This window comes from Pseudonocardia hydrocarbonoxydans, from assembly GCF_006539565.1.
GTDB lineage: Bacteria > Actinomycetota > Actinomycetes > Mycobacteriales > Pseudonocardiaceae > Pseudonocardia > Pseudonocardia hydrocarbonoxydans.
In genome coordinates this window covers 57,195-169,524 of record NZ_BJNG01000015.1, presented here as the reverse complement: position 1 = coordinate 169,524, position 112,330 = coordinate 57,195, and the positions used below count along the sequence as shown (strand labels likewise).

General features: G+C 75.0%; 111 protein-coding genes, 1 pseudogene and 1 riboswitch (2 of these 113 only partly in view). Of the genes and pseudogenes, 49 read left to right on the top strand and 63 right to left on the bottom strand.

The features are described 5' to 3' along the window. Nucleotides 1-753: the 3' portion of an HNH endonuclease signature motif containing protein gene (locus PHY01_RS09125; protein WP_170183724.1), read on the top strand. Its footprint begins 528 nt before the window's first position; the window shows 753 of its 1,281 coding nt (coding positions 529-1,281); the start codon falls outside the window, past its left edge; the stop codon is at nucleotides 751-753. Nucleotides 754-756: 3 nt separating this feature from the next. Here the strand turns inward: PHY01_RS09125 and PHY01_RS09120 are convergent, their stop codons facing one another. Genes PHY01_RS09120 through PHY01_RS09110 form a run of 3 tightly spaced genes read right to left on the bottom strand, consistent with a single transcriptional unit; the run spans nucleotide 757 to nucleotide 4,223 of the window. Continuing rightward, nucleotides 757-2,217, bottom strand: coding sequence for an FHA domain-containing protein (locus PHY01_RS09120; RefSeq protein ID WP_141278111.1), 1,461 nt, complete (start codon nucleotides 2,215-2,217; stop codon nucleotides 757-759). A gap of 1 nt (nucleotide 2,218) precedes the next feature. Next, on the bottom strand, nucleotides 2,219-2,638 hold the full coding sequence (locus PHY01_RS09115) for a hypothetical protein (protein WP_141278110.1): 420 nt from the start codon (nucleotides 2,636-2,638) through the stop codon (nucleotides 2,219-2,221). 10 nt (nucleotides 2,639-2,648) lie between these two features. Then, nucleotides 2,649-4,223 carry an FAD/NAD(P)-binding protein gene (locus PHY01_RS09110; protein ID WP_246085795.1) on the bottom strand — a complete coding sequence of 525 codons (1,575 nt, stop codon included), beginning with the start codon at nucleotides 4,221-4,223 and terminating at the stop codon, nucleotides 2,649-2,651. A gap of 210 nt (nucleotides 4,224-4,433) precedes the next feature. On the opposite strand from PHY01_RS09110, the gene PHY01_RS09105 reads away from it, so the two are divergent. Next, nucleotides 4,434-6,239 (top strand): serine/threonine-protein kinase, encoded by a 1,806-nt coding sequence (locus PHY01_RS09105; protein WP_141278109.1) that lies wholly within the window; start codon nucleotides 4,434-4,436, stop codon nucleotides 6,237-6,239. Between the two features lie 4 nt (nucleotides 6,240-6,243). On the opposite strand, the gene PHY01_RS09100 is transcribed toward PHY01_RS09105, so the two are convergent. The 4 genes from PHY01_RS09100 to PHY01_RS09085 form a co-directional block, all read right to left on the bottom strand. Further along, nucleotides 6,244-6,453: a hypothetical protein gene (locus PHY01_RS09100; RefSeq protein ID WP_141278108.1), complete on the bottom strand. Its 210-nt coding sequence runs from the start codon at nucleotides 6,451-6,453 to the stop codon at nucleotides 6,244-6,246. A gap of 62 nt (nucleotides 6,454-6,515) precedes the next feature. After that, nucleotides 6,516-8,255 (bottom strand): proline--tRNA ligase, encoded by a 1,740-nt coding sequence (locus PHY01_RS09095; protein WP_141278107.1) that lies wholly within the window; start codon nucleotides 8,253-8,255, stop codon nucleotides 6,516-6,518. 53 nt (nucleotides 8,256-8,308) lie between these two features. Then, complete coding sequence (gene metX, locus PHY01_RS09090) at nucleotides 8,309-9,445, bottom strand: homoserine O-acetyltransferase MetX (RefSeq protein ID WP_246085794.1); 1,137 nt, start codon at nucleotides 9,443-9,445, stop codon at nucleotides 8,309-8,311. Between the two features lie 7 nt (nucleotides 9,446-9,452). Then, on the bottom strand, nucleotides 9,453-10,745 hold the full coding sequence (locus PHY01_RS09085) for a bifunctional o-acetylhomoserine/o-acetylserine sulfhydrylase (RefSeq protein ID WP_141278106.1): 1,293 nt from the start codon (nucleotides 10,743-10,745) through the stop codon (nucleotides 9,453-9,455). A gap of 169 nt (nucleotides 10,746-10,914) precedes the next feature. Here PHY01_RS09085 and yaaA point away from each other — a divergent pair, with 169 nt between their 5' ends. Then, a complete protein-coding gene (gene yaaA / locus PHY01_RS09080) occupies nucleotides 10,915-11,664 on the top strand; it encodes a peroxide stress protein YaaA (protein WP_141278105.1) in 750 nt (249 codons plus the stop codon). Nucleotides 11,665-11,680: 16 nt separating this feature from the next. On the opposite strand, the gene PHY01_RS09075 is transcribed toward yaaA, so the two are convergent. Then, a complete protein-coding gene (locus PHY01_RS09075) occupies nucleotides 11,681-12,139 on the bottom strand; it encodes an ester cyclase (RefSeq protein ID WP_141278104.1) in 459 nt (152 codons plus the stop codon). Nucleotides 12,140-12,245: 106 nt separating this feature from the next. Between PHY01_RS09075 and PHY01_RS09070 the strand changes: the two genes are divergently transcribed. Next, a complete protein-coding gene (locus PHY01_RS09070) occupies nucleotides 12,246-12,725 on the top strand; it encodes a hypothetical protein (RefSeq protein ID WP_141278103.1) in 480 nt (159 codons plus the stop codon). Here PHY01_RS09070 and PHY01_RS09065 read toward each other — a convergent pair whose 3' ends face one another. Then, nucleotides 12,726-13,643: an NADP-dependent oxidoreductase gene (locus PHY01_RS09065; protein ID WP_218030072.1), complete on the bottom strand. Its 918-nt coding sequence runs from the start codon at nucleotides 13,641-13,643 to the stop codon at nucleotides 12,726-12,728. It lies immediately after the preceding gene. Then, nucleotides 13,643-14,782, bottom strand: coding sequence for a glutathione-independent formaldehyde dehydrogenase (locus PHY01_RS09060; RefSeq protein ID WP_141278102.1), 1,140 nt, complete (start codon nucleotides 14,780-14,782; stop codon nucleotides 13,643-13,645). The genes PHY01_RS09065 and PHY01_RS09060 overlap by 1 nt, the downstream gene beginning before the upstream one ends. A gap of 241 nt (nucleotides 14,783-15,023) precedes the next feature. Here PHY01_RS09060 and PHY01_RS09055 point away from each other — a divergent pair, with 241 nt between their 5' ends. The 3 genes from PHY01_RS09055 (at nucleotide 15,024) to PHY01_RS09045 (ending at nucleotide 18,461) form a co-directional block, all read left to right on the top strand. Beyond that, nucleotides 15,024-15,929, top strand: a complete 906-nt coding sequence (locus tag PHY01_RS09055) for a serine protein kinase RIO (protein WP_141278101.1) — start codon at nucleotides 15,024-15,026, stop codon at nucleotides 15,927-15,929. Between the two features lie 374 nt (nucleotides 15,930-16,303). Next, a complete protein-coding gene (locus PHY01_RS09050; RefSeq protein WP_141278249.1) occupies nucleotides 16,304-17,620 on the top strand; it encodes a DEAD/DEAH box helicase in 1,317 nt (438 codons plus the stop codon). Between the two features lie 124 nt (nucleotides 17,621-17,744). Continuing rightward, on the top strand, nucleotides 17,745-18,461 hold the full coding sequence (locus PHY01_RS09045; protein ID WP_246085793.1) for an HNH endonuclease family protein: 717 nt from the start codon (nucleotides 17,745-17,747) through the stop codon (nucleotides 18,459-18,461). Here the strand turns inward: PHY01_RS09045 and PHY01_RS09040 are convergent. Genes PHY01_RS09040 through PHY01_RS09025 form a run of 4 tightly spaced genes read right to left on the bottom strand, consistent with a single transcriptional unit; the run spans nucleotide 18,440 to nucleotide 21,791 of the window. Further along, the gene (locus PHY01_RS09040; RefSeq protein WP_141278100.1) at nucleotides 18,440-18,850 is read right to left on the bottom strand and encodes a YccF domain-containing protein; all 411 of its coding nucleotides are present in this window, start codon (nucleotides 18,848-18,850) and stop codon (nucleotides 18,440-18,442) included. The genes PHY01_RS09045 and PHY01_RS09040 overlap by 22 nt on opposite strands. A gap of 7 nt (nucleotides 18,851-18,857) precedes the next feature. Next, complete coding sequence (locus PHY01_RS09035; protein ID WP_141278099.1) at nucleotides 18,858-20,105, bottom strand: deoxyguanosinetriphosphate triphosphohydrolase; 1,248 nt, start codon at nucleotides 20,103-20,105, stop codon at nucleotides 18,858-18,860. Between the two features lie 4 nt (nucleotides 20,106-20,109). Further along, nucleotides 20,110-20,751, bottom strand: a complete 642-nt coding sequence (locus PHY01_RS09030; RefSeq protein WP_246085808.1) for a YdcF family protein — start codon at nucleotides 20,749-20,751, stop codon at nucleotides 20,110-20,112. A 32-nt stretch (nucleotides 20,752-20,783) separates the two neighbouring features. After that, entirely contained in the window at nucleotides 20,784-21,791 is a 1,008-nt protein-coding gene (locus tag PHY01_RS09025; protein ID WP_246085792.1) for an XdhC family protein, read from the bottom strand. Nucleotides 21,792-22,001: 210 nt separating this feature from the next. Between PHY01_RS09025 and PHY01_RS09020 the strand changes: the two genes are divergently transcribed. Both PHY01_RS09020 and PHY01_RS09015 read left to right on the top strand, forming a co-directional pair. Continuing rightward, nucleotides 22,002-23,342, top strand: coding sequence for a hemolysin family protein (locus tag PHY01_RS09020; RefSeq protein ID WP_174824097.1), 1,341 nt, complete (start codon nucleotides 22,002-22,004; stop codon nucleotides 23,340-23,342). Next, nucleotides 23,339-24,328 carry a hemolysin family protein gene (locus PHY01_RS09015; protein WP_141278097.1) on the top strand — a complete coding sequence of 330 codons (990 nt, stop codon included), beginning with the start codon at nucleotides 23,339-23,341 and terminating at the stop codon, nucleotides 24,326-24,328. The genes PHY01_RS09020 and PHY01_RS09015 overlap by 4 nt, the downstream gene beginning before the upstream one ends. Nucleotides 24,329-24,388: 60 nt before the next feature. On the opposite strand, the gene PHY01_RS09010 is transcribed toward PHY01_RS09015, so the two are convergent. From PHY01_RS09010 to PHY01_RS09000, 3 genes are all read right to left on the bottom strand, one after another. Continuing rightward, complete coding sequence (locus PHY01_RS09010) at nucleotides 24,389-25,786, bottom strand: glycine--tRNA ligase (protein ID WP_141278096.1); 1,398 nt, start codon at nucleotides 25,784-25,786, stop codon at nucleotides 24,389-24,391. Nucleotides 25,787-26,060: 274 nt separating this feature from the next. After that, a complete protein-coding gene (locus PHY01_RS09005) occupies nucleotides 26,061-26,981 on the bottom strand; it encodes a hypothetical protein (RefSeq protein ID WP_141278095.1) in 921 nt (306 codons plus the stop codon). A gap of 204 nt (nucleotides 26,982-27,185) precedes the next feature. Then, on the bottom strand, nucleotides 27,186-27,512 hold the full coding sequence (locus tag PHY01_RS09000; RefSeq protein WP_141278094.1) for an antibiotic biosynthesis monooxygenase family protein: 327 nt from the start codon (nucleotides 27,510-27,512) through the stop codon (nucleotides 27,186-27,188). A gap of 92 nt (nucleotides 27,513-27,604) precedes the next feature. Between PHY01_RS09000 and PHY01_RS08995 the strand changes: the two genes are divergently transcribed. From PHY01_RS08995 to PHY01_RS08985, 3 genes are all read left to right on the top strand, one after another. Then, complete coding sequence (locus PHY01_RS08995) at nucleotides 27,605-27,952, top strand: ArsR/SmtB family transcription factor (RefSeq protein WP_141278093.1); 348 nt, start codon at nucleotides 27,605-27,607, stop codon at nucleotides 27,950-27,952. After that, the gene (locus PHY01_RS08990) at nucleotides 27,949-28,377 is read left to right on the top strand and encodes a Fur family transcriptional regulator (protein ID WP_141278092.1); all 429 of its coding nucleotides are present in this window, start codon (nucleotides 27,949-27,951) and stop codon (nucleotides 28,375-28,377) included. Before PHY01_RS08995 ends, PHY01_RS08990 begins: the two co-directional genes overlap by 4 nt. A gap of 86 nt (nucleotides 28,378-28,463) precedes the next feature. Continuing rightward, a complete protein-coding gene (locus PHY01_RS08985; protein ID WP_141278091.1) occupies nucleotides 28,464-29,111 on the top strand; it encodes a hypothetical protein in 648 nt (215 codons plus the stop codon). On the opposite strand, the gene PHY01_RS08980 is transcribed toward PHY01_RS08985, so the two are convergent. Next, nucleotides 29,108-29,491 (bottom strand): hypothetical protein, encoded by a 384-nt coding sequence (locus PHY01_RS08980; RefSeq protein WP_141278090.1) that lies wholly within the window; start codon nucleotides 29,489-29,491, stop codon nucleotides 29,108-29,110. The two genes, PHY01_RS08985 and PHY01_RS08980, sit on opposite strands and share 4 nt — an antisense overlap. Further along, nucleotides 29,488-30,267: an isoprenyl transferase gene (locus PHY01_RS08975; protein WP_370467348.1), complete on the bottom strand. Its 780-nt coding sequence runs from the start codon at nucleotides 30,265-30,267 to the stop codon at nucleotides 29,488-29,490. The genes PHY01_RS08980 and PHY01_RS08975 overlap by 4 nt, the downstream gene beginning before the upstream one ends. A 33-nt stretch (nucleotides 30,268-30,300) precedes the next feature. Between PHY01_RS08975 and PHY01_RS08970 the strand changes: the two genes are divergently transcribed. Next, complete coding sequence (locus tag PHY01_RS08970; RefSeq protein WP_141278088.1) at nucleotides 30,301-30,918, top strand: class I SAM-dependent methyltransferase; 618 nt, start codon at nucleotides 30,301-30,303, stop codon at nucleotides 30,916-30,918. Continuing rightward, nucleotides 30,882-31,424 carry a TrmH family RNA methyltransferase gene (locus PHY01_RS08965; RefSeq protein WP_141278087.1) on the top strand — a complete coding sequence of 181 codons (543 nt, stop codon included), beginning with the start codon at nucleotides 30,882-30,884 and terminating at the stop codon, nucleotides 31,422-31,424. The genes PHY01_RS08970 and PHY01_RS08965 overlap by 37 nt, the downstream gene beginning before the upstream one ends. Here PHY01_RS08965 and recO read toward each other — a convergent pair. After that, nucleotides 31,414-32,187, bottom strand: coding sequence for a DNA repair protein RecO (gene recO, locus PHY01_RS08960; RefSeq protein WP_141278086.1), 774 nt, complete (start codon nucleotides 32,185-32,187; stop codon nucleotides 31,414-31,416). The genes PHY01_RS08965 and recO overlap by 11 nt on opposite strands. Nucleotides 32,188-32,206: 19 nt before the next feature. On the opposite strand from recO, the gene PHY01_RS08955 reads away from it, so the two are divergent. Then, nucleotides 32,207-32,926 carry a HugZ family pyridoxamine 5'-phosphate oxidase gene (locus tag PHY01_RS08955; RefSeq protein WP_170183723.1) on the top strand — a complete coding sequence of 240 codons (720 nt, stop codon included), beginning with the start codon at nucleotides 32,207-32,209 and terminating at the stop codon, nucleotides 32,924-32,926. Between the two features lies 1 nt (nucleotide 32,927). Here the strand turns inward: PHY01_RS08955 and PHY01_RS08950 are convergent, their stop codons facing one another. Genes PHY01_RS08950 through ybeY form a run of 5 tightly spaced genes read right to left on the bottom strand, consistent with a single transcriptional unit; the run spans nucleotide 32,928 to nucleotide 37,353 of the window. Continuing rightward, nucleotides 32,928-33,311, bottom strand: coding sequence for a PPOX class F420-dependent oxidoreductase (locus PHY01_RS08950; RefSeq protein ID WP_141278084.1), 384 nt, complete (start codon nucleotides 33,309-33,311; stop codon nucleotides 32,928-32,930). Further along, complete coding sequence (gene era / locus PHY01_RS08945) at nucleotides 33,311-34,240, bottom strand: GTPase Era (protein WP_141278083.1); 930 nt, start codon at nucleotides 34,238-34,240, stop codon at nucleotides 33,311-33,313. Before era ends, PHY01_RS08950 begins: the two co-directional genes overlap by 1 nt. Then, nucleotides 34,237-35,469: an L-2-hydroxyglutarate dehydrogenase gene (gene lhgD / locus PHY01_RS08940; protein WP_141278082.1), complete on the bottom strand. Its 1,233-nt coding sequence runs from the start codon at nucleotides 35,467-35,469 to the stop codon at nucleotides 34,237-34,239. The genes era and lhgD overlap by 4 nt, the downstream gene beginning before the upstream one ends. Continuing rightward, nucleotides 35,466-36,812 (bottom strand): hemolysin family protein, encoded by a 1,347-nt coding sequence (locus PHY01_RS08935; RefSeq protein ID WP_141278081.1) that lies wholly within the window; start codon nucleotides 36,810-36,812, stop codon nucleotides 35,466-35,468. The genes lhgD and PHY01_RS08935 overlap by 4 nt, the downstream gene beginning before the upstream one ends. Nucleotides 36,813-36,816: 4 nt before the next feature. Beyond that, nucleotides 36,817-37,353 carry an rRNA maturation RNase YbeY gene (gene ybeY, locus PHY01_RS08930; protein WP_141278080.1) on the bottom strand — a complete coding sequence of 179 codons (537 nt, stop codon included), beginning with the start codon at nucleotides 37,351-37,353 and terminating at the stop codon, nucleotides 36,817-36,819. 41 nt (nucleotides 37,354-37,394) lie between these two features. On the opposite strand from ybeY, the gene PHY01_RS08925 reads away from it, so the two are divergent. After that, nucleotides 37,395-38,615 (top strand): D-arabinono-1,4-lactone oxidase, encoded by a 1,221-nt coding sequence (locus PHY01_RS08925; protein WP_141278079.1) that lies wholly within the window; start codon nucleotides 37,395-37,397, stop codon nucleotides 38,613-38,615. On the opposite strand, the gene PHY01_RS08920 is transcribed toward PHY01_RS08925, so the two are convergent. Together PHY01_RS08920 and PHY01_RS08915 are read right to left on the bottom strand one after the other, a co-directional pair. Then, nucleotides 38,603-40,201, bottom strand: a complete 1,599-nt coding sequence (locus tag PHY01_RS08920; protein ID WP_246085791.1) for an alpha/beta hydrolase — start codon at nucleotides 40,199-40,201, stop codon at nucleotides 38,603-38,605. The two genes, PHY01_RS08925 and PHY01_RS08920, sit on opposite strands and share 13 nt — an antisense overlap. A 66-nt stretch (nucleotides 40,202-40,267) precedes the next feature. Beyond that, nucleotides 40,268-41,359, bottom strand: coding sequence for a PhoH family protein (locus PHY01_RS08915; protein ID WP_246085790.1), 1,092 nt, complete (start codon nucleotides 41,357-41,359; stop codon nucleotides 40,268-40,270). Between the two features lie 232 nt (nucleotides 41,360-41,591). Here PHY01_RS08915 and PHY01_RS08910 point away from each other — a divergent pair, with 232 nt between their 5' ends. Further along, nucleotides 41,592-45,368 (top strand): Pls/PosA family non-ribosomal peptide synthetase, encoded by a 3,777-nt coding sequence (locus PHY01_RS08910; RefSeq protein ID WP_141278077.1) that lies wholly within the window; start codon nucleotides 41,592-41,594, stop codon nucleotides 45,366-45,368. Next, complete coding sequence (locus tag PHY01_RS08905; protein WP_218030080.1) at nucleotides 45,362-46,642, top strand: M1 family metallopeptidase; 1,281 nt, start codon at nucleotides 45,362-45,364, stop codon at nucleotides 46,640-46,642. The genes PHY01_RS08910 and PHY01_RS08905 overlap by 7 nt, the downstream gene beginning before the upstream one ends. A 9-nt stretch (nucleotides 46,643-46,651) precedes the next feature. Here the strand turns inward: PHY01_RS08905 and PHY01_RS08900 are convergent, their stop codons facing one another. The 6 genes from PHY01_RS08900 to hrcA all read right to left on the bottom strand — a co-directional run bounded on the left by PHY01_RS08900 (nucleotide 46,652) and on the right by hrcA (nucleotide 52,633). Continuing rightward, nucleotides 46,652-47,962, bottom strand: a complete 1,311-nt coding sequence (locus PHY01_RS08900) for an HNH endonuclease (protein WP_141278076.1) — start codon at nucleotides 47,960-47,962, stop codon at nucleotides 46,652-46,654. Between the two features lie 38 nt (nucleotides 47,963-48,000). Then, entirely contained in the window at nucleotides 48,001-48,534 is a 534-nt protein-coding gene (locus PHY01_RS08895) for an isochorismatase family protein (RefSeq protein ID WP_141278075.1), read from the bottom strand. 4 nt (nucleotides 48,535-48,538) lie between these two features. Next, the gene (locus tag PHY01_RS08890; RefSeq protein ID WP_141278074.1) at nucleotides 48,539-49,390 is read right to left on the bottom strand and encodes an alpha/beta hydrolase family protein; all 852 of its coding nucleotides are present in this window, start codon (nucleotides 49,388-49,390) and stop codon (nucleotides 48,539-48,541) included. 262 nt (nucleotides 49,391-49,652) lie between these two features. Continuing rightward, entirely contained in the window at nucleotides 49,653-50,405 is a 753-nt protein-coding gene (locus tag PHY01_RS08885; RefSeq protein ID WP_141278073.1) for a 16S rRNA (uracil(1498)-N(3))-methyltransferase, read from the bottom strand. A gap of 1 nt (nucleotide 50,406) precedes the next feature. Continuing rightward, complete coding sequence (dnaJ, locus tag PHY01_RS08880) at nucleotides 50,407-51,561, bottom strand: molecular chaperone DnaJ (RefSeq protein ID WP_141278072.1); 1,155 nt, start codon at nucleotides 51,559-51,561, stop codon at nucleotides 50,407-50,409. Between the two features lie 52 nt (nucleotides 51,562-51,613). Then, nucleotides 51,614-52,633, bottom strand: coding sequence for a heat-inducible transcriptional repressor HrcA (gene hrcA, locus PHY01_RS08875; RefSeq protein WP_141278071.1), 1,020 nt, complete (start codon nucleotides 52,631-52,633; stop codon nucleotides 51,614-51,616). A 47-nt stretch (nucleotides 52,634-52,680) separates the two neighbouring features. On the opposite strand from hrcA, the gene PHY01_RS08870 reads away from it, so the two are divergent. Then, entirely contained in the window at nucleotides 52,681-53,247 is a 567-nt protein-coding gene (locus PHY01_RS08870) for an ASCH domain-containing protein (RefSeq protein WP_141278070.1), read from the top strand. A gap of 26 nt (nucleotides 53,248-53,273) precedes the next feature. Here the strand turns inward: PHY01_RS08870 and hemW are convergent, their stop codons facing one another. Then, nucleotides 53,274-54,461, bottom strand: coding sequence for a radical SAM family heme chaperone HemW (gene hemW / locus PHY01_RS08865; RefSeq protein WP_141278069.1), 1,188 nt, complete (start codon nucleotides 54,459-54,461; stop codon nucleotides 53,274-53,276). 26 nt (nucleotides 54,462-54,487) lie between these two features. Continuing rightward, nucleotides 54,488-55,423 (bottom strand): AraC-like ligand-binding domain-containing protein, encoded by a 936-nt coding sequence (locus PHY01_RS08860; protein ID WP_170183722.1) that lies wholly within the window; start codon nucleotides 55,421-55,423, stop codon nucleotides 54,488-54,490. Nucleotides 55,424-55,568: 145 nt separating this feature from the next. Here PHY01_RS08860 and PHY01_RS08855 point away from each other — a divergent pair, with 145 nt between their 5' ends. The 16 genes from PHY01_RS08855 to PHY01_RS08795 all read left to right on the top strand — a co-directional run bounded on the left by PHY01_RS08855 (nucleotide 55,569) and on the right by PHY01_RS08795 (nucleotide 70,914). Continuing rightward, complete coding sequence (locus PHY01_RS08855; protein WP_141278067.1) at nucleotides 55,569-57,698, top strand: molybdopterin-containing oxidoreductase family protein; 2,130 nt, start codon at nucleotides 55,569-55,571, stop codon at nucleotides 57,696-57,698. Beyond that, entirely contained in the window at nucleotides 57,698-58,903 is a 1,206-nt protein-coding gene (locus PHY01_RS08850; protein ID WP_141278066.1) for a molybdopterin molybdotransferase MoeA, read from the top strand. The genes PHY01_RS08855 and PHY01_RS08850 overlap by 1 nt, the downstream gene beginning before the upstream one ends. 91 nt (nucleotides 58,904-58,994) lie before the next feature. Next, on the top strand, nucleotides 58,995-59,105 hold the full coding sequence (locus PHY01_RS28195) for a putative leader peptide (RefSeq protein ID WP_344252838.1): 111 nt from the start codon (nucleotides 58,995-58,997) through the stop codon (nucleotides 59,103-59,105). 64 nt (nucleotides 59,106-59,169) lie between these two features. Next, entirely contained in the window at nucleotides 59,170-60,837 is a 1,668-nt protein-coding gene (locus PHY01_RS08845) for a nitrite/sulfite reductase (RefSeq protein WP_141278065.1), read from the top strand. Beyond that, nucleotides 60,834-60,980 carry a PDDEXK family nuclease gene (locus PHY01_RS26355; protein WP_170183721.1) on the top strand — a complete coding sequence of 49 codons (147 nt, stop codon included), beginning with the start codon at nucleotides 60,834-60,836 and terminating at the stop codon, nucleotides 60,978-60,980. Before PHY01_RS08845 ends, PHY01_RS26355 begins: the two co-directional genes overlap by 4 nt. Beyond that, a complete protein-coding gene (locus PHY01_RS08840; protein ID WP_141278064.1) occupies nucleotides 60,977-61,717 on the top strand; it encodes a phosphoadenylyl-sulfate reductase in 741 nt (246 codons plus the stop codon). Before PHY01_RS26355 ends, PHY01_RS08840 begins: the two co-directional genes overlap by 4 nt. After that, nucleotides 61,714-62,616 carry a sulfate adenylyltransferase subunit CysD gene (cysD, locus tag PHY01_RS08835; RefSeq protein WP_246085789.1) on the top strand — a complete coding sequence of 301 codons (903 nt, stop codon included), beginning with the start codon at nucleotides 61,714-61,716 and terminating at the stop codon, nucleotides 62,614-62,616. Before PHY01_RS08840 ends, cysD begins: the two co-directional genes overlap by 4 nt. Further along, nucleotides 62,617-63,906, top strand: a complete 1,290-nt coding sequence (locus PHY01_RS08830) for a sulfate adenylyltransferase subunit 1 (protein WP_141278062.1) — start codon at nucleotides 62,617-62,619, stop codon at nucleotides 63,904-63,906. Between the two features lie 3 nt (nucleotides 63,907-63,909). Next, on the top strand, nucleotides 63,910-64,689 hold the full coding sequence (locus PHY01_RS08825) for a sirohydrochlorin chelatase (protein WP_281283609.1): 780 nt from the start codon (nucleotides 63,910-63,912) through the stop codon (nucleotides 64,687-64,689). Nucleotides 64,690-64,904: 215 nt separating this feature from the next. Further along, a complete protein-coding gene (locus tag PHY01_RS08820) occupies nucleotides 64,905-65,807 on the top strand; it encodes a sulfite exporter TauE/SafE family protein (protein ID WP_141278242.1) in 903 nt (300 codons plus the stop codon). Between the two features lie 459 nt (nucleotides 65,808-66,266). After that, nucleotides 66,267-67,316 carry an ABC transporter substrate-binding protein gene (locus PHY01_RS08815; RefSeq protein WP_141278061.1) on the top strand — a complete coding sequence of 350 codons (1,050 nt, stop codon included), beginning with the start codon at nucleotides 66,267-66,269 and terminating at the stop codon, nucleotides 67,314-67,316. Nucleotides 67,317-67,348: 32 nt separating this feature from the next. Next, nucleotides 67,349-68,152 carry an ABC transporter ATP-binding protein gene (locus PHY01_RS08810; protein ID WP_141278060.1) on the top strand — a complete coding sequence of 268 codons (804 nt, stop codon included), beginning with the start codon at nucleotides 67,349-67,351 and terminating at the stop codon, nucleotides 68,150-68,152. Next, entirely contained in the window at nucleotides 68,136-69,026 is an 891-nt protein-coding gene (locus PHY01_RS08805; RefSeq protein ID WP_141278059.1) for an ABC transporter permease, read from the top strand. Before PHY01_RS08810 ends, PHY01_RS08805 begins: the two co-directional genes overlap by 17 nt. 300 nt (nucleotides 69,027-69,326) lie before the next feature. Next, a complete protein-coding gene (locus tag PHY01_RS26350; protein ID WP_170183720.1) occupies nucleotides 69,327-69,467 on the top strand; it encodes a hypothetical protein in 141 nt (46 codons plus the stop codon). After that, a complete protein-coding gene (locus PHY01_RS08800) occupies nucleotides 69,467-70,576 on the top strand; it encodes a YeiH family protein (protein WP_141278058.1) in 1,110 nt (369 codons plus the stop codon). The genes PHY01_RS26350 and PHY01_RS08800 overlap by 1 nt, the downstream gene beginning before the upstream one ends. 104 nt (nucleotides 70,577-70,680) lie before the next feature. After that, a complete protein-coding gene (locus tag PHY01_RS08795; RefSeq protein WP_141278057.1) occupies nucleotides 70,681-70,914 on the top strand; it encodes a hypothetical protein in 234 nt (77 codons plus the stop codon). A gap of 27 nt (nucleotides 70,915-70,941) precedes the next feature. Here PHY01_RS08795 and PHY01_RS08790 read toward each other — a convergent pair whose 3' ends face one another. Both PHY01_RS08790 and PHY01_RS08785 read right to left on the bottom strand, forming a co-directional pair. Beyond that, the gene (locus PHY01_RS08790) at nucleotides 70,942-72,849 is read right to left on the bottom strand and encodes an FAD/NAD(P)-binding protein (protein WP_141278056.1); all 1,908 of its coding nucleotides are present in this window, start codon (nucleotides 72,847-72,849) and stop codon (nucleotides 70,942-70,944) included. Between the two features lie 155 nt (nucleotides 72,850-73,004). Further along, entirely contained in the window at nucleotides 73,005-73,748 is a 744-nt protein-coding gene (locus tag PHY01_RS08785; RefSeq protein ID WP_218030070.1) for an N-formylglutamate amidohydrolase, read from the bottom strand. Nucleotides 73,749-74,005: 257 nt separating this feature from the next. Between PHY01_RS08785 and PHY01_RS08780 the strand changes: the two genes are divergently transcribed. From PHY01_RS08780 to PHY01_RS08770, 3 genes are read left to right on the top strand one after another with little or no spacing between them, the layout of a single operon-like run. Beyond that, on the top strand, nucleotides 74,006-74,461 hold the full coding sequence (locus tag PHY01_RS08780; RefSeq protein WP_141278054.1) for an OsmC family protein: 456 nt from the start codon (nucleotides 74,006-74,008) through the stop codon (nucleotides 74,459-74,461). Nucleotides 74,462-74,517: 56 nt separating this feature from the next. Further along, complete coding sequence (locus PHY01_RS08775; RefSeq protein ID WP_141278053.1) at nucleotides 74,518-75,327, top strand: MmyB family transcriptional regulator; 810 nt, start codon at nucleotides 74,518-74,520, stop codon at nucleotides 75,325-75,327. After that, nucleotides 75,324-76,091: an enoyl-CoA hydratase-related protein gene (locus tag PHY01_RS08770; RefSeq protein ID WP_141278052.1), complete on the top strand. Its 768-nt coding sequence runs from the start codon at nucleotides 75,324-75,326 to the stop codon at nucleotides 76,089-76,091. Before PHY01_RS08775 ends, PHY01_RS08770 begins: the two co-directional genes overlap by 4 nt. Before the next feature lie 9 nt (nucleotides 76,092-76,100). Here PHY01_RS08770 and PHY01_RS08765 read toward each other — a convergent pair whose 3' ends face one another. After that, nucleotides 76,101-76,667, bottom strand: coding sequence for a TIGR03086 family metal-binding protein (locus PHY01_RS08765; protein ID WP_141278051.1), 567 nt, complete (start codon nucleotides 76,665-76,667; stop codon nucleotides 76,101-76,103). Nucleotides 76,668-76,739: 72 nt separating this feature from the next. Between PHY01_RS08765 and PHY01_RS08760 the strand changes: the two genes are divergently transcribed. Continuing rightward, nucleotides 76,740-77,549, top strand: coding sequence for an NAD-dependent protein deacetylase (locus tag PHY01_RS08760; protein ID WP_141278241.1), 810 nt, complete (start codon nucleotides 76,740-76,742; stop codon nucleotides 77,547-77,549). 12 nt (nucleotides 77,550-77,561) lie between these two features. Here PHY01_RS08760 and PHY01_RS26345 read toward each other — a convergent pair whose 3' ends face one another. Then, nucleotides 77,562-77,726, bottom strand: a complete 165-nt coding sequence (locus PHY01_RS26345; RefSeq protein ID WP_170183719.1) for a hypothetical protein — start codon at nucleotides 77,724-77,726, stop codon at nucleotides 77,562-77,564. A gap of 44 nt (nucleotides 77,727-77,770) precedes the next feature. Here PHY01_RS26345 and PHY01_RS08755 point away from each other — a divergent pair, with 44 nt between their 5' ends. After that, nucleotides 77,771-78,736, top strand: a complete 966-nt coding sequence (locus tag PHY01_RS08755) for a zinc-binding dehydrogenase (protein WP_141278050.1) — start codon at nucleotides 77,771-77,773, stop codon at nucleotides 78,734-78,736. Between the two features lie 158 nt (nucleotides 78,737-78,894). After that, a complete protein-coding gene (locus PHY01_RS08750) occupies nucleotides 78,895-79,299 on the top strand; it encodes a MarR family winged helix-turn-helix transcriptional regulator (protein WP_170183718.1) in 405 nt (134 codons plus the stop codon). 6 nt (nucleotides 79,300-79,305) lie between these two features. Here PHY01_RS08750 and PHY01_RS08745 read toward each other — a convergent pair whose 3' ends face one another. The 3 genes from PHY01_RS08745 to mscL form a co-directional block, all read right to left on the bottom strand. Next, nucleotides 79,306-79,695 carry a hypothetical protein gene (locus tag PHY01_RS08745; protein WP_141278048.1) on the bottom strand — a complete coding sequence of 130 codons (390 nt, stop codon included), beginning with the start codon at nucleotides 79,693-79,695 and terminating at the stop codon, nucleotides 79,306-79,308. Between the two features lie 62 nt (nucleotides 79,696-79,757). Next, nucleotides 79,758-81,599 (bottom strand): translation elongation factor 4, encoded by a 1,842-nt coding sequence (gene lepA / locus PHY01_RS08740; protein ID WP_141278047.1) that lies wholly within the window; start codon nucleotides 81,597-81,599, stop codon nucleotides 79,758-79,760. A gap of 53 nt (nucleotides 81,600-81,652) precedes the next feature. Beyond that, a complete protein-coding gene (mscL, locus tag PHY01_RS08735) occupies nucleotides 81,653-82,105 on the bottom strand; it encodes a large conductance mechanosensitive channel protein MscL (RefSeq protein ID WP_141278046.1) in 453 nt (150 codons plus the stop codon). Between the two features lie 300 nt (nucleotides 82,106-82,405). Between mscL and PHY01_RS08730 the strand changes: the two genes are divergently transcribed. Then, a complete protein-coding gene (locus tag PHY01_RS08730) occupies nucleotides 82,406-84,277 on the top strand; it encodes a GGDEF domain-containing protein (protein WP_141278045.1) in 1,872 nt (623 codons plus the stop codon). Nucleotides 84,278-84,284: 7 nt separating this feature from the next. On the opposite strand, the gene PHY01_RS08725 is transcribed toward PHY01_RS08730, so the two are convergent. From PHY01_RS08725 to PHY01_RS08715, 3 genes are read right to left on the bottom strand one after another with little or no spacing between them, the layout of a single operon-like run. Then, nucleotides 84,285-85,127, bottom strand: coding sequence for a transglutaminase family protein (locus PHY01_RS08725; RefSeq protein ID WP_141278044.1), 843 nt, complete (start codon nucleotides 85,125-85,127; stop codon nucleotides 84,285-84,287). Next, nucleotides 85,127-86,071, bottom strand: a complete 945-nt coding sequence (locus tag PHY01_RS08720; protein WP_141278043.1) for an alpha-E domain-containing protein — start codon at nucleotides 86,069-86,071, stop codon at nucleotides 85,127-85,129. Before PHY01_RS08720 ends, PHY01_RS08725 begins: the two co-directional genes overlap by 1 nt. After that, entirely contained in the window at nucleotides 86,071-87,711 is a 1,641-nt protein-coding gene (locus tag PHY01_RS08715; RefSeq protein ID WP_246085787.1) for a circularly permuted type 2 ATP-grasp protein, read from the bottom strand. Before PHY01_RS08715 ends, PHY01_RS08720 begins: the two co-directional genes overlap by 1 nt. A gap of 150 nt (nucleotides 87,712-87,861) precedes the next feature. Between PHY01_RS08715 and PHY01_RS08710 the strand changes: the two genes are divergently transcribed. Beyond that, nucleotides 87,862-89,037, top strand: coding sequence for an MFS transporter (locus PHY01_RS08710; protein WP_141278042.1), 1,176 nt, complete (start codon nucleotides 87,862-87,864; stop codon nucleotides 89,035-89,037). Between the two features lie 92 nt (nucleotides 89,038-89,129). Next, the gene (gene rpsT, locus PHY01_RS08705; protein WP_141278041.1) at nucleotides 89,130-89,387 is read left to right on the top strand and encodes a 30S ribosomal protein S20; all 258 of its coding nucleotides are present in this window, start codon (nucleotides 89,130-89,132) and stop codon (nucleotides 89,385-89,387) included. Nucleotides 89,388-89,485: 98 nt separating this feature from the next. Here the strand turns inward: rpsT and holA are convergent, their stop codons facing one another. Next, a complete protein-coding gene (gene holA / locus PHY01_RS08700; protein ID WP_141278040.1) occupies nucleotides 89,486-90,451 on the bottom strand; it encodes a DNA polymerase III subunit delta in 966 nt (321 codons plus the stop codon). Between the two features lie 102 nt (nucleotides 90,452-90,553). After that, nucleotides 90,554-90,677: riboswitch (SAM riboswitch) on the top strand. An 8-nt stretch (nucleotides 90,678-90,685) separates the two neighbouring features. Here holA and thrC point away from each other — a divergent pair. Continuing rightward, nucleotides 90,686-91,954 carry a threonine synthase gene (gene thrC / locus PHY01_RS08695; protein WP_141278039.1) on the top strand — a complete coding sequence of 423 codons (1,269 nt, stop codon included), beginning with the start codon at nucleotides 90,686-90,688 and terminating at the stop codon, nucleotides 91,952-91,954. On the opposite strand, the gene PHY01_RS08690 is transcribed toward thrC, so the two are convergent. The 9 genes from PHY01_RS08690 to PHY01_RS08650 all read right to left on the bottom strand — a co-directional run bounded on the left by PHY01_RS08690 (nucleotide 91,860) and on the right by PHY01_RS08650 (nucleotide 100,092). Further along, nucleotides 91,860-94,307 (bottom strand): ComEC/Rec2 family competence protein, encoded by a 2,448-nt coding sequence (locus PHY01_RS08690; protein WP_141278038.1) that lies wholly within the window; start codon nucleotides 94,305-94,307, stop codon nucleotides 91,860-91,862. The two genes, thrC and PHY01_RS08690, sit on opposite strands and share 95 nt — an antisense overlap. Further along, nucleotides 94,304-95,176: a ComEA family DNA-binding protein gene (locus PHY01_RS08685; protein WP_370467345.1), complete on the bottom strand. Its 873-nt coding sequence runs from the start codon at nucleotides 95,174-95,176 to the stop codon at nucleotides 94,304-94,306. The genes PHY01_RS08690 and PHY01_RS08685 overlap by 4 nt, the downstream gene beginning before the upstream one ends. A 144-nt stretch (nucleotides 95,177-95,320) precedes the next feature. Continuing rightward, entirely contained in the window at nucleotides 95,321-96,196 is an 876-nt protein-coding gene (locus tag PHY01_RS08680) for a DegV family protein (RefSeq protein WP_141278037.1), read from the bottom strand. A gap of 9 nt (nucleotides 96,197-96,205) precedes the next feature. Beyond that, entirely contained in the window at nucleotides 96,206-96,937 is a 732-nt protein-coding gene (gene octT, locus PHY01_RS08675) for a diglucosylglycerate octanoyltransferase (RefSeq protein WP_141278036.1), read from the bottom strand. After that, entirely contained in the window at nucleotides 96,934-97,560 is a 627-nt protein-coding gene (locus tag PHY01_RS08670) for a histidine phosphatase family protein (protein WP_141278035.1), read from the bottom strand. The genes octT and PHY01_RS08670 overlap by 4 nt, the downstream gene beginning before the upstream one ends. Beyond that, nucleotides 97,557-97,946 (bottom strand): ribosome silencing factor, encoded by a 390-nt coding sequence (gene rsfS, locus PHY01_RS08665; RefSeq protein ID WP_141278034.1) that lies wholly within the window; start codon nucleotides 97,944-97,946, stop codon nucleotides 97,557-97,559. Before rsfS ends, PHY01_RS08670 begins: the two co-directional genes overlap by 4 nt. A gap of 110 nt (nucleotides 97,947-98,056) precedes the next feature. After that, nucleotides 98,057-98,875: an ATP-binding protein gene (locus PHY01_RS08660; RefSeq protein WP_141278033.1), complete on the bottom strand. Its 819-nt coding sequence runs from the start codon at nucleotides 98,873-98,875 to the stop codon at nucleotides 98,057-98,059. Between the two features lie 7 nt (nucleotides 98,876-98,882). Further along, the gene (nadD, locus tag PHY01_RS08655; protein WP_141278032.1) at nucleotides 98,883-99,473 is read right to left on the bottom strand and encodes a nicotinate-nucleotide adenylyltransferase; all 591 of its coding nucleotides are present in this window, start codon (nucleotides 99,471-99,473) and stop codon (nucleotides 98,883-98,885) included. Nucleotides 99,474-99,486: 13 nt separating this feature from the next. After that, the gene (locus tag PHY01_RS08650) at nucleotides 99,487-100,092 is read right to left on the bottom strand and encodes an alpha-ketoglutarate-dependent dioxygenase AlkB (RefSeq protein ID WP_246085785.1); all 606 of its coding nucleotides are present in this window, start codon (nucleotides 100,090-100,092) and stop codon (nucleotides 99,487-99,489) included. A 74-nt stretch (nucleotides 100,093-100,166) separates the two neighbouring features. Between PHY01_RS08650 and PHY01_RS08645 the strand changes: the two genes are divergently transcribed. Then, entirely contained in the window at nucleotides 100,167-100,625 is a 459-nt protein-coding gene (locus PHY01_RS08645; RefSeq protein ID WP_141278030.1) for a DUF6578 domain-containing protein, read from the top strand. Nucleotides 100,626-100,641: 16 nt separating this feature from the next. Here PHY01_RS08645 and PHY01_RS08640 read toward each other — a convergent pair whose 3' ends face one another. The 4 genes from PHY01_RS08640 to PHY01_RS08625 all read right to left on the bottom strand — a co-directional run bounded on the left by PHY01_RS08640 (nucleotide 100,642) and on the right by PHY01_RS08625 (nucleotide 104,668). After that, nucleotides 100,642-102,153, bottom strand: coding sequence for a M28 family peptidase (locus PHY01_RS08640; protein ID WP_141278029.1), 1,512 nt, complete (start codon nucleotides 102,151-102,153; stop codon nucleotides 100,642-100,644). Between the two features lie 47 nt (nucleotides 102,154-102,200). Beyond that, nucleotides 102,201-103,634, bottom strand: a complete 1,434-nt coding sequence (locus tag PHY01_RS08635) for a vWA domain-containing protein (protein WP_141278028.1) — start codon at nucleotides 103,632-103,634, stop codon at nucleotides 102,201-102,203. A gap of 4 nt (nucleotides 103,635-103,638) precedes the next feature. Continuing rightward, entirely contained in the window at nucleotides 103,639-104,241 is a 603-nt protein-coding gene (locus PHY01_RS08630) for a TetR/AcrR family transcriptional regulator (protein WP_141278027.1), read from the bottom strand. 64 nt (nucleotides 104,242-104,305) lie between these two features. Beyond that, nucleotides 104,306-104,668: an SPW repeat domain-containing protein gene (locus PHY01_RS08625; protein ID WP_174824095.1), complete on the bottom strand. Its 363-nt coding sequence runs from the start codon at nucleotides 104,666-104,668 to the stop codon at nucleotides 104,306-104,308. Between the two features lie 142 nt (nucleotides 104,669-104,810). On the opposite strand from PHY01_RS08625, the pseudogene PHY01_RS08620 reads away from it, so the two are divergent. From PHY01_RS08620 to PHY01_RS08610, 3 genes and pseudogenes are all read left to right on the top strand, one after another. Further along, a pseudogene (locus tag PHY01_RS08620) lies at nucleotides 104,811-105,487 on the top strand (response regulator transcription factor). Continuing rightward, complete coding sequence (locus tag PHY01_RS08615; RefSeq protein ID WP_141278238.1) at nucleotides 105,487-106,527, top strand: sensor histidine kinase; 1,041 nt, start codon at nucleotides 105,487-105,489, stop codon at nucleotides 106,525-106,527. Before PHY01_RS08620 ends, PHY01_RS08615 begins: the two are co-directional and overlap by 1 nt. Then, complete coding sequence (locus PHY01_RS08610; RefSeq protein ID WP_141278025.1) at nucleotides 106,524-107,990, top strand: DUF4153 domain-containing protein; 1,467 nt, start codon at nucleotides 106,524-106,526, stop codon at nucleotides 107,988-107,990. The genes PHY01_RS08615 and PHY01_RS08610 overlap by 4 nt, the downstream gene beginning before the upstream one ends. A gap of 200 nt (nucleotides 107,991-108,190) precedes the next feature. On the opposite strand, the gene PHY01_RS26340 is transcribed toward PHY01_RS08610, so the two are convergent. The 4 genes from PHY01_RS26340 to PHY01_RS08595 form a co-directional block, all read right to left on the bottom strand. Beyond that, the gene (locus tag PHY01_RS26340; protein ID WP_170183716.1) at nucleotides 108,191-108,352 is read right to left on the bottom strand and encodes a hypothetical protein; all 162 of its coding nucleotides are present in this window, start codon (nucleotides 108,350-108,352) and stop codon (nucleotides 108,191-108,193) included. 67 nt (nucleotides 108,353-108,419) lie between these two features. Further along, entirely contained in the window at nucleotides 108,420-109,304 is an 885-nt protein-coding gene (locus tag PHY01_RS08605) for an AAA family ATPase (protein WP_141278024.1), read from the bottom strand. A 45-nt stretch (nucleotides 109,305-109,349) separates the two neighbouring features. Next, the gene (locus PHY01_RS08600) at nucleotides 109,350-110,894 is read right to left on the bottom strand and encodes a PEP-utilizing enzyme (protein ID WP_141278023.1); all 1,545 of its coding nucleotides are present in this window, start codon (nucleotides 110,892-110,894) and stop codon (nucleotides 109,350-109,352) included. A 41-nt stretch (nucleotides 110,895-110,935) separates the two neighbouring features. Next, nucleotides 110,936-112,330, bottom strand: partial view of an ATP-binding protein gene (locus PHY01_RS08595; RefSeq protein ID WP_170183715.1) — the 3' portion only. It continues 1,389 nt past the right edge of the window; 1,395 of the gene's 2,784 nt are visible here — the last part of the coding sequence; its start codon lies beyond the right edge, outside the window — the gene reads right to left on this strand; it ends in the stop codon at nucleotides 110,936-110,938.

Genomic DNA, 112,330 nt, shown 5'->3' with positions numbered 1-112,330 from the left:
CGGCTCGACGAGGACGGCGCCGAGCCCGACGACACCGCGCCGCCGAACAACGAGCTCCGGCTGGTCCGCCACCGCGGTGGGGCCGGTGGGTCGATCAGGGGCCGGTACTCCGACGCCGCGCTGTTCGACGCGATCGCCGCCGTCATCGACGCGCAGGCCGCGCCGCTCACCTCCGACGACCACCGGACGGCCCCGCAGCGACAGGCCGAGGCGCTGGCCGACGTGTGCGCACACGTGCTGGCCCACGGCAGGGACCTGCCCGAGGTCGGTGGCCGGCGCCCGCAGCTCACCGTGATCGTCCGGCTCGAGGATCTCGAGCGGCGGGCCCGGGCGGCCACGCTGGAGTTCGGCGGCACCCTCACCCCCGGCGCGCTGCGCGCGCTGGCGTGTGACGCCGGCGTCGTCCCCGTCGTGATGAACGGCGCCGGGCAGCCGCTGGACGTGGGCCGCGGGAAGCGGACGATCCCCGACGGGCTCCGCCGGGCGGTCACCGTCCGCGACCGTGGCTGCGCCCACCCCGGGTGCGACCGGCCACCCTCCTGGTGCGAGGTGCACCACGTACGGCACTGGGCCCACGGCGGGCCCACCGAGCTGGGCAACCTGGTGATGCTCTGCCGGGCCCACCACCGGCAGGTCCATCACTGCGACTGGCTGGTCCGGATCCGTGACGGACTGCCGGAGTTCGTCCCGCCACGGTGGATCGACCCGGACCGGACACCACGCCGCAACGCCCCGGTCCACCTGGTGGCGTGAGCGTCAGCGCACGCCGGAGGGCGACTCGAACACGAACGTCCGGCCGCCCAGCCGCACCCGCATGCCCGGCTCCAGGCGGTGTGACCGGCCGGGCGGCACCGGGGTCCAGGCCGGGTCGCCCGGCGAGGCGACGAAGGTGCCGTTGCGCGAGCCCGAGTCGACGAGGACGACGTCCCAGTTGTCCACCCGCACCTCGGCGTGCACGCGCGACACCGCACCGGAGCGGTCCTCCACCACGATGGAGCGCAGCCCGCCGCTGCGCACCCGCTCGTCGGACTCCGGCATCCGGCCCACCAGGTACTCGGCGTCGACGGTGTAGGTGGCGCCGTCGTCGAACACCAGCAGGCCCAGCGGCGGGCGCGAGCCGATGACCAGGACGCCGGTGCGCTCGTTCATCCGGATCCCGCACAGCACGCAGAAGTGCGAGCGGGGGTCGTTGAGGTGCCCGCGCGAGCACAGATGGCCCCGCGCCTCGCCCGGCTTGGGCCCGGAGAGCTCGGCCGTCGACGGGCCGCCCGACAGCGAGCGCGTGCCGGTGCCCGCCGACTCCCCCGCCTCCAGCGGCGGGCGCGGCGGCTCGTCGGGCGCCACCCCGAGGATGGCGTCGGTCCGGCGGGGCGCGGGGCGGGCCCGGGGGGGGCCGCCCGGCTCCTTCCCGAGCGCGACGGCGGGCCCCGGTCCCGCCGGGCCGGGCGACGGCGCCGGGCCGGGCGCCGGCGCGGTGGCCGGGCCGGGGCCCGGGGCCGGCGCGGTGGACGGGCCGGGACCGGCGTCCCGGCCCGGGGCGGCGACCGCGCCCGGCGGGGCGGTCGGGACGTCGACGGGCCCGGCCTGCGGCGCCCCGGTACGCGCGACGGCGGGGTCGGTCCCGGCGTCCGCAGGCTCCATCCCGATCAGCGTGGGCTGGGCGTTCAGCGTGCGCGGCCGGGCGTCCACCGGCCAGGACTGGACGGGGGCGCCGGGGTCCTCCCTGGCCGGAGCCGGGGCCGACGCCGGGGCCGGGGCCCCCACCTCCACCCCGCCCCCGGCGACGACGCCCTCACGCAGGTCGAGCAGGACGGCGTGCGCGGCGGGAGCGGGCCCGACGCCGTCGAGGGCCAGGCGCACCGGGCCGGGCGGGACGAGCCGGTCGGTCCAGGCGGCGGACTCGGCCCCGGACAGCGCCACGTCGCCCACCCGGGCGGCGACCGCGCCGGACAGGAACACCGCGACCGCGCCCCCGGCGGCGGAGACGGTGCCGAAGACCAGCGAGTCGGGCGGGGCGTCGGGGCCGGTGAGCCATCCGGCGAGGCGGCGGGCGAGCGTGCGGCCCGGTTCGGGCCCCGAGGCGGCGCGGCAGTGCGTCAGCAGGCGGGCCAGCGGCTCGGCCTCGGGGCAGCGCGCGACGCAGAGCAGCCCCGGGAGGCGGGCGACGAGCCCGTCGCCCGCCAGCACGACCGCGCGCCCGTCGACCGACGCGTTCACCTCAGATCAACCTCCCGCCCCGGAACCGCCAGTGGACGAACGGCACCCGCATCGGCCCGTTCACCACCAGCCACACGATGATCCACGTGCTGAGGAACTGTACGAGGAACGCGCCGAACGGCACCTCCCGCGGCACCCCGGGCACCGCGCCCGCCGAGATCAGCGCCCACAGCAGCGCGCCCTCGTTGACCGCGGTGAGCAGCCCGAACAGCGTCGGCCAGTCCTTCTCCCAGCGGAACTGCTGGATCAGGTGGTAGAGCAGCTCCCAGCCGACGCCGAGCACGACGACGGCGAGCAGCACGACGAAGGTGACGCCGTAGGGCTGGCCGATCAGCGGGCTGACCAGCAGCGTCCACAGCCCGCCGACGACGAGCAGGACGAACACCCGGGTCTGGATGCGTCCGTTCAGGGTGGGCAGCACGTCCGTCCCCTCAGATCTTCCGGCCGCGCGCCCACAGCCACCACTGGTGGGTGGAGCGGACGGGCCCGAGCCGGGCGCAGAAGCCGAGCGCCTCCAGGTCGTCGGCGATCTCCTGGGCGGCGATCTGCAGGCCCAGGAACGTGTCGACGCCCGGGAAGTAGCCACCGTTGGTGGCGCTGCCCGAGGCGTACATCCGGCCCGGCTCGCTGCGGGTGCCGCGGACCTCGAAGCTGCGCTCGACGTCGAGGCGGCCCAGCGGGTTGCGACCGGCGCCGCCGTGGTCGAGCAGGTCGGCCAGCACGCGGTGCTCCCGGATGTCGGCCTCCAGCCCCGTGCAGTCGATGACGGCGGTGACCTGCACGTCCTGCGGCCCGTTCGCCGTCCGCAGCGCGGCGTGGACGGTGCCCGAGGGCCCGGGCGTCAGGCCGGTGATCTCGCCCTGGAAGGCGTGGTACCAGCGCTCGCGGCGGCCGCGGCGCAGCTGCTCCTGCCAGTTGCGGCGGATCGGGGTGTTGGTGCCGCCGAACTGCGCGTAGAGCGCGGCGCGCTCCTGGCCCTCCAGCTTGCGCACCCGCGCCTTGAGCTGCCCGCCCCACACCGACTTGGGGTAGTTGAAGCCCTGGTAGGCCCAGCCGTCGCCGCCGCGGCGGCGCATCCAGACGTGCGGGCCGTGCGCCCCGGTCACGAACGTGCGGAACACGTGCAGGATCTGCGTCTGCAGGCCGCGGGCGTCGCGGTCGTCGATCAGCCGCTGCAGCACCCGGGAGGCGACGATCCCGCCGCCGCGCACCAGCACCGTGCCCGGCGCGGCCGCCAGGCGCTGGTAGATCTGCTCGTGCGGCTCGTAGGCGTTGACGACGCTGCCGTAGTCGCGGTGGCGCTCGCGGTACTCCATGAGGTCGGGCAGGAACTTCAGCCCCGGGTAGCCGACGGCGACGTGCACGTACCGGCTGCGGTAGGCCACGCGCCGCGTCGGGCTGGTGCCCTCGGCCGGGATGAGGATCGTGAAGTAGCCGCCGCCGACCCGCCGGCGCACCATCCGGACCTGGCCCTTGACCACCGTCGAGGCGTAGTCGATGCGGTCGTGCTCGCGCTCCATCGACTCGAAGGCCTGCCCGGCCTTGGGGGTGTAGTAGTCGGCGAGGATCGGCTCGACCAGCACGTTCCACAGCGATCTCGGCGACCTCGTGGCCAGCGCCTCGCGCACCGCGTAGCTGGGGAACCCCCAGATGTTGTCCGGACACGACGCCGAGTCGCTGCGCAGCCGCTCACCGCGCGGGATCTGCGAGACACGGGTGAGGTACTCGTAGCTCTCCCACGGGCTCTCCAGCTGCGTGAGCACCCGGATCGCCGACGTCGGCACACCGCAGATCCGCAGGTAGTCGACCGTCACGAAGGAGCCGATCCCCCCGCCGACCGACACGAACGGCACGTCGACGACCGGGATCCCGGCGCGGGAGACCGCGTCGTCGGACCACCAGTCGGTGGCGATGAGCTCCGGGGTCAGGTCCCCCGGGCGCACCGCCCCGGGACCCGGGTCCGGCGCCACCGCCGGGCCCGGCAGCCGGATCGTGTCCTGTCGCATTCGCCCGCTCCCACCTCGTACCCCCGCCGGGGGACCCGGCGGGCGAGCGGATCACATCCTGCCGTCCCCGGGACCGGTCCCGGCAACGGGTGTTACCCATTCGGTGCACCGGAGTGGTAGCACCCGCGACGGCCGCGACGACAGCATCCACGATCGACGACGGGTCTAAGGTCGCGCCGGGGTGTACCGGCAGAGGATGGGGAGATCGACGTGCTGGACTCGACGTTCGGGCCGTACCGCATCGAGGCGCTCCTCGGTCGGGGCGGCATGGGTGAGGTGTACCGCGCCCACGACACGGACACCGACCGCACCGTCGCGCTCAAGGTGCTGCCCCCGCATCTCGCCGAGGACACCGAGTACCAGGAGCGGTTCCGGCGGGAGTGCCGCTCGGCGGCGCGGCTGCGCGAGCCGCACATCGTCCCGATCCACCGCTTCGGCGAGATCGACGGCCGGCTCTACCTGGACATGCGCCTGGTCGAGGGCGTTGACCTCGCGTCCTGGCTCAAGGCGCACGGGCCGATGCCGCCGGTCGCCGCGGTGTCGGTGGTCTCCCAGATCGCCGCCGCGCTCGACGCCGCGCACGCCGAGGGACTGGTCCACCGCGACGTCAAGCCGTCCAACGTGCTGCTCGCGGGCGTGCACGGGGCCGACGTCGACCGCGAGGTGTTCGCCTACCTGTTCGACTTCGGCATCGCCCGCGCCCAGGAGGGCGTCGGCGAGGACCCGGCGCTGACCCGCGCGGGCACCATGCCCGGGTCGCTGGCCTATATCGCGCCGGAGCGGTTCTCCGGCGTCGAGGGCGACCCCCGCGCCGACGTCTACGCGCTGGCCTGCGTGCTGCACCAGGCCCTCACCGGGCGGCCCCCGTACGAGGGCGACATGGCGACGTTGATGAACGCCCACCTCAACGCCCCGCCGCCGCGGCCCAGCAGCACCCGACCCGACCTGCCCAGCGGGCTCGACCAGGTCGTCGCCCGCGGCATGGCCAAGGACCCGGCGCAGCGCCCGGCCAGTGCGGGTGCCCTCGCCGCCGCGGCCCGTGCCGAGATCGGCGGCTGGGGCACCGACCCGAACGCGTCCGGCACCACCGTCGCCTTCGGGGCCACCTCGAAGCCCGACCTGGTCAAGCCCGGCACCGCCGTCATCCCGCCGGGGTGGAACGCGCCGTCGAACCCGTCGAACCCGCAGTACCCGTCGAACCCCTGGGGCGCCGCGGCCCAGCCCCCCGCGTACGGCACCCAGCCCGCCTACGGCCAGCAGCCCGCCTACGGCGCCCAGCCGGGGTACGGCCAGCAGACCGCCTACGGCCAGCCGAACTGGGGCGGCGGCTCGCACCCGTCGCACCCGTCCTACCCGTCCCACCCGCAGCCGCCGAAGAAGGATCGCACGGCACTGGTCGCGATCGCGGTGGTCGCCACGCTCGCCGTCGTGGGCGGGGCGATCGTCTGGTTCGTGACGGCCGGCGGCGGCGGGACCCCCGTCACCCCGCCGACCACGTCCGCGGCGCCGGTCACCAGCGCCCCGCCGACCAGCGCCCCGCCGCCGACCACCACTGCGTCGACGCCCGAGACCGACCTGCTGCTGGCGGAGCTGCCGGCCGGGTACGGGCCGTCGAACTGTGCGCCCGACCTGCTCGACGGCGCCACGGCGTTCGTCGTCTGTGCAGGCCCTCCCACCACGGGTACGGGACCGACCGGCGCCAGCTTCGCCCGCTACGCCTCGATCCAGGAGCTGGACGCGGCGTTCGATGCCCTCGCCGTCGACGGTGGCATCACCGGCTCGCCCGTCGAGCTGACCACGTGCCGGGGGACCGCCACCGCCCGGGCGACCTACTCTCGCGCGGACGAGAACCTGGCGGGCGGGCAGGCCGCCTGCTTCACGGACTCGAGCGGCGTCTCGACGCTGTTCTGGACCGACGAGGCGGCCGTGGCCATCGGCTACGTCGTGTCCGACACCGGCCAGGCCGCGGCGTTGTACGACTGGTGGCTCTCGGTCGACTTCGTCGCGGAGCGGTGAGACCTCAGCGCGGCCTGTTCGTGACGGTCGGCGGCCGCTGCGAGCCGGCCGCGGGGTTGCTCTTCCCCGGGTCCGACTTCGCCGTGCCGGTCTTGCTGTGGCTCGGTGCCGACATCGCGCCGAAGTCGGGGTCGGCGACGCCGGCGTAGGCGACCGAGCCACCCCCGACGGCAATCCCGCACGCGAGAACGATGGCGCCGACACCGCGCACCACGAACCTCATCGGTACCCCCGAACCGCGCCGACCCCCGACGCCTCGGCGCAACCGTCCAGTAATCAACCCGTCGATGTCAAGAACTCGACCGCGTCGGCCAGCGGGACCTCGACCCGCTCGCCGGTGCGGCGGTCCTTGACCTCGATCACGCCGGTGGCCAGGCCGCGCCCGGCGACGACGATCGTCGGCACGCCGACCAGCTCCGCGTCGGCGAACTTGACCCCCGGGGAGGCCTTGCGGTCGTCGAGCAGCACGCGCAGCCCGGCGGCCTCCAGCTCGGCGGCCAGCGCGGCGCCGCCGGTGGTGATCTCCTCGTTCTTGCCCGCGACGACGACGTGCACGTCGTAGGGGGTGACGGCGGCGGGCCAGAGCAGGCCGGAGTCGTCGTGGTTCTGCTCGGCGATCACCGCGACGAGCCGCGATACGCCGATCCCGTAGGACCCCATCGTGATCCGGACGGGCTTGGAGTCCGGGCCCAGGGCGTCGAGCTGCGCGGCGTCGGCGTACTTGCGTCCCAGCTGGAACACGTGCCCGATCTCGATGCCGCGGGCGGCGGACAGCGGGCCGGAGCCGTCGGGGGCCGGGTCGCCCTCGCGGACGTCGGCGGCCTCGATGGTGCCGTCGGGGGTGAAGTCCCGCCCCGCCACCAGGTCGACGACGTGGTGGTCGGCCTTGTCGGCGCCGGTGACCCACGCGGTGCCGGTGACGATCCGGGGGTCGACGAGGTAGCGCACGCCGTTGGCGGCCAGCGACACCGGACCGATGTAGCCCTTGACCAGGAACGCGTGCTTCGCGAAGTCGGCGTCGTCGAGCAGCGCGACCTCGGCGGGGTCGAGCGCGGCCTCCATGCGCTTCATGTCGACCTCGCGGTCACCGGGCACCCCGACGCCGAGCAGCGACCACTCCGTCTGCCCCGGCGCGCGGGTCTTGAGCAGCACGTTCTTCAGGGTGTCGGCGGCGGTGAACGCGCGACCCAGCCCCGCCCCGTTGAGGAACGCCACCAGCGACTCGATGGTCGGGGTGTTGGGGGTGTGGTGGGCCTGCGCGGCGGGCAGTCCGTCGAGCGGGATCGCCGGGGGCGCCGGGGTCGTGACGGCCTCGACGTTGGCCGCGTAGCCGCCCGGGCTCTGCACGAAGGTGTCCTCGCCGGTGGGGGCGACGGCCAGGAACTCCTCCGACGCCGAGCCGCCCATCGCCCCGGACGTGGCCGCGACGACGACGTAGTCCAGCCCGAGCCGGTCGAAGATCCTGACGTAGGCGGCGCGGTGCGCGGCGTAGGACGCCGAGAGTCCCTCGTCGGTGAGGTCGAAGGAGTAGGAGTCCTTCATGAGGAACTCGCGCCCGCGCAGGATGCCCGCGCGGGGGCGCGCCTCGTCGCGGTACTTGTTCTGGATCTGGTAGAGCGTGACCGGGTAGTCCTTGTACGAGCTGTACTCACCCTTCACGACCTGCGTGAACAGCTCCTCGTGCGTGGGCCCGAGCAGGTAGTCGGCACCCTTGCGGTCCTTGAGCCGGAACAGGTTGGGGCCGTACTCGGTCCAGCGGCCGGTGGCCTCGTAGGGCTCACGGGGCAGCAGCGCGGGCAGCTGGATCTCCTGGGCGCCGATGGCGTCCATCTCCTCGCGCACGATCTGCTCGACGGCGCGCAGCACCTTCAGCCCGAGCGGCAGCCAGGTGTAGATCCCCGGCGCCACGCGGCGGACGTAGCCGGCGCGGACGAGCAGCTTGTGGCTCGGTACCTCCGCGTCGGCCGGGTCCTCGCGCAGGGTCCGGAGGAACAACGACGACATCCTGGTCAGCACCCGGAGAACAGTAGCGACGCCCCCCGGGCCGGTTCACCCCGGTTGCGCCCCCGTCACGTGGCGAGCAGCTCCCCGATCATCGCCGAGACCGCGTCGGCCTCGATGAGGAACCCGTCGTGGCCGTAGGGCGAGTCGATGATGCGTGCCGGGCCCGATCGCGGGATGCCCGCGGCCAGCTCGGCCTGCTGCTCGGGCGGGTAGAGCCGGTCGGAGCTGACGCCGCCCACCAGCGTGGCCGCGCGCACCCGGGCCAGCGCCGCCGCGACCCCGCCGCGGCCGCGACCCACGTCGTGGGCGTTCATCATCTCGGTCAGCCGCACGTAGGAGCCGGCGTCGAAGCGGTGGACGAGCTTGGCCGCGTGGTGGTCGAGGTAGCTCTCCACCGCGTACCGCCCGCCCCGCCACGGGTCCTCGCCCTCCTGGGGGGCGCGGCCGAAGCGCTCGCCCAGCTCGAACCCGCTGCGGTAGCTCAGGTGCGCGATCCGGCGCGCGATGCCCAGGCCGCGGTGCGGGCCCGCACCGGGGGCGGCGTCGTGGTAGTCGCCCCCGTGCCAGCCGGGGTCGGCGCGGATCGCCGCGATCTGCGGTGCCGCCCAGCCGATCTGGTCGGCCGAGGTGGCCGCGGGACCGGCCAGCAGGCCCAGCCGCCGCACCCGGTCGGGCTCCGAGACCGCCCACTCCAGCGCGCGCATCGCCCCCATCGACCCGCCGACGACCAGCGCCCACGCGTCGATCCCCAGCGCGTCGGCCAGCACGACCTCCGCGGCGACCGCGTCGCGCGGGGTCAGCACCGGGAACCGGCTGCCCCACGGCCTGCCGTCGGCGGCCGCCGACGAGGGTCCGGTGCTGCCCTGGCAGCCGCCCAGGACGTTGGGCGCCACGACGAACCAGCGCGCCGGGTCGAGCGGGGTGCCCGGTCCGACGAGGGTGTCCCACCAGCCGGGTGTGGGGTGGCCGGGCCCGGCCGGACCGGTGACGTGGGTGTCACCGGTCAGCGCGTGCAGCACCAGCACCGCGTTGGAGCGGTCGGCGTTCGGCTCGCCCCACGTCTCGTAGGCGATGCGCACCTCGGGCAGCTCGGCCCCGGACTCGACGCGCATCGCGAACGGGGCGGTCCACCGCCGCCGTCCGGGGTCGTCCCCCTCCCGCCACGCACCGGTGGCGGGAGGGGAGTGCAGGGTCGTCGTCACGCCCTGATCATGCCCCCTTGGCTGCCCGGAACCCGGCGTCGAGGTCGGCCTTGAGGTCCTCGACGTGCTCCAGGCCCACCGAGAGCCGCACCAGGCCCGGGGTGACTCCGGTCTCGGCCTGCTCTTCCGGCGTGAGCTGGCTGTGGGTGGTGCTGGCCGGGTGGATCACCAGGCTGCGCACGTCACCGATGTTGGCGAGGTGGCTGTGCAGCTCGAGCGCGTCGACGAACTTCTTGCCGGCCTCGACCCCGCCGACGATGTCGAACGCCACGATGGCCCCCGCGCCGCGCGGCAGGTACTTCTGCGCGGCCGCGTGGAACGGGCTCGACGGCAGCCCCGCGTAGTACACCGTCTCCACCTCGTCGCGCGCCTCCAGCCACTCGGCCAGCGCCTGCGCGTTGGACGTGTGGCGCTCCATGCGCAGCGACAGCGTCTCGATGCCCTGGATGAGCAGGAAGCTGTTGAGCGGCGCGATGGCCGGGCCGATGTCGCGCAGCAGCTGCACCCGCAGCTTGATCGCGTAGGCGATCGGGCCGACGGCGTCGGTGAACACGGCGCCGTGGTAGCTGGGGTCGGGCGTGGTGAGGCCGGGGAACCGGTCGGAGTGCTCGGTCCACGGGAAGGTGCCCGAGTCGACGACGACGCCGCCGATCGCGGTGCCGTGCCCGCCCAGGAACTTGGTGGCCGAGTGGATCACGATGTCGGCGCCGTGCTCGATGGGACGCAGCAGGAAGGGCGTCGGGACCGTGTTGTCGACGAGCAGCGGCAGGCCGAGCTCGTGGGCGACGTCGGCGACGGCCCGGATGTCGAGCACGTTGTTGCGCGGGTTGCCCACGGTCTCGCCGAAGAACAGCTTGGTGTTGTCCCGCACGGCGCCGCGCCAGGCGTCGAGGTCGTCGGGGTCGACGAAGGACACCTCGATGCCCAGCTTGGGCAGCGTGTAGTGGAACAGGTTGTAGGTGCCGCCGTAGAGCGCGGTGCTGGAGACGATGTGCGAGCCCGACTCGGCGATGTTGAGGATCGCCAGGGTGGTGGCGGACTGCCCGGACGCGAGCGCGACGGCCGCGGCCCCGCCCTCCAGCGCCGCGACGCGCTGCTCCACGACGTCCTGGGTCGGGTTCATGATCCGCGTGTAGATGTTGCCGAACTCGGCCAGCCCGAACAGCGCGGCCGCGTGGTCGGTGTCGCGGAACTGGTAGGCGGTGGTCTGGTAGATCGGGGTCGCCCGGGCGCCGGTGGTGGGGTCGGGGGCGGCACCGGCGTGGACCTGCTTGGTCTCGAAGGACCAGGATTCGGACACAGTTGTCTCCAGGGAGGGGTGGTCGTGGGGGGTGCGGGTCAGCGGCCGGGTCGACAGGCCGAGCTCGTGACGCGCATGTAGTCCACATGCCGGCGGGTCACGAGACGGATCACGAACGCGACGGTAACCGGCCCGTCACCGCGGCACAACGCACGTCTACCGTTCGGGGGTGCTCGTGCTGCTCCCGCCGTCGGAGACGAAGACCGACGGGGGCGACGGCCCACCGCTGGCGCTGGACGCCCTGAGCCACCCGGAACTCCACCCCCTGCGCACCGAGCTCGTCGACGCCCTCGTCGGGCTCGCCTCCGACGTCGACGCCTCCCGCGCCGCGCTGGGCCTCTCCCCCCGGCAGGACGCGGAGATCGCCCGCAACGCCGCGCTGTGGACCGCCCCGACCGCGCCCGCGCTGCACCGCTACACCGGCGTCCTCTACGACGCCCTCGACGTGCGCTCGCTGCGGGGCGCCGCCGCCGGCCGGGCCGTGGAGCGCCTCGCCGTCGGATCGGCGCTGTTCGGGCTGCTGCGCGCGGGCGACCCGATCCCGGCCTACCGCCTCTCCGCCGGGTCGGCGCTGCCCGGCCGCGGCACCCTGGCCGCCGCGTGGCGGCCGCTGCTGGAACCGGTGCTGCGCGCCGTCGCCGACGGCGAGCTGGTCGTCGACCTGCGCTCGGGCTCCTACGCCGCACTCGCGCGCGTGCCGGGCGCGATCGACGTCGACGTGCTCGCCGAGCGCCCCGACGGCACGCGCACGGTGATCAGCCACTTCAACAAGGCGCACAAGGGGCGGCTGGCCCGGCTGCTCGCCGGCACCCGCGCGGAGCCCGCCGACGCGGCCGCGGTGGCGACGATCGCCCGCCGCGCCGGGATGCGCGTCGAACGCCCGGGTCCCTCGGCGCTGCACGTGGTCGTGCCGGCCTGAGACCCGGACGCCGGGGTCAGTTGAACGCGCCCTTGAGCTTGTCGACCAGGCCCTTGTCCGCTCCCCGGGCGGCGCCGATCTGCTGCATGATGCCGGCCTCGTCGGTGGCGCCCCACCGCTCGACGATCTGCCCGTCGACGAAGCGGCCGATCTGCAGCCCGCGGACCTCGATGCGCTTCCCGGTCGCCGCGACGCCGTTGAACTCACCCCGGTGCGTGCCGGTGAGGGTGTAGGCGAACGCGACGTTCTCCTCGTCGACGACCATCGTCTGCGGCTCGAGATGCGCGTCCGGGAACCCGGTGGTCAGGGTGCGGAAGAAGCCGCGGAAGCCCTCCCTGCCCGGACCCTGATCCGGAGCGGGGTCGTGGTCGACCGCGTCGACGGCGAACAGGACGTCCATCGCCGCGTCGATCTCCCCGGCGTTGATGTGCGTGGAGGCCTTCTCTTGCGTGGCGATGTTCTGTTCCTTCGTCATGGGAGGTGACTACCCGGGTCGAACGCCGGCACACACCCAGACCGGAGATCGCTCACATCGGGCCCCGTCCGGTGTGGACCGCGACCGGGCCGGGTACCGCCGTCCCATGATGCGCAATCTGCTCACCGGGGTCGCCGCAGGCGCGGCCGGGACGACGGCCCTCAACCTCGTCACCTACCTCGACATGGTCGCGCGGGCCCGGCCGGCCAGTACCACCCCCGAGGACACGGTCCGCGGGGCGGAGAAGCTCACCGGGGCCACGCTGTCGACCGACGGGCCGGACAGTGACGAGGCCGCCAACCGGCGTTCGGGCGTCGGCGCCCTGCTCGGCATCGCCGCCGGGCTGGGCACCGGCGCGATCTACGGCGCGGTCCGCCCGCGGCTGGGCCGGGTTCCGCTGGCCGTGCTCGGTGTCGGTGCGGGGGTGGTGGCCAACGTGGGCACCACCGGCCCGATGGCCGCGTTCGGCATCACCGATCCCCGCGAGTGGCCGGCCGGCTCCTGGGTCTCGGACCTGGTCCCCCACCTCGCCTACGGCCTGGCGACCGCGGCCGTCTGGGACCTCATGCAGCCCCGCCCGTCCTGATCACCCGATCTCGAGCACGACCTTGCCGCGGGCGTGCCCGGCCTCCACGGCCTGCAGCGCGGCCGCGGCGTCGTCGAGGGGGAACACCTCGGCCACGTGCGGGTCGATCTTCCCGGCGACGACGAGCGCGACCACGGCGTCGAGCACGGTGGAGGTACGGTCCCGCTCGATCGGCGACCCGCCCACCTCCACGACGGTGACCGGGTCGGCCGCCGACACGACCCGCCCCGGGTCACGGGACAGCCCGGCCACCGCGCGCAGGGCGTCCCCGCCGACGAGGTCGAGGACCGCGTCGACGCCGTCGGGGAGGATCTGGCGCACGCGGTCGGCGGTGTCGGCGCCGTACGGGACGAGGATCGCGCCGAGGCTCTCCACCAGCGCCCGCTTGTCCTCCGATGCGGTGCCGACCACGGTGATGTCGCGGTCGCGGGCGACCTGCGCCGCCATCACCCCCACTCCCCCGCCGATGCCGTTGATCAGCAGCGTCGTGCCGGGGTCGAGCTTGAGCTGCCCGATCCCGTCGTAGGCGGTGGCCGCGGCCACCGGCAGCACCGCGGCCGTGGTGAACGGCAGCCCGGCGGGCTTGCGGGCCGTCGCGGCCGCGCTCAGCAGGGCCTGCTCGGCGTAGCCGCCGGAGCCGGTCGCCGTGCTGCCGAACACCTCGTCGCCCACCGAGTACCCGTCGACGTCCTGACCGACCGCCTCCACGACGCCTGCTGCCTCGACGCCGAGCGGGGCCGGCAGGTCGAGTGCCATGTCATCGCGCATCCAGCCGGCGCGGATCTTCCAGTCGACCGGGTTGACCCCGGCCGCGCACACCGCGATGCGCACCTCCGACGGGCCGGGCTCGGGCGTCGGCAGGTCCTGGAACTCCTGGTTCTCCGCGCCGCCGTAGCGCGTGAACACGTAGGCCCGCATCAGGCGGTGCTCCCCGGGTGCAGCACGACCTTCGTCCAGCCCTCTTCGCGCTTGTCGAAGTGGTCGTAGCCCTGCGGCGCCTCGGACAGGGGCATCTCGTGGCTGACCAGGAACCCCGGCGTCGCCTTCCCCTCGGTGATCAGGTCGCGCAGGCCCGCGTTGTACTGCTTGGTGTTGCACTGGCCGGTGCCCATCGACTGGCCCTTGAAGAAGAAGGTGCCGAAGTCGAACGCGAGCTTGCCCTGCTTGGCGAGCTCGCCCTCCGCGCCCGGGTCCTCGGGGACGTAGACCCCGACCACGCCGATGCCGCCGGTCGGCTTGACCACCTGCACCAGCTCGTTGAGCACGATCTCCGGGTGCTCGACGCCGTCGATCTCGTGGGCCTGGTAGCCCACGGCGTCGACGCCGCGGTCGGCCCCGCCGCCGGTCAGCTCGGTGAGCTTCTCGACGGCGTCGCCCGAGCTGCGGTCGATCGCGGTCGCGCCCAGCTGCTCGGCCAGCTTCAGCCGGTCGGCCTGCTGGTCGACGACGTACACCTGCGCGGCGCCCTTGATCTGCGCGGCGTGCGCGGCCATCAGCCCGACCGGCCCGGCGCCGTAGATCACGATGTTCTCGCCGGGCTGCATCTTCGCCAGCTCCACGCCGTGCCAGCCGGTCGGGAAGATGTCCGACAGCATCGTGTAGTCGTTCTCGTGCTCGGTGCCCGCGGGCAGCACGAGCGCGTTGTAATCGGCCCACGGCACGCGCAGGTACTCGGCCTGGCCGCCGTCGTAGGGGCCCATGCTCGCGTAGCCGTACGCGGCGCCCGCGCTGCCCGGGTTGGCGCGCAGGCAGAACCCGGTCAGGCCCTTGACGCAGTTGGCGCAGGTGCCGCAGGCGATGTTGAACGGCAGCGAAACGCGGTCGCCGACCTGGACCCGGCCGACGGCGTCACCGACGGCCTCGACGATCCCCATGTTCTCGTGGCCGAGCACCTTGCCCCGCTCGACGTCGGTGCGGCCCTCGTACATGTGCAGGTCGGACCCGCAGATGTTGGTGGTCGTGATCCGGACGACGGCGTCGGTCGGCGCCTCGATCCGGGCGTCCGGAACGTCCTCGACGCTCACCGAGAACGGGCCCTGGTAGACGAGTCCCTTCACAGGATCTCCTCTCGATAGATGCGGTGGTGGGCATGGAACGGGTACCCGCGCCCGGCTCGGCGAAACCCCGACCGGAAATCCGGTTGTGCGCGTCGCGGTCGGTGCGCGAGGGTCTGCCCTGGTTCGAGAGCGATCGGAGGTGTGCGTGATGTCCACGACTGTCGCCGGACGTGCGTGCGCCCGTCCGATCCCCGCCCCGCGCTGACTCGATCACCGGGGCGTCCTCACCAGGAGACCCCCGTTGTACGAGCCCACCCGCAAGCGTCGCCGCTTCGACGACGACATCCCGGTCCGCCGCGGGCGGATCGACCTCTCCACCCTCGACGAGCGCGCAGGCGAGGACGCCGACGGGCCGTCCGAGGGCGACCGCTGGTCCACCTGGGACGGCGCCCGGCACGGGCCCGAGCCCCGGCCGGACTGGGTGGTCACCGACCACGCCGCGGTCGACACCGAGCTGGGCACCGTCAAGTCCGGCAAGGAGGCCGACGTCGGCCTGCTGGAACGCGCGGTGCCCGGCACCGGGCGTCGCGCGGTGATGGCGGTCAAGCGCTACCGCACCGCCGAGCACCGCATGTTCCACCGCGACGCGGGCTACCAGGAGGGCCGCCGCGTGCGGCGCTCCCGCGAGACCCGTGCGATGGCGCACCGCACCGCGTTCGGCCGCGACCTGCTCGCCGGGCAGTGGGCGGACGCGGAGTTCGCGGCGCTGTCGCTGCTGTGGAGCCACGGCGTGGCGGTGCCGTATCCGGTGCAGTGCTCCGGCACGGAGCTGCTCATGGAGTTCGTCGGCGACCCCGACGGCACGGCCGCGCCCCGGCTCGACCGGTGCCGTCCCGACGCCGCGCAGCTGTGTGATCTGTGGCACCAGCTCGTCGACGCCGTGCTCGGGCTCGCCCGGCACGGCCTGACGCACGGCGACCTGTCCGCCTACAACGTGCTGGTCCACCGCGACCGGCTGGTGCTCATCGACCTGCCGCAGGTCGTCGACGTCGTCGGCAACCCGCAGGGCCCGGACTTCCTGGCCCGCGACGTGCGCCGGATCGGCGGGTGGTTCGTCGCACGGGGGCTGCCGCCGGAGGTCGGCGGGCCCGACGAGCTGCTCGCCGAGCTGCGGCGGGCGCTGGGCATGGGGGGTGTCACAGCCTAGGTGGCGAGCGGTGCCGGGCCGGGCGGTTAGACTCGATCACGAGCGCCCGGCCCGGCCCACGTGGCCGTCCCCCGAAGGCGCACCCGCAGTACCCACCAGGGCGCAACGTCTGCGCCCGGGCTCGTCCCTCGAGATCTCAGCCGCCGCCATCTCGGCGCTGCCTCTCCGTGCTGACGTGCCACGTCCCGGAGGTTCCTTTCTTGTCTTCCCCCAGTTCTTCTCGCCGTGTGCAGTTCTCGCCGGCGAGCCCGCGCCCGCGCCGCTCCGGCGGTGGGCGCCCCTCCTCGGGCGGCCGCTCCCGCGGCCCGGCCCGGCCGTCGGCCCCCGCCGCGCCCGCGCCCCCCGAGGTGCTGTGGACCGTGCCGGAGTCCGGCATGCCCACCTTCGCCCAGCTCGGGCTGCCCGAGCCGGTCGTCAAGGCCCTGGCCGTGGAGGGCTTCACCGAGCCGTTCCCGATCCAGGCCGCCACGCTGCCCGACACGATCGCCGGGCGCGACCTGCTCGGCCGCGGCCAGACCGGCTCCGGCAAGACCCTCGCCTTCGGCCTCGCGCTGCTCTCGCGCCTGGCCGGTGGCCGCTCGCAGGCCCGCCGCCCGCGCGGGCTGGTGCTGGTGCCCACCCGGGAGCTGGCGACGCAGGTCGTCGACGCGCTCACCCCGTTCGCGCGGGCGCTCGGCCTCACCACCACCTCGGTCGTCGGCGGCATGTCGTTCAACCGCCAGGTCAGCGAGCTCAACCGGGGCATCGACCTGCTGGTCGCCACCCCCGGCCGGCTCACCGACCACACCACGCAGCGCACGTGTGACCTGTCCGGCGTCGAGATCACCGCGATCGACGAGGCCGACCGGATGGCCGACATGGGCTTCCTGCCCCAGGTCCGCCGGATCCTCGACCTCACCCCGGCCGACGGCCAGCGCCTGCTGTTCTCCGCCACGCTCGACGGCGAGGTCGGCACGCTGGTGCGCCAGTACCTCACCGACCCGGTCACCCGGTCGATCGCGTCGTCCACCGCGCAGGTGGCCACGATGGACCACCACGTGCTGCACGTCGACCTGTCGGCGAAGCCGCGGGTGATCACCGAGATCGCCGCCCGCGACGGCCGCACGATCCTGTTCGTGCGCACCAAGCACGGCGTCGACCGGCTGGTCAAGGGCCTGCGCCGGGAGGGCGTCAACGCCGGGGCGCTGCACGGCGGCAAGGCGCAGAACGCCCGCAACCGCGCCATCGCCGAGTTCAAGGACGGGCGGACGCCCGTGCTGGTCGCCACCGACGTCGCCGCCCGCGGCATCCACGTCGACGACGTCTCGCTCGTGGTGCACGTCGATCCGCCCGCCGACCCGAAGGACTACCTGCACCGCGCGGGCCGGACCGCCCGGGCCGGCGACTCGGGCGTCGTCGTCACGATGGTGACGCCGCCGGAGCGCCGCGACGTCGAGCGCCTCACCCGGCTCGCCGGGGTCAAGGCCACCCACACCGACGTCGCACCGGGCGACGCGGCGCTGACCGCGGTCACCGGCGCCCGGGTCCCGTCCGGGGTGCCGATCGTGGAGCCGCCGAAGCCGGCACAGCAGCCCCGCGGCAACGGCCGTCGCCCGCGCGGTGCGTCCGGCGCCGGCGCCGGCGCCGGTGCCCCGCGCGGCGGGGCCCGCGGCGGACGTCCGCGCACCGGCGGGCGTCGCTCGGCCGCCTGACCCACGCTCCGCCTGACCCACGCTCCGCCCGACGGCGCGGCGCCCCACCGGGGTGCCGCGCCGTTCGTCGTCCGGGCGGCGTGCCGGGCGGCCTCCGGCGCACCGGTACGTCATCCTGGGACGGGTGCGCCCGTCCCTGCTCCCGATCCTGTTGACCCTGCTGCTGCTGTCGGGCTGCGCCGGGTTCGAGCTGACCGGGCTGCCGACGCAGCCGGTCGCGCCCACCCCGACCGGCGACGCCGCCACCGCGCTGGCCGCCCTCCCGGTCAAGGGGCGCGCCCCGCGGACGGGCTACGAGCGCGACGAGTTCGGCCAGCGCTGGGCCGACGTGGACCGCGACGGCTGCGACCAGCGCAACCAGGTCCTCGCCCGCGACCTGTCCTCGGTGGAGTTCCGGCCGGGCACCCGCGACTGCGTGGTGGTCTCCGGCGCCCTGCTCGACCCCTACACCGGCGACGGCGTGCCGTTCCTGCGCGGCGAGGCCACCAGCGCCGACGTGCAGATCGACCACGTCGTGTCGCTGTCCAACGCCTGGCAGACCGGCGCCCAGCAGCTCGACCCGCGGACCCGCGAGCTGTTCGCCAACGACCCGCTCAACCTGCTCGCCGTCGACGGCCCGACCAACGGCGCCAAGGGCGACGGCGACGCGGCCACCTGGCTGCCCCCCGCGCGCGGGTACCGCTGTGCCTACGTGGCGCGGCAGGTGGCGGTGAAGGCGACCTACGGGCTGTGGGTCACCGCGGCGGAGGCGGCCGCGATCGCCCGCGTGCTCGACGGCTGCCCCGGGGAGCCGCTCCCGGTGTCGACGGTGGCGGCGGGTCAGGCCGCGGCGACCCGGTAGCCCGGCAGCTCGTCGCGGTCGGCGTCGACGACGCGGGTGCCCAGGGGCACCAGCGCGAGGCCCGCCATCTTGAACGAGGCGACGCCGAACGGGATCCCGACGATCGTGACGCACAGCAGCAGCCCGGCCAGCACGTGCGCGAGGAACAGCTCCCAGCCGAACAGCACGATCCACAGCACGTTGCCCAGCAGTGACGGCACGCCCGCGCCGCGGTGCACCACCACCCGGCGCCCGAACGGCCACAGGGCGTACCCGGCCAGGCGGAACGAGGCGATGCCGAAGGGGATCGTGACGATCAGCACGCAGGCGATCAGCCCGGCGACGGCGTAGAGGATCGCCAGCCACCAGCCCGCGAGCAGGAACCACAGGACGTTGCCGAGAAGTCGCACACGTCCACTATGCCCGTTGTGCGGTGAGTGCGACGTGCCGCGCGACCGCCTGCTGGTCGGTCAGCACGGCCACCTGGTCGACGACCACCCGGCGCCGGGCGGCGTCGTCCCCGGCGACGTGCCAGTCCTCGGCCAGCACCGGGTCGAGCGTGCCCGGCGCCCCGGCGAGCAGCGCGTCGGCCAGCTCGGTGAGCAGCGCCCGCTGGCGGCCCTGCATCGCCAGGCGCCGCGGGTCGCTCATGACGTAGCGCAGCGCCACCGCCTTGAGCAGGGCCACCTCGGCCGCGGCCCGGGGCGGCACGACGAGGTCGGCGGCGTACCGGGTGAGCGGGCCGTCGCCGTGGACCGCGCGGGTGGCGTCGACGGCGGCCAGGACGAACCGGCCCACCAGCTCGCTGGTCAGCCGCTTGAGGGCGACGTGCGCCGACGAGGGCGCGGTGCGCGGGGCGAACCCGCGCACGGCGTCGACGACGGGGAGTGCGAGCAGCACGGCGCCCGCCTCCTCGAGGGCGTCGGGATCGGCGCCGAAGTGCGACGACGCCGCGTCGGCGAGCGCGGCGCGCTCGGCGGGCGAGCCGAGCGCGGCCAGGTCGATGCGGCCGGACAGGATGCCGTCCTCGACGTCGTGCACCGAGTAGGCGACGTCGTCGGACCAGTCCATGACCTGCGCCTCGATGCAGCGCCGGGACTCCGGTGCGCCGTCGCGGACCCAGGCGAGCACGGCGGCGTCGTCGGCGTAGGCGCCGTACTTGACCAGCCCGGGCCGCCGCGTCCACGGGTACTTGGCGGAGGCGTCGAGGGTGGCGCGGGTGAGGTTCAGCCCGGCCGTCGCGGCGCCGTCGTCGACCTTGGGTTCGAGCCGGGTGAGGATGCGCAGCGTCTGGGCGTTGCCCTCGAACCCGCCGCAGGCCGCGCCCCACCGGTCGAGCGCCACCTCGCCGTTGTGGCCGAACGGCGGGTGCCCGATGTCGTGGGCCAGCCCCGCGGTGTCGACGACGTCGGGGTCGCAGCCCAGCTCCTCGGCGATCCCCCGCCCGATCTGCGCGACCTCCAGGGAGTGCGTGAGCCGGGTGCGCGGCACGCCGCTGATCTCCGCGCCCTCCCCCGGCCCCACGACCTGCGTCTTCCCGGCCAGGCGGCGCAGCGCGGCGGAGTGCAGCACGCGGGCGCGGTCGCGGGAGAACGGGGTACGCCGCTCGCTGCCGGTCTTGTGCGGCTCGGGGAGCAGCCGCTCGCGGTCGTGATCGGTGTACAAGTGCTCAGCCGAGGCCGGAGTCCGTGCCGGTGTCGACCGAGGCGTGGGTCAGCCGGTAGAACAGCAGCGCCGCGGTCTCGCGCACGATGTAGCGGAACTGCGTCTCCCGGGTCTGCACCGCCGGTCCGCTGCGGGTGGGCGAGCTCCAGGCGTCGAGCCCGGCGTCGCGGGCCATCGTCCGGGCGCGCAGCGAGTGCCACGGGTCGCTGACGACCAGCGCGCTGCTCCAGCCGTCGGCGTCGGCGCGGTCGGCGACGGCCTCCAGGCTCATCAGGGTGTCCGACCCCTCCCCCACCGCGACGATCGCGTCGGCCGGCACGCCGCGGCCGACCAGGTAGTCGCGACCGGCCTGCGCCTCGGTGAACTCGTCGCCCTCCGCGGAGCCCCCGGTCGTGACGATCAACGGGGCCAGGCCCTCCTCGTAGAGCGCCTGCGCGTGCCGCAGCCGCCACGCGAAGATCGAGCTGGGCTCGCCGTCGTACTGCGCCGCGCCCAGCACCACGACGGCGTCGACGGGGCGGCGGTCGTCGACGCGGGCGACCTGCCAGACCCGGAACGCGGTGCCGCCGACGATCAGCGCGGCCACCACGACCGTGCCGATCACGACGCGGCCCACCCAGCCCGCGCGGGGCCGAAGCGCCCGGATCCGCTCGGTGGGCGCCTCGGAACCGGGGACGGTCACGCCCCGATCCGGCCGGGCGCGGCGGCCAGGGCCGCCCCGGCGCGCCCGGACCGCTGCGCCACCACCTGCGCCACGATCGACACCGCGGTCTCGGCCGGGGTGCGGGCCCCGATGTCGAGCCCGACCGGCCCGTGCACCTGCGCCAGTTCCTCCTCGGTGACGCCCGCGCCCAGCAGCCGCTCGCGGCGCGCGGCCTGCGTGCGCCGCGACCCCAGCGCCCCCAGGAAGCCGCGGCCGTGCGCCAGCCCGGCGAGCAGCGCGGCGTCGAAGGCGGGGTCGTGGTCGAGCAGCACGAGCACGTCGGCGTCGGAGAACGCGGTGACGGCCGCGACGGTGGCGTCGAGGCCGGACTCGGACCGGGCGTCCCAGCCGAGCAGGGCGGCCTGGGCGGTGAGCGCGTCGCCGATGGCGCCCGCGCCGACGATCAGCACCGTGGGGACCGGGACCCACAGGTCCAGCAGCAGGTCGCCGGCCTCGGTGGGGATCTGCTCGGTGACGGTGGCGCCGCGGCGCAGCAGGGTGCGGGCGGCGGCCGCTGCGGCTTCGTCGAGCGTGGGCGAGCCGAGCTCGCCGGTGACGGTCTCCAGGGCGGGCCCGGTGAGCACCAGCGCGGTGGCGCCGTCGGCGGTGGAGACCAGCGCCGCGGGCACTCCGGACTCCAGCGCCGCCCCGAGCGCCTCGGCGTGCCCGGCGGGCAGCGGGTGGCCGAGCAGGGTGGCCCCGCCCGCGCAGGCCAGACCCGCGTCGAGCGCGGCGGCCTCGGCGACGTGGGCGTCGCGCGTCTGCGGGGCCGCGGCCGACGCGGCGGCCAGCGGTGCGGCGGAGTCGTCGAGGGCTCCGCGGTAGAGCTCGCCGGCGCGCTCACCGGCGGCGGTGCCGACCAGCATCTGCCCGCTCTCGACGGTGCCGAACCCGTGGCGCTCCAGGACCCGGACGACCCCGACCCCCGATCCCGCGAGGCGGCGCAGCGACGAACCGAGGTCACGCAGGGACGTAGCGGTCACGCGGCCCAGGGTAGCCACTTCCGGCGGCGGCCTCCGGGGCCACGGAGTGCCGGCGCCGCGGAGGCGATCGGTATCGTGGCGAAGATCGTGTGCCGGGCCGGGAACCCGGTTCCGGCACCCGACGTTGAAACGGGCGAACCGCCCATCCCCGAAGACAGGAACCATGGACCCGTCCGATAGTACGTGCACCGCCCTCGCAGGGCGGTGCACATGATCACCACAATCCTCTCCCTCCTCCTCGGCGTTCTGGTCGTCCTCGCCATCACGGCCCTGACCGGCTACTTCGTCGCCCAGGAGTTCGGCTACATGGCCGTCGACCGCTCCCGGCTCAAGTCCCGCGCCGCCGCGGGCGACGCCGGTGCGAAGCGGGCACTGGGCATCACCGACCGCACCTCGTTCATGCTCTCGGGCGCGCAGCTCGGCATCACCGTCACCGGTCTGCTGGTCGGGTACGTGGCCGAGCCGCTGATCGGCAACAGCATCGGCACCCTGCTCGGTGGCGTCGGCGTCCCGACCGGGGTCGGTGTCGGCATCGGCATCGTGCTCGCGCTGCTGTTCGCCACCGTCGTGCAGATGGTCTTCGGCGAGCTGTTCCCCAAGAACCTCGCCATCGCCCGGCCCGAGCCCGTGGCCCGCGCGCTGGCCCTGTCCACCGCGGTCTACCTGCGGCTGTTCGGCTGGCTCATCCGGATCTTCGACGCCGCCTCCAACCTGCTGCTGCGCGCACTGCGGATCGAGCCGGTGCACGACGTCGAGCACTCCGCGACGCCGCGCGACCTGGAGGCCATCGTCGACGAGTCCCGCGACAGCGGCGACATCGACGAGGAGCTGTCCACGCTGCTCGACCGCGTGCTCGACTTCACCGACCGCACCGCCCGCGCCGCGATGATCCCCCGCCCGCGCGTGGCCTCGATCCAGGCCGACGAGACCGTGGCCGACCTGGTCGCCGTCATGGCGTCGGGGCACTCCCGGCTGCCCGTGCTCGGTGACGGCGCCGACGACGTCGTCGGCGTCATCTGCCTGCGCGACGTGCTGGCCCTGGAGGGCCGGGACCTCGCCTCCGTGCGGGTCGCCGACGCCGCGCGCCCGGCCGTCATGGTGCCCGCGTCGCTGCCCCTGCCCGCCGTGCTGGACCGCCTGCGCGAGGCCGACGACGAGTTCGCCTGCGTCGTCGACGAGTACGGCGGCCTGGCCGGCGTCATCACCATGGAGGACATCGCCGAGGAGCTCATCGGCGAGATCACCGACGAGCACGACCCCGCGGGCCGCGACGCCGTCCGCGTCGGCGACGGGCACTGGACCGTCCCGGGCACCTACAACATCGACGAGGTGGAACGCCTGCTCGACACCGACCTGCCCGACGGGGAGTTCCACACCATCGGCGGCCTGGTGATCGACCGCCTGCAGAAGCTGCCCGAGATCGGCGACTCCGTCGAGCTGGAGGCCGACGGCGGTCGGCGGCTGTCGGTCACCGTCTGCACCGTCGAGCGGCGGGTTCCCGGCACCGTGCGGCTGGCCTGGGCCGGCGCCGACAAGGAGGTGCCGGCATGAGCATCGCCGCGTCCCTGTGGATCACCGTGGCGCTGGTCGCGGCCAGCGCGTTCTTCGTCGCGATCGAGTTCGCGCTGGTGGCCGCGCGCCGCTACCGCCTGGAGGAGGCCGCGCAGACCAGCGCGGCGGCCCGGGCCGCGCTGCGCAGCGCCAAGGACCTGTCGCTGCTGCTGGCGGGCTCGCAGCTGGGCATCACCCTGTGCGTGCTCGGGCTCGGCGCGGTCAGCAAGCCCGCCGTCGAGAAGCTGATCGCCCCGCTGTTCGGCGACCTCAACGAGAGCCTCGCGGGGGTGCTCGCGTTCGTGCTGTCGCTCATCGTCGTCACGTTCCTGCACCTGGTCGTGGGCGAGATGGCCCCCAAGTCGTGGGCCATCGCGCACCCCGAGCGCTCGGCCACGCTGCTCGCGCTGCCGATGCGCGGGTTCATGGTGCTCACCCGGCCGCTGCTGGTGGCGCTCAACGGCATGGCCAACTGGTGCCTGCGGCGCGTGGGCGTCGAGCCGGTGGACGAGCTGGCCGGGGGGCGCAACCCCGACGACCTGCGCGAGCTGGTCGACCACTCCGCCAGCACCGGCGCGCTCGACACCGAGCGGCGAGACCAGATCCTCTCCGCCCTCGACCTCGACAGCGCCCCGCTGCGCGAGATCGTCCGCCCCCGCGACGAGGTGTCCGCGGTGCCGGCCACCGCGACGGTGGAGGACATCCGGCAGGCCTCGCGGGCCAGCGGGCACCTGCGCCTGGTCGTGCTCGACGGGGAGCGCCCGGTGGGCGTCGTCCACGTCCGCGACGCCCTGTCGCGGCCCTCGGGGATCCGGGCGGCCGACCTGATGCGCCCGGTCGCCACCCTGCAGGCCGACACCCCCATCCACGACGCCCTGCGCGCCATGCGGGAGCGGCGCAACCACCTGGCGCTCGTGGAGTCCGACGGCGAGCTGCTGGGGCTGGTCACCCTGCAGGACCTGCTCGACCGGCTGCTGCCGGTCTGACGACCCGGCCGGGGCGGCGACCCGCGTCGCCACCCCGGCCGGTCGGGTCCGTCCAGGTCTCTAGCAGCCGATCAGCCGGCTCGCGAGGTAGCCCTCGACCTGGTCGAGCGCCACCCGCTCCTGGGCCATCGAGTCGCGCTCGCGGATCGTCACGGCCTCGTCGTTGAGCGTGTCGAAGTCGACGGTGATGCAGAACGGCGTGCCGATCTCGTCCTGGCGGCGGTAGCGGCGACCGATCGCGCCCGCGTCGTCGAACTCGATGTTCCAGTTCTTCCGCAGCTGCGCAGCGAGGTCGCGGGCCTTGGGCGAGAGGTCGGCGTTGCGGCTCAGCGGCAGCACCGCGGCCTTGACCGGCGCGAGGCGGCGGTCCAGACGCAGCACGACGCGCTTGTCGACGCCGCCCTTGGCGTTGGGGGCCTCGTCCTCGGTGTAGGACTCGATGAGGAACGCCATCATCGAGCGGCCGACGCCCGCGGCGGGCTCGATCACGTAGGGCTTGTAGCGGGTGCCCGAGGCCTGGTCGTAGAACGACAGGTCGACGCCGGAGTGGTTGCTGTGCGTCGTGAGGTCGAAGTCGGTGCGGTTGGCGATGCCCTCGAGCTCGCCCCACTCCTGGCCCTGGAAGTCGAACTTGTACTCGATGTCGACGGTGCGCTTCGAGTAGTGGGAGAGCTTCTCCTTGGGGTGCTCGTAGTGACGCAGGTGGTCACGCGCGATGCCCAGGTCGACGTACCAGTCGGTGCGCTGGTCGATCCAGTACTGGTGCAGCTCCTCGTCGGTGCCGGGCTCGACGAAGTACTCCATCTCCATCTGCTCGAACTCGCGGGTGCGGAAGATGAAGTTGCCCGGCGTGATCTCGTTGCGGAAGCTCTTGCCCATCTGGCCGATGCCGAACGGCGGCTTCTTGCGCGAGGTCGTCTGCACGTTGAGGAAGTTGACGAAGATGCCTTGCGCGGTCTCGGGCCGCAGGTAGTGCAGGCCCTCCTCGGTCTCGACCGGGCCGAGGTGGGTCTTGAGCATCATGTTGAAGTCGCGCGGCTCGGTGTACTGGCCGCGGGTGCCGCAGTGCGGGCACGGGACGTCGGACAGGTCGTCCTCGGTGGCCGCCTTGCCGGTGCGCTCGCTGTACTCCTCGGCGAGCTGGTCGGCGCGGAAGCGCTTGTGGCAGCTCTGGCACTCCACCAGCGGGTCGGTGAACACCCCGACGTGGCCGGAGGCGACCCACACCTGGCGGGGCAGGATCACCGAGCTGTCCAGGCCCACGACGTCCTCACGGCCGGTGACCATGGTGCGCCACCACTGCCGCTTGATGTTCTCCTTGAGCTCCACGCCGAGGGGGCCGTAGTCCCAGGCCGAGCGCGTACCGCCGTAGATCTCGCCGGAGGCGAAGACGAAGCCGCGACGCTTGGCGAGCGACACGATGGTCTCGATCTTGGCGGAACTGGGCGTGCTGGCCACGGGGCGGTACTCCTGGGCTGCGAAGAGGGACGGGCGACGGAACGCGAAGGACCAGCGTAGCGACCGGCCGCCGACCGCCTCCCCGCGCCCGCGCCCCGCCGCCGCCCCGGTTCGCGCCCGGCACAGCCGGGTCGGGCCCCCGCAGCCGGGTCTCGCGCGCGTTCCCGGGTCTCGCGCGGCTCCGGGGGCGCGCATGACCCGGGAACGCGCGCAGGACCCGGGAACGCGCGCGAACCCGGGAGGACGCGTGAGCCGGGGACGGGCGGCGCAGCCGTCACGGGAGGCCCAGGGTGCGGCGCAGCCTCCGCTCCACCCCGGCGAACGGATCGATCTCGCGCCAGGTCCATCGGGCCATGCCCCGGGCGGTCTCCCGCAGCGCGTCCTCGCGCAGCTTCTCGGCGACCAGAACGTCACCCGTGGCCTGCCCCGGCCGGAGCAGGCGGCCGTACTTCACCAGCCCGTCGAACTCGCCGATCACACCCTGCTCGGGCCACCAGAAGTCGACGCGGCCCAGCGGCACGCCGTCGACGGAGAACCGCACGACCTGCAGCTGGGGCATCGGCAGCCCGGCCCGCAGCATCGCCACCCGACTGCGCGACTCACCGGGGCTCTCGGCCAGGCGGTCGGCGAAGGCGAGCACCCGCGCGGCCGCCGCGGTGCCGTGCCGACGCGGGTAGCGGTCGAGCGCGGCGGCCAGCGCCGGCGGATCGACCAGCCCGCGGTGCAGGGCGCTGTCGGCGACCACCACGGCCTGCTCGAACGGCAGGGTCCGGGCCAGCGCGGCGACCGTCGCCGCCGGCGAGGTCACCGCGATGCCGTCCACCGTGACGACCTCGTCGGGCTCCATCGGACAGACGTGCAGGTGGAGCTGGCTGCTGCGCCGCCCGCCGGAGGTGCCGGGTCGGCTGACGTGGACCCGGCCCAACGGCACGGCCCACAGCGCGATGCGGTGCAGGACCGCGGCGGATGCGTGGCTGACGACGCAGCCCGGTCCGAGCTGCCCGACCGCCGCCCGGACGGCGAGGGCGTGGCGGTCCTCCGGCCGGTGCAGCCGCTCGTCACCGGGGTCGACGTACGCGCCGCGACGTACGGACACCAGCCGGCGGCTGCCGCAGGTGCGCCGGATCTCGTCGTCGGTGTATCCGCGGGCGATCAGCTCCGACCGCAGCACCGGCGCCTTCCGTGCGTCTGTCATCACCCGAGCGTGGCCGGGCCCGGCCGATCGCGACACCCCCCGCCCGCCGCCTGTGGACAACTCCCCCGTGCCGCGCACCCGCCCGGCAGCCCACGCTCCTCCGGGACTCGCGCGCGTTCCCGGGTCTCGCGCGCGTTCCCGGGCCTCGCGTGGCCCCTGGGGCGCGCAGAACCCGGGACGGCGCGCGCACAGCCGGGGCGGACGTCAGGCCCGCAGGCTCGGGTGCCGGGTCGAGGTGCCGGCCGCGCCGTCGACCAGCGTCTCGTACGTGGCGGGCTCGTCGGCCAGCGCCTCGGACAGCAGCGGGACCACGTGCTCGCGGACCGGGAACGGCGACAGGGCGCGGCGGTAGGCGTCGACGCTGGTGAAGCGCACCGACAGCACCCAGCGCCCCGGGTCGTCGACGGCGCGGCCCAGCCGGCCGTCCAGGGCGCCCTCGGCGGCGGTCAGCAGCTCCAGCGCGCGGGTGCCGCGGGCGAGGAAGTCGGGGGCGTCGTCGGGAGCGACGATGAATCGGCACAGGAGCAGCACGCAGCCGAACCTAGCCGCGGCCTACCATGGGGACGCGGTGAGGTGACATCGATACTCGATACCGACTGGCCCGCCGCAGGAGGGGAAGACCGATGTCGATCACGGCCGAGGACTCCGAGCACGAGACCGGGCGGGCCGCGCCCGCCCCGGTGCGCACCCCGCGCACCCTGGAGGCGGCGGGCGACCTGCTGCGGGCGTTGGCCGCGCCGGTCCGCATCGCGATCGTGCTGCAGCTCAAGGAGTCCCCGCGCTGCGTGCACGACCTCGTCGACGCTCTCGGGGTCACCCAGCCGCTGATCAGCCAGCACCTGCGGGTGCTCAAGTCGGCCGGGGTGGTGCACGGTGAGCGGCACGGCCGCGAGGTCGTCTACTCCCTGGTCGACGACCATCTCGCACACATCGTGGTCGACGCCGTCGCGCACGCGGAGGAGGGCCGATGACCCGGCCCCAGACGCAGCACGGGCCCGCCACCCGGGTCATGCGCGCCACCCGCCAGCGGGCCGCGGTCTCCGCCCTGCTCGACCGGCTCGAGGACTTCCGCTCCGCCCAGGACATCCACGAGGAGCTGCGCCGCGTCGGTGACGGCATCGGGCTGACCACGGTGTACCGCACGCTGCAGTCGCTCGCCGACGCCGGCGAGGTCGACGTGCTGCGCACCGGTTCCGGGGAGGCCGTCTACCGCCGTTGCGCCTCCGCGGAGCACCACCACCACCTGGTCTGCCGCCGCTGCGGGGCCACCGTGGAGATCGAGGGCCCGGCCGTCGAGACCTGGGCGCAGCGCATCGCCGAGCAGCACGGATTCTCCGATCTGAGCCACACCGCGGAGATCTTCGGGCTGTGCCGCGAGTGCTCCGCCACGGCGTGAGATCTGCGTCTCACAACGAGTCATCCGGATCACGCCGCCCGCGTTAACGTCCGGCTCCTGCACGGTCGAGGCAAGGAGACGTCTTCATGGGTGAGCCCGGAACGAACGGCGACGAGGCCTCGGGCCCGCCCGCGACACCGAACGCGGTGCGCAAGTTCGACGCGCCGGAGTCCGAGGAGCTGGCCCAGCTCGCCGCGGTGTTCGAGGACCTGCAGTACGTGCTGCGCTGCTGCGAGCACCTGGTGACCGCGCTCGGCGGCCCCGACGCCGGCCCGGTGCAGGTCCAGACCGACGACGCGCTGATCGAGGCGCTGTGGACCGGTGCGCTCATCGGCTACGTCCGCTGCTTCTCCGGTCGTATCGGCATCCTCTCCGACGACGACGTCAAGGAGCTGGAGCTGCCCGGCACCGAGATCACCGCGGCCGACTTCCACTCCATGCTCAAGAAGCTGCGCGACCACTACGCGTCGCGCCACGTCAACCCGCGCGAGGCGTTCACGATCGGCGCCGCGCAGGCCAACGACGGCACGCTGATGGGGGTCGCGGTCGTCTCGGCGCCGCGCCCGATCGTCGACGACACCACCGTGCGCCTGCTCGGCCGCATCGCCTACTCGCTCTCCGGCTACATCGACGCCCGGATGCAGGAGGCGCAGAACAAGGTGCTGGGGCTGGCCCGCGAGATGAGCACCCTGCAGCTCAGCTCACTGCCGCTCGTGCACCTCGCCGACGCCTAGCCGACGAGCTCCGCCCGCAGGGTCGACGCGCTGCCCACCACCAGCATCAGCAGCGTGCCCATCGCCTTCTCCTCCAGTCCCGAGGCGGGGAAGGCGTAGCGGAGCGTGACGTCCCACCCGTGCTCGCCACGGATCACCTTGGGCGTGCCGAACAGCCCCTCCCCCGCACCGAGCGCGATGCGGGTGGGGATGTCCTGGTCCAGCGGCAGGTCCCAGGCCACCACGCACATCAGGTTGAGGACGGGCAGGCCCTCCTCCAGGTCCATGCCCTGCACCACGCACAGCACCCCGCCGTGGGCGAAGGTGAGCGAGCCGTCGTCGTCGACGGTGACGTCGTGGTAGTTCTCCAGCGCCTGCCGCGCGACGTCGAGCGTGGTCATGGCGCACTCTCCGGGGTGTCGAGCGCGCCACCGAAACGGCGGTCGCGCCGGGCGTAGATCTCGACGGCCTGCCAGAGGTGGCGGCGGTCGAAGTCGGGGAACAGGGTGTCGAGGAAGACCATCTCCGCGTACGCCGACTGCCAGAGCAGGAAGTTCGACGTCCGCTGCTCCCCCGAGCTGCGCACGAACAGGTCGACGTCGGGCATGTCGGGCTCGTCGAGGTAGCGCGCGATGAGCCGCTCGTCGACCTTGCCGGGCTTGATCCGCCCGTCCGCGACGAGCTGGGCGATCGTCCGCACGGCGTCGGCGATCTCGGCGCGGCCGCCGTAGTTGACGCACATCGTCAGGTTGAGGACGTCGTTGCCGCGGGTCTTCTCCTCCGCGACCTCCAGCTCCCTGATCACGCTGCGCCACAGCCGCGGGCGGCGCCCGGCCCAGCGGACGCGGACGCCCATCTCGTGCATCTCGTCGACCCGGCGGCGGATGACGTCGCGGTTGAACCCCATGAGGAAGCGCACCTCGTCGGGGCTGCGCTTCCAGTTCTCCGTGGAGAACGCGTAGGCCGAGAGCCAGCGGACCCCGATGTCGATGCAGCCGCGCGCCACGTCCATCAGCGACGCCTCGCCGCGGCGGTGCCCCTCGATCCGCGGCAGGCCCCGCGCGTTGGCCCAGCGGCCGTTGCCGTCCATGACGAGCGCGACGTGGTGCGGCACGAGCTCGCGCGGGATCTCCGGGGGGCGGGCGCCCGACGGGTGCGGGGGCGGGGGTGAGACCACGACCCGCACCCTACGGAGGGGATACTCACCGACGTGCAGGAGCACTACTTCACCGCCGACCCCTCGGCACCGTCGCGACCGGACACCGTGCGCGTCGTGCTGCCGGACGTCGACCTGACCCTGGCCACCGACCGTGGTGTGTTCTCCGGGGCCCGGCTCGACCGGGGCACCCGGATCCTGCTCGAGCACGCCCCGATGCCGCCGCGGCGCGGGCCGCTGCTCGACCTGGGCTGCGGCTACGGCCCCATCGCGCTCACCCTGGCCACCCGCAGGCGGCGACTGCCGGTCTGGGCCGTCGACGTCAACGACCGGGCGCTGGAGCTGACGCGGCGCAACGCCGCGGCGCTCGGCAACGTGTCCGTGGGACGGCCCGAGGACGTGCCCGACGACGTCGAGTTCGCCGGCATCTACTCCAACCCGCCGATCCGCTCGGGCAAGGGCGTGCTGCACGGGCTGATGACGCGCTGGCTGCCGCGGCTGGCGCCGGAGGGGCGGGCGTACCTGGTGGTGCACAAGCACCTGGGGTCGGACTCGTTCGCGGACTGGCTGAACGCGCAGGGCTGGCCGACGACGCGGCTCACGTCCGTGCAGGGATACCGGATCCTGGAGGTGGGATGCAGCAGCTCGGAGGCACCGCGCTCAAGCGCCTGAACCGCACCTGGCGGCGCCGCGCGACCATGCAGGTCGGGCTCATGCTGCAGGACGTGGAGAGCCCCTTCAACGTCGGCGCGATCGTGCGCTCGGCCGCCGTGCTCGGCGTCGACCACCTCTACCTGATCGGCCGTTCCGCCGACCCGACCACGCCCAAGGCGCAGAAGCTGGCCATGGGCACCGACCGGTACCTGCAGGTCCGCGGCTGCGCCACGGTGCGCGAGGCCGTCGACGCCGCGCACGCCGACGGCTACCACGTCGTCGGGCTGGAGCTCACCGACACCGCGAAGCCGCTGCACGAGCTCGACCTGTGCCGCGACGTGTGCGTGGCCGTCGGCAACGAGGCGCGCGGGATGTCGGCCGAGATGATCGCCGCCTGCGACGCGCTGGGCTACATCCCGCAGCTGGGCAAGGTCGGGTCGTTCAACGTGGCGTCGGCGGTGAGCATCGCGACCTACGAGGTGCGCCGCCAGGAGTGGGCCGTCGCGGACAACCTCAGCCCGTGACCCGAGGCGCGGTGGCCGCCCGGCGCTCCACGAAGGGCAGCGACCGGAGCTGGCGTTCCAGGTGCCACTGCAGGTGCGCCGCCACGAGGCCGCTGGTGTCGCGGCGGGTGGCGGGGCCCGCGGCGTCGGCGGTGTCCCAGTCGCCGTGCAGCAGCGCGTCGAGCAGGCGGTAGGTCTCCGGGCTCGGCTGCACGGAGCCGGGCGGGCGGCAGCGCGGGCACACCGCCCCACCGGCCGCGATGTTGAACGCGGGGTGCGGGCCGGGCTCGGCGCAGCGGGCGCACTCGGAGATCGCGGGGGCCCAGCCGGCGTGGGTCATGGCGCGCAGGAAGAACGCGTCGAGCACCAGCGACAGGTCGCGCTCGCGGCTCGACAACGCCCGGATCGCGCCCACCACCAGCAGGTACACCCGGATCGCCGGCTCCCCCTCCTCGGCGACGATCCGGTCGGCGGTCTCCAGGATCGCGCAGCCGGCGGTGTAGCGGGCGTAGTCGGCGACGATGCCGCCGCCGAACGCGTCGACGGTCTGGGCCTGGGTGACGATGTCGAGGCCCGGCTTGTTCGGGTTGGACCCGGTCCAGCACTGCACGTCGACGTGGTTGAACGGCTCCAGCCGCGCCCCCCAGCGCGACGTCGTGCGCCGCACGCCCTTGGCGACCGCGCGGATCTTGCCGTGGCGGCGGGTGAGCAGGGTGACGATCCGGTCGGCCTCACCGAGCTTCTGCACGCGCAGCACCACACCGGTGTCGCGGTAGAGGCCCATGGAAGGAGAGACTAGTGCGGTGCAGACCGAACCGACCGACGCCGAGCTGGGCCGCACCCTGGCCACCACCGTGCACACGGGTGCGCTGTCGACGCTGGGCCGTGACGGGTTCCCGTTCGGCTCGGTCGTCAGCCACGCCCTCGACGCCACGGGCCGCCCGCTGCTGCTGCTCAGCGACCTCGCCGAGCACACCCGCAACCTGATCACCGACCCGCGGGCGTCGCTGCTGGTGGCCCAGCAGGACCCGGGCGACCCGCTCGCGCTGTCCCGCGTCACCCTCATCGGCCCGGTGGCCCAGCCGCCCGCCGACGAGCGCGCCGCCGCGCTGGCCGCCTACCGCACGGTCCACGAGGGCACGGTCGGCACCGACCACGGGTTCCGGATCTACCGCATGGAGGTGAACGCCGTCCGGTTCGTCGGCGGGTTCGCCCACATGAGCTGGGTGGGCGCCGCCGACCACGCCGCCGCCGAGCCCGATCCGCTGGTCCCCCACGTCGCCCGGATCGTCGAGCACATGAACGACGACCACGCCGACGCGCTGGTCACGTTCTGCCGGGTCGACGGCGGGCGGCCCGACACCGCGGACGCGGAGATGACCGGCTGCGACCGCTACGGGTTCACGGTGCTCGCCGACGGCGCGCCGCTGCGCCTGCCGTTCCCGCGCCGCGTCGACACCCCCGACGAGGTGCGCGCCGCGATGGTGGAGATGGTGCGGGCGGCCCGGGCGACGCCGGCCTGAGTCAGCCCACGTCCCGCGCGTGCGGGCGCAGCGCGTGCGGCTCCGCGTCGGGCTGGTCGATCCCGAAGCTGATGATCCGCGTCGGGTGCAGCCGGATCAGGTCGCCGACCGTCTCCGCCCGGCCCCGGACCTCCGGGCAGCGCACCCGCCACGGGTCGACCGACGCCAGGTCGTCGACGACGAACGCGGCCCGCCCGTTGTCGGCGACGTTGCGGTACTTGCGGCTGTTCGTGTTGTCGAAGCCACCGATGTCGATCGTGCCGAGCTCGGCGTTGTAGGTGAACCCGACCGGGCTGTTCTGCAGCGTCCCGTCCGGCTTCGCGGTGGCGAGCCGCCCGAGGCGCTGGGAGCGCAGGTAGGCGATCTCGAAGTCGTGGAAGCTCATCAGAACCCCAGTTTGCGCAGCTGACGCGGATCGCGCTGCCAGTCCTTGGCGATCTTCACGTGCAGGTCGAGGAACACCTTGGTGCCCAGCAGCGCCTCGATCTGGCGCCGCGAGTCGGTGCCGACCTGACGCAGCCGCGCCCCGCCCTTGCCGATCACGATGCCCTTCTGGCTGGAGCGCTCCACGTAGATGTTGGCGGTGACGTTGAGCATCGGCTCGGCCTTGGGGTGGCGGCCCTCGCGCGGCGCCATCTCCTCGATCACCACGGCGATCGAGTGCGGCAGCTCGTCGCGGACGCCCTCCAGCGCGGCCTCGCGGATCAGCTCCGCGACCAGGATCTCCTCCGGCTCGTCGGTGAGGTCGCCGTCGGGGTAGAGCGGCATGCCCTCGGGCAGCCGCTTGACCAGCAGGTCGGCGACCAGCGAGGTCTGGTACCCGTCGACCGCGGAGCAGGGCACGATCTCGGCGAACTCCATGAGCTTGCTCAGCTCGGTGAGCCGGGCCACCACCTGCTCGGGCTCGGCCAGGTCGGTCTTGGTGACCACGCCGATCACCGGCGTGCGGTTCGCGACCGACCGGAGCTCGTTGACGATGAACTCGTCCCCGCGGCCCACCGGCACGTCGGCCGGCACGCAGAACCCGACGACGTCGACCTCGGCCCACGTCTCGCGGACGACGTCGTTGAGCCGGCTGCCCAGCAGCGTGCGCGGCTTGTGCAGGCCGGGGGTGTCGATGACGATCAGCTGGGCGTCCGGGCGGTGCAGGATGCCGCGGATCGCGTGCCGGGTGGTCTGCGGGCGGCTGGAGGTGATCGCGATCTTCTGGCCGATCAGCGCGTTCGTCAGCGTCGACTTGCCCGCGTTCGGGCGGCCGACGAAGCAGGCGAAGCCGGAGCGGTAGCCGTCCGGGACCGAGGCGAAGCCGGTCATGCCGACACCAGCGGGGCGATGCGCTCGCCGGTGAGGCGCTCCAGGATCTCGCGGCCGATCGGCAGCGCCGCGGTGGCGGCGGGGCTCGGGGCGTTCAGGACGTGCAGGACCGCGCCGGCCCCCGTGCCCTGGTCGACGAACAGGAAGTCGTCGACGAGCGTGCCGTCGGGCTTCACCGCCTGGGCCCGCACCCCGGCGCCCGCGGGCGAGAGGTCGGAGGCCTGCACGTCGGGCAGCATCCGCTGGATCTGCTTCACCATCGCCTTCTTCGACAGCGACCGGTGCATCTCGCCGAAGCCGTAGCGCCAGTGCGTCCGCGCGATCCGCAGCATGCCCGGGTAGGCGATCGTCGACAGGAACTCCCTGGGCTTGACCGTGCCCCAGGAGTACCCCTCGCGGGCCAGGGCCAGCACGGCGTTCGGCCCGGCGTGCACCGAGCCGTCGATGCCGCGGGTGGCGTGTACCCCCAGGAACGGGAACGCCGGGTCCGGCACCGGGTAGACCAGGCCCTCGACCAGCGCGGCGGCCCGCTCGGAGAACCCGGAGTACTCGCCACGGAAGGGGATGATGCGGATGCCGGGGTCGGCGCCGGCGGCCACGGCCAGCTCGTCGCAGCGCAGCCCGCCGCAGACGACGACCTGGGTGCCGAGCAGGTCGCCCTGCTCGGTGCGCACCACGGCGTCGGCCCCGCGGCGCACGATCTGCGTGACCGCGCGACCCAGGTGGACCTGCCCGCCCTCCTTGACGACGAGCTCCCCGAGCTTCTCCGCGATCAGCCGGTAGTCGGTGATGCCCGTGGAGGGCACGTGCAGCGCGGCGATCCCGCGGACGTTCGGCTCGTAGGCCCGCATCCCGGCCCGGTCGAGCTCGGTGACCTCGACGCCGTTGGCCGCGCCCCGGCGCACCAGCTCCGCCATCCGGGGCAGCTCCTCCGGCTCGGTGGCCACGACGAGCTTGCCGCACACCCGGTGCGGCAGGTCGTGCTCCCGGCAGAAGGCGACGGTCTCCGCGCAGCCGGCGACGGCCAGGCGCGCCTTGAGCCCGCCGGGGGCGTAGTACAGCCCGGAGTGGATGACGTTGGAGTTGTGGCCCGTCTGATGGGCGGCCAGCTGCGGCTCCCGCTCCACGACGGCCACCGACCGGCCCGTACGGGCGACGGCGTGCGCGGTGGCGAGACCGACGATCCCACCGCCGACCACGACGACGTCGAAGGTGGGGGTCGGTGTCATGCGGTGGACTCCAGGCTCTGGTGGGTGTCGGTGCTCTCCTCGGCCGGGCGGTCGATCTGCTCGACGAGCACCGTGGTGATCCGGATGCGGCCGCGTGAGTCCTTGCCGCCCTCCGCGTGCAGCCGCAGACCGGCGACCTCGGCGACGGCACCCGGCAGCGGCACCCGCCCCAGCCGCTGCGCGAGCAGGCCGCCGACGGTCTCCACGTCGGCCGCCTCGACGGCCTCGGTCAGCTCGTTGTCGTCGACGTCGATGCCGGGGAACAGGTCGGCGAGGTCGTCGACCGGCAGCCGAGCGGCCAGGCGCAGGCGGCCCCCGTCGAGCGGCTGGACGTCGGGGACCTCCTCGAGGTCGTACTCGTCGGCGATCTCCCCGACGATCTCCTCGAGGATGTCCTCGATGGTGACGACGCCCGCGGTGCCGCCGTACTCGTCGACGACGATCGCCATGTGCTTGCGCTGCGCCTGCATCTCCTTGAGGAGTTCGTCGACGCGCTTGCTGTCGGGCACGAACGCGGGCGGGCGCATGACCGCCGCCAGGGACGTCTCGCCGGCGTGCGAGGCCGCCACGAGGTCCTTGAGGTAGGCCACGCCGACGATGTCGTCGATGGTCTCCCCCAGCACCGGGATGCGCGAGTAGCCGCTCTTGAGGGCCAGCCGCAGGACCTTCTCGACGGGCGTGTCGCGCTCGGTCCACACGACGTCGGGCCGGGGCACCATGACCTCGCGGACGAGCGTGTCGCCCAGCTCGAACACCGAGTGGATCATCTGCCGCTCGTCCTCGTCGACGACGCCGGTGGTGCTGGCCATGTCGACGAGCTCGCGCAGCTCCACCTCGGAGGAGAACGGGCCCTGCCGGAAGCCCTGGCCGGGGGTGATCGCGTTGCCGACCAGGATCAGCAGCGTGGTGAGCGGGCCCAGCAGCCGGGCGAGCGCGCGGATCGGCGCCGCGACCAGCAGTGCGATCCGGTAGGGGTGCTGGCGGCCCAGGGTGCGCGGCCCGACGCCGACGAGCACGTAGGACACCACCAGCATGATCGCCCCGGCGAGCAGCGCGGCGGGCCAGACCGGCGCGGTCTCCTCGAACAACGGGGACTCCACGAGCGCGACGGTGAGCAGCACCGTGGCCGCGGTCTCGGCCGCCAGACGCAGCAGCAGCAGCAGGTTGACGTGGCGCGGCCGGTCGGCCACGACGGCCGCGAGCGCGCGGGCGCCGGGACGCCCCAGCCGCACCAGCGAGTCGACCCGGGCCCGGGAGACCGAGACGAGTGCGGCGTCGGCGGCGGCGAACAGCCCGGCCAGGGGCACCAGCACCACGGCGGCGACGATCAGGCTCCAGTTCACGGTCTCAGCCGTCCTCGAGGCCCGCGGCGCCCAGCACGGCCGAGTCGGTGCGGCGCTGCGCGGCGCGGGCGGCGGCCTCGGCCCGCGACGTGCGCCAGGTGGCCAGCAGGCGGGCCTGCAGGGAGAACATCTCGCGCTCCTCGTCGGGTTCGCCGTGGTCGTAGCCCAGCAGGTGCAGGACGCCGTGCACGGTGAGCAGGTGCAGCTCGTCGGCGAGCGTGTGGCCCGCCGTGCGCGCCTGGGCCTTGGCGAACTCGGGGCACAACACGATGTCGCCGAGCAGTGCGGGCCCGAGGTCGGGGGCGTCGGGGCGGCGGGACTCGTCGAGCAGCTCGTCCATCGGGAACGACATGACGTCGGTGGGGCCGGGCTCCTCCAGCCACCGCTCGTGCAGCTCGCTCATGGCGTCGAGCGTGACCGCGGTGATGGCCAGCTCGACGGCCGGGCTGACCCGCATGGCGTCGAGGGCGAACCGCGCGACCGAGGCGACGAGCGACTCGTCCATCGCGACGCCGGACTCGTTGCTGACCTCGATGGACACGCGGCCCAGGGTATCCGGTGCCCCCGGGTAGCTTCGGCCCGGTGACCCGCGCGCAGAACTGGGCAGGCAACGTCGTCTTCTCCGCCCGTGCCGTGCACCGCCCGCGGTCGGTGCCCGAGGTCCAGGAGCTGGTCGCGGCGTCGGACCGGGTGCGGGCGCTGGGCACCGGGCACTCGTTCTCGCCCGTCGCCGACACCCCCGGCGACCTGGTCGTCCTCTCCGGGCTGCCGGACACCACCACGATCGACGGCGACCTCGTCACCGTCCCCGCCGGGATGCCGTACGCCGGGCTGACGGGCCGGCTGCACGCGGCCGGCCGGGCGCTGCCCAACCTCGGCTCGCTGCCCCACATCTCCGTCGCGGGGGCGTGCGCCACCGGCACCCACGGCTCCGGGGACGGCAACGGCGCGCTGGCCACGCGCGTCCGGTCGGCCGAGCTGGTCCGCGCCGACGGCACCCTCGACGTCGTCGACGACCCCGCCTCGGTGGTGGCCCTGGGCGCGTTGGGGATCGTCACGTCGCTGACCCTGGAGACGGTGCCCGCGTTCGACCTCGCCCAGTGGGTGGTGCTCGACGTCCCCTTCCACGGCTTCGACCTGCTGCCCGAGCTGCTCGCCGGCGCCTACAGCGTCAGCGCGTTCACCTACTGGGACCGGCCGGTGTTCGACCAGGTCTGGCTCAAGCGCCGGGTCGCCGACGCCCCGCCGGAGGACCACTGGATGGGCGGGCGGCCCGCCGACGGCCCCCGGCACATGACCCGCGGCGAACCGACCGGACACTGCACCGACCAGCTCGGGCGGCCCGGCCCCTGGCACGAGCGGCTGCCGCACTTCCGGGCCGGTTTCCGGCCGAGCAGCGGGGCGGAGCTGCAGTCGGAGTACCTCGTGCCGCGCGCCGTGGCCCCCGCGGCGCTGCGGGCGGTGGAGGCCGTGGCCGAGGTCGTCGCGCCGGTGCTGCTGGTCTCGGAGGTCCGCAGCGTCGCCGCCGACGACCTGTGGCTCAGCGCCGCGTACGGCCGCGACTCGGTGGCCGTCCACTTCACCTGGGTGCCCGACGCCGCCGCCGTGGCCCCCGCCGTGGCCGCGGTGGAGGCCGCGCTCGACCCGTTCGACGCCCGCCCGCACTGGGGCAAGGTCTTCACGACCCCGCCCGGGCGCGTCCGCGAGCTCTGGGAGCGCCTGCCGGACTTCGCCGCGCGGGCCCGCGAGGTGGACCCGACCGGCAAGTTCGGCAACCCGATGCTGGAGACCTACCTCGGCTGAGCCGCCTCCCGGGCACAGGTCAGGTCGGCGGGCGGCAGGGTCAGATCCACCAGGTAGCGGGTGGCGGTCTCGTCGGCGCAGGCGTTGGCGCCCTGCAGCACGACGGTGTGGCTGTCGTTGTCCACCGTCAGCAGCCGCGCCGACATCTGCCGGGCGAGCGAGACGCCGTCCTCGTAGGGGGTGGCCGGGTCGCCGGTCGAGGACGCCACCAGCACCGTCGGCAGGCCCGGCGCCTGCACCGGACCGGGCTCGCTGGTGGGCGGGACCGGCCAGAACGAGCAGAGCTCCAGCACGTCCGAGGAGCCGAACCCGGCGTCGAGGAACGGTGCCAGCTCCAGGTTCGTCGCGTTGATCTCGCGCGCGACGGCCCGGTCGGTGAGCCGGTCGCCGTCCATGCAGCTGATCACCGGGAACGCCTCCAGCAGGTTGCCGTAGGAGCCGTCCGGGGCCCGGTCGTAGTAGATGTCGGCGAGGATCAGCAGCGTCGTGCCGTCGCCCCGGGTCACCTCGGTGAGCCCGTCGAGCAGCGGCGGCCACAGCGACTCGGCGTAGAGCGCCTGGATCAGCCCGGTGATCGCGTCGTTGTAGCCGAGGGTGCGCGCGGGGTCCGCCGTCGGCACGGGGGCCTCGATCAGCGGGGTGAGCAGCTCCTGCACCGCCGCCGACGCCGCGGCGACGTCGGTGCCCAGCGGGCAGTCCGCCTGCGTGACGCAGAACGCGGCGAAGTTGTCGAAGGCCCGCTGGAAGCCGCGGGCCTGCGTGGTGCGCGACTCGACCGGCCCCAGCGCCGGGTCGACGGCCCCGTCGAGCACGAGCGCCCGCACGTCGGTGGGGAACTGCTCGGCGAACTCCGCCCCGATCGAGGTGCCGTAGGAGTAGCCGACGTAGGTCAGCTTCTCGTCGCCGACGACCTGGTGGGCGATCCGCAGGTCGCGCGCGACGTCGCGGGTGCCGACGTTCTCCAGCACGTCGAGACCGACGCGCTCCGCGCACCGGTCGGCGAACTCCTGGAACTCCGCCTCGGTCTGCGCCACCCCCTCCGGGGAGGTGTCGAGGTCGAGGTCGACGCGCTCGGCGTCGACCTCCTCGGTGGTGGAGCAGTCGATGGCGGGCTCGCTCACCCCGACCCCGCGCGGGTCGAAGCCGATCAGGTCGAACCTCTGCGCCACCTCCCCGTCGCCGATGACGCCGGCCAGCGACGGCAGGAAGGCGACGCCGGACCCGCCGGGCCCGCCCGGGTCGACGAACAGCGACCCGATCCGCGCGGACGGGTCGAGCGCCTTCTGCCGCAGCATCGCGATCCGCGCGGTGGACGCCCCCGGGTCGCCGTAGTCCAGGGGCACGTCGAGGTACGCGCAGTCGTAGCGCGGGTCGGCGTAGGCGGCGCGGTCGGCGTCGGTGCGGGCGAACTCCGCGCACGGCCCCCACTCGAGCTGCTGGGTGAAGAACGGGTTGAGCCCCGGCACCGACGGCGACACGATCCCCGGCCCGGCCGTCCCCGGGTCCGCGGAGGCCGGCAGCGCCGTGGGGATCATCAGCGCCCCCGCCAGGACGGCGGCGGACACGGCACGGCGGGAGAACGTCACCCGCCCATCCTCGTGCCGGGCGGGCGCGTCACCAACCGAACACGCCACCCCCGATCGGCTGGACTCCTACCGGCGCCGGGCCCGGCGGTCCTGCGGCGGGCCGTTGCGCGGCGCCGCCGAGCGCAGGTCGGGCCGGGCGGTCTCGGCGTCCCAGCGGGAGTAGGCGTCGACGATGTCGGCGACCAGCCGGTGGCGCACCACGTCCTGGCTCGACAGCGGCGAGAAGTGCACGTCGTCGACGCCGTCGAGGATCTCGCGCACCACGTGCAGGCCGGAGCGGGTACCGCCGCCGGGCAGGTCGACCTGCGTGACGTCGCCGGTGACGACGATCTTCGACCCGAAACCCAGGCGCGTCAGGAACATCTTCATCTGCTCGGGCGTGGTGTTCTGCGCCTCGTCGAGGATGATGAACGCGTCGTTGAGCGTGCGGCCGCGCATGTAGGCCAGCGGCGCCACCTCGATCGTGCCCGCGGCCATCAGCTTCGGGATGGACTCCGGGTCGATCATGTCGTGCAGCGCGTCGTAGAGCGGGCGCAGGTACGGGTCGATCTTCTCGAACAGCGTGCCGGGCAGGTACCCCAGCCGCTCCCCCGCCTCGACCGCCGGGCGCGTGAGGATGATCCGGTTGACGGTCTTCGCCTGCAGCGCCTGCACGGCCTTGGCCATCGCGAGGTAGGTCTTGCCCGTGCCGGCGGGGCCGATGCCGAAGACGATCGTGTGCGCGTCGATCGCGTCGACGTAGCGCTTCTGGTTGAGCGTCTTGGGCCGGATGGTCTTGCCGCGCCGGGACAGGATGTCGAGCGAGAGCACCTCGGCGGGCGACTCGTCGAGCGTCTCGGGGCCCGCGTCGAGCATCTCGACGGTGCGGCGCACGGCGTCGGGGGCGACCTGCTGGCCGCGCTCGGCCAGCGTGATCAGCTCGGTGAACACGCGCTCGGCGAACGCGACGTCGGCCGGGGCGCCGGAGAGGGTGAGCTCGTTGCCGCGGACGTGGACGTCGGCCTCCAGGAGCTCCTCCGCCGTGCGCAGCGTCTCGTCGCGGCGGCCCAGCAGGGCGAGCAGCGCGGCGTCCGGGACGGCCATGCGGGACTGGACGGGCTGGACCTGATCCGACTGTGCTTGATCCGACTGTGCCTGATCCCGCTGGGGATGGGTCAAGGGGTACGCCGCCTGCTCTCCACTACCGGTACGGGGACGACCCGATGCTACCGCCAACCCCACCCCCGGCGCCCGGTGATTGCCGGGCGTGAACTCCCGCACGTCCGGGCCCACCGGCCGTCACCCGCCGTTAACCTGGCCTCCGACCCGCTGCGCCCCGCGTGCCTCCGCCGCCTGCTCCGCAGCACCGGCCCCCGGAACGGGCCCGTGACACCCGGAAGGCCCGAGACCCGTGTCCCCAGCGCTCGCCCCCGCACGCACCCCTGCCCGCTTCACCGCCGGGCCGGCGCCGTCCCCGCGCACGCTGCTCGACGTGCTCGCCGCCACCGTCGACCGGCACCCGAACGAGCCGGCCGTCGACGCGGGCGGTGCGGTGCTGACCTACCGCGCCCTGTCCCACCGGGTCGACGCGCTGCGCGGACGGCTCGCCGCGGCCGGGATCGGCACGGGCGACCGCGTGGGCGTCCGGATCTCCTCGGGCACCGCCGAGCTCTACGTCGCGATCCTCGCGGTGCTGGCGGTGGGCGCCGCCTACGTCCCCGTCGACGCCGAGGACCCCGCCGAACGGGCCGACCTGGTGTTCGGCGAGGCCGCGGTGTGCGCGGTGCTCACCGACGACGGCCTGACCCCCGCCGCGCCGCCGAGCGGGCACCCGGGCCGCCCCGGCCCCGGCGACGACGCGTGGGTCATCTTCACCTCCGGCTCCACCGGCACCCCCAAGGGCGTCGCGGTCGGCCACCGCGCCGCCGCCGCGTTCGTCGACGCCGAGGCGCGGCTGTTCCTGCGCGACGAGCCGCTCGGCCCCGGCGACCGCGTGCTGGCCGGGCTGTCGGTGGCCTTCGACGCCTCCTGCGAGGAGATGTGGCTGGCCTGGCGGCACGGCGCCTGTCTGGTGCCCGCGCCCCGCGCGCTGGTGCGCACCGGCGTCGACCTCGGGCCGTGGCTGCGCGCGCAGCGGATCACCGTGGTCTCCACCGTGCCCACCCTGGCCGCGCTGTGGCCGGCCGACGCGCTGGAGGACGTCCGGCTGCTGATCTTCGGGGGCGAGGCGTGCCCGCCCGAGCTGGCCGCGCGCGTCGCCGTGGAGGGGCGCGAGGTGTGGAACACCTACGGCCCCACCGAGGCCACCGTCGTCGCCTGCGCGGCCCCGCTCACCGGCGAGGGCCCGGTCCGGATCGGCCTGCCGCTGGACGGGTGGGAGCTCGCCGTCGTCGACGCCGCGGGCGGGCCGGTGCCGATGGGCGGCACCGGCGAGCTGGTGATCGGCGGCGTCGGGCTGGCCCGCTACCTCGACGCGGCCAGGGACGCCGAGAAGTTCGCCCCCGCCCCGGCACTGGGCTGGGACCGCGCCTACCGCAGCGGCGACGTCGTGCGCGCCGAGCCCGACGGCCTGCTGTTCCTGGGCCGCGCCGACGAGCAGGTCAAGCTGGGCGGGCGGCGCATCGAGCTGGGCGAGGTCGACGCCGCGCTGGCCGCGCTGCCCGGGGTGCGCGGGGCGGCCGCGGCCGTGCGGCGCACCAGGGCGGGCAACCAGGTGCTCGTCGGCTACGTCGCGGCCGACGACCTCGACCACGAGGCCGCGACGGCCCTCCTGCGCGAGCGGCTGCCCGCCGCGCTCGTCCCCCTGCTCGCCGTCGTCGACGACCTGCCGACCCGCACCTCGGGCAAGGTCGACCGCGACGCGCTGCCCTGGCCCCTCACCGGCGGCCGGGCGACCGCGCTGACGCCGACGCAGGCGTGGCTCGCGCAGGGCTGGGAGGAGATCCTGGGCGCCGCGGCGACCGACCCGTCGGCCGACTTCTTCGCACTGGGCGGCGGCAGCCTGACCGCGGCCCAGCTCGTCGCGCTGATCCGGACCCGGCACCCGCAGGTGGCCGTCGACGACCTGTACCGGCACCCGCGGCTGGCCGACCTCGCCGCCCACGTCGACGCGCTGCCCGGCGGCGCGGCCACCGACCGCGCAGTCGCCCCGGTCCCGCGCCGGACCGGGTTCCTGCAGGCGCTGCTCATGGTGCCGGTGCTCGGGCTGGTCGGGCTGCGGTGGACGGCCGTCGCCGCCGCGGTGTCGACCGTGGCCGGGTGGGCGGTGTCGGTTCCCTGGTGGACCCTCGCGCTCGCCTGGCTCGTGCTGTTCAGCCCGCCCGGCCGCATCGCGATCGCCGCGGGCGGGGCCCGCCTGCTGCTGCGCGGCGTCCGCCCGGGCACCCACCCGCGCGGCGGATCGGTGCACCTGCGGATCTGGGCCGCCGAGCGCCTCGCCGAGCTCTCCGGGGCCACCGGCGTCGCCGGGGCGTCCTGGACGCTGCGCCACGCGCGGCTGCTCGGCGCGAAGGTCGGCGCCGACGTGCACCTGCACGCGCCGCCGCCGGTCACCGGGATGCTCAAGCTGGGCCGCGGCGCGTCGGTGGAGCCGGAGGTCGACCTGGCCGGGCACTGGGTCGACGGCGACGTCGTGCACGTCGGGCGCATCCGGATCGGCGCGGGCGCCCGCGTCGGGTCGCGCAGCACCCTGCTGCCCGGCACGCGGATCGGGAAGGGCGCGGAGGTCGTCGCCGGGTCGACGGTGGCGGGCCCCGTCCCGGCCGGCCGGCGCTGGGCGGGCTCCCCCGCCGCGCGCACCGGCCGCTCGCGCCTGGAGTGGCCCGCCGAGCCGGCGCCGCGGTCCCGGTTCTGGACCGGGGTCTACGGCGCCACGTCCGCCGCGCTGGGCCTGCTGCCCGCCGTCGCCGCGCTGCCCGGGCTGGCGCTGCTCGTCGTCACCCGGTCGCTGCTCGCGGTGCCCGCCGCGACGCTGGCCTACCTGCTCACCTACGCCCTGCTCGTGCTGCTCGCGGTGCGGGTGCTGGGCGCCGGCACCACGGCGGGCTACCACCCGGTGCACGGCCGCGTCGGCTGGCGGGTGTGGACCACCGAGCGGCTGATGGGGATGGCCCGCACCGGGCTCTTCCCGCTCTACGCCAGCTCGCTGACCCCCACCTGGCTGCGCGCGCTCGGCGCCACCGTCGGCCGCGACGTCGAGATCTCCACGGTGATCGCCCAGCCGCGGATGACCACCATCGGCGACGGCGCGTTCCTGGCCGACGACACGATGGTCGGGACCTACGAGCTGCGCGGCGGGTGGCTGCACGTCGCACCCAGCCGCATCGGTGAGCGCGCGTTCCTGGGCAACTCCGGGATGACGGCTCCGGGCCGCTCGGTGCCCGACCGCGGGCTGGTCGGGGTGTTGTCCGCGACCCCGCGCAAGGCGAAGAAGGGCTCGTCCTGGCTGGGGCTGCCGCCGATGCCGCTGCAGCGCAGCGCCTCCGACGCCGGCACCGCCCGCACCTTCCACCCGCCGCGGCGGCTGCGCGTCGCCCGGGCGCTCGTCGAGGTGTGCCGGGTGGTGCCGGTGATGGTCTCCGCGACGCTCGCGGTGCTCGTCCTGGGCGCGGTCCTGGCGGTGTGGACGGCTGCCGGGCCGCTGGCCGCCGCGGCGCTGGCGGGGCCGTTCCTGCTGGTCGCGGGGCTGCTCGCGGCCGGGACCGCGACGGCGGCCAAGTGGGTTCTGGTCGGCCGGTTCCGCGCGGTGGAGCACCCGCTGTGGAGCGCGTTCGTGTGGCGCGACGAGCTGGCCGACACCTTCGTCGAGGTGCTCGCCGTGCCGTGGCTGGTCGGCCCGGCCACCGGCACGCCGGTGCTCGGCGCCTGGCTGCGGACGATGGGCGCGCGGATCGGGCGCGGGGCGTGGCTGGAGACCTACTGGCTGCCCGAGTCCGACCTCGTCACGATCGGCCGCGGCGCCACCGTCAACCGTGGGTGTGTCGTGCAGACCCACCTGTTCCACGACAGGATCATGAGCATGTCCCCCGTCCACCTCGACGACGGCGCCACGCTCGGCCCGCACGGCATCGTGCTGCCCGGCGCCGGGATCGGGGCCGGCACGACCGTCGGCCCCGGCTCGCTGGTCACCCGCGGCGACGCGGTGCCCGCCGGCACGCGCTGGCGGGGCAACCCGATCCGGTCCTGGTGACCGACCCCTACCTGCCCGGCCACGGCACGGCGGACCTGCACGTCGAGCACTACGACCTGGAGCTCGACTACCGGGTCGGGTCCAACCGGCTCGGCGGCCGCGCGGTGCTCACCGCCTCCTGCACCGCCCCGCTCGACCGCTTCGCCCTGGACCTGGCCGGGAACCTGGCCGTCCGCCGGGTCGTCGTCGACGGCCGCGCGGCGCGGTTCACCCACCGCGGCGGCAAACTGCGCGTCACCCCGGCCCGGCCCGTGCACGGCGGGTGCGTCATGGAGGTGCGCTACGGCGGCAACCCGCGGCCGGTGCGGGGCCGCTGGGGCGACATCGGCTGGGACGAGCTCACCGACGGCGCGCTGGTCGCGAGCCAGCCCGTGGGGGCGCCGTCCTGGTTCCCGTGCAACGACCTGGTGTCGGACAAGGCGGCCTACCGGATCGCCGTCACCGCGGAGGCGCCCTACACCGTCCGCGCCACCGGTGTGCTGACGGCGCGGAGCCGCTCCGCCGGCACCCGGACCTGGGTGTTCGAGCGACCCGAGCCGACCGCCACCTACCTCGCCGGCGTGCAGATCGGCCGCTACGAGGAGCTGCCCCTCGGCCCTGGCCAGACGGCGTTCGTGCCGCCCCGGCTGCGCCGCGCCGCCACCCGGGACCTCGGCCGGCACGCCGCGATGATGACGGCGCTGACCGGCCTGTTCGGCCCGTACCCGTTCGCCGACCACCAGGTCGTGGTCGCCGACGACGACCTCGACGTGCCGATCGAGGCGCAGGGCATGTCGGTGTTCGGCGCCAACCACGTCGACGGCAGGCGCACCCACGAACGCCTGGTGCTGCACGAGCTCGCGCACCAGTGGTTCGGCAACAGCCTGACCGTCGCCGCCTGGCGCCACATCTGGCTCAACGAGGGCTTCGCGACCTACGCCGAGTGGCTGTGGTCGGAGGTCTCGGGCGGGCGCGACGCCGCGTCGCACGCCCGCGAGTGGCACGCCGCGATCGCCGGCCTGCGCGGCCCGTTCGTGCTCGCCGACCCCGGCCCGGACGACCTGTTCGACCTGCGGGTCTACAAGCGCGGCGCGCTCACCCTGCACGCGCTGCGGCGGCACACCGGCGACGCCGCGTTCTTCGCGCTCGTCCGGGACTGGGCCACCCGGTACCGGCACGGCTCGGTGACCACCGGGCAGTTCACGGCCCTGGCCGCGCAGCACTCCCCCACCGACCCGGCCGAACTGTTCACGGCCTGGCTGCACCGCCCCGCGCTGCCCCCGCTGCCCCGCTGAGACCCCGGCTCAGGCCGCCCGCTCCCGGGCCCGGGCCGGCAGGAGCCAGGTGAGCACGTGGTCGCGGTCGAGCCGTTCGCCACCCCACAGCGGGGTGAGGGTGCGGTCGTCGATCCCGACCGCCGTCCCGGCGGTGACCAGCACGTCCGGCGTGCCCGCGGTGGGGGCGCCCGCCCGTGGGATCGGGACGCCGTCGGGGCGCAGGAACGCGAACCCCCCGCCGGGGACGGGGGCCATGCGGTAGCCGTGGTCGTGCACCAGGGTGTGGTGGTGGCGGCAGACGAGCGCGAGGTTGTCGAGGTCGGTCGGCCCTCCCCGTCGCCACCAGCGGACGTGGTGGGCATCGAGCCGGCGGGTGGCGGTGCAGCCGGGGAAGACGCAGCGCCCCCCGTCGCGCACCCGCAGCGCCCGGAGCTGTCGTGGGCTCGCGGTGCGGTGGGTACGGCCCAGATACAGCGGGTTGCCGGCGCGGTCGGTCAGCAGGGCCTGCACGGTTGCGGTGCAGGTGAGCCGCTCCGCCACCGCCCGCGGCACCACCGGTCCGCCCTCGATCCAGGCGGCGCGACGGTCCGGCGGGTCGTCGGCGGGCGGGTCGTCGGCGCGGACGTGCACCACGAGAGCCGTCGGCCGTTCGACGTGCGCACCCGCGACCAGGTCGAGCAGCGCGTCGAGCCGCCGTGCTGCCCGGGGGTCGGGCACGTCACCGGGGTAGCGCTCGGGATCGGGACGGTGCCCGGGCGGTTCACCTGAACCGCGCCGGCACTGCTCCTCGACCGGCGGGGCGTCCTGTTGCGCGACCAGCGCCTCGATCGCGGCCATCAGCTCCTCACCGCGCTCGGCCGGCACCCGGAGCCGGACGAGCAGCGACCCGTCGGCGGCGCGGGAGGTGTGCAGCGCCCGGCGGGCGTGGGCGGGGCGCGGGTCGACGGCCGCGCGGGTGGCCTGCACCAGGCTCTCCAGCTGCGAGGTGGTGCCGTGCAGCGCCACGGTGAGCAGGCCGTCCTCGGTGGCCGGGGTGGCGATGCGGGTCAGCGCCCGGACCTTGGAGTAGGAGACGCGCCCGGCCGCGAAGGCGGCGGTGGTGGCGGGCAGCGCACGCAGGGCGTGGGCGACGCGCAGGTGGTCGCGCGCGGTGCGCAGGCTCAGCCCGACCCGCCAGTTGAGCCACTGTGCGCACGTGCGCATACCGGGGCCCGCCCAGCCGTCGCGCTCGTCGAACTCGGCGAGCAGCTGCAGGAACCGGCAGGTGCCGGCGGCGAGGTGCCCGGCCATCTCCACCAGCTCGGACTCGACCCGTTCGGTGGTCATCGAGGGGAACATGTGTTCGACCGTAGCGACCCACCCCGACAGCCCGCGGCTCAGCGCAGGAGCCGGTGCACCTCACGGAAGCGGGGGTGGGTCGAGTCGCGCAGCCACTCGAACAGCACCATCTCGCTGCTCACGACCTCGGCCCCGTGCCGGCGCATCCGGTCGATCGCGAGATCGCGGTCGGCGGGGTCGCGCGAGCCGATCGCGTCGGCCACCAGCACGACGCGGTGGCGCCGGGCGAGCAGGCCGAGCACGGTCTGCTGCACGCACACGTGCGCCTCGCACCCCGCGACGACGACCTCGCCGGTTCCCGGCGGCAGCAGGTCGGCGAATCCCGCCTCGGCGACGGCCCCGAACGAGGTCTTGGCCAGCACCCGCTGCGGGAACTCCACCAGCTCCGGCACGGTCGGCCCCAGCCCGGCCGGGTTCTGCTCGGTCGCCCGGACCGCGACGTCGAGCAGCCCGGCCCCCTGCGCGAGCATCCGGGCGCGGGCGACGACGGCGGCGCCGTCGTGGATGACCGGCATCAGCCGCGCCTGGAAGTCCACCAGCAGCAGCGTCGAGTCCTCGCGGGAGAGCAGCATCGGCTCAGCCTGCCAGGCGGGCCGCCGCGTCGCGGCAGGCGCGCCAGGCGTCGGTCGACGGGTCGATGACGGCGAAGTGGTCGACGCCGGGCAGGGTGACCAGCTCGTCGCCGGACGCCGCGGTGAACCGCTCGCTCTGCCGGATCGGCACGTTGCGGTCGTCGGTGCCGTGCACGCACACGACCGGCACCCCGAGGGGCACCCGCTCCACCGGTGACGCCAGCGCGTACCGGTCGGGGACCTGCTCGGGCGTCCCGCCCACCAGGTCGGTCACCGCCGAGCCCCCGACGCCCTCGCGCACCGCGTCGACCAGGTCGAGCACCCCCGCCTGGCTGACGGCGCCGCGCAGCCGCACCCGCGGCCCGGCCCCGGGCGCCCCGGCGGGCAGGCCGGGCCGGGCCGCGAGCCACGCGGCGAGGTGACCGCCCGCGGAGTGCCCGACGGCGACGACCCGACTCAGGTCGAGCCGGGGATCCGCGTCCGCCAGGCGGTCCAGCGCGGCCGCGGCGTCGTCGAAGGTCGCCGTCCAGCCGCCACCGCCGCCCACGCGGCGGTACTCGACGTTCCAGGCGGCGAACCCCTGGTTCGCCAGGTCCACCGCGAGCGGGCGGCCCAGCTCCGCACCGAAGGAGCTGCGCCAGAACCCGCCGTGCACCACCATCACGACCGGGACCGGACCGTCGCCGGCGGGCAGCGTCAGCTCCCCGAACTGGCTGGGGTCGGGGCCGTAGTCCAGGCGCACCGGCCCCCCGGTGCCCGCGGCCGGGCGGGGCCCCGCCGCGCACGCGGCGAGCACCGCGGCGGGGAGGGTCAGCAGGAGGCGCGACAGCGCGCGGCGGGACACGGGTCCGATCATGGCAGGCGTTCGCGGTCGCGCGGTGCCCAGTTCGGGCGGCCATGGTTGCCACGCCGCGGTGGACGTGGGGGGACACCCACCGCGGCGTGGCTCCGCCGGGCGAGGGGGGACCCCCCGGCGGCCCACGGGTGCGAACACCCGCGTCTGCGGGCCGGGCGCGCACGGCGCCCGGGACGCGGCAGACCTTAGCCCGCCGGGCCCGGCGCGCCACAGCCCCTGACCCGGATGGCGGGCGTGGCGTCGGCGTGTCGAACCGTCCGGATCAGCCCGGGTGGAGAGGGGTCCAGCGCCCGGTCAGGACGCCGAGCGCGCCCAGGGCCACCGCGGCGGCGGTCGACGCGCGCAGCACCTGCGGGCCCAGCCGCACCGGGCGGGCACCGGCCGCGACCAGCGCGTCGAGCTCCTCGTCGCTGATCCCGCCCTCCGGGCCGACGACGAGCAGCACGTCCCCGGCGGTGGGGAGCGGGACCGACGCGAGCGCGTCCGGGGCGGACTCGTGCAGCACCAGCGTGCAGGCGGTCTGCGCGACGCGGCGGGCGAGCGCGGGCGTGCCCACCGGGTCCTCGACGACGGGCAGCCACGACCGCCGGGCCTGCTTCGCCGCCTCCCGCGCCGTGCTGCGCCAGCGCGCGAGCGCCTTGTCACCGCGCGGGCCGTCCTCCCAGCGGGCGACGCAGCGGGCCGCGCGCCAGGGCAGCACGCCGTCGACCCCCGCCTCGGTGGCCAGCTCGACGGCCAGCTCGCCGCGGTCGCCCTTCACCAGTGCCTGCGCGAGCAGCACCCGTGGCTCCGGTGGCGCGACGGCGGTGCGCCCGGTGATCCGCACGTCGACGCGGTCCCGGCCCACCCCGTCGACGACACCGTGGGCCAGCCCGCCGACCCCGTCGGCCAGCTGCACCACCTCGCCGACCCGCATCCGCTTCACGGTGGCGGCGTGGCGGCCCTCGGCGCCGTCGAGGACGGCGATCCCCCCGTCCGGCAGCGCGTCGATCAGGTAGAGCGGGGCGGTGCCCACCTCACCGGCCGAACGAGTCGCGCAGCCGCCCGAACAGGCCGTGGCCGTTGCGCCCCGACCCGACGCCGGGCTGCTCCTCGCCGCGCAGCGCGGCGAGCTGACGCAGCAGCTCGGTCTGCTCCTTGGTGAGGTTGGTCGGCACCTCGACGTCGACGTGCACCATCAGGTCGCCGTGCCCGTCGACGCGGCCCGTGGAGCGCAGCCGGGGCATGCCCTTGCCGCGCAGCGTGCGCACCGCACCGGTCTGGGTGCCGGGCTCGATGGTGATCTCGTGGGTGCCGTCGAGGGTGGGCAGCGGCAGGGCGGTGCCCAGCGCGGCCGCGGTCATCGGGAGCTTGACGGTGCAGTGCAGGTCGGCGCCGTCGCGGGTGAACAGCTCGTGCGGCTCCTCCTCGACCTCGACGTACAGGTCGCCCGCGGGCCCGCCGCCCGAGCCGACCTCACCCTGCCCGGACAGGCGCACGCGCATCCCGTCGGCCACCCCGGCCGGGATGCGGACGCCGACCGTGCGCCGCGAGCGCACCCGGCCGTCGCCGCCGCACTGGTGGCAGGGGTCGGGGATGACCTCGCCGAAGCCGCGGCAGTTCGGGCACACCCGCGAGGTGACGACCTGGCCGAGGAACGAGCGCTGCACGCTCTGGACCTCGCCGCGCCCGGCGCAGATGTCGCAACGGGTGGGCGAGCTGCCCGGCGAGCAGCCCGAACCGGTGCACTCGGTGCACAGCACGGCGGTGTCGACGGCGAGGTCGCGGGTCACGCCGACCGCGCACTCCTCCAGCGTGAGCTGCATGCGGATCAGCGCGTCGGCGCCGGGCTGGACCCGGCTGCGCGGTCCGCGGCCCCGGCCGGCCGCGCCGCCCTGGCCGCCGAAGAAGGCGTCCATGATGTCGCCGAAGCCGAAGGCCCCGAAGTCACCGCCGCCGCCCCCGGCCGCGCCGTTGCCGAGCGGGTCGCCGCCCAGGTCGACGATCCGGCGCTTCTCCGGGTCGGACAGCACCTCGTAGGCCGCACCGACCTCGGCGAAGCGCTCCTGCGCCCCCGGGTCCGGGTTGACGTCGGGGTGCAGCTCGCGGGCCAGCTTGCGGTAGGCCCGCTTGATCTCGTCGGCTCCGGCGTCGCTCGAGACACCCAGAATCCCGTAGTAGTCCCGTGCCACGTGCGTGTTCCCCATGGTCCTTCTCGATCGGTCGTGCCCAGCAACGAACGGATTAGCGTCCCGCCAGGATCTCACCCACGTACCGGGCGACGGCATGCACCGCCGCGATACCGCCCGGGTAGTCCATCCGGGTGGGCCCGACGACACCCATCCCACCCAACACGGTGCCCGATCCGTAGCCGATGGACAGCACGGAGGTGTCGCGCATCTCCTCGGCCTCGTTCTCCTCGCCGATGCGGACGGTGACGGTGCCCGGGTCCTGCGCGGCGGCGAGCAGCTTGAGGACGACGACCTGCTCCTCCAGCGCCTCCAGGACGGTGCGCAGGGAGCCGGGGAAGTCGGCGACGTTGCGGGTGAGGTTGCCGGTGCCGCCGAGCACCAGGCGCTCCTCGGGGTGCTCGACGAGGGTCTCGATGAGCACCGTCGCGATGGTGGTGACGACCTCGCGCAGCTCGGCGGGGGCGCTGGCGGGCAGGTCGGCCACGGCGACCGACGCCGCGGCCAGCGGCCGCCCGTTCAGCGACGCCCCGAGCAGCGCGCGGATGCGCGCCACGTCGTCGTCGGTGAGGACCTGGCCCAGGTCGACGACCCGCTGGTCGACGCGACCGGAGTCGGTGATCAGCACCAGCATGAGCCGGGCCGGGGTGAGCGAGACCACCTCGCAGTGGCGCACCGTGGAGCGGGTCAGCGTCGGGTACTGCACGACGGCGACCTGGCGGGTGAGCTGGGCGAGCAGCCGCACGCTGCGGCGCATCACGTCGTCGAGGTCGACGGCGCCGTCGAGGAACGCGGTGACGGCGCGGCGCTCGGCCACGCTCAGCGGCTTCACCTGCGCCAACCGGTCGACGAACATCCGGTAGCCCTTGTCGGTGGGCACCCGGCCGGCACTGGTGTGGGGCTGGGCGATCAGCCCGTCCTCCTCCAGCACGGCCATGTCGTTGCGCACCGTGGCGCTGGACACACCGAGGTTGTGCCGCTCCACGATCATCTTCGAGCCGACCGGCTCCTGCGTGGAGACGTAGTCGGCGACGATCGCCCGCAGCACCGCGAACCGCCGTTCGTCGGCGTTCATCTCCGGCCCCCGTCCATCGCCCCATTCTACGGGGCAGGATGGCCGGCGTGCTGATCCGCAGACCGGTGCTCGACGCCATCGCGGCGGGCACCGTCACGTGCGCGTTCCGCCGGTGGTCCGCCCCGCGGGTGCGGCCGGGCACGATGCTGCGCACCGCCGTGGGGGTGCTGGAGATCGTCTCGGTCGAGCCGGTGGCGGCGAGCCGGCTCACCGCCGCCGACGCCCGCAGCGCCGGTTACGCGACGCTGGCCGCGCTCCGGGCCGAGAACGCCCGCCGCGAGGGCACGCTCTACCGCGTCACGCTGCGCCCGGCCGGGCCCGACCCGCGCATCGCACTGCGCGAGTCCGCCGACCTGTCCGCGGACGACCGCGCGGCGCTCACCGCCCGGCTGGCCCGGATGGACCGGCGCACGCCGTGGACCGCCGCCGTGCTCGCCCTGATCGCGGAGCACCCCGGCGTCCGGGCCCCGGACCTCGCCGCGCGGCTGGGCCGCGAGACCGCCCCGTTCAAGCGCGACGTCCGCAAGCTCAAGGAGCTGGGGCTGACCGAGAGCCTGGAGGTCGGCTACCGCCTCTCGCCGCGAGGCCGTGCGTACCTGCACCCACCGGGGTAGGGCGGTTCAGCCGAACCGCCCGCCGCTCACACCGGCGCCGCGGCCAGCAGCGCGTGCGCCACGCCGTCGGCCAGCAGCCTGCCGCGGCGGGTGAGCACGGCCACGCCCCCGTCGACGTCGAGCAGCCCGTCGGCCGTAGCCCGCGCCGCGGCCGCGCAGCCCGCGTCGTCGAGCAGGTCCAGCGGCAGACCGGAGCGCAGCCGCAGCCGCAGCATCACCCGCTCGGTGTGCCGCTCGGCGGCGGTCAGCTCCTCACGACCGGCCTCCGCGGACCCCGCGGCCACCGCCGTGGCGTAGCGCGCGGGGTGCTTGACGTTCCACCAGCGGGCCCCCGCCAGGTGGGAGTGCGCGCCGGGCCCCAGGCCCCACCAGTCGCCGTCGAGCCAGTAGCCGAGGTTGTGCCGGCAGCGGGCGGCGTCGTCCGCGGCCCAGTTCGAGACCTCGTACCAGCCCAGGCCGGCGGCGGAGAGCCGGTCGTCGATCAGCTCGTAGCGGGCGGCCGCGACGTCGTCGTCGGGGGCGGGGAGCTCGCCGCGGGCCACGCGGCGGGCCAGCGCGGTGCCGTTCTCGACGATCAGCGCGTAGGCCGACACGTGGTCGACCCCGGCGTCGAGCACGGCGTCCAGGGAGGCCGCCAGGTCGTCCTCGGTCTCGCCGGGGGTGGCGTAGATCAGGTCCAGGTTGACGTGCCCGAGCCCGGCCGCGCGCGCCTCCCGCGCGGCCTCGACGGCGCGGCCGGGGGTGTGCCTGCGGTCGAGCACGCGCAGGACGTGCGGCGCCGCGGACTGCATGCCCAGCGACACCCGGGTGAACCCGGCCTCGACCAGTCCCGTGAAGAACTCCGGCGACGTCGACTCCGGGTTGGACTCGGTGGTGACCTCGGCGCCCGGCGCCAGCCCGAACGTCGACCGGACCGCGCCCAGCACCTCGCCGAGCCGCGCGGCCCCCAGCAGCGACGGGGTGCCGCCGCCGACGAACACGGTGTCGACGGCCCGCTCCCCCACGACCGCCGCGGCGATGTCCAGCTCGCGGCGCACGGCGTCGAGCCAGCCGTCCGGGGACGCGCCGCTGCCGTCGAGCTCGGAGGCGGTGTAGGTGTTGAAGTCGCAGTAGCCGCAGCGCGCCGCACAGAACGGCACGTGGACGTAGATCCCGAACGGAGGCGGCACGACATCCCAGTCTGCCAGCCCGGGGACGCGGCTCGGGTGCCGCATGGAGTTCGCCGGGGGGCGGGCGGGGTCTAGGGCGAGTCACGTCCCTGCGCCCGCCACGCGCTGGGCGACATGCCGTAGGCGGTGCGGAACGCGCGGCTGAACGCGGCCAGGTCGGTGAAGCCCCAGTGCCGGGAGACCTCGGTGATCGAGCGGGTGCTGCGCGGGTCGCGCAGCTCGCGGCGGCAGCGCTCCAGGCGCATCCGCTGGATCTGCTGGGCGACGGTGCCGCCCCGGTGCGCGAAGAGCCGGTGCAGGTGCCGGGTGGAGACGAAGTGGGCCGCGGCGATGCCGGTGGGACCCAGGTCGGGGTCGGCGAGGTGCTCGGCGATGTGGGCGTCGATCCGGCGGAGCAGGTCGTCGGCGGCGCGGGTGGGCGCGGGCGGGCGCACCTGCTCCCCCGCGACGGTGGTGACGAGCTCGGCCACCTCGTCGGCCAGCCGGACCGCACCGGCCGCGGAGAGTTCGGGCGGGGCCGCGACCAGGACGCGCAGCATCCGTCCGACGATCGCACCGAGTCCGTCGCGCCCGGTCAGCGCGCGGGCCGTCAGCTGCCGGGACGCCGTGTCGTCCAGGGCGATGCTGGCCCGCGGCCAGGTGAACACCAGCAGCTCCCAGTCGTCGGTCATCCCCCAGTGGAACGGCCGGTCGGTCTCGTACACGGCGAAGTCACCGGGCCCCAGCACGGCGTCGCGGCCGTCCTGGACGACCCGGGCCGCACCCGAGGCGACCAGACCGACCTGCAGGTAGTCGTCGGGGAGCCGACGGACCAGACCCGGGGTGCGCCGGAAGCCCTGCGGCCCGGAGACGACGGACGCGACGCGCAGGTGCCCCAGCTCGGTGCACCGGACCGAGCCCCGGAACCGGTCCCGCCGGTCGGCGTCGATGTCGAGGGCGACGAAGTGGTCGCGGATCAGGTCGCGCCACACGTCCAGGCGGTCGGTGGTCGTGGGTGGTGAGCCCATGTGCACCTCAGCTGTTCGGGATGACGTCCGACAGTAGGGAGGCCATCGGACCGGGGTCAACGGCCGCGTCGATGTGTCACGCACCGACAACACGTTCGTCACGCAGCGCCAAACCGGGGCGCCCGGGACGTCGCAGGATGCTGTGATGACCGCGATCGAGGACATCCCCCTCACCGACGTCACCACCACCGTGCGCGCCGCCTGCCCGCACGACTGCCCGGACACCTGCGCGATGCTGGTGACCGTGGCCGACGGGAAGGCCGTGGAGGTCCGCGGCGACCCCGACCACCCGTTCACCCGCGGCGGGCTCTGCGTCAAGGTCAACAACTACCCGGAGAAGACCTACAGCCCCGACCGGGTGCTGCACCCGCTGCGCCGCACCGGCCCCAAGGGCAGCGGCCGGTTCGAGCGGATCACCTGGGACGAGGCGCTCACCGAGATCGCCGACCGCTTCCGCGCGACGATCGACTCCCACGGCCCCGAGTCGATCATGCCGGTGAGCTACCTGGGCACCCAGGGGATCCTCAACGGCCTGTCGGTCGGCGACCCGTTCTTCCACCGCCTCGGCGCGACGGTCACCGAGCGCACCTACTGCGACTCCGGCTCCTGCACCGCCTACTCGATGACGATCGGCGCCACCGCGGGCGTCGCCCCGGAGAGCCTCGTGCACTCCCGCTACATCATCATCTGGGCCTGCAACATGATCTCCACGAACCTGCACCTGTGGCCGTTCGTCGCCGAGGCGCAGAAGCGCGGCGCGAAGGTCGTGGTGATCGACCCGATGCGCCACCGCACCGCCAAGGCCGCCGACTGGCACATCCCGATCCGGCCCGGCACCGACGGTGCGCTCGCGCTGGCGATGATGCACGTGATCATCACCGAGGGGCTGACGGACGAGGCCTACGTCCGCGACCACACCGTCGGCTACGACGAGCTCGTCGAGCGGGTGCGGGACCGCACCCCCGAGTGGGCGGCGGAGCAGACCGGCATCCCGGCCGAGGACATCCGCACCCTGGCGCGGGAGTACGCGACGTCGTCGCCGTCGATGATCCGGATCGGCGTCGCGATCGAGCGGCACGCGGGCGGCGGCCAGACCGTCCGCGCGATCTCCTGCCTGCCCGCGCTCGTCGGCGCGTGGCGCGAGGTCGGCGGCGGGCTGCTGCAGCTGCCGCTGTGGGCGCACCCGGTGAACTGGGGCGCGCTGATCCACCCCGAGCTGCAGAAGACGGGCACGCGGGTCGTCAACCAGTACCTGCTCGGCCGCGCGCTCACCGGCGAGATGGAGCTCGACCCGCCGGTCAACGCGCTGATGGTCTACAACTCCAACCCGCTCGTCGTCTGCCCCGAGCAGGACAAGATGGCCGCCGGGCTGGCGCGGGAGGACCTGTTCACCGTGGTCAGCGACCACGTGCTGACCGACACCGCGCGCTACGCCGACATCGTGCTGCCCGCGACCACCCAGCTCGAGCAGCACGACATCATGTTCAGCTGGGGCCACTTCTACATCACGCTCAACACCCCGGCGGTCGCGCCGGAGGGCGAGGCCGTCTCCAACACCGAGCTGTTCCGCAGGCTCTCGACGGCGATGGGCTTCACCGACCCGTGCCTGCACCGCACCGACGAGGAGATCCTCGCCGAGTCCTACGACTGGTCGGCCCCGCAGATGGCGGGCATCACGCTGGAGTCGCTGCGCGAGACCGGCTGGGCGCGGCTGAACCTGCCCTCCCCCGACGAGTACGCCCCGCACGCCGAGGGGAACTTCCCGACGCCGTCGGGGAAGACCGAGTTCCGGTCCTCGATCGAGAACAACTTCGTCGTGCCGCTGTTCCGGCAGCTCTCCAACGACCACCAGCCCGGTCAGCCGGTCGACCCGCTGCCGCACTACATCCCGCCGCGGGAGACCGCCGACACCGGCTACCGGCTCAACCTGATCTCGCCGAAGTCGCACGCCTACGTCAACTCCAGCGCGGGCGACCAGGACAAGCAGAAGCGCGTGCAGGGCGAGCAGAAGGTGGTCCTGCACCCGCAGGACGCCCAGGAGCGGGGCATCACCAGCGGGCAGTACGTGCGGGTGTTCAACGACCGCGGCCAGTTCGTCGCGCTCGCGGAGGTCAGCGAGGACATCGCGCCGGGCGTGGCGATGTCGCCGATGGGGACCTGGCGCAAGAACGCGAAGGACGACTCGACGGTCAACGCCGTCAACCCGTTCCGGTTCGCCGACCTGGGCAACGCGCCGACGTTCTCCGACACCCGCGTCGAGGTCGAGGTCGTCTGATGGGGGGCCACGCCCCGTTCTCGGTGGGCGCGGCCACCGCGCTCTGGCGGGCGGCGCTGACCGTGGACGTCCTCGGGGCGGAGACCGTCCCGCTGCCGGACGCGGCGGGACGGGTCCTGGCCGCGCCGGTGCGGGCGCGGGTGTCGGTGCCGGCCGTGCCGTCCGCCGCGATGGACGGCATCGCGGTGCTCGCCGGGCCGTCGACGGTGCTCGCCGCGGGCGCCTACGACGTCGTCGACACCGGCGACCCGCTGCCGGCCGGGCGCGACGCCGTCGTCATGCGCGAGCACCTGCGCCACCGCCCCGACGGGTCGGTGCGGCTGCGCGACCCCGCCCGGCCCGGGCAGCACGTCCGGCCGGTCGGGGAGTCGGTGCGGTGCGGGGAGGAGCTGGTGGCCGCGGGGCGGGTGCTGCGGCCCGCCGACCTGGCCGTCGCCGCGGCGGGCGGGCACCGCACCCTCGACGTGCGGCGCCGCCCGCGCGTCGCGATCGTCCCCACCGGCGACGAGGTGCGCCCTCTGGGCACCGACCTCGCCCCCGGCGAGCTGCTCGACACCAACTCCCTGTTCCTCGGTGCGACGCTGCGCGGGCTCGGCGCCACCGTGCACGTCACCCCGATCCGGCCCGACGACCCGGCCGTGATCGCCGCGACGGTGCGCGCGGCCGCCGTCGACGCCGATCTCGTGCTGGTGCTGGCCGGGTCGAGCGCGGGCCGCGACGACCACACCGCGTCCGTGCTGCGCGGGCTGGGCACCGTGGTGGTGCAGGGCGTGGCGGTGCGGCCCGGGCACCCGGTGCTGCTCGGCGCGCTGTCCGGCCCGCCGCCGGTCCCGGTGGTGGGGGTGCCCGGCTACCCGGTGTCGGCGGCGGTGGCGCTGGAGCTGTTCGTCGTGCCGCTGCTGGCCGACCTGCAGGGTCGGGCCACGGTGCCGCCGCTCTCCGTACAGGCGCGGCTCACCGAAGCGGTGTCCGGACGTGCGGGGGTCGAGGAGTACCTGCTGGTCACCCTGCCCGGGGACGGGACGGCCCGCCCGCTGCCCCGCGGGGCGGGGGCGCACGCCGCACTGGCCCGCGCCGACGGCGTGCTGCGGCTCGGCCCCTCGTCGGGCGGCCACGCGGCCGGGGAGACGGTGCCGGTGCTGCTCGTCGACGCCCCCGGGTGGGGCGGTCCCGGGGTCGCCGCGGAGCGTCGCGCGGCGGGGTGAGGCGGTCCGCCCCGGGAGAACCCGTGTGAATCGTCTCCCAGCATGCGGGCGCGGATGGATCGTGGACCGGACAGGTGGCACTCTGGTCACCGTGACCGTGCCGATGCCCGCCCCGTCCCCCGGGGTCGCCGCGTTGGGCCTGCGCCTCGTCGCCCGGCGGCACGTCGATCTCAGCCGGGTCAGCAGCGCGATCTGTCTCTGACGCGATCTCTCCGCGTCCATCCCGAACCGACTCTCGGCGCACCACCGCCATCGGAGGCACCGCTTTGCCCCCCTCGACCCCTGCAGTCAAGCGCAAGCGCGGAGAGGGCCAGTGGAAGCTGGGCCATCGCGAGCCGCTCAACCCCAACGAGCGCACCAAGAAGGACGACGACGGGCTCAACGTCCGGGCGCGCATCGAGAACGTCTACAGCAAGCGCGGGTTCGACTCGATCGACCCGGCCGACCTGCGCGGGCGGATGCGCTGGTGGGGCCTCTACACCCAGCGCCGCCCCGGGATCGACGGCGGGCGCACCGCCGCGCTGGAGCCCGAGGAGCTCGACGACTCCTACTTCATGCTCCGCGTCCGGCTCGACGGCGGCGCGCTCACCACCGAGCAGCTGCGCGCGCTGGGTGGGATCAGCCAGACCTACGCCCGCGACACCGCCGACGTCACCGACCGGCAGAACATCCAGTACCACTGGATCGACATCGTCGACATGCCGGCGATCTGGGCGAAGCTCGAGGGTCTGGGCATGCTCACCACCGAGGCCTGCGGCGACACCCCGCGCGTCGTGCTCGGCTCCCCGGTCGCCGGGGTCTCCGCCGACGAGGTCCTCGACCCCACCCCGGCCATCGACGCGATCGTCGACCGGTACGTCGGGGACCCGAAGTTCTCCAACCTGCCCCGCAAGTTCAAGTCGGCGATCTCGTGGCAGCAGGACGTCGCCCACGAGATCAACGACGTGTCGTTCATCGGCTCGGTGCACCCCGAGCACGGCCCCGGCTTCGACGTGTGGGTCGGCGGCGGGCTCTCGACCAACCCGAAGATCGCGCAGCGCCTCGGCGCGTGGGTGCCGCTCGACGAGGTGCCCGACGTGTGGGCCGGGATCATCTCGGTCTTCCGCGACTACGGCTACCGGCGCCTGCGCCACCGCGCCCGCATCAAGTTCCTGGTCGCCGACTGGGGTGCCGCGGAGTTCCGCCGCGTCCTGGAGGACGAGTACCTGGGCCGCAGCCTGATCGACGGCCCCGCGCCCGCCACCCCGGAGCGCCCGATCGACCACGTGGGCGTGCACAGGCAGGTCGACGGCCGCAACTACGTCGGGGTCGCCCCCGCCTCCGGCCGCGTCTCGGGCACCACGCTCGTGGCGCTGGCCGACGCCGTCGAGAAGGCCGGCTCGGGCCGGGTCCGGCTCACCGCCCAGCAGAAGATCGTGGTGCTCGACGTCGCCGACGACCGCGTCGACGCCCTGGTCGCCCGGCTCAACACCCTGGGCCTGCAGGCCGACCCGTCGCCGTGGCGGCGCGCGACGATGGCCTGCACCGGCATCGAGTTCTGCAAGCTCGCGATCGTGGAGACCAAGGAGCGGGCGATCCGGCTGGTCGAGGAGCTGGAGAAGCGCCTGTCCGACGTCGTGCCCGAGCACCCGATCTCCATCCACCTCAACGGGTGCCCCAACTCGTGCGCCCGCACCCAGGTGGCCGACATCGGGCTCAAGGGCCAGATCGTCACCGACACCGACGGCAACCAGGTCGAGGGATTCCAGGTGCACCTGGGCGGCGGGCTGGGGCTCGACTCCGGGTTCGGCCGCAAGCTGCGCGGGCTCAAGGTCACCAGCGCCGAGCTGGGCGACTACGTCGACCGGGTGGTGCGCCGCTTCGCCGCGCAGCGCGAGGGCGACGAGCGCTTCGCGCAGTGGGTGCTGCGCGCGGACGAAGACGACCTGAAATGAGCGAGCGGGCGGTCCCGTTCTACTGCCCGTACTGCGGCGACGAGGACCTGCGGCCCGCGGAGGCCGCGCACGGGGCCTGGTACTGCGGTTCCTGCCTGCGCACGTTCACGCTGAAGATGATCGGGATCGGAGTGCCCTCATGAGCATCGCGACGGAGACCGACCTGCGGGGCGTCGCCGAGCGCGGCGCCGCCGAGCTGGGTCCGGACGCCACGGCGCCACAGCTGCTGGCCTGGGCGGCGCAGACCTTCGGCGACAGGCTGATCGTCGCCTCCAACATGCAGGACGCCGTGCTGGTCGACCTGGCCGCGAAGGCGGTGTCCGATGCTCGGGCCTGCAAGCAGCCCGAGGGCCCCGGCGTCCTCGATGTCTTGTTCCTGGAGACCGGCTACCACTTCGCCGAGACCATCGGCACCCGCGACGCCGTCGAGCACGTCTACGACGTGCGGATCGTCGACGCGCGGGCGCGCCGGACCGTCGCCCAGCAGGACCTCGAGTTCGGCAAGGACCTGTTCGCCCGCGACCCGGGCGCCTGCTGCGGGATGCGCAAGGTCGAGCCGCTGCAGGAGACGCTCGCCGACTACGACGCCTGGGTCACCGGGGTGCGCCGCGTCGAGGCCCCCACCCGGGCGAACACGCCGCTGATCCAGTTCGACGAGAAGTTCGGGCTCGTCAAGATCAACCCGATCGCGCCGTGGAGCGACGCGGACATGGACGCCTACATCGCCGAGCACGGGATCCTGGTCAACCCGCTGGTCGCCGAGGGTTACCCGTCCATCGGCTGCGCCCCGTGCACCGCCAAGCCGGCCCCCGGCGCCGACCCCCGGTCCGGCCGCTGGGCCGGCACCGCCAAGATCGAATGTGGGCTGCACCCGTCATGACGACCCCCGTGCTGGACGCCCTGGACGCCCTCGAGTCCGAGGCGATCCACATCTTCCGCGAGGTCGCGGGCGAGTTCGACCGCCCGGTGATCCTGTTCTCCGGCGGCAAGGACTCCACGCTGCTGGTACACCTGGCGGTCAAGGCCTTCGCGCCCGCGCCGGTGCCGTTCCCGCTGCTGCACGTCGACACCGGGCACAACTACGCCGAGGTCATCGAGTTCCGCGACCGGATCGTCGCCGAGAAGGGGCTGCGGCTGGAGGTGGCGCACGTCCAGGACTGGATCGACGACGGCCGCCTCACCGAGCGCCCCGACGGCACCCGCAACCCGCTGCAGACCGTGCCGCTGCTCGACACGATCGTCGAGAAGCGCCACGACGCGGTCTTCGGCGGCGGCCGCCGTGACGAGGAACGAGCCCGGGCCAAGGAACGGATCATGTCCCTGCGCGACGGCTTCGGCCGCTGGGACCCCCGCAGCCAGCGCCCGGAGCTGTGGAACCTCTACAACGGCCGGCACGCCCCCGGCGAGCACGTCCGGGTGTTCCCGATCTCCAACTGGACCGAGCTCGACGTCTGGCGCTACATCCAGCGCGAGCGCATCGAGCTGCCGTCGATCTACTACTCCCACCGGCGCGAGGTGTTCCGCCGCGACGGGATGTGGCTGGCCGAGGGGCCGTGGGGCGGCCCCCGCGGCACGGAGGTGCTCGAGGAGCGGACGGTCCGCTACCGCACCGTCGGCGACGGCTCGTGCACCGGCGCCGTCGAGTCCACCGCCACCACGCTCGACGAGATCATCGCCGAGGTCACGGCGTCGCGACTCACCGAGCGCGGGGCCACCCGCGCCGACGACCGCCTCTCCGAGGCCGCCATGGAAGACCGCAAGCGCGAGGGGTATTTCTAAGTGAAGACTCAATCGACGGCGCGACCCTGCAAGCAGGTCGCGCTGCTGCGGTTCGCCACGGCGGGCTCCGTCGACGACGGCAAGTCCACCCTCGTCGGGCGCCTGCTCTACGACACCAAGTCGGTGCTGGCCGACCAGATCGAGGCCGTGCAGCGCGCCTCGGTCGACCGGGGCCTGGCCACGCCCGACCTGTCGCTGCTGGTCGACGGCCTGCGCGCCGAGCGCGAGCAGGGCATCACCATCGACGTGGCCTACCGCTACTTCTCCACGCCCACGCGCGAGTTCGTGCTGGCCGACACCCCCGGCCACGTGCAGTACACGCGCAACACCGTCACCGGCGCGTCCACCGCCGAGCTGGCCGTGCTGCTGGTCGACGCCCGGCACGGGGTGGTCGAGCAGACCCGCCGGCACGCGGCGGTGCTCGCGCTGCTGCGCGTGCCGCGGCTGGTGCTGTGCATCAACAAGATCGACCTCGTGGGCTACGACGAGGCCGTGCTCACCGCGATCGGCAAGGACTTCGCCGAGCTCGCCCGTTCGCTGGGCTTCGAGTCCGTCGTGACGATCCCGGTCTCCGCCCTCGTCGGCGACAACGTCGTCGAGCGCTCCGCGCACACCCCCTGGTACGACGGGCCGACGCTGCTCGGGCACCTGGAGTCGGTGCCGGTCACCCCGCCGGAGGCGGACGCGCCGTTCCGGATGCCGGTGCAGTACGTCATCCGCGAGCACGCGAGCGACTACCGCGGCTACGCGGGCCAGGTCGCCTCGGGCACCGTGCGCCCCGGCGACGAGGTCGTCGTCCTGCCCGGCGGCACCCGCACCACGGTCACCGGCGTCGACACCGCCGACGGCCCGCTGGAGCAGGCGGGCGCCGGGCGCAGCGTCACGATCCGGCTGGCCGACGACATCGACATCGCCCGCGGCGACGTCCTGGCCGCGGCGGGCACGCCGCCGCGCGTCACGAACGAGCTGGACGCCACGCTGTGCTGGCTCTCGGACAAGGCGCTGCGCCCCGGGGCGCGGCTGCTGCTCAAGCACGGGGCGCGCACCACGCAGGTGATCGTCGGGGTGCTGGGCGACCGGCTCGACACCGACACGGTGTCCTGGGCCGACGCCCCCGAGCAGCTGGCGATCAACGACATCGCCCGGGTGTCGCTGCGCACCGCCGACCCGCTGCCGGTCGACGACTACGCCGACATCCGCGCCACCGGCAGCTTCCTGCTCATCGACCCGCCCACCGGCAACACCCTGGCGGCGGGCCTGGTCGGCACGCCGCTCACGCTGGCCGGCTGACCGGTGTCCGCGGGCCCCGCACTCGTCGCCGTCGCCCACGGGAGCCGGGACCCGCGGTCCGCGGCGACCGTGACGGCGCTGATGGACCTCGTGCGCCGGCTGCGTCCCGGCCTCGACGTGCGGGTGGCCTTCCTGGACCTGTCCGCCCCGCGGCTGCCCGACGTCCTGGCCGCCGTCGACGCCACGCACGACCGCGCCGTCGTGGTGCCGCTGCTGCTCGGCCACGCCTTCCACGCCCGCGTCGACGTCCCGGGCGCCGTCGTTCAGGCCGCCCAACGCCATCCCGGCCTCGCCATCCGCACCGCCGCGGTGCTGGGCGGCCATCCCCGGCTGGAGGACGCGGCGCTGCGCCGCCTGGCCGCCGTCGCCGGCCCGCTCGACGACCCCGGCCTCGGCGTCGTGGTGGCCGCGATCGGCTCGTCGCACGCGCCCGCCAACGCGGCCGTGCAGCGGATCGCCGCGGGCTGGGCCGCCCGGTCCGGCTGGGCGGGGGCGTGCGCCGCGTTCGCCACCGCGGCCGGGCCCACCGTGCCCGAGGCCGTCGCCACCCTGCGAGCGGCCGGCGCGCGCCGGGTCGCGGTGGCGCCGTGGATCCTCGCGCCGGGCCTGCTGCCGGACCGGATCGCCCGTGACGCCCGCGCCGCGGGCGCGGTGGTCGCCGCACCGCTGGGCGCGGACACCGGGGTGGCCGCCACCGTCCTGGCCCGCTACGACGCGGTCGCCGGTACGGACATTTGCGCGGTTTCCCGATCTGCGGACGTCCGGTTGTCGTCCACCGGATGAGTCCGGACGATGGGGGCGTGACGACGGCCGGGTACGAGATCGCGCGTCCGGTCGACGCGACCGGTGGCCTGCGCCCCGATCTCGAGGAGTTCTGGCCCTCGCGCCGCGGCCACGCCTACGACGAGTTCTGTCGCTGACCGTTCTCCCCCGCTGATCCCGTCGCCCGGCCGGTCGCCGCCCGGGCCCGCGCTCGCCCCTGGAGTCCCGTCGTGACCATGCTCGTCCTGCTCGCCCTCGCCGGTTTCGGCGCCCAGCTCGTCGACGGCGCCCTCGGCATGGGCTACGGGGTCACCTCGACCACGCTGCTGCTGCTCGCCGGGCTCACCCCCGCCGCGGCCAGCGCGTCGGTGCACTTCGCGAAGATCGGCACGGCGCTGGCGTCGGGTTACGCGCACTGGCGCTTCGACAACATCGACCCGAAGCTCGTCCTGCGCCTGGGCGTGCCCGGTGCGTTCGGGGCGCTGGTCGGGGCGCTGCTGCTGTCGTGGCTGTCCACCGAGGCCTCCGCGCCGCTGATGGCCGCGCTGCTGATCGGGATCGGCGTGTTCATCCTGGTCAAGTACTCGGTCCGGCCGCCGCGCGAGTCCGTGGCCCGCGTCTCGCCGCACGGCCGGCGCTTCCTGGTCCCGGTCGGGCTCGTCGGCGGGTTCGTCGACGCCACCGGTGGCGGCGGGTGGGGCCCGGTCGCCACGTCCACGCTGCTCACCGCAGGGCGCACCGCGCCGCGCACCGTCATTGGCTCGGTCAGCGCCTCGGAGTTCCTGGTGACAGTCGCGGCCTCGGCCGGGTTCGTCATCGGGCTGGGCCACGCCGGGATCGACTGGCTCGCCGTCGCCGGGCTGCTCGTCGGCGGCGTCCTCGCGGCCCCGGTCGCGGCGTGGCTGGTCACCCGCCTGCCCGCCACCGTGCTCGGCGTCGCGGTGGGCGGGCTGATCGTGCTGTCCAACCTGCGCATCGTGCTGGGCTCCGCCGGGGTCGACGGGGTGGCCGTGCCCGTGGCGCACGTCGTGGTCGCGGTGGCGTCGGTGGCGCTGGTGGTCATGGCGGCGCGCCGGCTGCGCGCCACGCGCCGGGCCGCCGCCGACGCCGACGCGCTCGACGTCCCGCAGCACGTCTGACCCCTCCCGTCACCCGGACGGTGGGCTCGGTCACGTCCGGACGCCGGCGTGCCGAGGCGTTGGGCCGTTCAGCGCCCCGGCCTACCCGGTCCGCCGGCATCCTCTGTCATCGTCGCAGGTCAACGGTCTGCGCGCGGCCGTGACGGCTATTGACCGGACAGGTCCGGGCGCGTCCTGCATGCCGGATGCCTCCCTTGTACCGGGTGTGCACACCGCTCACGATGGGGTGGTGATGCCGACCCCGCCGTGCGTGACGCACAGGTCCGCGGTTCCGGCGTCCCCGCTCGCCACCGACCTCGAACGCTTCTGGCCGTCCCGGCGCGGCCACGCGTTCGACGAGTTCTGTCGCTGAGTACCTGACCCACCCCCTCGCGGACCCCGTCGCGTCCGCACCCCCCTCGTCCCGGCGCGCGCCGCTCCCGTCGGCCTGCCGCGCCACCCGAAAGAGAGACCACCCCGATGTCCCGCCGGACCCGTTCGCTGATCGTCGCCCTGACCGCCGCACTCGCCCTCGCCGGCTGCTCCCGCGCCGAGCCCGCACCCGACACCGCGGCCGCACCGGCCGCCGGGGGCACCGCCGCGGAGCTGCGGCTGGGCTACTTCCCCAACGTCACCCACGCCGCCGCGATCATCGGCGACACGGAGGGCCTGTTCACGCAGGAGCTCGGCGACACCACGCTGACCGTCCAGAACTTCAACGCCGGCGGCGAGGCCGTCAACGCGCTGTTCGGCGGCTCGCTCGACGCCACCTACATCGGCTCCGGGCCCGCGATCAACGCGTTCGCCCAGTCCGACGGCGCCGCGGTGCGCCTGGTCGCCGGGGCCACCGACGGCGGGGCGCAGCTCGTCGTCCGCCCGGACATCACCTCGCCCGAGCAGCTGCGCGGCACCACCATCGCCACCCCGCAGCTGGGCAACACCCAGGACATCGCGCTCAAGGTGTGGCTCGACGAGCAGGGCCTGGCGGTCGGCACCGACGTGCAGATCGCCAACCTGGAGAACCCGCGCACGCTCGACGCGTTCCGGGCGGGCGAGGTGCAGGCCGCGTGGCTGCCCGAGCCGTGGAGCTCGCGGCTGGTCCTCGACGCGGGCGCGAGCGTGCTGCTCGACGAGCGGGAGCTGTGGGACGGCGGGAACTTCCCCACCACCGTGCTGCTGGTGTCCACCGAGTTCCTGCAGGCCTACCCGGACACCGTCCGCGCCCTGATCCGCGGGCACATCGCCGCCACCGAGCTCGCCACCACCGACCCGGTGCGCGCGCGGACCATCGTCAACGACGGGATCGAGGAGATCACCGGCAACCGGCTCACCGACCCGGTGATCGAGCGCGCGTTCGGCGAGCTCTCCTTCTCCACCGACCCGCTGGCCGCGACGTTCCCGCAGCTCGCGCAGGACAGCGTGACCGCCGGCATCACCGACGAGCTGACCGACCTGACCGGGTTCATCGACGTGGGCCCGCTCAACGCCGAGCTGGAGGCGGCGGGGCAACCGGCCGTCGCCGCATCCTGACGCCCGGCACATCTCACCACCGGAGGACGACGATGACCGCCACGCTGGACCGCACCCAGGTAGCACCCACCCGGCCCGCCGCGCAGCTCACCGGGGTCGCGAAGGTCTTCGGGACCGGCGCGGGCGCCGTCACCGCGCTCACCGGCGTCGACCTGCGGGTCGAGCCGGGCGAGTTCGTCTGCCTGCTGGGGGCGTCGGGCTGCGGCAAGACGACCCTGCTCAACCTGCTCGCCGGGCTGGACCGACCCACCCGCGGCACGGTGGACGTCGCGACGGACCGGCCGGCGGTGATGTTCCAGGAGCCCGCGCTGCTGCCGTGGCTCACCGCCGTGCGCAACGTCGAGCTGCCGCTGCGGCTGGCCGGGGTGGGCCGGTCGAACCGCCGCGGCACCGCGAACGAGCTGCTGGAGCTGGTCCGGCTCGACGGCCAGGCGCGCAAGCGCCCGCACGAGCTGTCCGGCGGCATGCGCCAGCGCGTGGCGTTGGCCCGGGCGCTGGCGGCCACGACGGTCGACACCACCTCGGGCGACGCCGAGAAGGGCGGGCGGCTGATGCTGATGGACGAGCCGTTCGCCGCGCTCGACGCGATCACCCGCGACGTCCTGCAGGGCGAGCTGGAGCGGGTGTGGCGGGCCACCGGGACCGCGGTCGTCTTCGTCACCCACGACGTGCGGGAGGCGGTGCGGCTGGGGCAGCGCGTGGTGCTGCTGTCCTCGCGCCCGGGCACCGTCGTGCGGGAGTGGGACCTCACCGGCACGGCCGACCGCCGCGCGCTCACCGGCGAGATCACCGACCACCTGCGGGAGGTGATCTCGACCCATGGCCGCGCCGCCTGAGACCGTCCGGGTCGTCGACCGCGACGCGGCCGCGGCGGTCGCCGGGCTCGACGCGCTCGACACCCCCACCGTCACCCGCACGCCGCTGTGGCGCCGGGCACTGGGTGCCACGGTGCCGCCGGTGCTCACCCTCGTCGTGGTCATCGTGGCCTGGCAGGCCCTGTGGGCCTCGGCGCTGTTCCCGGAGTTCAAGCTCCCGGCCCCGGGCACCGTGGCCGAGCAGTTCGGCGAGATCGTCGTCGACGGCTCGATCTGGTCGATCACCTGGACCTCGGTCGGCCGGGCGGTCGTCGGCTTCCTCGTCGCCGTCGCCATCGCCACCCCGCTCGGGCTGCTGGTGGCCAAGGTCGCGTTCGTGCGGACCGCGATCGGGCCGCTGCTCTCGGGCATGCAGAGCCTGCCGTCGGTGGCCTGGGTGCCGGCCGCCGTGCTGTGGTTCGGGCTCACCGACGCCACCATCTACTTCGTCGTGCTCCTGGGCTCGGTGCCCTCGATCGCCAACGGTCTGGTCTCCGGCATCGACCAGGTGCCGCCGATCCTGGGCCGGGTCGGCGACGTGATGGGCGCGGGCCGCCTCGCCTCGGCCCGGCTGATCCTGCTGCCCGCGGCCCTGCCCGGGTACCTGGCCGGCTGCAAGCAGGGCTGGGCGTTCGCCTGGCGCTCGCTGATGGCCGCGGAGATCATCGCCACGTCCCCGCAGCTCGGCGTCGGTCTCGGCGCGTACCTCAAGCAGGGCAGCGACGTGAACAACATCGCCGGGGTGATCTCGGCGATCGTGCTGATCCTGATCGTGGGCGTGGGCATCGAGCTGCTGGTGTTCAAACCGCTGGAACGCCGGGTGCTGCAGACCCGGGGCCTGGCCGCACCGGTATGAGGTCCGGACATTCCGTGCGGATCCCGGCGGGCGGACACCTGGTTGTCCCGCCGGGACCCACCGCGCACGATGGGGTGATGACGCCGCGTCGGGACCTGGAGCCGTTCTGGCCCTCCCGTCGCCTGCACGCGTTCGACGAGCTCTGTCGCTGACCACCGGTTCGCCCGGGTCCGCCCTCGTCGTCACTCCCGTCCCGGAGTTCCCCCCTCATGCGCATTCTCCTCGTCTTCGCCTGCCGGCAGACCGTCGGCGAGCCGACGACCGACCGGCCCGTCCCGACCTCCGGAGAGGTGATCGACGATGACCGACGCGACTCCTGACGACGGCGTCCGCGCGCAGCGGCGGACCGCGCTGAACGAGGACTGGCTGGCCACGATCGTCGGCCTGGTCATCCTGGCGCTGGTGCTGACCGGCGTGATCCCCGCCTGGCTGGTGCCCTGATGAGCACCACGGAGCAGACCGGAAGGCGCTCGGGCGTCGGCTGGGCCGTCGGCGGCGTCGCCGTCGTGGTGGGGCTGGGCGCGATCGTCCGGTACCTGGAGCAGAACATCCCGGACCTGACGGAGGGGACCGCGTTCGGGGAGGTCGCGGGCGCGATCGAGTACCCCGTCTACGCGATCGTGCTCGGTCTGCTCGGCAACGTCGTGCTGACCCAGCTGGGTGTCCGCGAGAAGCTCGCGGGCGGTTTCCGGACCGAGTTCTTCATCAAGACCGGCCTGGTGCTGCTCGGCGCGTCGATCAACTTCGCGGTGATCGTCAGCGCGGCCGGGCCGGCGATCGTGCAGGCCGTGGTGCTGATCAGCGTCGTGTTCGGCTTCACGTGGTGGCTGGGCGGGCGCCTGGACCTCGACGACAAGCTGCGCGCGCTGCTGGCGTCGGCGGTGTCGATCTGCGGCGTGAGCGCGGCCATCGCGGCCGCGGGCGCGGTGCAGGCGAAGAAGGAGCAGCTGGCCTACACGGCCAGCATGGTGATCATCTTCGCACTGCCCTCGATCTTCCTGCTGCCCGCGGCCGTCGGCTGGCTCGGGCTGGAGAACCCGGTGGCCGGCGCCTGGATCGGCGGCAACATCGACACCACCGCCGCGGTGTCGGCGGCCGGGGCGATCGTCGGCGAGGAGGCCCTGCAGATCGCCACGATCGTCAAGACCACGCAGAACGCGCTGCTCGGCGTCGTGGCCGTCGCGCTGACGGCCTACTTCGCCTTCTCCGTCGAGCGCACGGCCGACTCGGCCCGCCCGAAGGCCCGCGAGCTGTGGGAGCGGTTCCCGAAGTTCGTGCTCGGCTTCCTGGCCGCGTCGATCATCGCGACGATCTACATCGGCGCGGTCGGGTCCGACGTGGCTCGGCCCTACATCTCGACGGTGAACGACCTCCGGACGATCTTCCTGATCCTGGCGTTCGTCTCGATCGGGCTGGAGTTCCGGGTCGCCCCGCTCAAGGACGCGGGTTGGCGGCCGGTCGGGGTGTTCGCGAGCGCCACCGCGGTGAACCTGCTGGTCGGCCTGGGACTGGCCGTCCTGCTGTTCTCCGGGTTCTCCTCCGGGGCCTGACGTGCTGACCCGGCGACGTGACCGCGACCTGTGCCACGACGCGAGTGACCGCTGTCGGACCGGCCCGCCCACCGGCCCGTCCGACACCCACTCCAGGAGCATCCGTGACCATCACCGACCCCACCCCCGTCCCCACCCGTGACGAGAGCCGCCGCCGCATCGCCGACCGGCTGCTGAACGCACTGGAGGACCTCGTGCGCCGCCATCGCGCGCTGGCCCTGCACGGCAACCAGGCGGGCGAGCACATCGCCCTGCACGCCGAGCTCATCGCCGCGGAGATGGCGTACGAGCTGGCCATGGCGCGCAGCGCGCTGCACCGGTACCCACCCCTGCACTGAGGCGGTGCGGTCGGGTCCCGCCGCCGGTCAGGCCGCGCGCGTGGCCGACCGCGCGGCCGGGAGGCTGCGCAGCACGGCGCGGGCGATCGCGTCGTTGTAGCGCAGGCTCTGGGCGTTCATGCCGGGGCGGGTGAAGGCGCCCGCCACCTTGACCGTGGTGTGCGGGCCCACCGCGAAGCGCCGCGGGTGCACCGCCCCGTCCGCGTCGAGCAGCGCACCGTCCTCGGGACGCACGCGGACCAGGCCGGTGTTGCGCAGCACGGTGCCGTCGTCGTCGATCAGGATGTCCTCGGCGGCGTCGCCGCGGCGCACCAGGTCGGCGAGCAGCGGGTCGGTCGTGCGGGCGGCGCTGGGGTCGGGCAGCCGGGCGTCGACCAGCGCGCCGGCCCGCACCGGCTCGGCCCCGGCCAGGGTGGCGCTGCCGGCGACGAACGCGCCGTCCTCGACCTCGACCCACATCCCCGCCCCGAGGAAGTCGATGTACCCGGCCCGGGACAGCGCGAGCAGCTGGCGCACCCGGAACCCGGGCGGGCCGCTGGCCACGGAGTTGAAGAAGCCCTGCCACCACCCCATGTCCGACGCCCGCGAGCGGGTCGAGAGGGCGTCGGCCAGCCGGGTGGTCTCCCCGTACACCGACAGCATCGCGACGAACGCGCCCAGGTGGGCGCTGTGCCGGACGTCGACGTGCTGGCGCAGGTCCTCGGCGATCCGCTCGCGCACCAGCGGCTGCAGGGCGGCCAGGTCGGGGGCGGTGAGGCCGTCGAGGGGGCGGTCCAGCGCGGCGAAGTCGATCCGGTCGACGGGGTCGGGGACGGCGGCCTCGATCAGCGCGCGCATCCCGGGCGAGTCCCAGTCGAGCGCGGCGTAGGACGCGGCGAACTCCGCCCACGGCTGCGCGACCGCGTCGGGGTGGCCCAGGAACAGCTCGTGGTACCAGCCCCAGGCGATCTCCTTGGCCATCAGCGGCCAGGCCTGCGCGCGCAGGTCGACCTCGCCGGCCGCGATCAGCGGGTCGACGGCCGCGGGCCCGAAGAAGCGCGGCAGCGGCGGGCGCGGGGCCTGCAGCGCGTAGTGGGTCTTCGAGTGGTACGTGCTGCCGCGCGGTGACCCGACGACCAGCCGCGGCTCGCGCCCCGACGGCACGTACCCGGCGTCGGTGAAGCGCCCGCCGCGGCCCTCGAACAGCAGCACCACCAGGTCGACGAACGCCAGCCCCATCCCGCGCACCAGCACCGTCTCGCCCGGGGCGAGCACCGACAGGTCGGAGTCGGTGGTCTGCTCCGGCGGCAGGTAGCGCAGGCCCGCCGCGGCCGCCCGCCCGGCGAGGGCGACCTCGTCGGCGGTGGGGGTGGCGTCGAGGTGGCCCGAGGCGAGCACCACTGCGTCGACGCGCAGCGGCGGGGCGCCCTCGAGGTGCACGACCTGCGTGGCGCCGCCGTCGGGCCCGGGGTCCTCGGTGAGGCCGGTGGCGCGGGTGCGGTGCACGTGCGCACGCATCCCGGCCGGCAGCCCGTCGATCACGTGCTGCAGCACCCAGCCGAGGTAGGCGCTCTGCAGGCGGCGGCTCGGGAACGTCGACGCCGTGACGCCCGCGAGCTCCTCGGCCAGCTCCGGGTCGACCTCGGGACCGGACCGCACCCAGTCCCACATCGAGGGCCCCGGGCGGATCGGGCCGTCACAGACCACCGAGTCGTCGGTGAACATCGTGACGTCGGCGGCCATCGAGTTCATCGCCAGCAGCGGCGACTGCTCGTGGCGCCAGATCCGGCCGGCGCCCGCCGGGTAGGGGTCGATCAGGTGGACGTCGAGGCCGCCCGCCGGGAGATCGGAGCCGACCAGTTCGGGGGCGCTGGCGGCCAGGCGTTCCAGCAGCCCGGCGCCACGCGGCCCGGCGCCGACGATCGCGATGGAGGAGGTCGCGACGTGGGGGGTCATGGAGGTCCTCGGGCTCGGAGGGATCGGACGGTGTCCGGTCCCTACAGCGCGGCGCTCGTCCGGCAGAGATCCACGTGCCGGCGGCGCGCGAGCGGGGTCCCCATGCCTCGACGGTACGGCGGGCGGCGCCGGGCGGCCAGCGGACCGGGCCCGCGTCACGCCCCGACGACGTCGACGAGGCCGGTCAGGGCCGCGACGACGGTGTCCTCGGGGACGTCGCGCCGGATCTCGATCATCAGCGCGGCCACCCGCGCGTCGACGCCGTACCGCGACAGCGGCACGTAGGCGCCGGAGAACGGGGTGTCCAGCGCGACCCCGGCCCCGAACGCGTCCCGTGCGGCGTCGAGGAGCCACCCCGGGGTGTGCGCGGGGTCGGTGCCGAGGCAGACCTGCGGGCGGGGGCCGTCGGCGTGCAGCTCGTAGGGCAGCGGGTCGGGCGGGTAGGAGTGGACGTCGAGCAGCACGCAGCGGCCGGTGGCCGCGATCCGGTGCGCCACCACCTTCTCCATCCGCCGCGCCCACGGTGTGTAGAACGCGGCCAGCAGGGCGTCGCGGTGCCCCGGGTCGTCGGCGCGGATGCGCTGCCCCCGGGTGCCGTGGGTGTAGACCGCGCCCATCCCGGCCGCGGCCATCTCCTCCCGCTCGTCGGGGAACCGCTCCACGTCGACGACGAACCGCGACACCGGGTTCACCGCGACCCACGGCCGCACCCGGGCGCGGGCGGCGGCGTCGAGGGCCGTGCGGTCGGTGCGGTGGTCGGTCAGCGCGGCGACCTCGGCGGCCAGCGCGGCGTCGTCGAGGAGCAGGTGCGGGCGGGTCCAGGTGGGGACGTGGGTGCCCGCGTGCGGGACGTGCAGCACGACGGGGCTGCGCTCGTCACCGGGTGGGTGCGGGTCCACGCGGGACAGCTCACCACGCACGAGAAGGGCGTTCGGTCGCGGACCCCGGGGTGGTTCGCCGGACGTGCACCATCCCACCGGGCCTGGCGCATCCCCCGCGCGCCCGGTTGACTGTGCAACCATGCCGATCGATCCGGGTCTCGTGCGCCGCCTGCACGTCGACCTGATGCGCCTGGGCGCCTCCAGCTGTCGCTGATCCGGTCCGCCCCTTCTCCCCTCTCGTTCTCCCCTCGCAGCACACCCCAGGAGCCACAGCCATGCCCCTCGTCAACTTCGCCGTGAGCGGTGCCGGCACCGGCGTCGCGCAGACCGTCGCCGTCGCCGGCGCCGACTACGTCATCGAGACCGACGCCTACGAGGCGTTCGGCGGCCAGGACAAGCACCCCAGCCCGCTGGCCTACACCCTCGCCTCGCTCAGCTCGTGCAACCAGGTCACCTCCTCGATCGTGGCCAAGGAGCTCGGCATCACCATCGACGCCGTGAAGTTCGACGTCTCCTCCGACTTCGACCCCACCGTCATGACCACCGGCCGGGGCACCGCCGACGCCACGTTCCAGAACCTGGTGATCACCGCGGAGATCACCACGGACGCGACCCCCGAGCAGTTCGCCACCCTGCGCGACGACACCGCCCGCCGCTGCCCGGTCAGCGTGCTGTTCGCGCGCGCCGGCGTGAAGATCACCAACGACTGGACGCAGGTCACGCCCTCCTGAGGCGCTACCCGTGAGGTAGTCGAACGCGGTCACGGTGGCCGCTAGCGTCCTCGGACATGACCACCGCGACCGCGTCCGCGTTCGGATCGCTGCTGCGCGACTGGCGCCGGCGCCGGCGGCTCACCCAGCTCGACCTGGGGCTGGCCGCCGACGTCTCCGCGCGGCACCTCAGCTTCCTGGAGACCGGGCGGGCGCGGCCGAGCCGCGACATGGTGCTGCACCTGTCCGAGGAGCTCGACGTGCCGCTGCGCGGGCGCAACGAGCTGATGGTCGCCGCCGGGTACGCACCGGCCTACACCCACCACGGACTCGACGACGCCGAGCTGGCCGAGGTCCGGGCGTCGCTGCAGCGGGTGCTCGACGGCCACTGCCCGCACCCGGCCGTCCTCGTCGACGGCATGTGGAACCTGGTGGGCGCCAACGCCGCCGTCGGGGTGCTCACCGAGCTGGTCGACCCGGCACTGCTCGGCGGACCGGTCAACGTCCTGCGGCTGGCGCTGCACCCGCTCGGGCTCGCACCGCACGTCGTCGACCTGCCCGAGTACGCGGCGCACCTGGTGTCGCGGGTGCGCCGCCAGGCCGAGCGGTCGGCGACGACGGGCCTACGCGCGCTGCTCACCGAGGCGGTCGGGTTCTGCGCGGCGCAGGGGCTCGACCCGGGCGCCCAGCCGCGGGACCGGATCGTGCTGCCGCTTCGGCTGCGGCACCCCGACGGCGAGCTGGCGTTCTTCTCGACCGTCGCGGTGCTCGGTGCCCCGCTCGACGTCACCCTCGACGAGGTCTGCATCGAGTCGTTCCTGCCCGCCGACGCCGCCACGAGCGCCTACCTGGCGCAGCGGGCGGGCGCGTATACCGTCCCGCCATGACCTCAGAGCTGGTGCACCTCGCCGTCGAGGCCGGGATCGCGACGATCACCCTGGACTCCCCCGCCAACCGCAACGCGCTGTCCGCGCAGCTGCGCCGCGAGCTGCTGGCGCACCTGTCCACCGCACTGGCCGACGACGCGGTGCGGGTGATCGTGCTGGGTCACACCGGCCGCGTGTTCTGCTCCGGGATGGACCTCAAGGAGACGCGCGGCGCGGGCGTGCAGGAGCAGGGCGTCCAGGAGGTGCCCCGCATCCTGTCGACGATCTGGGACTCCCCCAAGCCGGTCGTCGCCCGCGTCGCCGGGCCCGCCAGGGCGGGCGGGGTGGGCCTGGTCTCGGCGTGCGACATCGCCGTGGCCGCCGAGGACGCCACGTTCGCCTTCAGCGAGGTGCGGATCGGCGTGGTGCCCGCCGTCATCTCGGTCACGGTGCTGCCCCGGCTGCTCCCCCGGGCCGCGCACGAGCTGTTCCTCACCGGGGAGACGTTCGACGCGGCCCGCGCCGTCACCGTCGGCCTGGTCAACTCCGCCGTGCCCGCGGCCGGTCTGGACGCCGAGGTGACCCGCTACGTCGAGATGCTGCGCCTGGGGGCGCCCGGCGCGCTCGCGGCCACGAAGCAGATGCTGCGGGCCGAGCGCCCGTCGTCGATGGCGGAGCAGTTCACGCGGATGCAGGAGCTCTCGGCCGGCTTCTTCGCCGGCGCGGAGGGCCAGGAGGGCATGGCGGCGTTCGCGGAGAAGCGCCCGCCCTCCTGGGCCCGCTGACGCGCCCGGTCAGGAGCGGGCCGGGTCCCGGCCGGACGCCGCCAGCGCGCGCTCCCAGTCGCTCGCGCCGTCGCCCACCGGGACCTCCGGGCCGTACCAGCCGCCGTCGCGGCCCATCTGCGCCACCGGTGTGACGCCGTCGAGGACGGCCCGGCCCACGTCCGGGGCCACGTCGAGGCGCTGCCCGGTGGCGACGGCGAGGTCCCAGGCGTGCAGGGCGAACTCGGCGGTCATCAGCGAGCCGATCACGGCGGCGGGCATCGGGGTCTCGGCCATGTGGGCGTCGCCCTCCCAGGCCGCGGGGTCCGCCCAGGCGGCGGCCGTGGCGTCGGCCTGGTCGGCGCAGGCCTGCGCCCAGTCCTTCTCGTCGAGCCCGCCGAGCACCGGGGAGCTGCCCGGGTCCCACGCGACGACGACCCGCCGCGCGGAGTTCTCGGCCAGGCGCATCCCGGACGCCATGTGGTCGATCAACGCGGCCACGGTGAACTCGGGGCACGGCGTGGGATCGCCGAAGCGGGCGGGGTCGGCGCCGCGGATCGCCCGGACGGCGAGGTCGAGGGTGCTGCTCATGTCCATGTGGTGATCCTGCCCGCGGCGCCGCGGACCCGTCTTGGACGAACGCGACACGGCTACGCTGGATCCGTGGACATGTTCGACGTGCTCGGCGGCCGCCCGCTGGTGGCCCTGACCGGTGCGGGGCTGTCCACCGACTCCGGCATCCCCGACTACCGCGGCCCCGGCTCGCCCGCCCGCACGCCGATGACCTACCAGGAGTTCGTCTCCGGCGCCGACGCGCAGCGGCGGTACTGGGCGCGCAGCCACGTCGGCTGGGCCCGGATGGCGCACGCCGCCCCCAATCCCGGGCACCGCGCGCTGGCCGCGCTGGAGGACGCGGGCGTGCTGCACGGGCTGATCACCCAGAACGTCGACGGCCTGCACTCGGCGGCCGGGCACCGGGCGGTGATCGACCTGCACGGCCGCATCGACACCGTCGTCTGCCTGGGCTGCGCCCGGCGCACCCCCCGGGTCGCGCTGCAGGAGCGGCTGGCCGCGCTCAACCCGGGCTTCGCGCAGGCGGCCGCCGTGCAGATCCGTCCCGACGGCGACGCCGAGCTCGCCGCCGCCGACGTCGCCGCGTTCGCGCTCGCCGGCTGCACCGCGTGCGACGGCGTCCTCAAGCCCGACGTCGTGTTCTTCGGGGAGAACGTGCCCCGCGAGCGCGTCACCCGCGCCTACGCCCTGGTCGAGGCGATGGAGCCGGCGGGCGGCGCGCTGCTGGTCGCCGGGTCCTCGCTGACGGTCATGTCCGGGCTGCGGTTCGTCCGGCACGCCCACAAGCTGGGTGTGCCGGTCGTCATCGTCAACCGGGGCACGACCCGGGGCGACGACCTCGCCACCGTCCTCGTCGACGCCGGGTGCTCGGAGGTCCTGCCCGCGCTGCTCGCCACCGCCGCATGAGGGCCGGACGGCTCAGCGGCCGCCGACCAGCCGCTCCGACACCCGGTCGAGCACGACCGCGACCATCAGGCACAGCGGCAGTACGACGACCACCGCGAGCAGCACCTGGAGCGGGAAGGCGAGCTGCGTGACCCACAGCTCGACCGCGTCGTACCAGTCGGCGAGCGCACGTGTCACGGTCCACACGGTACCCAGGGACGCGGACCACTAGGTTCACACCCATGTTCGCCGTCTATGCAGCAGAGCCCAATGCCGACGCTCCGCTCTCCTCGCTCACCGTGGGTGAGCGACCGGAGCCCGAAGCCCCCGAGGGTTGGGTCACGGTCCGTGTCCAGGCCGCCAGCCTCAACATGCACGACATCTGGACGCTGCGCGGCGTCGGGATCAAGCCCGACCAGTTCCCGATGATCCTCGGCTGCGACGGCGCGGGCACCCTGCCCGACGGCAGCGAGGTCGTCCTGCACTCGGTCATCGGCGATCCACAGTGGAGCGGCGACGAGACGCTGGACCCGAAGCGCACGCTGCTCACCGAGAAGCACCAGGGCAGCTTCGCCGACACCGTGATCGTGCCGGCGCGCAACGCCGTCCCCAAGCCCGAGGGCCTCTCGACCGTGCAGGCCGCCTGCATGGGCACCGCCTGGCTCACCGCCTACCGCATGATCTTCACCAAGTCCGGGCTGCGCCCGGGCCAGACCATGCTGGTGCAGGGCGCATCCGGTGGGGTCTCCACCGCGTTGATCCAGCTCGGCCGCGCGGCGGGCATGCAGGTCTGGGTCACCGGGCGCACCGAGGAGAAGCGCGCGGTGGCCGAGCGCCTGGGCGCCCACGCGGTGTTCCCGTCCGGCGAGCGTCTGCCCGGCAAGGTCGACGCCGTGTTCGAGACGGTCGGCGAGGCCACCTGGTCGCACTCGATGCGGGCGCTCAAGCCCGGCGGCATCATCGTGATCTCCGGCTCCACCAGCGGTCCCAACCCGCCCGCCGACCTCCAGCGGCTGTTCTTCCTCCAGCTCCGCGTGGTGGGGTCCACAATGGGCACGCGCGAGGAGCTGGCCGACATGCTGTCGTTCATCGCCACCGCCGGGATCGCCCCCGAGATCGGTCTGGAGCTGCCGATGGAGAAGGCCGAGGAGGGGTTCCAGGCCATGCTCGACGGGTCCACATCGGGCAAGATCGTGTTCACTCGCTGACACCGCGGTACAGGGCCGAACGGAGTCATTCTGCACACTCGGCTGCACGTGCGCCCGGTGTGGACGTACAGTCTGTGACCGTGTCTGAGCCACGAAGTCGAATGGCGCCGGGGTCGGTGTACGCCCCGGCGCCACCAGTGACAGGTCTGGTCGAGCTGTTGGACCGGTTGGACCGCGCCCTCGCCACGGCGCTGTCCCCGGCCACCTCGGCGGAGGGCGTCAGCCGCGACGGCTGGCGGGTCCTCCTCATGCTCGCCCGCGGCGGCGGCCGCAGCATGGGCGAGATCGCCTCGCACACCGCGCTCCCCGCTCCCACCGCCACCCGGGTCGTCGACCGGCTGGTGGCCGGCCACCTCGCGTTCCGGCGCACCGACCCGATCGACCGACGGCGCGTGCTGGTCCATCTCGCCGGCGACGGCCGCGCGGTCGTCGAACGGGTGTGCGGCCGCGTCGAGCGCGGCGCGGGCGAGGCGCTGGGTGCCTCCCACACCCCCGAGCGGGCGCGGCTCGCCGAGCTCCTCGAGGCCCTCGCCACCCAGCCACTGGCCGTCCAGCGCCGCTGACCGGCCCTACGGAACGAGCACCCCCGCCGTGGCCGCCCCGGCCGCGGCGTAGGGGAAGGCCGCCAGCACCAGCACCGCCACCCCGACGGTGAGCGCCCGCCGGAACCAGGTGCCGCGGGTGGCCAGCCAGCCCGCGACGAACGCGATCGCGGGCGGCAGCACCGCGGCGTAGACGCCGGCGAGCCGGGTGGCCACGGCGTCGCGCGGGCCGGACAGGTCGAGCCCGGTGACCCCGGCGACGACCAGCCCCAGCACCACCACCGCGACGAGCCCGCCCAGCAGCAGCCCGAGCCGCTGCTTGGCCAGGCCCGCGAGCAGCCCGACGACGAACACGACCGCGAGCACCGCGGCGCCCGCGGCGTCGCCGTCCAGGAACGTCACGGCCCCGACCGTCATGCGACCAGTCTGCCCCGCGCCGCGCGTGCGTGCCGACGCGGGCGGGCGGCCGCCGGTCCGGCCTACTTCTTCGGCTTGTCCGCGCCTGCGTCGGTGGACAGCGCGGCGACGAAGGCCTCCTGCGGGACCTCGACGCGACCGATGGTCTTCATCCGCTTCTTGCCCTCCTTCTGCTTCTCCAGCAGCTTGCGCTTACGGGTGATGTCGCCGCCGTAGCACTTGGCGAGCACGTCCTTGCGGATCGCGCGGATGTTCTCCCGCGCGATGATCCGCGACCCGATCGCCGCCTGGATCGGCACCTCGAACTGCTGGCGCGGGATCAGCTCGCGCAGCTTCGTGGTCATCAGGGTGCCGTAGGAGTAGGCGTCGTCCTTGTGCCGGATCGCCGAGAACGCGTCGACCGGCTCGCCCTGCAGCATGATGTCGACCTTCACCAGCTCCGACTCCTGCTCGCCCGCCTCCTCGTAGTCGAGGCTGGCGTAGCCGCGGGTGCGCGACTTCAGGGCGTCGAAGAAGTCGAAGATGATCTCCGCGAGCGGCATCGTGTAGCGCAGCTCGACACGGGTCTCGGACAGGTAGTCCATCCCGCCGAGGGTGCCGCGCCGGGTCTGGCACAGCTCCATGATCGCGCCGATGAACTCCGAGGGCGCCAGGATCGTCACCTTGACCACGGGCTCGAAGATCTGCGCGACCTTCCCGGTCGGCCAGTCCGACGGGTTCGTCACCGTCATCTCGGTGCCGTCGTCCTTGACGACGCGGTACACGACGTTGGGCGCGGTGGAGATCAGGTCGAGCCCGGCCTCGCGCTCCAGGCGGTCACGGGTGATCTCCAGGTGCAGCAGCCCCAGGAAGCCGCAGCGGAAGCCGAAGCCCAGCGCCGCGGACGTCTCCGGCTCGTAGGTGAGCGCGGCGTCGTTGAGCTGCAGCTTGTCCAGCGCCTCGCGCAGCTCCGGGTACTGCGACCCGTCGACGGGGTAGAGCCCGGAGTACACCATCGGCCGCGGCTCGCGGTAGCCGGTCAGCGGCTCGGTGGCGCCCTTGCGCAGCGAGGTGACGGTGTCGCCGACCTTCGACTGGCGGACGTCCTTCACGCCGGTGATCAGGTACCCCACCTCGCCGACGCCCAGGCCGACGGTCGGCTTGGGCTCCGGGGAGACGACGCCGATCTCCAGGATCTCGTGGGAGGCGCCCGTCGACATCATCCGGATGCGCTCGCGCGGGGTGATCTTCCCGTCGACGACGCGGATGTAGGTGATGACTCCGCGGTAGGTGTCGTAGACCGAGTCGAAGATCATCGCGCGGGCCGGGGCGTCGGCGTCGCCGACCGGGGCCGGGGTGACCCGGACGACCTCGTCGAGCAGCTCACCCACCCCGAGACCGGTCTTCGCCGACACCCGCAGCACGTCGTCGGCGTCGCAGCCGACGATGTGGGCGATCTCGGCGGCGTACCGGTCGGGGTCGGCGGCCGGCAGGTCGATCTTGTTGAGGACCGGGATGATCGTGAGGTCCTTCTCCATGGCCAGGTACAGGTTGGCCAGGGTCTGCGCCTCGATGCCCTGCGCGGCGTCGACCAGCAGGATCGCGGCCTCGCACGCCTCCAGCGCCCGGCTCACCTCGTAGGTGAAGTCGACGTGGCCGGGGGTGTCGATCATGTGCAGGACGTGCTCGGTGTCCCCGACCTTCCACGGCAGGCGCACGTTCTGCGCCTTGATCGTGATGCCGCGTTCGCGCTCGATGTCCATGCGGTCGAGGTACTGGGCACGCATCGCGCGCTCCTCCACCACCCCGGTGATCTGCAGCATGCGGTCGGCCAGCGTCGACTTGCCGTGGTCGATGTGGGCGATGATGCAGAAGTTCCGGATCAGCTCCGGCGGGGTGAAGGTGTTGTCGGCGTACGAGGCCACTCACGGTTCCATTCAGCTGCGGGTTCCCGTCCATGGTCCCACGGCGGCGGGGCTCACTCGGCCACCCGGGTCTCGGTCGCGATCTGCGGGGACTCCTCGTCGGCCACGCCGGGCTCGATCTCGGCGGTGCAGAACTTGCACCGCGTCGCGTCGATCGCCACGAACTCCTTGCAGTAGGGGCACTCCTGGCTGCCCTGGGCCTTGAAGTTGCCCAGGCCGGCCCGCTTGAGCAGCTGCACGAGACCGAACAGCACCACGGCCAGCAGCAGGAAGTTGACGACGACGGTCAGGAACGCCCCGTAGCGGATCTCCGAGCCGTTGACGGTGAACGCCAGCGTCGAGAAGTCCGGCTGGCCGAAGATCGCCGCGACGAACTGCATGATCACGTCGCCCGCGAGGCTGTCGACCAGCCCGGCGAACGCGGTGCCGATGATGAAGCCCAGCGCGAGGTCGAGCATGTTGCCGCCGAGCGCGAACGCCTTGAACTCGCTCCACAGACCCTTCACGGTTCCGTCCCTTCCGCCACGCGCCGGACCGGCCCGGCGACGGCGGAATCATGCGGCACCGACCATGCGGACCGGCGCGGACCCGCCGGGTCAGGCACCGGCCGTGGTCCGCCGATCACACTGTGCACGATCATGTCGTGCCGTCCCGACCGGGCCTGTTGCATGTGCGCCTGCACGTGCGACGATGGGCGCCGCGTCGCTCGGGACTGCAGCCCACCGGGAGCCGGCGCCTGAGCGCAGCGGGGCCCCAGCCCGGTGCGACGTGCCGTACCCGACCGGCCAGGGGGGCGACCCGCCGTCATGACCTCACCCGACACGAGACGCCCGACGGCCCCGCTGTCCTCCGCCCTGGTCACCGGCCCGACCCCGATCGTCTTCGCCGGGTGCAGCCTGATCGCCGGGGCGCCGGAGTGCGACTGCCCCGCCCGCGCCCCGCACCTCGACGACGCCGCCGTCGAGGCCCGCGCCCGCGGCATGTTCGTCTGGCAGCAGAAGGCCCCGCCCGCCGGCCGGGCCGCCGCCCGCCGCGGCATCGACGGATTGCTCGCCCACGCCCGCGGCCGGGGACCGTCCGCGCTGGTCGCCGAGCTGCTGCGGATGTCGGTGCTGCTGCGGATCATGGAGGAGGACACCGCGCACCTCGTCGAGATCGACGCCCTGCTGCGCGCCTACGGCGAGCTGGCCGAGATCAGCGGCGACGTGTGCTGGCTCGCCGAGGTCGCCGTGCTGCGCGCGCACCGGGCCGTCATCTTCGACCACGGCGACGCCGCGCTGCCCGACACCGCCGCGGCACTGGCGATCCTCGCCGACGTCGCCGATCCCGGGCCCGGCCCCGACGGTCTCGCCCGCACGCAGCGGATGTCGCGCACCCTCAACGGGCTGCTGCTGGTGTTGCTCAAGCTCGGCGCCCACGAGCTGGCCGACGAGGTGTCGCAGCGGGCACTGGCCGTCGCCGAGTCCGGCAGCGGGCCCATCGACCGGCTGATCCACCAGCTCAACCGGGTGCGGCTGCAGCTGTCGTGGGCGCTGCGCCTGGAGCGCGGCGGGCGGGAGGCCGCGGCCGCCACCCGGTTCGTCGCCGCCGCGCAGATCGCGCACATCGCCGCCCGGCTCTGGACCGACGCCCGCGACCGGCACCTCGGCGGCGGGCTGCCCCCGGTCGAGGAGTGCATCGTGGTGGGCACCGCGTACGCGATGCAGCACCCCGGCCCGCAGCACCTCGCCCGGCTCGCCGACCTGGGCCGCATGGCCTTCCTCGTCGACGACCGCATCCTGCTCGCCATCGCCGCGGCGCGCTGCCACATGACCGCCGGCCGCGCGCACGACGCCGTGCGCGCGCTGGAGCCGCTGCGCGCCGAGCTGTCCGGCCGCGACGGGCCCGAGCCGCTGCTCGCGCTGGCCCTGCACCGCGAGTTCGCCCTCGTCGAGGGGGCCGCCCGCGGCGGCGTACCCCGCTCCCCCGGCCTGGAGCACTACGCGGCGGCGCTGGAGGAGGAGCTGTGGGCGCTGCGCGAGGCCCGGTTGCTCGCGCTGCGCAGCCACTCCGAGCACCACCGCCTCGCCCGCGAGCACGGCGCCGTCGCCGCGCAGGCCCTGCAGGACCCGCTCACCGGGCTGCCCAACCGCCGCGCGCTCGACATGCGCCTGGCCGAGGAGGTCGCGTCCCCCACCAGCCAGCCGTGCGCGGTGGCGCTGGTCGACCTCGACCGATTCAAGGACGTCAACGACGCCCGCTCGCACGCCGCGGGCGACCGCGTGCTGCGCGCCGTCGCCTCCTGCCTGCGCACCGCGCTGCGGGCCCCCGACATGGTCGCGCGCTACGGCGGCGACGAGTTCGTCGTCGTCATGCCGGCCACCGCGCTGCCCGTGGCGCGCGCCGCGCTGGTCCGCGCCGCCGACGCCGTCGCCGCGCTGCCCGAGGACGTCGCCGCGGGCGTCACCATGTCGGTGGGGGTGGTGCGCGCCCCGCTCGACGTCGACCCGTCCGCGGCGCTGGCCGGGGCCGACGCCGCGATGTACCGGGCCAAGCACCAGGGCGGCAACCGCGTCGTCATCGGCACGGTGCCCACCGGCGACATCCCGGCCGGCCCGGTCGAGCGCACCGGCCGGCTGCGGCGGGTCATGTCGCAGGTCCACTCGGGAGCGCCCGGCCACCGCACGGCCGGGCGCTGAGCCGGGCTCAGGCCAGCCGCGTCATGTCCACGCTGACGTCGAGGGCGGCGGCGGTGCCCCCGGAGTAGATGCCCTTGAGCGGCGGCACGTCGGAGTAGTCGCGCCCGACCGCGACCCAGACGTGCCGGTGGCCGATCTCGATGTCGTTGGTCGGGTCGTAGCCCCACCAGCCGCCGGTCCAGGCCTCGATCCAGGCGTGGCTCTCCCCCGTCACGGTCTGCCGGATCTCGGTCTCCGCGCGCGGCAGCAGGTACCCCGACACGTAGCGCGCCGGGACGCCCATCTCGCGCACCAGCAGCAGCGTGAGGTGCGCGAAGTCCTGGCAGACGCCCTTGCGCGTCTCCCACGCCTCCACCGCGTTGGTGTGCACGCCCGTCGTGCCCGCCTGGTAGGTCAGGTGCTCGCGCACCCAGCGGCAGGCGGCCAGCACCGCGTCGGCGGGGTCCTTGCCGCGCTTGAGCGCCTTCGCCGCGCGGGACAGGTCGCGGTTGCGCACCACGTAGTCGGTGAACTCGAGGGTCTCGGTGAACCGGTCGCGGATCGGCTCGGAGGCCAGCTCCTCCCAGGTGGCGGACCGGGCGGGGGCCAGCGCGTCGGCCGTCTCCACCACCGACGTGGCCGTCACGGCCAGCTCGGTGTGCGGGGCGTGCAGGTCGAACGCGGTGACGGTGGTGCCCCAGTAGTCGGCGTAGCGGTAGGACCGCGTCGGGGGCACCGTCTCCACCCGGCTGACGATCACGTTCTGCCGGTTGTCGCTGCGCGGGGTGAGCCGCACCTCGTTGTAGGACTCGTGGACGGGAGCGGCGTAGCGGTAGCCCGTCTCGTGCACCACGCGGATCCGCCAGCCCATCAGGACACCTCCGGTGCGGTCCACGCGACCCAGGGGGCGGCGTGGAAGTACTGCAGCGACACGGCCTCGCCGACGTCGCGGATGGTCTCCTGCAGACCCATGAGCTGGGCGGGCAGGTCGTCGAGGAGCTCCTCGGGGCGCAGGAACTCCAGCTCCGAGCGGGCCCGGCCGAGCAGGCGCAGGGCCTCGGCCTTCGCCCCGATCCGGGCGGTGGGGCGGTTGTCCAGGTCGACCAGGCAGGTCTCGGCCTGGCGCAGCGCGTGGAACACCGACCGCGGGAACAGCTTGTCCATCAGCAGGAACTGCACCACGCGGCTGGCGTCCAGGGCGCCGCGGTAGGTGCGCAGGTAGGTGTCGGCGGCGCCCGCGCTGCGCAGCACCGTCAGCCAGCCCGGTGACGACATGCGGTCCGACACCCGCGACAGCAGCAGCCGCACCACCATGTCGACGCGCTCGACGGAGCGGCCGAGCAGGTAGAACCGCCAGCTGTCGTCGCGGCTCATCGTCGAGGCGGCGAGCCCGGAGAACATCGCCGCGCGGTCCTCGACGTAGGAGAAGAACGCGTGCGGACCGACCCAGCGGGCGTAGCGCTGGCGCTCGGGCAGCGCGTTCCAGGTGGCGTTGAGGCACTCCCACATCTCGGAGCTGACGACCTCGCGCGCGCCGCGGGCGTTCTCCCGCGCACTGGACACCGACGCCACGATCGAGCCCGCCTGGTCCGGGGAGTAGCCGACCAGCTCGGTGAGCGACCACGCGTCGAGCGGGTCGCCCTGCGGCGCCTCCACCCCGAGCACGGCGAGCAGCGTGCGCGCGGTGGTGTCGGCGTCGACGGTGGCGTCCTCCAGCAGCTGGTGCACCGAGACGTCGAGGATCCGGGCGGTGTCGTCGGCGCGCTCGACGTAGCGGCCGATCCAGTACAGCGACTCGGCGTTCCTGGCCAGCACTACGCATCCCCGCCCTGCTGCTGTTGCTGCTGTTGCTGCTGGCCGATCGTCAGCTCCGGCCCGTGCTCGGCGGCGGGCGACCCGGCGGGCGAGGCCACCGCGAGGCCGCGCTGGCCCAGCTCGCGCTCGGCCTCCGGCGAGCGCTGCGCGGCGAGCACCCAGGTGTCCTTGCTGCCCCCGCCCTGGCTGGAGTTGACGACCAGGCTCCCCTTCGGCAGCGCGACGCGGGTGAGCCCGCCCGGGAGCACGAACACCCCGTCGCCGTCGTTGACGGCGAAGGGCCGCAGGTCGACGTGACGCGGCACCAGCCGGTCGTCGACCTTGGTCGGGACCGTGGAGAGCTGGACGACCGGCTGGGCGATCCACCCCCGCGGGTCGGCGCGGATCTCCTTGCGCGCGGCGGCGAGCTGCGTGCGGGAGGCGTTGGGGCCGAAGAGGATCCCGTACCCGCCGGAGCCCTCGACGGGCTTGAGCACCAGCTCGTCGAGGCGGTCGAGCACGTGCGCGCACTCGTCGTCGAGCCAGCAGCGGAAGGTGTCGACGTTGGGCAGCAACGGCTTCTCGCCCAGGTAGTAGGAGATCATCTCCGGGACGTAGGTGTAGACGAGCTTGTCGTCGCCCACGCCGTTGCCCACCGCGTTGGCGATCACCACGTTGCCCGCGCGCGCGGCGTTCAGCACCCCGGCGACGCCGAGCACCGAGCGTGGGTTGAACTGCAGCGGGTCGAGGAACTCGTCGTCGATGCGCCGGTAGATGACGTCGACCTGCTGCTCGCCCTCGGTCGTACGCATGTAGACGACGTTGTCGCGGCAGAACAGGTCGCGCCCCTCGACGAGCTCGACGCCCATCTGCCGGGCCAGCAGCGAGTGCTCGAAGTAGGCGGAGTTGAACACCCCGGGGGTGAGCACGACGACCGTCGGGTCGGCCTCGTTGGCCGCCGCCGCCGAGCGCAGGGCGCGCAGCAGGTGCGTGGAGTAGTCGCCGACCGCGCGCACCCGCTGGCGGCTGAACAGGTCGGGGAACACCCGCGCCATCGTGCGGCGGTTCTCCATGACGTAGGACACACCCGAGGGGTTGCGCAGGTTGTCCTCCAGCACCCGGAACGTGCCGCCCTCGTCGCGCACCAGGTCGATCCCGGCGACGTGGATGCGCACCCCGTTGGGCGGGTTCAGCCCGTGCGCGGCGCGGTGGTAGTGCTCGCAGCTGGTGATCAGCCGCCGGGGCAGCACCTCGTCGCGGACGATCTCGGCGTCGCCGTAGATGTCGGCGAGGAAGGCCTCCAGGGCCTGCACCCGCTGCACGATCCCCTTCTGCAGCCGCGACCACTCCGCCGCGCTGATCACGCGCGGCACGATGTCGAGCGGGAACGGGCGCTCCTGGCCCGACAGCGAGAACGTGATGCCCTGGTCGACGTAGGCGCGGTCGAGCGCCTCGGACCGCACCGCGAGGTCGGCGGCGGCGGTGGGCGCGATCGCGTCGTGCAGGGCGCGGTAGTGCGACCGCACCCGGCCGTCGGCGTGGAACATCTCGTCGAACGCCCCGGCGTAGGGCCGGTCGGGTTCGAGGTAGCCGTCGAACAGCGCGGAACCGTCCCCGGTCGGGGCCGGCTCGGGGCGCCGGCGCTCGGGTGCTCGGGTCACCGGACGGATCTTGCCGGGGTGCGCATCAGTCACGGTCCTCCTTGCAGCGATCACGTGGTGCGACCGACGGGGGTCATCCTCGCCCAGCGCGGTGGGCCGGGCCAGTTCGCCGTGCTACGTCCCGGTAACGCGGCACGTAGTGTCCCCGGCGTGGACGCGCGCAGCGGGTGGATCACGGTGGCCGCGGCGTTCACCTCGATGGCGGTGGTGTTCGCGGTCGCCTACAGCTTCGGGGCGTTCTTCACGCCGATGGCCCGGGAGTTCGGCACCGGCAGCGGCGCCACGTCGGTCGTCTTCGGGGTCACGGCGTTCGCCTGGTTCCTGCTGGGGTCGGTCAGCGGCCGCGCGGTCGACCGGTTCGGGCCGCGGCCGGTGCTGCTGGTGGCCGCCGTGGCGCTGACCGCCGGGCTCCTCGTCACGGCGACGGTGGAGCGGCTGTGGGTCGGGTACCTGTCCTACGGCCTCGGGGTCGGCGTCGCCGTGGCCTGCGGGTACGTGCCGATGGTGGCCGTGGTCGGCGCCTGGTTCGTGCGGCGCAGGGCGATCGCGCTGGCCGTCGCCGTGTCCGGGATCGGGGTCGGGACGCTCGTCGGGGCCCCGCTGGCCGCCGCACTGATCGACGCCGTGGGCTGGCGGCAGACCCACGTGCTCTTCGGCATCGCCGGCGGGGCGCTGCTCGTGGCCTGCGCCTTCGTGGTGCGCCGCCCGCCCGCGCCGACCGGCGCCCCGTCGCTGCCGGTCGGGGAGCTCGTGCGCACCGTCGCGTTCCGCTCGATGTACGGCGCCACGCTGCTGTCCTCGCTGGCGCTGTTCGTGCCGTTCGTGTTCCTGCCCGCCACCGCCCTCGCGACGGGGGCGACACCGGTGGCCGCGGCCGCGCTCGTGGGCGTCATCGGGATCGCGAGCGTGGCCGGGCGGCTCGCGATGGGCGCCGTCGCCGAGCGGCTGGGGCGGATCCGGACGTTCCAGGCGTGCTTCGCGGTGCTCGGCGCGAGCTTCGCGATCTGGTTCGCGGCCGGGTCCTACCCCGTCCTGGCGCTCTTCGCCGTCGTGCTCGGCGTCGGCTACGGGGGCTGGATCGCGCTGCAGCCCGCCGTCATCGCCGAGCTGTTCGGGCTGCGCGGGCTCGGCGGCGTGGTCGGGCTCGTCTACACCTCGGGCGGGATCGGGGCGCTGCTCGGCGCGCCCGTGGCCGGCCTGCTCGTCGACGCCACCGGCGGGTACGGGTGGGCGATCGCGTTCGCCGGCGTCTGCGGCGTGGGGTCGTTCCTCGCCCTGCTGCCGCTGGGCCGGGCCGATGTCGTGGTCGCCGGGACCCGGCTGTAGCATGGTCCGTCGAACGCCCGGCGTGTTGCGCGATCACCACCGCCTGGGCCTCCCGGAAGACACCAGCGGCAGGAAGAACCGAGGCACAACGCGTGGCCAACATCAAGTCCCAGATCAAGCGGGTCAAGACCAACGAGAAGGCGCGGCAGCGCAACAAGTCGGTCAAGTCCGCCGTCCGCACCGCGATCCGCCGCTTCCGCGAGGCTTCGGCCGCCGGCGACACCGAGAAGGCCGTCGAGCTGCAGCGCGCCGCGGCCAAGGCCCTGGACAAGGCGGCCAGCAAGGGCGTCATCCACAAGAACCAGGCCGCCAACCGCAAGTCGGCGATGGCCAAGCAGGTCTCGGCCTAGCACCACGCGCTCCGCAACGGCGTCGCCCCCGCACACCACGGGGTCGGCGCCGTTCTGCGTGCCGGGGTCCTGCGTGCCGGCGTCCTGCGTGCCGGGCCTCAGCGGCGCTCGCGGGCCGCGCAGATGCCCGACAGCGCGCGCTCCAGCGCGTAGCCCGCGTCGGCGGCGGCGCCCTTGACCTCGGCGTTGAGCGTGGCGACCGTGGCGAAGGCCACGGCCAGGCCCTCCGGGCTCCAGCCCCGCACCTGCTGCTGGGCGCGGCGGACCTTGCCCGGCGGCATCCCGAGCGCGCCGGCGAGCCGGTTCGGGTCGCCCCGCCCCGCCGCCCCCACCCGGGCCAGGGTGCGCAGGCCCGAGGCCAGTGCGTCGGCGATGACGACCGCGGGCACGCCGAGCGACTCGGCCCAGCGCAGCGCCTCCAGCGCCCCGGCGCGGTCGCCCGCCACGGCGAGGTCGGAGATGTCCCAGCCGTACACCTCCGCCCGGCCGCGGTGGTAGCGCCGCACCGCGGCGTCGTCGATCCGGCCGCCGGTGTCGGCGACGAGCTGGCCCACCGAGGCCGCCAGCTCCCTCAGGTCCGACCCCACGGCGTCGACCAGGACCTCGGCCGTGCCGGCGGACAGCGTGGCGCCCAGCCGCTTCACCTCGGCCCGCACCCACGCCACCCGCTCGTTGGGCCAGCGCACCTGGGGGCAGGTGACGACGTCGGCCCCGACCGAGCGCAGCGCCTCGACCAGCGCCTTGTTGCGGGCCCCGCCGGCGTGGGTGACGACCAGCGTGACGCCCTCGGCGACGTCGGCTGCCTGCTCGGCCACCGCCGTCGCCAGGTCCTTGCCCGCCTCGTGCGCCGACGTGACGACCACCAGGCGCGCCTCGGCGAACAGCGACGGGCTCAGCGCGTCGGCCAGTGCGGCGGGCGTCAGGTCGGTGGCGCGGTGGCGGCGCAGCTCGGCCCCGGGCTCGCCCGCGCGCACCTCGTCGGCGACGGCCTGGACCGCCCGCTCGACGAGCAGCTCCTCCTCGCCGAGGACGAGCCGGACCGGTGCGGGAGCCACGCCCGCCATCGTCGCGCACGGTCCCGACAATCCGTGACCCGGCTCCCAGATGCCGGACAGGACTTGGGATCGGCACTCCGGTGTCGTACCGTCGAGGCCACAACTGAACATGGCTCATCCAGAGGGGCAGAGGGAACGGCCCGTTGAAGCCCCGGCAACCGGCGAGACACGTCTTCTGAGCGCGTGCTCGATCACGGTGCCAATTCCGACCCGCATGTCGCGGGGAAGATGAGGAGTTCTTCAATGACGCTGCTTGCCGACGTCACCACGCCCACCTCCACGTTCGACCTGGGGCCCGCGCGCGCCCTGTCCTGTCGGGAGTGCGGCCACCAGATCCCGCTCGCCGCCGAGTTCGCGTGCCCCCAGTGCTTCGGCCCCCTCGAGATCGCCTACGAGTTCGGTGACGTCACCCGCGCCTCCATCGAGGCCGGCCCCCGTTCCATCTGGCGCTACCGCAGCCTGCTGCCCGTGCCGTCGACGGTGCAGGAGCACCCCAACACCGAGCCCGGCCTCACCCGCCTGATCAAGGCCGACCGCCTGGGCGCCGCACTGGGCATCCGCAACCTGTGGGTCAAGGACGACACCGGCAACCCGACGCACTCGTTCAAGGACCGCGTCGTGGCCGTGGCGCTGGCCGCCGCCCGCGAGCTCGGCTTCACCGTGCTGTGCTGCCCCTCCACCGGCAACCTCGCGAACGCCGTGGCCGCCGCCGCGGCGCGCGCCGGATGGGACTCCGTGGTCCTGATCCCGAAGTCGCTGGAGCAGGCCAAGGTCCTCACCACCGCCGTGTACGACGGCACGCTGCTCGCCGTCGACGGCAACTACGACGACGTCAACCGGCTGGCCACCGAGCTCGCCGCCGAGCACGAGGACTGGGCGTTCGTCAACGTCAACGTGCGGCCCTACTACGCCGAGGGCTCCAAGACGCTGGGCTACGAGGTGGCCGAGCAGCTGGGCTGGCGGCTGCCCGAGCAGATCGTGGTGCCGGTGGCGTCGGGGTCGCAGCTGACGAAGGTCGACAAGGGCTTCCAGGAGTTCGGCTCCCTCGGGCTCGTGGAGCCCACCCCCTACGCGGTGTTCGGCGCCCAGGCCACCGGCTGCTCGCCCGTGGCGAAGGCGTTCGACGACGGTCACGACTGGATCCAGCCGGTGCGGCCGGACACCATCGCCCGCTCGCTCGCGATCGGCAACCCCGCCGACGGCCCCTACGTCCTCGACGCGGTGCGCCGCACCGGCGGCGCGGTCGGGCACGTCAGCGACGAGGAGGTCGTGGAGGGCATCCGGCTGCTCGCCCGCACCGAGGGCGTGTTCGCCGAGACCGCGGGCGGGGTCACCGTGGCCACCACCCGCAAGCTCCTCGCCGAGGGCAAGCTCGACCCCGACGCCGAGACCGTCCTGCTGATCACCGGCGACGGCCTCAAGACCCTCGACGCCGTGGCCGGCCACATCGGCCCGACCGCCACCGTGCCCTCCACGAGCGCGGCGGTGCGCGAGGCCCTCGCCGGCCGCTGAGGCCCGGCCCGCCGGCCCGGCGACGCCGGGCCGGCAGCGGGTCGCCGCGGTGGACCAGCTCGTCGGTGACGAGCACGGCGACGTCGCCCGAGCGGTCGGTGCGGGCCACCACGACCCCGGCGCGTTCCAGCCCGCCGACGAGCCCGGGGTCGGGGTGCCGGTAGGTGTTGCCCAGCCCGACGCTGACCAGCACCGCGCGCGGGGCGACGGCGTTGAGGAACTCCACGCTGGTGTAGCGGCTGCCGTGGTGCGGCATCTTCAGCACGTCGGCCCGCAGGTCGACCCCCGACGACACGAGGTCGGCCTGGGCGGCCAGCTCGATGTCGCCGCTGAGCAGCACCGTGCCGCCCGGGGTGGTGGCACGCAGCACCAGCGACCCGTCGTTGACCGCGGTGCCGTCGTCGGGGTCGGGCGCCGGGTCCGGCTCGCGCGGACCCAGGACGTCGAGCGCGAGGCCGGGCCACTCCAGGCGCTGCCCGGCGGCCAGTGCCACGACCGGCACGCCGCGCCCCGCCGTCACCCGCGCCACGGCGGCGAGCCCGCCGTCGGGGACGCGCACCGGGCCGACGGCCACGCCGCCCGCGGAGCGCCCGCGCAGCGCGCCGTCGAGGCCGCCGATGTGGTCGGCGTGCAGGTGGCTCAGCACCACCAGCGCGAGGCTGCGCACCCCGAGACGGTCGAGGCAGGCGTCGACGGGGCCGGTGTCGGGGCCCGCGTCGACGAGCACCGCCCGGCCCGGATCCCCGGTGGCCAGCACGATCGCGTCGCCCTGGCCGACGTCGCAGGCCACCACCGTCCAGTCCGCGGGTGGCCAGCCCGGAGGCACGACCCGGGTCGGCACCAGCACCAGCGCGAGCCCCAGCAGCACCGCCACCAGCAGCGCCCGCCCCCGGCGGGCCCGCCAGCACAGCACGAGCACGGCGAGCACGAGGGTGAGCAGCAGCCCGCCCGGCACACCGTCGGGCCAGGGCAGGGCGGCGTCGGGCACCGCGGCGGACCGGTCGGCGACCTCCACCAGCCAGGCCACGGCGGGCCAGGCCAGCCACGCGCAGACCTGGGCCGCCACGGGGCTGAGAGGCGAGACCAGCGCGGCCAGCACCCCCAGCACCGTCGCGGGCGCGACGGCCGGCACCGCGAGCAGGTTGGCCAGCACCGCGACCGGCGCGACCTGCCCGGACAGCCCCGCGATCACCGGGGCGGTGGCCAGGAAGGCCGCCGCGGGCACGACGAGCGCCTCCGCGGCCCACCTCGGCGCCCCCCGGCGGCGCAGCCCGGCCGCCCACCCGGGGGCGACGAGCACGAGGGCGCCGGTGGCCAGTACCGACAACGCGAACCCGGGGTCGACGGCGAGGGCGGGGTCGGCCAGCACCAGCACCAGCACCGCGACGGCGAGCGCGGGCACCGCCGACCGGCCGCGGCCCAGCGCGAGCGCCAGCAGCACCACCGCCCCCATCGCCGCGGCCCGCACCACGCTCGGTGAGGGCCGGGCCAGCACGACGAACCCGAGCACCGCCGCCCCGCCGGCCAGAGCCGCCCACCGCGGGTCGGACCGGGCCAGGCGCGCCAGTGCGAGCACCGCGCCCGCCACGATGGCGAGGTTGGCCCCGGACACCGCCGTGAGGTGGGTGAGCCCGGAGGCCCGGAAGTCGTCCTCGACCTCGGTGGGCAGCCGGGTCGTGTCGCCCACCGCGAGGCCGGGCAGCAGGCCGCCGGGCGCGGCCGGGAGCACCGCGGCGGCGTCGCGGAGGCCCGCGCGCAGCACCCCGGCCCCGGTCTGCCACCAGGGCGGCGCCGCCACCGCGGCGGGCGCGCCCCGCACGCGCAGCACGGCGACGGTGAGGTCGCTGCGCCCGGCCGGGGCGAGCAGACCCTGCGCGGTGAGCTCCTGGCCCGGCAGCAGGCCCGCCCAGCCGTCGGCGGGTGCGATCAGCAGCACCCGGCCGCCGGTGCGCCAGCCGCTCCCGGCCGCCTCGGCGTGCACCAGCCCGGCCTCGACGAGCACCTGCGCGGCACCGGGCACCGCCGCCCGGATGCGTCGCGGGTCGTCGGTGGCGACCACCCGCAGCGTCGCCGCCGCCCCGGCCTCCGCCGCCGCGCGCAGCGGGTGCTGGGCCACGTGCACGCCGTGCGCGGCGACGACGAGGCCGGCCGCGGCCGCGCACGCCGCGGCGGCGAGCAGCACCGGCGACCGGCGCAGCGCCCCGACCAGCGCGGCCGCGGCGGCGAACCCGGCCACCACCGACGCCGCCACGGGACCGAGACCCAGCCCGACCAGCACGGCCGCCCACGCGGCGAGCGCCGCGGGCACCAGCCGCAGGTCGGGCGGGCGGCCCGGGGGCTCGGGGGTGCTCACACCGCCACCAGGTCGCGGAGCTGGGCGAACCGTCGCTCCCCGATCCCCTCGATCTCGCGCAGCTGCTCGACGCGGGTGAACCGCCCGTTGCGCTCGCGCCACTCCAGGATCCGCGCCGCGGTGACGGGCCCGACGCCGGGCAGCGCGTCGAGCTGGGCCTCGGTGGCGGTGTTGAGGTCGACCGGGCCGCCCGCCGCCGCGGCCGGGCCGCCCGCGGGCGCGGCGTCCGGCGCGGCCGGCACCCCGACGGCGATCTGCTCGCCGTCGACGACGCGGCGGGCCAGGTTGAGCGCGGACAGGTCGGTGCCGGGCAGCGCTCCGCCGGCGGCCTCCAGGGCGTCGGCGACGCGGGAGCCGTCGGGCAGCTCGATCAGACCCGGCCGCGCGACCTTCCCCGACACGCTGAGCACCAGCGGCCCGGCCGGGACGGGCTCGTCGGGCCGGGTGGGCGTGGCGGCCCCGGTCGGGTCGGTGACCACGACCGCGGGCAGCGCCGCCACCGGCTCGGCCCGCGGCCGGTCCAGCCACACCCCGACGGCGGCGACCACCGCGGCCAGCGCCGCGACCAGCGCCAGCGCCGTCGCGCCCGGTCGCCCCGGGTCGATCCGCGCCCCCCGCCAGGCCGCGGGCAGCACGGCGGCGACGGCCCGGGCCCGCAGGCCGGGTCGCTCGCCCGGCGCGACCGGAGCGCCCGGCGCGACCGGGGCGACGATCGGCAGCGGCACGGTCGGCGGGTCGGGATCGGGGTCCGGCCCGGGCGGCTCCCGGAGCACCGGCGGCCAGGCACCCGCCGGCGGCATGCGCTCGGGACGGCCCGGGGTCGCGAGCGCCGCGGCCAACCGGCCGGCGGAGGGTTCGCGTCTGGCCACGCCCCGACGCTAGGTCCGCCGGGGCCGGTCGGAGCGGCGAGTCTGCAGGCTGTGGACGCCCGGCGCGCGAGGTGCACAACCCGCGCCCACGGGCGCCGGACCGTCACTCTCGCGTGGCAGGATGGCCGCCGCCGCGGCCGGCGGTCAGGCGCCCGGCGGCGTCCGCTGGGGCACCACGACCACGCCCAGCACCCCGAGCCCCACGTGCGCACCGATCACGGCACCGACCTCCGAGACCAGCAGCCGGGCGACGGCCGGCACCCGCTCCCGCAGCCGCGCCGCCACCTCCTCGGCGCGGGCGGCGGCGCCGAGGTGGTGCACCGCCAGGTCGACGGGCCCGTCCCCGGCCGCCCGCACCGCCAGGTCGACGAGCCGCTGCGCCGCGCGGGCCGTCGTCCGCACCTTCTCCAGCGGAACGATCCGGCCCTGGACGACGTGCAGCAACGGCTTGACGGCGAGCGCGGTGCCCAGGAACGCGGCCGCCGCGCCGATGCGGCCGCCGCGGCGGAGCCGGTCGAGGGTGTCGACGGAGAAGAACACCCGGCACCGCGCGGCGACGTCGGCCGCGGCGGCCTCGACCTCCGCCCCGGACCGCCCGGCCTCCGCGGCGTCGACGGCGGCCAGTACCGCGTAGCCCAGGCCCATCGCCGCCGCCCGGGAGTCGACGACGCGGACGCGGTCGGCGCCGACCTCCTCGGCCGCGATCCGCGCCGCCTCCCAGGTGCCCGACAGCTCACGCGACAGGTGCACCGACACCACCGACCGCGCGCCCGCGTCGAGGGCCTCGCGGTAGCAGGCGGCGAACTGGGCCGGGGTGGGGCGGGAGGTCTGCACGTCGACGCGGTGGTCGGCCAGCGCCGCGGACAGCGCGGCGGTGTCGATGTCGATGCCCTCACGGCCGCTGCGGGCGCCGAGCCGAACCTCCAGCGGCACCACCCGGACACCGCGTTGCACCGCCACGCCGGGCGGGAGGTAGGCGGTGGAGTCGGTCACCACGGCGGTCGGGCGGGAAACGGACACCACCGGACACTAGGCCACACGGGGCCGGACGGCGTCCGCGCAGGCCCGGCCGACCGCGGCGTGGGCTTCCCACCCCCAGTGCATGCCGTCGGGGTTGCCGTGACCGCCCAGAACGTGGTCGCCGACCAGGGCCCGCAGGTCCAGCAGCTCCACCCCGGCGGGCGCGGCCCACGCCCGGATCGCACGCTCCGCGGCGGCGCGGCCGGGGTGCACGGGGCCGTAGACGGCGGCGCGGTGCACCGGGGGCACCGCGGCGACGACCGGGATGCCGGGGCGGATCGCGAGCACGGCCTCCCGGCACCGCTCCAGGTAGGACACGGTGAGCCGCGGCGGCAGCGCGACCGGGCCGCCGCCGGGCAGCGTGCGGGCGAAGGCCTGGGCCAGCCGCGGCTGGGCCCGCAGGTAGCCCGCACGGACGCGGCGGCGCAGGGAGTCGGGGCGCAGCACGGGGATCAGCTCGCGCAGCGCCGTCGGCAGCGGGGAGGGCAGGGTGTCCATGCCGCCGACGCCGAGCACCAGCGCGTCGGCGTGCGGCAGCAGCGTCCACACGCGCGGGTCGGAGATCAGCGCGTGCCAGGCGTGCCTCGCCGTCCACCCGATGCCGGCGACGAGGTCGGCGCGGCCGCCGAGCGCGGCCGCGGCCACGTTGGGCCACAGGCGCGGCTCGTCGGCGGGCTCGGCGCGGCGCGGGCCGTGGAAGCTCAGCGAGTCGCCGAACACCAGCAGCCGCGGTCCGGTCACCCCTCGGTGCCCACGTTGTAGCCGACCAGGCGCCAGCGCGGGTGGTCGGCACGGCGGGCGAGCGCGGCCCAGCGGCAGTTGCCGATGCCCCCGATCGCGGGCCACGCCTCGATCGGCATCGCGAGCAGCCCGCACACCAGCCCGGCGATCATCCCGCCGTGCGCGACCAGCACCGCCGTCGAGGACTCCGAGCCGTCGGCCATCGCGTCGTCGAGCTCGTCGACGACGGGGGTGGAGCGGCGCACGACCTCGATCCGCGACTCGCCACCCGGCGGCGCCCAGTTCGGGTCCTGGCGCCAGACGGCGATCGCGCCGGGCCAGCGCGCCTCGATCTCGGGGACGGTGCGGCCCTGCCACTCGCCCAGGTGGGTCTCGCGCAGCCGGGGGTCGATCTCGACCGACACCCCGCACGCGGACGCCACGACCGCGGCGGTGTCGGCGGCGCGCCGCAGGTCGGAGCTGATCAGCCGCGCGGGCTTGAGCCGGGCGACCTCGGGGGCCACGACGGCGGCCTGGGCGAACCCCTCCGCGGTGAGGTGCGAGTCGTGGTGGCCCTGCATCCGCCCGGTGGCGTTGTGGTCGGTCTGCCCGTGCCGCAGGAGCACGAGCTGGCGCAGGGTCACTCCGACCCGGCGGCCGGCGGCGGGCCGGCCGCCTCCGCGAACTCGATCCGCGGGCAGTCCTTCCACAGCCGGTCGAGCCCGTAGAAGCCGCGCTCCTCGGTGTGCTGGACGTGCACCACGACGTCGACGAAGTCCAGCAGCACCCAGCGGCCCTCGCGCGTGCCCTCGCGGCGGGTGGGCTTGGCGCCGTGGAGCCGCAGCTTCTCCTCGACCTCGTCGACGATCGCCTGCACCTGCCGCTCGTTGGGCGCCGAGGCGATGACGAAGCAGTCGGTGATCACGAGCTGCTCGGACACGTCGAGCACGACGATGTCCTGCGCGAGCTTGTCGGCGGCGGCGGCCACGGCCACGCGGGCCATGTCGAGCGCCTGGTCGGTGGCGGTCACCCGGTCCCCTCTCCTGCGGGTGGTCCCACCCGGCCTAGGCCTCCAGTGTCCCAGGCGGGCCCGGGACCCCGGGACCCGCCTGGGAGGCGCCGTCGACGGGGCCGCGGGCGTCAGACGTGGCCGACGAGCGCGGAGATCCGCTCGCGGAACACCCGGAGCAGCTCGTCGCGCTGTGCGGTGTCCATGCCGGTGGGCCGCACCTCGTCGCGCCAGCGGTAGTCCTCCAGCCAGGTCGCGACGGGCAGCGACTCCCAGCGCAGACCGCCGGTGCCGACGAAGGAACGCAGCGCGTCGATGCTCTGCGCGGTCGGCGACGACCCGCCGGGCCCGTGCGTGGCCGCCAGCTCGGGCAGCTCGGGGGCGTAGAGGTCGCTCTTGGCCAGCGCCAGCACCAGCCAGCGGGGGCGGCGGTGCGCGGAGATCGCCATCTTGAGGTGGGTGAGCGTCTCCTCCAGCTCGGCCTGCTCCTGCATCCGGTGCTGGGCCAGCAGATCGTCGAGCGAGAGCGCCGCGGTGGCCGGCTCGGCACCGTCGTCGCGGCGGCTGCGGAAGCCGTTGGCGACGACGTGCACCACGCCCACGACGGGCTCGGTGTGCAGCAGCCGCGCCAGCGACGCGTACCGCACCCCGCCCTCGCCGTGGCCGGGCACGACCCGGAACCGCACGCCCCGGCCGCGCCAGAGCGGCTGGTCGATGTGCTCCTCCTGCTCCGAGCGCGCCGCCGACGGCGTGTAGCTGCGCAGCCGCGCGCGCTGCAGGTGCTGGGCCAGCACCGTCTTGCCCGATCCCGCGGCGCCCGTCACCACGACCAGCGGGAACCGCTTCCCGCGTGCCTCGGTGACGGCGCCGATCGCGTCGCGGCCCGCCTCCGCGGCGAGCTTCGCGATCCCCGCCGCGGCCCCGATCACCGCTCCCCCTGGCCTGGTCACCTGCGTCTCACCCCTTCTCCCGGTAGAGCCTGCGCTTCGCGATGTACTGCACCACACCGTCGGGTACCAGGTACCAGACCGGGTGCCCCTCCGCGACGCGGCGCCGGCAGTCGGTCGACGAGATGGCCATCGCGGGCACCTCGACGAGGCTCACCGAACCGTCGGGCAGGTGGTCGTCCTCCAGCGCGTAGCCGGGGCGCGTGACGCCGACGAAGTGCGCGAGGGCGAACAGGTCCTCGACGTCGCGCCAGGACAGGATCGCGCCGAGCGCGTCCGCGCCGGTGATGAAGAACAGCGACGCGTCGGGCATCGCCGCGTGCAGGTCGGTGAGCGTGTCCTTGGTGTAGGTGGGGCCGCCGCGGTCGATGTCGACGCGGCTCACGGTGAACCGCGGGTTGGACGCGGTGGCGACCACCGTCATCAGGTACCGCTCCTCCGGCGCGCTGACCGGGCGCCCGTCCTTCTGCCACGGCTGGCCGGTGGGCACGAAGACGACCTCGTCGAGGCCGAACCGGTCGGCGACCTCGCTGGCGGCCACCAGGTGGCCGTGGTGGATCGGGTCGAACGTCCCGCCCATCACACCGATCTTCCGCTGCACCGTCGCAGGGTAATCAGCGCAGGTGGGCGTGCCGGAACTGGATGCTGATCCGCGGGCCGGCACCCGCGGACCGCGGGACGGCGTGCTGCCAGGTGCGCTGGCAGGTGCCGCCCATGACCAGCAGGTCGCCCGGCCCGGGCAGGAACCCGACCGACGCCCCGCCGCCGTGGGGCCGCAGCCGGAACGGCCGGACCGCACCGAGGGACACCAGCGCCACGGTCGCGCAGCGCATCTCGCGGGCCACCCGGTCGCCGTGCCAGGCGACGGCGTCGGAGCCGTCGCGGTAGAGGTTGACCCCGATCTGGGTGAACGCGACGCCGTAGCGCTCCCCCAGCCGCCCGGCCATCGCGCGCAGCGGGTCCGGGGCGTCGGCGGCCGCCCAGCGGTGCGTCAGCCGCGGCTCGGGAAGCACCCGGTCGTACATCCGGACCTGCCGCTGCGGCCCCCACGGGGTACCGGACAGCAGCTCGGCGAACAGCGCGTCGGCCCCGTGGCACCAGCCGGGCGCGTGGTCGACCCAGGCCCCGCGGGACAGCGCGTGGCGGCGCAGGCCGTGGAACCCGGCGTCGACCTCGACGACGGGCCCGTCGAGGAGCGAGGGCTGCCAGGCCAGATCCACCCGCTCCACGCTACCCGACATCGAACATGGGTTCGACCACGAATTGTCCGGGGGCTGCGCCTACCCTCGCGTCCGTGACGCGGAACCGGCTCACCGTCCCGGTGTGGGTGGACGAGTGGCAGTACGCCTGCTGCGGTGCGGCGTTCGGCGTCGGCGACCGGGTGTCGTGGACCCTCGGCCCCGCCGACCGGGCGTTCCTCGCCCCGCTGCTCGGTCCGCACCTGCCCGGCTGGACCGCGGACCTGCCCGACCGCGGCACCGTGCCGGCGGGCGACGGCGGGGAGGTCGTCGTCGCCGGGGAGGGCGACCTGTCCGTCCTGCTGCCCGGCGCCGACCCCGCCGCGGCCCGGCACCCGGTCGGCCTGCTCGCCGAGGACCGGCACGGCGGGTTCGGCGCGACCGGCCCGTCGACGCCGGGGTGGGTGCGCACGATCCGGGTCGTGCGCCGCGGCACGGAACCGGTCCCGGTGCGGTCCTCGACCGACGACCCCGCCGGTGCGGGGTTCCTCGTCGAGCTCGACGTCCGGTACTGAGCCCCGCGCAGCGGGTTCAGGAGCGGGCGGGACCGTGGTCGTGCGGGGCGAGCCCGCCGTCGCCGGAACCGGGCGGGCCCGCGGGGCCGCCGGTGGCGACCAGCGGGCCGCTCGCCAGCGTGAAGGTGGCGTGGGCGACGGCGTCGGTGTTCTCGTCGAGCACGCCGACGTCGACGTTGTCGTAGGTGTCGCAGGCCGCGTGGTAGCAGGGGTCGTAGGCGCTGCCGGCCTCCCCGCCGAAGGTCCGCGCCTGCTCCGGCGACTTGACGTCCTCCGCCCCGGTGAACAGGCCACCGGCCGGGATGCCGGCCTCGATGAACGGTCCGTAGTCGGAGCGGCCGTCGAAGTCGGTGCCCTCGTAGGCCAGCCCGCGGGCGGCGTAGAAGGCCTCGAAGACGTCCTCGATCGCGGCGGAGCCGTCCGGGCCCGCCGGGGCGCCGACGGCGTCGGAGTCGTCGCCGTCGTAGACGAAGCGCACCGGGTTGGGCGAGCCGACCATGTCGAAGTTGAGGTAGGCCTCGATGCGTCGCGCCTCCGCGGCGGGCAGGGTCGCGACGTAGTCGGCGGCGCCGAGCAGCCCCAGCTCCTCCGCGCCCCACCAGGCGAACCGCACCGTCCGCTCCGTCGACGCGGCGGCCATCCGCTGCGCGACGGCGAGGACCGCGCCGGTGCCGCTGCCGTTGTCGTTGATGCCGGGGCCCTCGGGCACCGAGTCCAGGTGGGCGCCGACCATCAGCACGCCCTCGCCCGAGCCGCCGGTGGTCTCGGCGAACACGGTGGTCGACGAGCGGGTCTCGCTGACGGTGTCGGTCGACAGCGTCACCTCGGCGCCGTCCAGCTCGTCGGCGAGTGCGGACGCGGCGCCGACGACCGGGATCGCGGCGGGCGCACCGAGGGTGCCCTGCAGCACGCCGGTGGTCTCCGGCGTGTCCCCGGCGTTGACGATCACCGCCCCGCTCGCGCCCGCGTCCGCCGCGTTGGCCGCCTTGACCCCGAACGGGCAGGTGCCGCGCTGCAGCAGGGCCACCGCGCCGTCGGGGAAGTCGTCGAAGTCCTCGGGCTCGCAGCCGCTGGTGGACGACCCCGCGGGCGGCAGCTGGAGATCGACGGGCACCGCGGTGCCGCTCGCGTCGCCACTGCCGGAGAAGGCCATCGTCGCGAAGTCGGTGCCGGGTACGTACTCCTGCCCGTCGCGGGCCAGCGACTCGCCGCGCACCTCGAAGAACGGGAACTCGAAGTCCTGCGTGGTGACGGTGAGCCCGGCCGCGCGGGCCTGCTCGGCGACGTAGGCGACCGAGGCGTCGTAGCCGGGCGTGCCGGACGCGCGGGTGCCGCCGTGGGCGTCGGCGACGTCCTGCAGTGCCCGCTGGTGCGCGCGCACGTCCTCGACGGTGACGCACCCGACGAGGGCCGCGGCGTCGGCGGGCGCGGCGGCGTCGCAGCCCGGCTCGGACGCGACGATCGCCACCACCGACGCGGTGAGCCCGACGAGCGCGGTCACGGCGATCGAGGTCGCCCGGATACCCATGGGGGGCGACCCTGCCGACCGGGGTCCGGGCCGTCAAATCCGGATCATCAGACCGGGAGCAGGGCCTCCACGACCGCGGCGAGCTGGGCCGCCGTGCGGCACTCGTGCATGGGGACGACGTCGGCGTAGCGCAGCGCGGCGGAGTCGCCGCTGCCCCACTGGCGCCTCGGCTCGGGGTTGAGCCAGTGCGCGTGCCGCGCGGCCCCGACCAGCCGCCGCAGCACGGTGAGGTTGGGGTCGCGGTAGTTGGTGCGGGCGTCGCCGAGGATCAGCAGCGACGTCTTCGAGGTGATCGCCTCGCCCCAGTGCTCGGCGAAGCCGCCCAGCGAGCTGCCGTAGTCGCTGTGGCCGTCGAAGGCGACGAGCTCGGCCTCGCGCAGGACCCGCGCCATGACCCCGGACAGCTCCGCCCCGGGCTCGAACAGGTGCGTGACCTCGTCGGCGCGCTCGACGAAGGCGAACACCCGCACCTTGGAGAACTGCTCGCGCAGCGCCTGGACCAGCAGCAACGTGAAGTGGCTGAACCCGGCGACGGACCCGGAGACGTCGCAGAGCACCACCAGCTCCGGGCGGCCGGGACGGCGGGTGCGGAACGCCGGGCGCATCGGCACGCCACCGGTGGACATCGAGCGGCGCAGCGTGCGGCGCATGTCGAGGGTGCCCCGCCGCGCGTGCCTGCGGCGGACCGCGAGCCGCGAGGCCAGCCGCCGGGCCAGCGGGTGCACGGTGCGGCGCAGCGCGGCGAGCTGCTCGGCGTGGGCGGAGAGGAACTCCACCTGCTCGGCCTGCTTGGGCACCGCCGTGCGCGCCACCTGCTCGCGCCCGCGCGTCTCCGCCGTGCGACGGCGCACCTCGTCGGTGATCATCTTCCGGAACGCGGCGATGCGGTCGCGGATCTCGCGGCGCAGCACCTCGTCGGCGAAGGCGCCGCCGACGTCGCCGCCGGCGCGCAGCTCGTCGAGGATCCGGGCCAGCAGCGTCTCCGGCGAGAGCATCCGCAGCGCCTGGTAGGCCGACCAGCTGGGCTGCCCGCCCGCGCCCCGGATGCCCTGACCCCGGGCGCCGGAGTTGCCCAGCGCGTCGACGACGGCGCGCGCGAGCTCGGCGAGCGCGTCGGTGTCGCCGTCGCGCAGCAGGTCGGCCAGGACGTCGCGCAGCGCGTCGACGTCGACCGGGCCGTCCTCGCTGTCGTCGACGCGCGGCACCTCCACCTCCCCGGTGCCCGCGCCCAGCGCGGCCGGGAAGTACAGCTCGAACAGCGTGTCGAACGCCTGGCGCTGCCCCGAGCGGCGCAGCAGCGCGGCGGCGAGCCCCTCGCGCAGGTGCTCGCGGTACATCAGGTCGAGCGCGCCGAGCACGCGCGCGGCGTCGACGGTCTCCCCCGGCCCGACGGACACGCCGTGCCGGCGCAGCGCGGCCACGAAGTCGACCAGGTGGCCGGGCAGGCCGTGGTCGTGCGCCACGCGCACCGCGGTGTCCATCCCGTCATCCTGCCCCGGCTGCGGGCCGGGGGCCAGGCCGGGCGCCCGCCCCGGCGGCCAGCGCGGCCGCGAGGAACCGCAGCTCGCGGTGCATGGTCTCCTGCCCGTCGTCGGCGTGCCGGGCGACGGCGTGCCGGTGGCTGACGGCCGAGGCGAGCAGCCGCGCGGCGCTGTCGACGTCGGCGGGCGGGGCTCCGGCGGGACGGGCCGCGGCGACGACGTCCCCGATCAGCGCGACCAGCCGGTCGAAGCGCACCTCCAGCTCGGCGAGCACCGCCGGGTGCGTGTCGGCCTCGCGCCAGAGCAGGTGCGAGAGCACGGCAGAGGCGTCCAGCGCCCGGTCCAGGGCGTCGACGAGGCGGTGCAGGCTCGCCGCGACGTCGCCGACCACCACCACCTGCGCCGGGTCGACGGTGTCGGCGGGCAGGTGCTCGACGAGCGCGGCGAGCAGGTCGGGCTTGCGGCGGAAGTAGTAGTGCACGAGCCCCTTCGGGACCCCGGCCCGCTCCGCGATGCGGGAGGTGGGTGTGGCGTCGAACCCGTCGCGGGCGAACAGCTCCTCGGCCGCGGCCAGTATCCGCTCGCGGGCCCCTGCCTCCTCCGTCACGCGCCCATCCTGACGCCCGGCACGGCCGCGGCGCACCTCCGCCACGGCCGTACCGGGATCGGGATCAGTGCTGCCCGGCCAGCCCGCGGTGCTCCGCGTTGGCGGCGGGCAGGGCGGCGAGCCCCGCGCCGACGACCAGCACGCCGGCCACCCAGGACGTCCACGCCGCACCGGTGAACGCCGTGTAGGCGAACACCCAGGGCGAGATGAACAGCAGCACGCCCAGCACCACGTGCACGTACTCGCTGACGGCCGAGCCCGGTTGCGCCAGCGACCACAGCGCCGCGGCGGCGACCAGCACGCCGAACACGACCAGCGTCCACAGCGCGGCGGTGCTCGTCGCCACCACGATCGGCGTCAGCGCCGTGAGCACGCCGATCACCAGCGCCGCCCAGTCCTGCCACCGCTGCCATGACCTCGGGGTCATCGCGATCACCTTCCCTCGTGAGGATGCCTCCGTTCTACGCCTGACTGGCCGCCCGGTCAACACGTCTCCACGGGATCTCCACATCGGCTCCGGGACCCCTCCACGGATCGTCGCTACGTTTCCCGCCATGGGTGGACGCAGGGTGCTGGTCGTCGACGACGAGCCGACGATCGCCGCGTCGGTCGCCGCCCGGCTGCGGTCGGAGGGGTACGCGGTCGAGGTGGCGCACGACGGGCCGTCGGCGATGGCCGCGGTGGAGGCGGTGGAGCCGGACCTGGTCGTCCTCGACGTCATGCTGCCCGGGTTCGACGGGCTGGAGGTGTGCCGCCGGATCCACGCCCACCCCTCGTTCCGGCGCCGCCCGATCCCGGTCCTGATGCTCACCGCGCGCGACGCCGAGACCGACCTGCTGGTGGGACTGGCCGTCGGCGCCGACGACTACCTGACCAAGCCGTTCTCCATCCGGGAGCTGGCCGCCAGGGTGCACGCCCTGCTGCGCCGGGTCGACCGGGCGCAGGAGCGCGCGGAGACCCGCATCGTGCTGGGCGACCTGGAGATCGACACCGCGCAGCGCCGCGTCTCCCGCGCCGGGACGCCCGCCCACCTCACCCGCTCGAGTTCGACGTCCTCGTCCACCTGGCCGGGCGGCCGCGCACCGTGGTGACCCGCGAGGCGCTGCTGGCGAGCGTGTGGGGCTGGTCGGACGGCACGGGCGCGCGGACCGTCGACTCCCACGTCAAGGCCCTGCGCCGCAAGCTGGGTGCCGACCTCATCCGCACCGTCCACGGCGTCGGCTACGCCTGCGAGGTGACGTCGTGATGCGTCCGCTCGACCGGGTCCGGTCGATCAAGCTGAAGATCAGCATCCTGCTGCTGGCCTCCGGCGGCGTGGGGCTGACCTACCTGTGGTTCGAGTTCCGCTGGCAGCCCCCGGTCTCCTCGACGCTGGTGACGGTCGCGCTCGTGCTGCTCACCGCGCAGGTCCTGGGCAACGGGATGACGCGCCCGGTCCGGGAGATGATCGAGGCGGCGCGCGCGATGGCCTCGGGCGACTACACCCGCCGCGTCCGCGCCACCTCCCGCGACGAGGTCGGGGAGCTGGCCGCGGCGTTCAACCGGATGGCCACCGACCTCGAGGCCGCCGACCGGCGGCGCCGCGAGCTGATCGCCAACGTCTCCCACGAGCTGCGCACGCCGATCGCGGCGCTGCAGGCCGTGCTGGAGAACGCCGTCGACGGGGTCGCGGAGCCCGCGGCCCTGGACACCGCCCTGACCCAGACCCGGCGGCTGGGCCGGCTGGTCACCGAGCTGCTGGACCTGTCCCGGATCGACGCCGGCACGTACGTCCTCCAGGCCCGCGACACCGAGCTGGCCCCGCTGCTGGCCGGCGCGGTCGCCGAGGCCGAGGTGACCGCGGCGCTGGCCGGTCGCGGGATCGCCTTCCGCACGGACGTCCGCGGGAGGACCCTCGTACACGCCGACCCGGGACGGCTGCATCAGGTGCTGGTCAACCTGCTCGACAACGCCGCGCGGCACGGGCCACCCGGCAGCGAGGTGCACGTCAGCGGACGACGCGACGGAGGAGACATCGTGATCGAGGTGCGCGACGAGGGCCCGGGGATCGCTCCCGAGGACCGGGAGCGGGTGTTCGGCCGCTTCACCCGCGGCGAGCGGGCCGTCGGGCGCGGGACGGGGCTGGGGCTGGCCATCGCCCGCTGGGCCGTCGACCTGCACGGCGGCACGATCGCGGTGGTCGGGCCCCCCGCGTCGGGCCCCGCGCCCGGCTGCCGCATCCGGGTGACGCTGCCCGGCCCGCACGCCGTCGCCGCGGCCCCGCGCGCGGTCGGGGAGGGCTCGTGAACGCGCCGGTCGACCTGCGGAAGCGATCCGCCGCCCCGCTCGTCCCGCCGCCGCCCCCGCTGTTCCCCGCGCACTGGCCGGGCCCTCCCCCACCGGCGTCGCGGACGGTGCTCGCCGCGGCCGCCGTCGCCGGGGCGGGGGCCGCGGTCGCCGTCCCGCAGGGCCCGCCCGGCCTCGGCTGGCCGCTGGTGGCGCTGCTGCTGGCCGCCGTCACCCTCGCCGTGCAGCGCCGCGTCCCGCACCCGGTCGACGCCGCGTGGGGCACCCTCGCCGTCGCGCTCGCCGCGGTGGCCGCGCTGCGCGACGCCGAGTGGCTGGTGACGCTGTGCCTGCTGGGGGCGTGCGCGGCGGGCTCGCTGGCCGTCGCGGGCCGGTCGTTCCGGGGGATCGTCACGGGGGCGCTCGCGCTCCCGGTGGCCGCACTCCGCGGCCTGCCGTGGGTCGCGCGCGGCCTGGTCGGGGTGCGGACGCGGGGGACCCTGCGGCTGGCGGTGGCGGCGGTGGTGGGGCTCGGGCTGGTCGCGGTGTTCGGGGCGCTGCTGACCTCGGCCGACGCCGCGTTCGCCGGGCTCGTCGACGGGCTGGTGCCGGCCTGGGACGGCGGCGGGTTCGGGCGTGCGGTGTGGCTGTTCGCGCTCGGCGCCGCGGGCACCGTCGGCGCCTGCTTCCTGCTCGCCGCCCCGCCGGAGGCGCCGGCGCCGCGCCCGGTGCCGCCGTCGCGGCTGCGGCCCGTGGAGTGGGCGCTGCCGGTCGGGCTCCTGGTGGCGCTGTTCGCGGCGTTCGTCGCGGTGCAGTTCCGCACGCTGTTCGGCTCGGACGACCACGTGCTCGCCACCACCGGCCTCACCTACGCCGAGTACGCGCGCAGCGGCTTCTGGCAGCTGCTCGCGGTCACCGTGCTCGCGCTGGGCGTCATCGTGGCGGGGGCCCGCCTCGCCCCGGCCGGGGCTGGGCGGCGCGGGCTGCTCTCCGCGCTGGCCGGGCTGACCCTGGTGATCGTGGCGTCGGCGCTGAGCCGGCTGTGGCTCTACCAGGAGGCCTACGGGTTCACCGTGCTGCGGCTGCTGGTGCTGGTCTGCGAGCTGTGGCTGGGCCTGGGGTTCGTGCTGGTGCTCGGCTCGGTGCTGCTCCGGCGGCCGCGGCGGCCGCTGCGGGCGATGGCCGTGTCCGGCGCGCTCGCCCTGCTCGCGCTGGCCGCGCTCGACCCGGAGCGGTTCGTCGCCGGCCAGAACGTGGCGCGCTTCGAGGCCACCGGCCGCATCGACACCGCCTACCTCGCGGACCTCTCCGCCGACGCCGTGCCCGCGCTGGCCCGGCTGCCCGAGCCGTACCGCTCCTGCGCGCTGGAGCCGATCGCGGCGCGGGCGCAGCAGGGCGGGTGGCGCGAGGCGAACGTGAGCCGGGCGGTGGCGCGGGGCCTGCTCGCGGACGTCACGCCCTCGTCGAGGGGGTGCGGGTACTGAGCACCGACGTCGTCCTCGCGGCGCTGGCCGTGCTCGCGGTCGCCGCGCCCGTCGCCGGGCTGGCCGCGCTCGCCCGCCGCGTCCGGCGGCGGGGGGCCGCGGGCGGCTACTCGCTCATGGGCCCGTTCGACGAGCTGTGGCACCCGGCGGCGGTCGCCGCGCGCGTGGAGGTGCAGGTGCAGGCGCAGCGGCAGGAGCCGTCACCGGCTCCCGGCGACGGCCTGCTGGGCCCGCTCCCACATCACCCGACGGTCCGCGGCGATCTCGCGCCGGCGGGCCGCCCCCGCGATGTCGACGACCGTCACGACCAGCGCCAGCAGCGCGATCAGGGCCACACCCACCGTCAGCAGCAGAATCTCCATGCGACGAGCGTGCCCGCGGCGGGCGGCCCGCCCGACGTACCCGGACCGGCGCGAACGTGCATTTCTCCTAGTTGAGCCGCAGCTCGGCGGCGGCCTTCACGGTGTCGGACTGGTGCTTGAGCACGACGCCGAGGGTGGCGCGCACGGCGTCGTCGTCGAGGGTGTCCAGACCGAGCGCGAGCAGGGTGCGGCCCCAGTCGATGGTCTCGGCGACGGACGGGCTCTTGCGCAGCTCCAGGGTCCGCAGCACCCGGACCGTGCGGACCAGTGCGTCGACCAGTGCCTCGGTCAGCTCCGGCACCCGGGAGGCGACGATGCGGCGCTCCAGGTCGGCGTCGGGGAAGTCCAGGTGCAGGAACAGGCAGCGGCGCTTGAGCGCCTCGGACAGCTCGCGGGTGGAGTTCGAGGTCAGCAGCACGAACGGGCGGCGGGTGGCGCTGATCGTGCCCATCTCCGGGACGGTGACCTGGAAGTCGCTGAGCACCTCGAGCAGCAGGCCCTCGACCTCGACGTCGGCCTTGTCCATCTCGTCGATGAGCAGCACGGTGGGGTCGCTGCGCCGGATCGCGGTGAGCAGCGGGCGGGGCAGCAGGAACTCCTCGGAGAACACGTCGTCGCGCGTCTCGTCCCAGGACTCCGTCCCCTGGCCCGCGGTGATGCGCAGGAGCTGCTTGGCGTGGTTCCACTCGTAGAGCGCGCGGGCCTCGTCGATGCCCTCGTAGCACTGCAGCCGCACCAGGCCCGAGCCCGTGGCCTGGGCGACGGCCTTGGCCAGCTCGGTCTTCCCGACGCCGGCCGGCCCCTCGACGAGCAGGGGCTTGCCGAGCCGGTCGGCCAGGTAGACGGTGGTGGCGACGGCGGTGGAGGCGAGGTACCCCACGCCGGCGAGGCGCTCGGCGACGTCGGAGACGGAGCCGAACAGCGGCGACTGGGTGGCACTCACACGGCTCATCCTGCCCTGCCGACCGGCGAACCGCCGAGGGCGGCCGTCGGGATCTCAGGCGCGGCGCACCGAGCCCGCCGCCCCGTCGACGACGACCCGGTCGCCCGTGCGCAGTTCCGCCGTCGCGGTGCGGCACCCCACGACCGCGGGTACGCCCAGCTCACGGGCGGTGATCGCGGCGTGCGAGAGCTGGCCGCCGACGTCGCAGACCAGCGCACCCGCCCGGCCCATCGCCAGGTTCCACGCGGGGGCGGTGACCGGGCAGACCAGCACCTCTCCGGGTTCGAGCGCGTGCGCCTCCTCGACGGTGCGGGCCACCCGCACGACCCCGGCGTACCGGCCCGCCGAGGCCGGCACCCCGGCGACCAGGTCGGGCCCGTCGGGCGCGGGCACGCCGGGCACGGGCGGGCCCGACATCAGGGCGACGGACGCGCCGAGACGCTGCATCGCACGCGCGGCCGGGGCGGGCAGCCCCGAGGGGTCCGGCCGGGGACCGGGCGGGTCGCCGACGGTCGCGGGCGGCGGGTGCGCGCCGGCGTGCCCGTGGGCGGCGCGCCGGAGCTCGACCGGCTCCGGGTCGACGCGGCCGCGGCGCTGCGCCTGCACCAGCTCCTCGGCGGTGAGCAGCAGCGCGTCCGACGGCGCGGGCAGGCCCAGCTGCGCGCCGGCCTCCAGCGCGGCCCGGCGCAGCAGGCCCAGGCAGCGGGTGAGCAGGTCGCCGCCGTCGTCGCGCTGCGGGTGGGCGATGCGCGCCCGCTCCAGCGCCGCACGCAGGTCGGCGTCGAGGAGCGCCTCCTCGGCGGACCGGTCCGCCGGGGGGCGCCGGTACGGCGACCAGGCGGCGGCCACCGCACCGGCCAGGTGCTCGGGCCGCTCGGCCAGCGTGGGCCCGGCCAGGTCGACCTGCAGCAGCGTGTCGCCGCGCCGGTCCAGGTGCGCGGCCAGCGCCGCCGCGACGCCCGGGTCGGCGCGCAGCTCGTCGAGCGCGGGACTCTCGCCCCGGTCGAGCCGGGCGGCCAGCGCCGGGCAGGCCTGCACCGCCTGCAGGACCCCCCGCAGCTCGGCGACGACGCGCGGGGGCCCGGCGGCCAGTGCCAGCGCCCGCTCCGGGCTCCAGCCGAGGCGTTCCCCGGCCTGCAGGACCCACTCCACCACCAGCTCCTGGACCCCGCACGTGGTCGCGAACCGGGCGCGCACCACCTCGCGCACGAGCCGGACCGCCCCCTCCAGGCGGCCCGGCCCGGCCCCGGTGGCCAGGCGCCGCAGCTGGCGCTCGAACCCGGGCCCGGTGACCTCCGCCCAGTCGCGGGCCGCGTGCAGGTGCTCGTCGTCCGCCGCGGCCTGCGCCGCCCTGGCGATCCGGACCGGCACCAGCCCGGGGTCGGCCAGCGGCCGGAACCCCACGTAGCACCAGCCGCCGATCGGGACGGCGACCAGCCCGTCGCCCAGGTAGCCCCAGCGGGCGAACGCCTCGGCGAAGCCGCGGGTGTAGGACTCGCACCAGACCGACGCCCACAGGGGCACCATCGGTCCGGTCTGGTGGTCGGTGTCGCGGGCCCAGTGGCCCGGCGGGACGGTGAGCTCGACGGTGTTCGGCATGGGGGCAGCGTGGCGGCGCGGCGGCGGGGGCGGCATCGGCACTAATGCGTAGACCGCATCTCGCGGGCCAGCTCCGTGCGCGACCCGATCCCCAGCTTGGTGTAGACGTGGTCGAGGTGGCTGGTCACCGTCCGCACGCTGACGACGAGCCGCTCGGCGATGGCGGCGTTGGACAGCCCGTCGGTCACCAGCTCGGCGACCTCGCGCTCGCGGGGGGTCAGCACCGGGCCCGCGGGGGCGGCGGCCGGGCGGCCCAGCAGCCGCCGGGCCCGCTCGGCCAGCGGCGCCGCACCGAGCCGGTCGAGCAGCGCGAGGTCCGCGGCGAGCCCGTCGCGCCCGGCGCCGCGCTCGGCCGCCTCGACGCGCACGGTGGCCGCGTCGACGGGCATGCCGAGCGCGTCGAAGGTCGACGCGGCCAGCGCGGCGTGCCGCGCCGCCTCGCCGGGGCGGGTCGCGGCGGACGCCCTGGCCCGCGCGGCCAGCGCCGCGGGCGCGGTGCCGGGGCCGCCGAGCCGGTCGAGGTCGTCGGCCGCGGCGAGCAGCTCGCGGCGGCCCGCGGCGGCCCGCACCAGCGCCAGCAGCCGCCACCACTCGAACATGACCAGGTAGCCGCGGGGTACCGGGCCGGGGGCACCGGCCAGCGCGCGCAGCACCCGGCGCAGGTCGCGGTCGGGGCCCTGCGGCACGAGCGGCTCGCCGTCGGGGCCGCGGCGGTCCGCCAGGCCCTGCGGGCCGGTCACCTCGCCGCGGTGCAGCGCCATCCACGCGCGCAGGGCGTGCACCTCCGCGGCCCACTGCGCCCCGCGCGGGGACGCCGCCAGCTCGGTGACCACGTCGTCGGCACCGGCCCAGTCGCCGGTGGCGAACCGGCGGTGGAACAGCGCCAGCGGCGTCCGCCACGACCGCAGCGGGCCCGAGCCGCCCTCGCCGAGCCGCTGCGCGGTGACCAGCTCGGCGTCCAGGTCGGACCAGCGGCCGAGCAGCACCGCCAGCTCCAGCCGGGCGTTGCTGCAGGTCTGCTCCAGGCGCTCGTCGGCGCACCGGGACGTGGCCGGGTGCAGCGCCGCGAGCGCGTCGGCCGCGGCCCCCGATCCCGCCACCATCCGCACGTAGCGTCCGTAGCCGGCCAGCCGCTCCCGGGTGCCGGGGTCCGGGACGGCCGCGACGTCGACGCCGTCGAGCACGGCCAGCGCCGCGGCCGGCTCGTCGCCCAGGCAGACCAGCTGCAGGGCGTGCGCCTGTGCGGTGGCGGCCCGCGTCGCCGGATCGGCGCCCGCGGCCAGCTCCAGGGTCAGCGCGCTGGACCGGCGCGCACCGGTGAGGTCGTCGCGCAGCCAGGCCAGCCGGGCGGCCACCACCGACGCCGTCGCGGCGGCGCGCGGCTGCCCGGCCGCGGCGAGCCGGTCCGTGGCCTCCCGCAGCGCCCGTACCGCCCC

Coding starts and splice junctions, on each gene's coding strand:
- PHY01_RS08730 (WP_141278045.1), top strand. CDS start 82,406: ATGACCTCACCCGACACGAGACGCCCGACGGCCCCGCTGTCCTCCGCC.
- lhgD (WP_141278082.1), bottom strand. CDS start 35,469: ATGACACCGACCCCCACCTTCGACGTCGTCGTGGTCGGCGGTGGGATC.
- PHY01_RS09020 (WP_174824097.1), top strand. CDS start 22,002: ATGATCACCACAATCCTCTCCCTCCTCCTCGGCGTTCTGGTCGTCCTC.
- PHY01_RS08890 (WP_141278074.1), bottom strand. CDS start 49,390: ATGATCGGACCCGTGTCCCGCCGCGCGCTGTCGCGCCTCCTGCTGACC.
- PHY01_RS08850 (WP_141278066.1), top strand. CDS start 57,698: ATGGGGGGCCACGCCCCGTTCTCGGTGGGCGCGGCCACCGCGCTCTGG.
- PHY01_RS08805 (WP_141278059.1), top strand. CDS start 68,136: ATGGCCGCGCCGCCTGAGACCGTCCGGGTCGTCGACCGCGACGCGGCC.
- PHY01_RS08600 (WP_141278023.1), bottom strand. CDS start 110,894: ATGCCGAACACCGTCGAGCTCACCGTCCCGCCGGGCCACTGGGCCCGC.
- PHY01_RS09075 (WP_141278104.1), bottom strand. CDS start 12,139: ATGACGAAGGAACAGAACATCGCCACGCAAGAGAAGGCCTCCACGCAC.
- PHY01_RS08840 (WP_141278064.1), top strand. CDS start 60,977: ATGAGCATCGCGACGGAGACCGACCTGCGGGGCGTCGCCGAGCGCGGC.
- PHY01_RS26355 (WP_170183721.1), top strand. CDS start 60,834: ATGAGCGAGCGGGCGGTCCCGTTCTACTGCCCGTACTGCGGCGACGAG.
- PHY01_RS08810 (WP_141278060.1), top strand. CDS start 67,349: ATGACCGCCACGCTGGACCGCACCCAGGTAGCACCCACCCGGCCCGCC.
- holA (WP_141278040.1), bottom strand. CDS start 90,451: ATGGCGGGCGTGGCTCCCGCACCGGTCCGGCTCGTCCTCGGCGAGGAG.
- PHY01_RS08605 (WP_141278024.1), bottom strand. CDS start 109,304: ATGAGCCGTGTGAGTGCCACCCAGTCGCCGCTGTTCGGCTCCGTCTCC.
- PHY01_RS08950 (WP_141278084.1), bottom strand. CDS start 33,311: ATGAGCTTCCACGACTTCGAGATCGCCTACCTGCGCTCCCAGCGCCTC.
- PHY01_RS08625 (WP_174824095.1), bottom strand. CDS start 104,668: ATGACCCCGAGGTCATGGCAGCGGTGGCAGGACTGGGCGGCGCTGGTG.
- PHY01_RS09070 (WP_141278103.1), top strand. CDS start 12,246: ATGATGCGCAATCTGCTCACCGGGGTCGCCGCAGGCGCGGCCGGGACG.
- PHY01_RS08995 (WP_141278093.1), top strand. CDS start 27,605: ATGTCGATCACGGCCGAGGACTCCGAGCACGAGACCGGGCGGGCCGCG.
- PHY01_RS08900 (WP_141278076.1), bottom strand. CDS start 47,962: ATGTTCCCCTCGATGACCACCGAACGGGTCGAGTCCGAGCTGGTGGAG.
- PHY01_RS08635 (WP_141278028.1), bottom strand. CDS start 103,634: ATGGACACCGCGGTGCGCGTGGCGCACGACCACGGCCTGCCCGGCCAC.
- era (WP_141278083.1), bottom strand. CDS start 34,240: ATGACCGGCTTCGCCTCGGTCCCGGACGGCTACCGCTCCGGCTTCGCC.
- PHY01_RS08765 (WP_141278051.1), bottom strand. CDS start 76,667: ATGGACATGAGCAGCACCCTCGACCTCGCCGTCCGGGCGATCCGCGGC.
- PHY01_RS08755 (WP_141278050.1), top strand. CDS start 77,771: ATGTTCGCCGTCTATGCAGCAGAGCCCAATGCCGACGCTCCGCTCTCC.
- PHY01_RS26340 (WP_170183716.1), bottom strand. CDS start 108,352: ATGGAGATTCTGCTGCTGACGGTGGGTGTGGCCCTGATCGCGCTGCTG.
- cysD (WP_246085789.1), top strand. CDS start 61,714: ATGACGACCCCCGTGCTGGACGCCCTGGACGCCCTCGAGTCCGAGGCG.
- PHY01_RS08745 (WP_141278048.1), bottom strand. CDS start 79,695: ATGACGGTCGGGGCCGTGACGTTCCTGGACGGCGACGCCGCGGGCGCC.
- PHY01_RS08615 (WP_141278238.1), top strand. CDS start 105,487: ATGCGTCCGCTCGACCGGGTCCGGTCGATCAAGCTGAAGATCAGCATC.
- PHY01_RS08985 (WP_141278091.1), top strand. CDS start 28,464: ATGGGTGAGCCCGGAACGAACGGCGACGAGGCCTCGGGCCCGCCCGCG.
- PHY01_RS08980 (WP_141278090.1), bottom strand. CDS start 29,491: ATGACCACGCTCGACGTCGCGCGGCAGGCGCTGGAGAACTACCACGAC.
- PHY01_RS09050 (WP_141278249.1), top strand. CDS start 16,304: ATGCCCACCTTCGCCCAGCTCGGGCTGCCCGAGCCGGTCGTCAAGGCC.
- hrcA (WP_141278071.1), bottom strand. CDS start 52,633: ATGAACGCCGACGAACGGCGGTTCGCGGTGCTGCGGGCGATCGTCGCC.
- thrC (WP_141278039.1), top strand. CDS start 90,686: ATGACGCTGCTTGCCGACGTCACCACGCCCACCTCCACGTTCGACCTG.
- PHY01_RS09065 (WP_218030072.1), bottom strand. CDS start 13,643: ATGCGGGCCTACGTGTTCACGCGCTACGGCGGCGCGGAGAACCAGGAG.
- hemW (WP_141278069.1), bottom strand. CDS start 54,461: ATGCGGCACCCGAGCCGCGTCCCCGGGCTGGCAGACTGGGATGTCGTG.
- PHY01_RS08855 (WP_141278067.1), top strand. CDS start 55,569: ATGACCGCGATCGAGGACATCCCCCTCACCGACGTCACCACCACCGTG.
- PHY01_RS08770 (WP_141278052.1), top strand. CDS start 75,324: ATGACCTCAGAGCTGGTGCACCTCGCCGTCGAGGCCGGGATCGCGACG.
- PHY01_RS08775 (WP_141278053.1), top strand. CDS start 74,518: ATGACCACCGCGACCGCGTCCGCGTTCGGATCGCTGCTGCGCGACTGG.
- PHY01_RS09015 (WP_141278097.1), top strand. CDS start 23,339: ATGAGCATCGCCGCGTCCCTGTGGATCACCGTGGCGCTGGTCGCGGCC.
- PHY01_RS08640 (WP_141278029.1), bottom strand. CDS start 102,153: ATGGGTATCCGGGCGACCTCGATCGCCGTGACCGCGCTCGTCGGGCTC.
- PHY01_RS08965 (WP_141278087.1), top strand. CDS start 30,882: ATGCAGCAGCTCGGAGGCACCGCGCTCAAGCGCCTGAACCGCACCTGG.
- PHY01_RS08895 (WP_141278075.1), bottom strand. CDS start 48,534: ATGCTGCTCTCCCGCGAGGACTCGACGCTGCTGCTGGTGGACTTCCAG.
- recO (WP_141278086.1), bottom strand. CDS start 32,187: ATGGGCCTCTACCGCGACACCGGTGTGGTGCTGCGCGTGCAGAAGCTC.
- PHY01_RS08790 (WP_141278056.1), bottom strand. CDS start 72,849: ATGACCCCCCACGTCGCGACCTCCTCCATCGCGATCGTCGGCGCCGGG.
- PHY01_RS26350 (WP_170183720.1), top strand. CDS start 69,327: ATGACCGACGCGACTCCTGACGACGGCGTCCGCGCGCAGCGGCGGACC.
- PHY01_RS08725 (WP_141278044.1), bottom strand. CDS start 85,127: ATGGGCTGGCGGATCCGCGTGGTGCACGAGACGGGCTACCGCTACGCC.
- PHY01_RS08815 (WP_141278061.1), top strand. CDS start 66,267: ATGTCCCGCCGGACCCGTTCGCTGATCGTCGCCCTGACCGCCGCACTC.
- PHY01_RS09005 (WP_141278095.1), bottom strand. CDS start 26,981: ATGACAGACGCACGGAAGGCGCCGGTGCTGCGGTCGGAGCTGATCGCC.
- PHY01_RS08780 (WP_141278054.1), top strand. CDS start 74,006: ATGCCCCTCGTCAACTTCGCCGTGAGCGGTGCCGGCACCGGCGTCGCG.
- PHY01_RS08990 (WP_141278092.1), top strand. CDS start 27,949: ATGACCCGGCCCCAGACGCAGCACGGGCCCGCCACCCGGGTCATGCGC.
- PHY01_RS09110 (WP_246085795.1), bottom strand. CDS start 4,223: ATGCGACAGGACACGATCCGGCTGCCGGGCCCGGCGGTGGCGCCGGAC.
- PHY01_RS08860 (WP_170183722.1), bottom strand. CDS start 55,423: ATGGGCTCACCACCCACGACCACCGACCGCCTGGACGTGTGGCGCGAC.
- PHY01_RS08800 (WP_141278058.1), top strand. CDS start 69,467: ATGAGCACCACGGAGCAGACCGGAAGGCGCTCGGGCGTCGGCTGGGCC.
- PHY01_RS08760 (WP_141278241.1), top strand. CDS start 76,740: ATGTTCGACGTGCTCGGCGGCCGCCCGCTGGTGGCCCTGACCGGTGCG.
- PHY01_RS08820 (WP_141278242.1), top strand. CDS start 64,905: ATGCTCGTCCTGCTCGCCCTCGCCGGTTTCGGCGCCCAGCTCGTCGAC.